The organism is Streptomyces sp. RK62 (assembly GCF_018070255.1).
Taxonomy (GTDB): Bacteria; Actinomycetota; Actinomycetes; order Streptomycetales; family Streptomycetaceae; genus Streptomyces; species Streptomyces nigra.
This window is the reverse complement of the sequence record NZ_JAGPYD010000017.1, coordinates 112,582-226,310: the sequence shown is the minus strand read 5'-3', so window position 1 is coordinate 226,310 and position 113,729 is coordinate 112,582. Positions and strand designations below refer to the sequence as shown.

Annotated in this window: 102 protein-coding genes and 1 rRNA gene (1 of these 103 running past the window's edge); 63 read left to right on the top strand and 40 right to left on the bottom strand. The window is 72.8% G+C overall.

Features of this window, described 5'->3' with window-relative positions; translation table 11 throughout:
- The 3 genes from rrf to KBY32_RS29950 all read left to right on the top strand — a co-directional run.
- A 5S ribosomal RNA gene (gene rrf, locus KBY32_RS29960) occupies positions 1–115 on the top strand; the annotation flags it as partial.
- A gap of 159 nt (positions 116–274) precedes the next feature.
- On the top strand, positions 275–1,444 hold the full coding sequence (locus KBY32_RS29955) for a hypothetical protein (protein WP_247690205.1): 1,170 nt from the start codon (positions 275–277) through the stop codon (positions 1,442–1,444).
- Positions 1,336–2,082 carry a tetratricopeptide repeat protein gene (locus tag KBY32_RS29950; RefSeq protein WP_210982304.1) on the top strand — a complete coding sequence of 249 codons (747 nt, stop codon included), beginning with the start codon at positions 1,336–1,338 and terminating at the stop codon, positions 2,080–2,082. The genes KBY32_RS29955 and KBY32_RS29950 overlap by 109 nt, the downstream gene beginning before the upstream one ends.
- A 58-nt stretch (positions 2,083–2,140) precedes the next feature.
- Here KBY32_RS29950 and KBY32_RS29945 read toward each other — a convergent pair whose 3' ends face one another.
- Positions 2,141–3,433, bottom strand: coding sequence for a DUF1015 family protein (locus KBY32_RS29945; RefSeq protein WP_210982298.1), 1,293 nt, complete (start codon positions 3,431–3,433; stop codon positions 2,141–2,143).
- 72 nt (positions 3,434–3,505) lie between these two features.
- On the opposite strand from KBY32_RS29945, the gene KBY32_RS29940 reads away from it, so the two are divergent.
- The 4 genes from KBY32_RS29940 (at position 3,506) to KBY32_RS29925 (ending at position 7,611) form a co-directional block, all read left to right on the top strand.
- Positions 3,506–4,534, top strand: coding sequence for an HAD hydrolase-like protein (locus KBY32_RS29940; protein ID WP_210982297.1), 1,029 nt, complete (start codon positions 3,506–3,508; stop codon positions 4,532–4,534).
- 67 nt (positions 4,535–4,601) lie between these two features.
- Entirely contained in the window at positions 4,602–5,645 is a 1,044-nt protein-coding gene (locus tag KBY32_RS29935; RefSeq protein WP_115506225.1) for an iron ABC transporter permease, read from the top strand.
- A gap of 29 nt (positions 5,646–5,674) precedes the next feature.
- Positions 5,675–6,736 (top strand): iron chelate uptake ABC transporter family permease subunit, encoded by a 1,062-nt coding sequence (locus KBY32_RS29930; RefSeq protein WP_210982303.1) that lies wholly within the window; start codon positions 5,675–5,677, stop codon positions 6,734–6,736.
- The gene (locus tag KBY32_RS29925) at positions 6,733–7,611 is read left to right on the top strand and encodes an ABC transporter ATP-binding protein (RefSeq protein WP_079033692.1); all 879 of its coding nucleotides are present in this window, start codon (positions 6,733–6,735) and stop codon (positions 7,609–7,611) included. Before KBY32_RS29930 ends, KBY32_RS29925 begins: the two co-directional genes overlap by 4 nt.
- Here KBY32_RS29925 and KBY32_RS29920 read toward each other — a convergent pair.
- Positions 7,595–7,942, bottom strand: coding sequence for a sterol-binding protein (locus KBY32_RS29920; protein ID WP_055622945.1), 348 nt, complete (start codon positions 7,940–7,942; stop codon positions 7,595–7,597). The genes KBY32_RS29925 and KBY32_RS29920 overlap by 17 nt on opposite strands.
- Positions 7,943–7,984: 42 nt before the next feature.
- Between KBY32_RS29920 and KBY32_RS29915 the strand changes: the two genes are divergently transcribed.
- The 6 genes from KBY32_RS29915 to KBY32_RS29890 all read left to right on the top strand — a co-directional run bounded on the left by KBY32_RS29915 (position 7,985) and on the right by KBY32_RS29890 (position 14,165).
- A complete protein-coding gene (locus KBY32_RS29915; protein ID WP_055622734.1) occupies positions 7,985–8,275 on the top strand; it encodes a hypothetical protein in 291 nt (96 codons plus the stop codon).
- 7 nt (positions 8,276–8,282) lie between these two features.
- Positions 8,283–9,098 carry a TlyA family RNA methyltransferase gene (locus tag KBY32_RS29910; RefSeq protein ID WP_055622735.1) on the top strand — a complete coding sequence of 272 codons (816 nt, stop codon included), beginning with the start codon at positions 8,283–8,285 and terminating at the stop codon, positions 9,096–9,098.
- Positions 9,095–10,000 carry an NAD kinase gene (locus tag KBY32_RS29905; RefSeq protein WP_055622736.1) on the top strand — a complete coding sequence of 302 codons (906 nt, stop codon included), beginning with the start codon at positions 9,095–9,097 and terminating at the stop codon, positions 9,998–10,000. Before KBY32_RS29910 ends, KBY32_RS29905 begins: the two co-directional genes overlap by 4 nt.
- A 162-nt stretch (positions 10,001–10,162) precedes the next feature.
- Positions 10,163–11,881 carry a DNA repair protein RecN gene (gene recN, locus KBY32_RS29900; protein WP_055622737.1) on the top strand — a complete coding sequence of 573 codons (1,719 nt, stop codon included), beginning with the start codon at positions 10,163–10,165 and terminating at the stop codon, positions 11,879–11,881.
- Positions 11,882–11,930: 49 nt separating this feature from the next.
- Positions 11,931–12,695, top strand: a complete 765-nt coding sequence (locus KBY32_RS29895; protein WP_210982296.1) for a hypothetical protein — start codon at positions 11,931–11,933, stop codon at positions 12,693–12,695.
- A 333-nt stretch (positions 12,696–13,028) separates the two neighbouring features.
- Positions 13,029–14,165: a glycosyltransferase family 4 protein gene (locus KBY32_RS29890; RefSeq protein ID WP_210982295.1), complete on the top strand. Its 1,137-nt coding sequence runs from the start codon at positions 13,029–13,031 to the stop codon at positions 14,163–14,165.
- A gap of 10 nt (positions 14,166–14,175) precedes the next feature.
- Here the strand turns inward: KBY32_RS29890 and KBY32_RS29885 are convergent, their stop codons facing one another.
- The 3 genes from KBY32_RS29885 to KBY32_RS29875 all read right to left on the bottom strand — a co-directional run bounded on the left by KBY32_RS29885 (position 14,176) and on the right by KBY32_RS29875 (position 19,333).
- The gene (locus tag KBY32_RS29885; RefSeq protein WP_115506229.1) at positions 14,176–15,855 is read right to left on the bottom strand and encodes a PucR family transcriptional regulator; all 1,680 of its coding nucleotides are present in this window, start codon (positions 15,853–15,855) and stop codon (positions 14,176–14,178) included.
- Positions 15,856–15,920: 65 nt separating this feature from the next.
- Complete coding sequence (locus KBY32_RS29880; RefSeq protein WP_210982294.1) at positions 15,921–17,300, bottom strand: FAD-binding oxidoreductase; 1,380 nt, start codon at positions 17,298–17,300, stop codon at positions 15,921–15,923.
- A gap of 230 nt (positions 17,301–17,530) precedes the next feature.
- Positions 17,531–19,333 carry a glycoside hydrolase family 15 protein gene (locus KBY32_RS29875; protein ID WP_115506231.1) on the bottom strand — a complete coding sequence of 601 codons (1,803 nt, stop codon included), beginning with the start codon at positions 19,331–19,333 and terminating at the stop codon, positions 17,531–17,533.
- Between the two features lie 511 nt (positions 19,334–19,844).
- Here KBY32_RS29875 and KBY32_RS29870 point away from each other — a divergent pair.
- From KBY32_RS29870 to KBY32_RS29815, 12 genes are all read left to right on the top strand, one after another.
- Entirely contained in the window at positions 19,845–21,512 is a 1,668-nt protein-coding gene (locus KBY32_RS29870; RefSeq protein ID WP_055622743.1) for a CTP synthase, read from the top strand.
- Positions 21,513–21,595: 83 nt separating this feature from the next.
- On the top strand, positions 21,596–22,222 hold the full coding sequence (locus KBY32_RS29865; protein ID WP_210982293.1) for an NUDIX hydrolase: 627 nt from the start codon (positions 21,596–21,598) through the stop codon (positions 22,220–22,222).
- Between the two features lie 185 nt (positions 22,223–22,407).
- A complete protein-coding gene (locus tag KBY32_RS29860; RefSeq protein WP_210982292.1) occupies positions 22,408–24,531 on the top strand; it encodes a tetratricopeptide repeat protein in 2,124 nt (707 codons plus the stop codon).
- 134 nt (positions 24,532–24,665) lie between these two features.
- Positions 24,666–25,790, top strand: coding sequence for an alanine dehydrogenase (gene ald / locus KBY32_RS29855; protein WP_210982291.1), 1,125 nt, complete (start codon positions 24,666–24,668; stop codon positions 25,788–25,790).
- A gap of 399 nt (positions 25,791–26,189) precedes the next feature.
- On the top strand, positions 26,190–27,326 hold the full coding sequence (locus tag KBY32_RS29850; RefSeq protein ID WP_079033693.1) for a ParA family protein: 1,137 nt from the start codon (positions 26,190–26,192) through the stop codon (positions 27,324–27,326).
- Positions 27,311–27,901, top strand: coding sequence for a hypothetical protein (locus KBY32_RS29845; RefSeq protein WP_115506235.1), 591 nt, complete (start codon positions 27,311–27,313; stop codon positions 27,899–27,901). The genes KBY32_RS29850 and KBY32_RS29845 overlap by 16 nt, the downstream gene beginning before the upstream one ends.
- An 18-nt stretch (positions 27,902–27,919) precedes the next feature.
- The gene (locus tag KBY32_RS29840; protein WP_210982290.1) at positions 27,920–29,008 is read left to right on the top strand and encodes a ScpA family protein; all 1,089 of its coding nucleotides are present in this window, start codon (positions 27,920–27,922) and stop codon (positions 29,006–29,008) included.
- On the top strand, positions 29,005–29,655 hold the full coding sequence (gene scpB, locus KBY32_RS29835) for an SMC-Scp complex subunit ScpB (protein WP_115506237.1): 651 nt from the start codon (positions 29,005–29,007) through the stop codon (positions 29,653–29,655). Before KBY32_RS29840 ends, scpB begins: the two co-directional genes overlap by 4 nt.
- A complete protein-coding gene (locus tag KBY32_RS29830) occupies positions 29,655–30,770 on the top strand; it encodes a pseudouridine synthase (RefSeq protein WP_055622749.1) in 1,116 nt (371 codons plus the stop codon). Before scpB ends, KBY32_RS29830 begins: the two co-directional genes overlap by 1 nt.
- Before the next feature lie 295 nt (positions 30,771–31,065).
- Positions 31,066–31,812, top strand: coding sequence for an NUDIX domain-containing protein (locus tag KBY32_RS29825; RefSeq protein WP_210982289.1), 747 nt, complete (start codon positions 31,066–31,068; stop codon positions 31,810–31,812).
- A complete protein-coding gene (locus KBY32_RS29820; RefSeq protein ID WP_210982288.1) occupies positions 31,809–32,831 on the top strand; it encodes an ADP-ribosylglycohydrolase family protein in 1,023 nt (340 codons plus the stop codon). Before KBY32_RS29825 ends, KBY32_RS29820 begins: the two co-directional genes overlap by 4 nt.
- Before the next feature lie 3 nt (positions 32,832–32,834).
- The gene (locus tag KBY32_RS29815) at positions 32,835–33,584 is read left to right on the top strand and encodes a DNA polymerase beta superfamily protein (protein WP_210982287.1); all 750 of its coding nucleotides are present in this window, start codon (positions 32,835–32,837) and stop codon (positions 33,582–33,584) included.
- Here KBY32_RS29815 and KBY32_RS29810 read toward each other — a convergent pair.
- The gene (locus KBY32_RS29810) at positions 33,510–34,253 is read right to left on the bottom strand and encodes a DNA polymerase beta superfamily protein (RefSeq protein WP_210982286.1); all 744 of its coding nucleotides are present in this window, start codon (positions 34,251–34,253) and stop codon (positions 33,510–33,512) included. The genes KBY32_RS29815 and KBY32_RS29810 overlap by 75 nt on opposite strands.
- A 22-nt stretch (positions 34,254–34,275) precedes the next feature.
- Positions 34,276–34,704, bottom strand: a complete 429-nt coding sequence (locus tag KBY32_RS29805; RefSeq protein ID WP_055622754.1) for a Rieske (2Fe-2S) protein — start codon at positions 34,702–34,704, stop codon at positions 34,276–34,278.
- 240 nt (positions 34,705–34,944) lie between these two features.
- Here KBY32_RS29805 and aroH point away from each other — a divergent pair, with 240 nt between their 5' ends.
- The 5 genes from aroH (at position 34,945) to der (ending at position 39,405) form a co-directional block, all read left to right on the top strand.
- Positions 34,945–35,307: a chorismate mutase gene (gene aroH / locus KBY32_RS29800; RefSeq protein WP_055622755.1), complete on the top strand. Its 363-nt coding sequence runs from the start codon at positions 34,945–34,947 to the stop codon at positions 35,305–35,307.
- Positions 35,304–36,389: a prephenate dehydrogenase gene (locus tag KBY32_RS29795; RefSeq protein WP_210982285.1), complete on the top strand. Its 1,086-nt coding sequence runs from the start codon at positions 35,304–35,306 to the stop codon at positions 36,387–36,389. The genes aroH and KBY32_RS29795 overlap by 4 nt, the downstream gene beginning before the upstream one ends.
- 131 nt (positions 36,390–36,520) lie before the next feature.
- On the top strand, positions 36,521–37,207 hold the full coding sequence (cmk, locus tag KBY32_RS29790) for a (d)CMP kinase (protein WP_210982284.1): 687 nt from the start codon (positions 36,521–36,523) through the stop codon (positions 37,205–37,207).
- Between the two features lie 53 nt (positions 37,208–37,260).
- Positions 37,261–37,848, top strand: a complete 588-nt coding sequence (locus KBY32_RS29785) for a 1-acyl-sn-glycerol-3-phosphate acyltransferase (RefSeq protein WP_055622948.1) — start codon at positions 37,261–37,263, stop codon at positions 37,846–37,848.
- 78 nt (positions 37,849–37,926) lie between these two features.
- Positions 37,927–39,405, top strand: a complete 1,479-nt coding sequence (der, locus tag KBY32_RS29780) for a ribosome biogenesis GTPase Der (RefSeq protein ID WP_055622949.1) — start codon at positions 37,927–37,929, stop codon at positions 39,403–39,405.
- A gap of 51 nt (positions 39,406–39,456) precedes the next feature.
- Here the strand turns inward: der and KBY32_RS29775 are convergent, their stop codons facing one another.
- The gene (locus KBY32_RS29775; protein ID WP_055622758.1) at positions 39,457–39,813 is read right to left on the bottom strand and encodes a hypothetical protein; all 357 of its coding nucleotides are present in this window, start codon (positions 39,811–39,813) and stop codon (positions 39,457–39,459) included.
- 122 nt (positions 39,814–39,935) lie between these two features.
- Positions 39,936–40,718, bottom strand: a complete 783-nt coding sequence (locus tag KBY32_RS29770) for a hypothetical protein (protein ID WP_055622759.1) — start codon at positions 40,716–40,718, stop codon at positions 39,936–39,938.
- Positions 40,719–41,260: 542 nt separating this feature from the next.
- Here KBY32_RS29770 and KBY32_RS29765 point away from each other — a divergent pair.
- Positions 41,261–41,938, top strand: a complete 678-nt coding sequence (locus tag KBY32_RS29765; RefSeq protein WP_210982283.1) for a transglycosylase family protein — start codon at positions 41,261–41,263, stop codon at positions 41,936–41,938.
- 112 nt (positions 41,939–42,050) lie between these two features.
- The gene (locus KBY32_RS36025) at positions 42,051–42,869 is read left to right on the top strand and encodes a transglycosylase family protein (protein WP_210982282.1); all 819 of its coding nucleotides are present in this window, start codon (positions 42,051–42,053) and stop codon (positions 42,867–42,869) included.
- On the opposite strand, the gene KBY32_RS29755 is transcribed toward KBY32_RS36025, so the two are convergent.
- Genes KBY32_RS29755 through KBY32_RS29745 form a run of 3 tightly spaced genes read right to left on the bottom strand, consistent with a single transcriptional unit; the run spans position 42,799 to position 46,609 of the window.
- Positions 42,799–43,479: an ATP-binding cassette domain-containing protein gene (locus tag KBY32_RS29755; protein ID WP_210982281.1), complete on the bottom strand. Its 681-nt coding sequence runs from the start codon at positions 43,477–43,479 to the stop codon at positions 42,799–42,801. The two genes, KBY32_RS36025 and KBY32_RS29755, sit on opposite strands and share 71 nt — an antisense overlap.
- Positions 43,476–46,133 carry an ATP-binding cassette domain-containing protein gene (locus KBY32_RS29750; protein WP_210982280.1) on the bottom strand — a complete coding sequence of 886 codons (2,658 nt, stop codon included), beginning with the start codon at positions 46,131–46,133 and terminating at the stop codon, positions 43,476–43,478. Before KBY32_RS29750 ends, KBY32_RS29755 begins: the two co-directional genes overlap by 4 nt.
- Entirely contained in the window at positions 46,133–46,609 is a 477-nt protein-coding gene (locus tag KBY32_RS29745) for a hypothetical protein (RefSeq protein WP_115506249.1), read from the bottom strand. The genes KBY32_RS29750 and KBY32_RS29745 overlap by 1 nt, the downstream gene beginning before the upstream one ends.
- Before the next feature lie 155 nt (positions 46,610–46,764).
- On the opposite strand from KBY32_RS29745, the gene KBY32_RS29740 reads away from it, so the two are divergent.
- The 3 genes from KBY32_RS29740 (at position 46,765) to KBY32_RS29730 (ending at position 49,034) form a co-directional block, all read left to right on the top strand.
- On the top strand, positions 46,765–47,316 hold the full coding sequence (locus KBY32_RS29740; protein WP_210982279.1) for a hypothetical protein: 552 nt from the start codon (positions 46,765–46,767) through the stop codon (positions 47,314–47,316).
- Positions 47,291–48,583, top strand: a complete 1,293-nt coding sequence (locus KBY32_RS29735) for an ABC transporter substrate-binding protein (protein WP_210982278.1) — start codon at positions 47,291–47,293, stop codon at positions 48,581–48,583. Before KBY32_RS29740 ends, KBY32_RS29735 begins: the two co-directional genes overlap by 26 nt.
- A 67-nt stretch (positions 48,584–48,650) precedes the next feature.
- Positions 48,651–49,034: a hypothetical protein gene (locus tag KBY32_RS29730; RefSeq protein ID WP_055622766.1), complete on the top strand. Its 384-nt coding sequence runs from the start codon at positions 48,651–48,653 to the stop codon at positions 49,032–49,034.
- On the opposite strand, the gene ctaD is transcribed toward KBY32_RS29730, so the two are convergent.
- Positions 49,016–50,707 (bottom strand): cytochrome c oxidase subunit I, encoded by a 1,692-nt coding sequence (gene ctaD, locus KBY32_RS29725; RefSeq protein ID WP_210982277.1) that lies wholly within the window; start codon positions 50,705–50,707, stop codon positions 49,016–49,018. The genes KBY32_RS29730 and ctaD overlap by 19 nt on opposite strands.
- Before the next feature lie 469 nt (positions 50,708–51,176).
- Between ctaD and KBY32_RS29720 the strand changes: the two genes are divergently transcribed.
- A complete protein-coding gene (locus KBY32_RS29720; protein WP_210982276.1) occupies positions 51,177–51,392 on the top strand; it encodes an I78 family peptidase inhibitor in 216 nt (71 codons plus the stop codon).
- 94 nt (positions 51,393–51,486) lie between these two features.
- On the opposite strand, the gene KBY32_RS29715 is transcribed toward KBY32_RS29720, so the two are convergent.
- Positions 51,487–52,515: a phosphatase PAP2 family protein gene (locus KBY32_RS29715; protein ID WP_115506254.1), complete on the bottom strand. Its 1,029-nt coding sequence runs from the start codon at positions 52,513–52,515 to the stop codon at positions 51,487–51,489.
- 454 nt (positions 52,516–52,969) lie between these two features.
- Between KBY32_RS29715 and KBY32_RS29710 the strand changes: the two genes are divergently transcribed.
- The gene (locus KBY32_RS29710) at positions 52,970–54,571 is read left to right on the top strand and encodes an MFS transporter (protein WP_210982275.1); all 1,602 of its coding nucleotides are present in this window, start codon (positions 52,970–52,972) and stop codon (positions 54,569–54,571) included.
- A gap of 115 nt (positions 54,572–54,686) precedes the next feature.
- The gene (locus KBY32_RS29705; protein ID WP_210982274.1) at positions 54,687–55,877 is read left to right on the top strand and encodes an acyl-CoA dehydrogenase family protein; all 1,191 of its coding nucleotides are present in this window, start codon (positions 54,687–54,689) and stop codon (positions 55,875–55,877) included.
- Between the two features lie 36 nt (positions 55,878–55,913).
- Here KBY32_RS29705 and KBY32_RS29700 read toward each other — a convergent pair whose 3' ends face one another.
- Positions 55,914–56,351 (bottom strand): cell division protein SepF, encoded by a 438-nt coding sequence (locus KBY32_RS29700; protein WP_115506258.1) that lies wholly within the window; start codon positions 56,349–56,351, stop codon positions 55,914–55,916.
- A gap of 314 nt (positions 56,352–56,665) precedes the next feature.
- On the opposite strand from KBY32_RS29700, the gene KBY32_RS29695 reads away from it, so the two are divergent.
- The 3 genes from KBY32_RS29695 (at position 56,666) to KBY32_RS29685 (ending at position 60,943) form a co-directional block, all read left to right on the top strand.
- Entirely contained in the window at positions 56,666–57,895 is a 1,230-nt protein-coding gene (locus tag KBY32_RS29695) for a DUF5685 family protein (RefSeq protein ID WP_210982273.1), read from the top strand.
- A 647-nt stretch (positions 57,896–58,542) separates the two neighbouring features.
- Positions 58,543–59,448, top strand: coding sequence for a S1 family peptidase (locus KBY32_RS29690; protein ID WP_108706174.1), 906 nt, complete (start codon positions 58,543–58,545; stop codon positions 59,446–59,448).
- 412 nt (positions 59,449–59,860) lie between these two features.
- Positions 59,861–60,943 carry a S1 family peptidase gene (locus KBY32_RS29685; RefSeq protein ID WP_055622775.1) on the top strand — a complete coding sequence of 361 codons (1,083 nt, stop codon included), beginning with the start codon at positions 59,861–59,863 and terminating at the stop codon, positions 60,941–60,943.
- A gap of 59 nt (positions 60,944–61,002) precedes the next feature.
- Here KBY32_RS29685 and KBY32_RS29680 read toward each other — a convergent pair whose 3' ends face one another.
- Entirely contained in the window at positions 61,003–62,046 is a 1,044-nt protein-coding gene (locus KBY32_RS29680) for a DUF3533 domain-containing protein (protein WP_210982272.1), read from the bottom strand.
- 155 nt (positions 62,047–62,201) lie between these two features.
- On the opposite strand from KBY32_RS29680, the gene KBY32_RS29675 reads away from it, so the two are divergent.
- Entirely contained in the window at positions 62,202–65,711 is a 3,510-nt protein-coding gene (locus tag KBY32_RS29675) for a DNA polymerase III subunit alpha (protein WP_210982271.1), read from the top strand.
- 35 nt (positions 65,712–65,746) lie between these two features.
- Here the strand turns inward: KBY32_RS29675 and KBY32_RS29670 are convergent, their stop codons facing one another.
- Entirely contained in the window at positions 65,747–66,121 is a 375-nt protein-coding gene (locus KBY32_RS29670; RefSeq protein WP_055622950.1) for a cupin domain-containing protein, read from the bottom strand.
- A gap of 102 nt (positions 66,122–66,223) precedes the next feature.
- Between KBY32_RS29670 and KBY32_RS29665 the strand changes: the two genes are divergently transcribed.
- The gene (locus KBY32_RS29665; protein ID WP_055622778.1) at positions 66,224–66,670 is read left to right on the top strand and encodes a MarR family winged helix-turn-helix transcriptional regulator; all 447 of its coding nucleotides are present in this window, start codon (positions 66,224–66,226) and stop codon (positions 66,668–66,670) included.
- A 188-nt stretch (positions 66,671–66,858) separates the two neighbouring features.
- Positions 66,859–67,728, top strand: coding sequence for a triacylglycerol lipase (locus KBY32_RS29660; RefSeq protein ID WP_210982270.1), 870 nt, complete (start codon positions 66,859–66,861; stop codon positions 67,726–67,728).
- A 72-nt stretch (positions 67,729–67,800) separates the two neighbouring features.
- Here KBY32_RS29660 and KBY32_RS29655 read toward each other — a convergent pair whose 3' ends face one another.
- Positions 67,801–68,790 (bottom strand): lytic polysaccharide monooxygenase, encoded by a 990-nt coding sequence (locus KBY32_RS29655; protein WP_210982269.1) that lies wholly within the window; start codon positions 68,788–68,790, stop codon positions 67,801–67,803.
- 165 nt (positions 68,791–68,955) lie between these two features.
- Between KBY32_RS29655 and KBY32_RS29650 the strand changes: the two genes are divergently transcribed.
- Complete coding sequence (locus tag KBY32_RS29650; RefSeq protein WP_210982268.1) at positions 68,956–69,405, top strand: GNAT family N-acetyltransferase; 450 nt, start codon at positions 68,956–68,958, stop codon at positions 69,403–69,405.
- A gap of 31 nt (positions 69,406–69,436) precedes the next feature.
- On the opposite strand, the gene KBY32_RS35735 is transcribed toward KBY32_RS29650, so the two are convergent.
- Positions 69,437–69,571, bottom strand: coding sequence for a hypothetical protein (locus tag KBY32_RS35735; RefSeq protein WP_107096784.1), 135 nt, complete (start codon positions 69,569–69,571; stop codon positions 69,437–69,439).
- A 145-nt stretch (positions 69,572–69,716) separates the two neighbouring features.
- On the opposite strand from KBY32_RS35735, the gene KBY32_RS29645 reads away from it, so the two are divergent.
- Positions 69,717–70,334 (top strand): class I SAM-dependent methyltransferase, encoded by a 618-nt coding sequence (locus tag KBY32_RS29645; RefSeq protein ID WP_210982267.1) that lies wholly within the window; start codon positions 69,717–69,719, stop codon positions 70,332–70,334.
- A 32-nt stretch (positions 70,335–70,366) separates the two neighbouring features.
- Here KBY32_RS29645 and KBY32_RS29640 read toward each other — a convergent pair whose 3' ends face one another.
- Both KBY32_RS29640 and KBY32_RS29635 read right to left on the bottom strand, forming a co-directional pair.
- Positions 70,367–70,870, bottom strand: coding sequence for a DUF402 domain-containing protein (locus KBY32_RS29640; RefSeq protein ID WP_210982266.1), 504 nt, complete (start codon positions 70,868–70,870; stop codon positions 70,367–70,369).
- On the bottom strand, positions 70,851–71,780 hold the full coding sequence (locus tag KBY32_RS29635) for a GNAT family N-acetyltransferase (RefSeq protein WP_210982265.1): 930 nt from the start codon (positions 71,778–71,780) through the stop codon (positions 70,851–70,853). The genes KBY32_RS29640 and KBY32_RS29635 overlap by 20 nt, the downstream gene beginning before the upstream one ends.
- A gap of 70 nt (positions 71,781–71,850) precedes the next feature.
- Here KBY32_RS29635 and KBY32_RS29630 point away from each other — a divergent pair, with 70 nt between their 5' ends.
- On the top strand, positions 71,851–72,222 hold the full coding sequence (locus KBY32_RS29630) for a GntR family transcriptional regulator (protein ID WP_210982264.1): 372 nt from the start codon (positions 71,851–71,853) through the stop codon (positions 72,220–72,222).
- Here the strand turns inward: KBY32_RS29630 and KBY32_RS29625 are convergent.
- On the bottom strand, positions 72,210–73,004 hold the full coding sequence (locus KBY32_RS29625; protein WP_210982263.1) for a DUF72 domain-containing protein: 795 nt from the start codon (positions 73,002–73,004) through the stop codon (positions 72,210–72,212). The genes KBY32_RS29630 and KBY32_RS29625 overlap by 13 nt on opposite strands.
- Before the next feature lie 16 nt (positions 73,005–73,020).
- A complete protein-coding gene (locus KBY32_RS29620; RefSeq protein WP_151783261.1) occupies positions 73,021–74,115 on the bottom strand; it encodes a DUF5925 domain-containing protein in 1,095 nt (364 codons plus the stop codon).
- 132 nt (positions 74,116–74,247) lie between these two features.
- Between KBY32_RS29620 and KBY32_RS29615 the strand changes: the two genes are divergently transcribed.
- Positions 74,248–75,660, top strand: a complete 1,413-nt coding sequence (locus KBY32_RS29615; RefSeq protein ID WP_210982262.1) for a xylan 1,4-beta-xylosidase — start codon at positions 74,248–74,250, stop codon at positions 75,658–75,660.
- 15 nt (positions 75,661–75,675) lie between these two features.
- Here the strand turns inward: KBY32_RS29615 and KBY32_RS29610 are convergent, their stop codons facing one another.
- The 7 genes from KBY32_RS29610 to KBY32_RS29580 form a co-directional block, all read right to left on the bottom strand.
- Complete coding sequence (locus KBY32_RS29610) at positions 75,676–79,494, bottom strand: lipopolysaccharide biosynthesis protein (protein ID WP_210982261.1); 3,819 nt, start codon at positions 79,492–79,494, stop codon at positions 75,676–75,678.
- Positions 79,487–80,287 carry a polysaccharide deacetylase family protein gene (locus KBY32_RS29605; protein WP_210982260.1) on the bottom strand — a complete coding sequence of 267 codons (801 nt, stop codon included), beginning with the start codon at positions 80,285–80,287 and terminating at the stop codon, positions 79,487–79,489. The genes KBY32_RS29610 and KBY32_RS29605 overlap by 8 nt, the downstream gene beginning before the upstream one ends.
- The gene (locus KBY32_RS29600) at positions 80,284–81,288 is read right to left on the bottom strand and encodes a glycosyltransferase family 2 protein (protein WP_210982259.1); all 1,005 of its coding nucleotides are present in this window, start codon (positions 81,286–81,288) and stop codon (positions 80,284–80,286) included. Before KBY32_RS29600 ends, KBY32_RS29605 begins: the two co-directional genes overlap by 4 nt.
- Positions 81,285–82,127, bottom strand: coding sequence for a glycosyltransferase family 2 protein (locus KBY32_RS29595; RefSeq protein WP_115506273.1), 843 nt, complete (start codon positions 82,125–82,127; stop codon positions 81,285–81,287). The genes KBY32_RS29600 and KBY32_RS29595 overlap by 4 nt, the downstream gene beginning before the upstream one ends.
- A 371-nt stretch (positions 82,128–82,498) precedes the next feature.
- Complete coding sequence (locus KBY32_RS29590) at positions 82,499–83,596, bottom strand: GNAT family N-acetyltransferase (protein ID WP_210982258.1); 1,098 nt, start codon at positions 83,594–83,596, stop codon at positions 82,499–82,501.
- 1 nt (position 83,597) lies between these two features.
- Positions 83,598–83,999 carry a hypothetical protein gene (locus KBY32_RS29585; protein ID WP_247690162.1) on the bottom strand — a complete coding sequence of 134 codons (402 nt, stop codon included), beginning with the start codon at positions 83,997–83,999 and terminating at the stop codon, positions 83,598–83,600.
- Positions 84,000–84,175: 176 nt separating this feature from the next.
- Positions 84,176–85,381, bottom strand: a complete 1,206-nt coding sequence (locus KBY32_RS29580; protein ID WP_210982257.1) for a S8 family peptidase — start codon at positions 85,379–85,381, stop codon at positions 84,176–84,178.
- 301 nt (positions 85,382–85,682) lie between these two features.
- Here KBY32_RS29580 and KBY32_RS29575 point away from each other — a divergent pair, with 301 nt between their 5' ends.
- The gene (locus KBY32_RS29575; protein WP_210982256.1) at positions 85,683–86,492 is read left to right on the top strand and encodes an SGNH/GDSL hydrolase family protein; all 810 of its coding nucleotides are present in this window, start codon (positions 85,683–85,685) and stop codon (positions 86,490–86,492) included.
- A gap of 7 nt (positions 86,493–86,499) precedes the next feature.
- On the opposite strand, the gene KBY32_RS29570 is transcribed toward KBY32_RS29575, so the two are convergent.
- The 4 genes from KBY32_RS29570 to KBY32_RS29555 form a co-directional block, all read right to left on the bottom strand.
- Positions 86,500–88,116: a serine/threonine-protein kinase gene (locus KBY32_RS29570; RefSeq protein WP_210982255.1), complete on the bottom strand. Its 1,617-nt coding sequence runs from the start codon at positions 88,114–88,116 to the stop codon at positions 86,500–86,502.
- A 45-nt stretch (positions 88,117–88,161) separates the two neighbouring features.
- On the bottom strand, positions 88,162–89,847 hold the full coding sequence (locus KBY32_RS29565) for a nickel transporter (protein WP_210982254.1): 1,686 nt from the start codon (positions 89,845–89,847) through the stop codon (positions 88,162–88,164).
- Positions 89,844–91,325 carry a tetratricopeptide repeat protein gene (locus KBY32_RS29560; RefSeq protein ID WP_210982253.1) on the bottom strand — a complete coding sequence of 494 codons (1,482 nt, stop codon included), beginning with the start codon at positions 91,323–91,325 and terminating at the stop codon, positions 89,844–89,846. The genes KBY32_RS29565 and KBY32_RS29560 overlap by 4 nt, the downstream gene beginning before the upstream one ends.
- A gap of 175 nt (positions 91,326–91,500) precedes the next feature.
- Positions 91,501–93,036, bottom strand: a complete 1,536-nt coding sequence (locus tag KBY32_RS29555; RefSeq protein ID WP_210982252.1) for a DUF4331 domain-containing protein — start codon at positions 93,034–93,036, stop codon at positions 91,501–91,503.
- A 208-nt stretch (positions 93,037–93,244) separates the two neighbouring features.
- Between KBY32_RS29555 and KBY32_RS29550 the strand changes: the two genes are divergently transcribed.
- The 3 genes from KBY32_RS29550 to KBY32_RS29540 all read left to right on the top strand — a co-directional run bounded on the left by KBY32_RS29550 (position 93,245) and on the right by KBY32_RS29540 (position 94,992).
- Complete coding sequence (locus tag KBY32_RS29550) at positions 93,245–93,787, top strand: sigma-70 family RNA polymerase sigma factor (RefSeq protein ID WP_055622798.1); 543 nt, start codon at positions 93,245–93,247, stop codon at positions 93,785–93,787.
- Positions 93,788–93,804: 17 nt separating this feature from the next.
- Positions 93,805–94,596, top strand: coding sequence for an anti-sigma factor (locus KBY32_RS29545; RefSeq protein ID WP_210982301.1), 792 nt, complete (start codon positions 93,805–93,807; stop codon positions 94,594–94,596).
- Positions 94,597–94,722: 126 nt separating this feature from the next.
- Entirely contained in the window at positions 94,723–94,992 is a 270-nt protein-coding gene (locus KBY32_RS29540; RefSeq protein ID WP_055622800.1) for a hypothetical protein, read from the top strand.
- A gap of 246 nt (positions 94,993–95,238) precedes the next feature.
- Here the strand turns inward: KBY32_RS29540 and KBY32_RS29535 are convergent, their stop codons facing one another.
- Positions 95,239–96,021 carry an ABC transporter permease gene (locus tag KBY32_RS29535; protein ID WP_210982251.1) on the bottom strand — a complete coding sequence of 261 codons (783 nt, stop codon included), beginning with the start codon at positions 96,019–96,021 and terminating at the stop codon, positions 95,239–95,241.
- Positions 96,018–96,956, bottom strand: coding sequence for an ATP-binding cassette domain-containing protein (locus tag KBY32_RS29530; protein ID WP_210982250.1), 939 nt, complete (start codon positions 96,954–96,956; stop codon positions 96,018–96,020). Before KBY32_RS29530 ends, KBY32_RS29535 begins: the two co-directional genes overlap by 4 nt.
- A gap of 63 nt (positions 96,957–97,019) precedes the next feature.
- On the opposite strand from KBY32_RS29530, the gene KBY32_RS29525 reads away from it, so the two are divergent.
- Complete coding sequence (locus KBY32_RS29525; protein ID WP_210982249.1) at positions 97,020–97,733, top strand: TetR/AcrR family transcriptional regulator; 714 nt, start codon at positions 97,020–97,022, stop codon at positions 97,731–97,733.
- Positions 97,734–97,737: 4 nt separating this feature from the next.
- On the opposite strand, the gene KBY32_RS29520 is transcribed toward KBY32_RS29525, so the two are convergent.
- The 3 genes from KBY32_RS29520 to hmgA are packed head-to-tail and all read right to left on the bottom strand — an operon-like array spanning position 97,738 to position 101,000.
- Positions 97,738–98,880 carry a type ISP restriction/modification enzyme gene (locus KBY32_RS29520; RefSeq protein ID WP_210982248.1) on the bottom strand — a complete coding sequence of 381 codons (1,143 nt, stop codon included), beginning with the start codon at positions 98,878–98,880 and terminating at the stop codon, positions 97,738–97,740.
- Between the two features lie 26 nt (positions 98,881–98,906).
- On the bottom strand, positions 98,907–99,656 hold the full coding sequence (locus KBY32_RS29515; protein WP_055622805.1) for a GntR family transcriptional regulator: 750 nt from the start codon (positions 99,654–99,656) through the stop codon (positions 98,907–98,909).
- Positions 99,657–99,683: 27 nt separating this feature from the next.
- The gene (gene hmgA / locus KBY32_RS29510) at positions 99,684–101,000 is read right to left on the bottom strand and encodes a homogentisate 1,2-dioxygenase (protein ID WP_210982247.1); all 1,317 of its coding nucleotides are present in this window, start codon (positions 100,998–101,000) and stop codon (positions 99,684–99,686) included.
- Positions 101,001–101,184: 184 nt separating this feature from the next.
- On the opposite strand from hmgA, the gene KBY32_RS29505 reads away from it, so the two are divergent.
- The 10 genes from KBY32_RS29505 to KBY32_RS29460 all read left to right on the top strand — a co-directional run bounded on the left by KBY32_RS29505 (position 101,185) and on the right by KBY32_RS29460 (position 113,300).
- The gene (locus tag KBY32_RS29505) at positions 101,185–101,718 is read left to right on the top strand and encodes a hypothetical protein (RefSeq protein ID WP_210982246.1); all 534 of its coding nucleotides are present in this window, start codon (positions 101,185–101,187) and stop codon (positions 101,716–101,718) included.
- A gap of 50 nt (positions 101,719–101,768) precedes the next feature.
- Positions 101,769–102,374, top strand: a complete 606-nt coding sequence (locus tag KBY32_RS29500) for a TetR/AcrR family transcriptional regulator (RefSeq protein WP_210982245.1) — start codon at positions 101,769–101,771, stop codon at positions 102,372–102,374.
- A gap of 164 nt (positions 102,375–102,538) precedes the next feature.
- Positions 102,539–104,791: a molybdopterin oxidoreductase family protein gene (locus tag KBY32_RS29495; RefSeq protein ID WP_210982244.1), complete on the top strand. Its 2,253-nt coding sequence runs from the start codon at positions 102,539–102,541 to the stop codon at positions 104,789–104,791.
- 135 nt (positions 104,792–104,926) lie between these two features.
- Positions 104,927–106,354, top strand: a complete 1,428-nt coding sequence (locus KBY32_RS29490; protein ID WP_210982243.1) for a CitMHS family transporter — start codon at positions 104,927–104,929, stop codon at positions 106,352–106,354.
- A 40-nt stretch (positions 106,355–106,394) separates the two neighbouring features.
- Positions 106,395–107,633, top strand: a complete 1,239-nt coding sequence (locus KBY32_RS29485; protein WP_210982242.1) for an MFS transporter — start codon at positions 106,395–106,397, stop codon at positions 107,631–107,633.
- 99 nt (positions 107,634–107,732) lie between these two features.
- Positions 107,733–108,347: a hypothetical protein gene (locus KBY32_RS29480; RefSeq protein ID WP_055622811.1), complete on the top strand. Its 615-nt coding sequence runs from the start codon at positions 107,733–107,735 to the stop codon at positions 108,345–108,347.
- A complete protein-coding gene (locus KBY32_RS29475) occupies positions 108,337–109,128 on the top strand; it encodes a class F sortase (protein WP_210982241.1) in 792 nt (263 codons plus the stop codon). The genes KBY32_RS29480 and KBY32_RS29475 overlap by 11 nt, the downstream gene beginning before the upstream one ends.
- A gap of 153 nt (positions 109,129–109,281) precedes the next feature.
- A complete protein-coding gene (locus KBY32_RS29470) occupies positions 109,282–110,619 on the top strand; it encodes an ABC transporter ATP-binding protein (protein WP_055622813.1) in 1,338 nt (445 codons plus the stop codon).
- Between the two features lie 168 nt (positions 110,620–110,787).
- Positions 110,788–112,176, top strand: coding sequence for an aldehyde dehydrogenase family protein (locus KBY32_RS29465; RefSeq protein WP_210982240.1), 1,389 nt, complete (start codon positions 110,788–110,790; stop codon positions 112,174–112,176).
- Between the two features lie 41 nt (positions 112,177–112,217).
- The gene (locus KBY32_RS29460; protein ID WP_210982239.1) at positions 112,218–113,300 is read left to right on the top strand and encodes a Zn-dependent alcohol dehydrogenase; all 1,083 of its coding nucleotides are present in this window, start codon (positions 112,218–112,220) and stop codon (positions 113,298–113,300) included.
- A gap of 23 nt (positions 113,301–113,323) precedes the next feature.
- Here the strand turns inward: KBY32_RS29460 and KBY32_RS29455 are convergent, their stop codons facing one another.
- Positions 113,324–113,729, bottom strand: partial view of a DMT family transporter gene (locus KBY32_RS29455; protein WP_055622816.1) — the final stretch only. It continues 545 nt past the right edge of the window; the window shows 406 of its 951 coding nt (coding positions 546–951); its start codon lies off the right edge, out of view; it ends in the stop codon at positions 113,324–113,326.

Here is a 113,729-nt window from a genome sequence, read left to right as displayed (position 1 = left end):
CGGTGGTCATAGCGTGAGGGAAACGCCCGGTTACATTCCGAACCCGGAAGCTAAGCCTTACAGCGCCGATGGTACTGCAGGGGGGACCCTGTGGGAGAGTAGGACACCGCCGAACAATCTTTGGGAAGGACCCCTGGTCACCAGCGTTCAGCTGGGACCAGGGGTCCTTTTGTTTTTACAATGCTTGCAGTACCGAAGACAGGAGTCACCATGTCCACCAACTCTCCCGACGATCGACCGGAGCGCGACCAGCGGCGACGGGACAGTGGTGACCGTGGTGGTTACCGAGGTGACCGTGGTGATCGGGGCGGCTTCCGGCGGGACAACGACCGGCGCGACGACCGCCGTGACGACCGTCGGAACGACCGGGGCGGTGACCGCGGAGGGTTCCGGCGTGACGACAACCGCGGTGGTGGCACTGGCGGCGGCTACGGCCGGCGTGACGACCGTCGCGATGACCGCAGGGACGACCGCCGTGATGACCGTCGTGACGGAGACCGTGGGCAGCGTCCCGGGTTCCGCCGCGACGACCGGCCTGGCGCACCGCGCCGTGACGACCGAGCCGGCGCTCCGCGCCGTGACGACCGGGACCGAGACCGTGGCTTCCGCCGGGACGGTGACCGTCCGGCCTACCGACGTGACGACAACCGTGGTGGCGGCAGTGGCGGCGGCTACGGCCGACGCGATGACCGCCGTGACGACCGCAGGGACGATCGCCGTGGCGACGACCGCGACCGTGGCTTCCGCAGGGACGACCGGGACCGGGACCGCGGCTTCCGTCGGGATGACGACCGGGACCGCGGGTTCCGTCGTGACGACCGTGCTGACCGCGGTGACCGTGGTGGCGACCGCGACCGCGGCTTCCGTAGGGACGATCGCCGTGATGACCGTCGTGACGGTGACCGCGGTGGCTTCCGGCGTGATGACCGACGCGACGGCGACCGTGGTGGGTTCCGTGGGCGTGATGACCGGGACCGCGGGTTCCGTCGTGACGACCGTGCTGACCGCGGTGACCGTGGTGGCGACCGCGACCGTGGCTTCCGTAGGGACGACCGGCGTGACGATCGGCGTGATGACCGTCGTGACGGTGACCGTGGTGGCTTCCGTGGGCGGGATGACCGACGCGACGGCGACCGTGGCGGGTTCCGCGGGCGCGACGACCGTGGTGCTCGTGGGCCGCGCCGGGACGACCGCGGTGGGCGCCCCGGAGGGTTCCGTGGGCGTGACGACCGCAGGGATGACCGGCGCGACGACCGGCGTGACGACCGTCGCGGTGGCGGGCGCCCCGGTGGGTTCCGGGACGACCGGGACCGTGACCGTGAGCCGATCAAGCGGCTGCCGATCCCCGAGGACGTCACCGGCGACGAGATCGACAAGGACGTGCGGCAGGAGCTTCAGAGCCTGCCGAAGACGCTCGCCGAGGATGTCGCGCGCAACCTGGTGATGGTCGCGCGGCTCATCGACGAGGACCCCGAGGGCGCGTACGGCTACTCGCGGGTCGCGCTGCGGCTGGCGTCGCGTGTCGCGGCCGTACGGGAGGCGGCGGGCTTCGCGGCGTACGCCAACCAGAAGTACACCGAGGCGCTGGCGGAGTTCCGGGCCGCGCGGCGGATGACCGGCACCGTGGAGCTGTGGCCGCTCATGGCGGACTGCGAGCGCGGGCTCGGGCGTCCCGAGAAGGCGCTGGACATGGCCGGTGCGCCCGAGGTGCACAAGCTCGACAAGGCCGGTCAGGTCGAGATGCGCCTGGTCGCGGCCGGTGCCCGGCGTGACATGGGACAGCTGGACGCGGCGATCGTGACGCTGCAGAGCCCGGAGCTCGCGTCCAACTCCGTGCAGCCGTGGACCGCGCGACTGCGGTACGCGTACGCGGACGCGCTGCTGGCCGCCGGGCGGCAGGGCGAGGCGCGGGAGTGGTTCGCGAAGGCCGTGGAGGCCGACAAGGACGGCAGCACGGACGCCTCGGACCGGCTCGCGGAGCTGGACGGTGTCGAGTTCGTCGACGCCTTCGACGAGTCTGAGGACGACGGCGAGGGTGAGAGCGACGGCGGTGCCGCGGCGGCGCCGGCGGACGACGAGTGAGTGACTGACGTCTGAGGAGGGGCGGGATCCCGGCAGGGGTCCCGCCCCTTCGGCGTTCTCAGACGTCCAGGACGCGCAGCACCAGGCCCGAGGCCGGTTTCGGGCCGAACGACGTCGACTTGCGGGGCATGGTGACGCCCTGGCGGGCGAGGTCGCGGACGACGTCCTCGCGGACAGGGTGCATGAGCACGGCCGTGCCGCCGTCGCGTTCCGCCTTGCGCACGGTGGCGGCGGTGTCGTGGATGTAGGCGATACGGGCCGGGTCGTCCTCGGGGATGCGCCAGATGTGCGCGAGGAGCGTGGCGTGCAGGACGGTGGCGTCCAGGGTGCGCCAGGCGGCCGGGCGGTCGGCGGGGACCGTGCGGTCGAGCAGGGCCGGGTCCGGCCGGTCGACGAGGTGGAAGCCGCCGTCGCCGGCGAGGAGGTACGCGTTGCCCTTGTCGGCCGCGTCGGCCAGGTGGTCCAGCGCCTCGGCTAGGGGCACCTTGAGGCGGCGTACGCGGAAGTGGCCGTCGAGGGCGGCCAGGGCGTCGGCCGGCGCCAGGCCGTGCAGGAGGCGGTGGATGGCCCGTACGCGCAGCGGGTAGCGGGCCGTGTCGACCAGGAGGACCAGGCCGTGGTCCCAGGGGCTGGGGGAGGGGTGCTCGTCCCGCAGCCGCAGATAGGTGGCCCAGCGGTGGTGGCCGTCGGCGATCAGGGCCTGGCGGGGGGCCAGGTCGGAGCGGACGTGGGCCACGTCGGCGGGGTCGGTGAGCGACCACAGGCGGTGGCGGTAGCCGTCCTCGGTGGTGGTGGCGAACAGCGGCGGCAGGGTGGCCGTGCGGTCGATGACCGCGCTGGTGTCGGTCTCGGTGCCGTCGCCGCGGTAGGTGAGCAGCAGGGGTTCGAGGTTCGCCGAGGTGGCGCGCATCAGGGCGGCGCGGTCGGCGACCACGTGCGGCATGACGTCCTCGTGCGGCAGGACGACCCCCTCGGACGGGTCCGACAGGCGCAGGGCGCCGATGACGCCGCGCTGGAGCATGCCGTCGTCGGAGCGCTGCTCGTAGACGTAGAGCGCGGGTTCGGGGTCGGCCCTGAGGATGCCCTCGGACAGCCAGTGACGCAGCGTCTTCGCGGCCTGCTCGTTGCGGGCGGCGGGGCTGGCGGCCTGGGGCAGGATGAGGCGGACGATGTTGTACGGGTCCGCGTCCTGGAGGTGGTGCAGGCCGTCGGGCCGTACGACGACGTCGTACGGCGGGGATGTCACGGCCGCCAGACCGCCGACCCGGTCGGGGTCGTAGCGGAGGCCGCGGAACGGGGTGAGTTCCAGGCCGGGGCCCGCCGGTGGTTCCGGGTGACCTGCTGTGTTCATCCCGGCATCGTACGGGTGTCGGTGGCATGGGGGATGATCGGGGGAAAGCCGTCGAACGAGGAGCGATGCGGGATGAGCCAGAGCGTCAGGACGAGGCCCGAGGCGTGTGGCCGGGTGCTGAGCGAGGCGTACGACACGGCGCTGCTCGACCTCGACGGTGTGGTGTACGCCGGGGGTGACGCGATCGCGCATGCCGTGGACTCGCTCGCGGCGGCCAGGGCGGGCGGGATGCATCTGGCGTACGTCACGAACAACGCGCTGCGCACGCCGGACACGGTGGCGGCGCATCTGACGGAGCTGGGCATACCGACCGGCGCGGACGATGTCATCAACTCGGCGCAGGCGGTGGCGCGGCTCATCAGCGAGCAGGTGCCGCAGGGCTCCCGGGTGCTGGTGATCGGCGGGGAGGGGCTGCGGGTGGCGATGCGCGAGCGCGGTCTCGTGCCGGTCGACTCGGCGGACGACGACCCGGCGGCGGTCGTGCAGGGGTACGGCGGGCCCGAGCTGCCGTGGGGGCGGTTCGCGGAGGCGTGCTACGCGATCGCGCGCGGGGTGCCGTGGTTCGCGTCCAACACGGATCTGACGATTCCGGGCGCGCGCGGTATCGCGCCGGGCAATGGCGCGGCGGTGGAGGTCGTACGGATCGCGACCGGTGCGGAGCCGCAGGTGGCGGGCAAGCCGTTGCCTCCGATGCACCGGGAGACCGTGCTGCGGACCGGTGCCGAGCGGCCGCTGGTGGTCGGGGACCGGCTGGACACGGACATCGAGGGCGCGTTCAACGGCGAGGTGGACTCGCTGCTGGTGCTGACCGGGGTCACGGACGGCGCCCAGTTGCTCGCGGCGCCGCCGCAGCACCGGCCGACGTATGTGGACGCGGATCTGCGGGGGCTGCTCACGGGGCAGCCGGAGGTCGCCGGTGACGAGGGCGGCTTCCGGTGCGGCGGCTGGACGGCGTCGGCGCGGGGCGAGCGGCTGGAACTCGACGGGGACGGCGCGCCCTTGGACGGACTGCGGGCGCTGTGCGCGGCGGCCTGGACCTGGGCCGGGGACGGCGTGTGCACGCTGGACGCGGAGAAGGCGCTGGCGCGGCTGGGGTTGTGACGCCGGGGGTGTGTCGCCGTGCGGGAGGGCATCGTCGCTGATTGGCAGGCTAGGCTAACCTAACTGCGTGTTGGTCGACAGTCCTCCCCAAGAGCGCGCCCCGTCGGTGCCCGTGTCACCGAGCCGTCGGGTGGCGCGTGCCGCCGGGCTGCTGCTCTCCGCCCTGATCCTGGTGGCCGTCGTTCTGGCGAGCATCGCGATCGGCGCGAAACAGCTGTCGCTCGGCGAGGTCTGGCACGGGCTGTTCGGTAGCACGGGCACCTATGCCGACGTCGTCGTGGACGACCGGATCTCACGGACCGTCCTCGGGGTGCTCGCCGGTGCCGCGCTCGGGCTGGCGGGAGCCGTCCTCCAGGCACTCACCCGTAACCCGCTCGCCGACCCGGGGCTGCTCGGTATCAACGCGGGCGCGTCCGCCGCGGTCGTCACCGCCATCACCTTTCTCGGCGTCACCAGCCTGAGCGGGTATGTGTGGTTCGCGTTCGCCGGCGCCGCGGGGGTCGGCGCGCTCGTCTGGTTCCTCGGCGGCAGCCGGGGCGCCACACCGGTCCGGCTGGCGCTCGCGGGTACGGCCATCAGCGCCGCCCTGTACGGCTATCTGCAGGCCGTGATGATCCTCGACAACGCGGCGCTCAACAAGATGCGCTTCTGGACGGTCGGTTCGCTGACGTCGGCGACGGACTCCACCATCCGGCAGGTCCTGCCGTTCCTGGTCGCCGGCATGGTGCTCGCGCTGTGTCTGGCCCGGCCGCTCAACGCCATGGAGATGGGCGACGACACCGCCCGGGCCCTCGGCGCCCGGCTGAACCGCACCCGTGTGCTGTCGATGCTCGCCGCGACCGTGCTGTGCGGTGCGGCGACCGCCGCCTGCGGGCCGATCGTGTTCGTCGGTCTGATGGTGCCGCACGTGGTGCGTTCGTTCACCGGCCCGGATCTGCGCTGGATCCTGCCGTACGCGGCCGTCCTGTCGCCCGTGCTGCTGCTCGGCGCCGACGTCATCGGCCGGGTCGTCGCTCGGCCCTCGGAGCTCCAGGTCGGCATCGTCACCGCGATCCTCGGCGGACCGGTCTTCATCTTTCTCGTACGACGGCGGAGGACGGCCCAGCTGTGAGCACCGCATCGAAGCAGGCACCGCGGGACGTGGCGGCCGCCACCGCGCGGCGCGGGCGTGCCGCGCGCGCCCTGCGCACCCCGGGCGGGCTCTCCCTCCGCCTCGATGTGCGGGCGCTGACCGTGGTCGTCGTCCTGCTGGCCGCCGCGCTGACCGCCGGCGTCCTGCTGATCGGCACCGGCGAGTTCCCGATCAGCACCCGGGACGTGGTCAGGACGCTGCTCGGGGACGGCAACCCGGGGCAGGAGCTCGTCGTCATCGACCTGCGGCTGCCGCGGGTGCTGGTCGCCCTGCTGGTCGGCGCCTCGCTCGGGCTGGGCGGCGCGCTGTTCCAGGCGCTGTCCCGCAACCCGCTGGGCAGCCCGGACATCCTCGGGCTCAGCCAGGGCGCCACGGCCGGGGCGCTCGTGGTGATCGTGCTGGTCGCCGGGGACGCCCGCCAGGTCACCCTCGGCGCCCTCGCCGGCGGGCTCGCGACCGGTCTGGCCATCTATCTGCTCGCCTGGAAGCGGGGCGTGCACGGCTACCGGCTCGTCCTGGTCGGCATCGGCATGTCGGCGATCATGACGGCGGTCAACGGCTATCTGCTGACCAAGGCCGACATGGTCGACGCGGCCCGTGCCGTGGTGTGGATGACCGGGTCGCTCAGCGGCCGGGACTGGGAGCAGGTCTGGCCGCTGCTCGCGCTGTGCGCGGTGCTCGTCCCGCTCGTCCTCGGCAACGGCCGCGCGCTGCGCATGATGGAGATGGGCGACGACGTCTCGTACGCGCTCGGGGTGCGGGTCGAGCGGGTGCGGCTGCTGCTGATGCTGGCCGCCGTGCTGCTCACCGCGGCCGCCACCGCCGCCGCGGGACCGGTCAGCTTCGTGGCGCTCACCGCGCCGCAGCTGGCCCGCCGGCTGACCCGTTCGCCCGGCCCGAACCTGCTGCCCTCACTGTGCATGGGCGCGACCCTGCTGGTCACCGCCGACTGGACGTCCCAGCGGGTCTTCGGCGCCGACCAGCTCGCGGTGGGCGTGGTCACGGGCGTGCTCGGCGGCGTGTATCTGCTCTGGCTGCTGGTCACCGAGCGCAGGGCGGGCCGGATATGAGCGCCGGCACCGGCCTCGGCAGCGAGGCGACCCACGGGCCGAACAACCGAAGGAGCACAGTGAACCGCCTGTCCGCCGACAACGTCACCCTCGCCTACGACCAGCGGGTCATCGCGGAGCAGCTGTCGGTGGAGATACCCGACCACTCCTTCACCGTGATCGTCGGGCCCAACGCGTGCGGCAAGTCCACGCTGCTGCGCGCCCTGTCGCGGATGCTCAAGCCGGCCGAGGGGCGGGTCCTGCTGGACGGCAAGGCCATCCAGTCGATCCCACCGAAGAAGGTCGCGCGCACCCTGGGCCTGCTGCCGCAGTCCTCGATCGCTCCCGACGGCATCACGGTCGCCGACCTGGTCGGACGCGGCCGGTACCCGCACCAGGGCATCCTGCGCCAGTGGTCCGCCGAGGACGAGCGGGTCGTACGGGAGTCCATGGAGCAGACCGGGGTCGCCGAGCTCGCGGACCGTTATGTCGACGAGCTGTCCGGCGGACAGCGCCAGCGGGTGTGGATCGCCATGGCGCTGGCCCAGCAGACCCCTCTGCTGCTGCTCGACGAGCCGACGACCTACCTGGACATCCAGCACCAGATCGATGTGCTGGACCTGTGCGCGGAACTGCACGAGGAGCAGGGCCGCACCCTCGTCGCCGTGCTCCACGACCTCAACCACGCCGCCCGCTACGCCACCCATCTGATCGCCCTGCGCGAGGGGCGGGTCGTCGCCGAGGGCGCGCCCGGGGACGTCGTCACGGCCGAACTGGTCGAGGAGGTCTTCGGGCTGCGCTGTCAGGTCATCGACGACCCGGAGACGGGCACGCCCCTGGTGGTGCCGGCGGCTCGCAAGGCCCGTACGAAGGCCGCCGTCACAGGAGCTTCCTGAGCAGCAGCAGATCGCGTACACCCGCGTGCAGCTTCACCCGGCCCGCGCCCCAGGCCTTGGCGAAGTGCAGCTCGCCGGCGACCAGGGCGACCAGGTCGTCGCCGGTCATGCTCAGGCGGATCTGCGCCTTGTCGCGGGGTGGGCCCTGGAGGGTGTGGTCGACGTGGATGCGGCCGCCGGTCATCCGGCCGGTGAACGTCACGTCCAGGTCGGTGATGTGGCAGCTCACCGAGCGGTCCAGGGCGGTCGCCGCGCGAACGTCCCCCTCGGCGCGCTGCATGGACTCCGAGAGCTTCTCGAGTGCGACGCGGCACTCCTCGATCGTGGCCATCGTCATCGACGGTACCCCAGGGGTTCGCGGTAGCGTCTGCGCATGAACGACTCTGCGCCCGAGGCCACGACACCGGCCGGCGAGGAGGCCGTGGAGGCCGTCGACGAGCACGACCCGGCCGCCCCCGCCCCGCTGGCCGTCCCGCGCACCCCCACCGGGAACGCCGACGTCGACGCCTGGCTGGAACGGCTGGGTGACGCCGACCACCTCGCGACCGACGGGCACCTCGAGGTGTACGAGGATGTACACCGAGGGCTGCGCGACGCGCTCACCGCGCTCGACGCCCGCCCGGGACCTCCGGCGCCCTCTCCGCCGTATGGAAACAGGAGCTGAACCGAACGTGGCAGGAGTCGCACGCCGCCGTCTGGACGCGGAGCTGGTCCGCCGCAAGCTGGCGCGCTCGCGCGAGCACGCCAGCCAGCTGATCGCGGCCGGGCGGGTCACCGTCGGCAAGACCGTGGCGACGAAGCCCGCCACCCAGGTCGAGACCGCCGCCGCCATCGTGGTACGGGCCGACGACGGCGATCCCGACTACGTCTCCCGCGGCGGGCACAAGCTGGCGGGCGCGCTGGCCGCGTTCATGCCGCAGGGACTCGTCGTGGAGGGCCGGCGGGCCCTGGACGCCGGCGCGTCCACCGGCGGTTTCACGGACGTGCTGCTGCGGGCGGGCGCCGCGCACGTCGTCGCGGTGGACGTCGGATACGGACAACTCGCCTGGACTCTGCAGAGTGATGAACGCGTCACCGTCAAGGACCGTACGAACGTACGCGAGTTGACGCTCGATGCGATCGATGGGGAGCCAGTGGATCTTGTCGTCGGAGATCTGTCCTTCATCCCGCTCGGTCTGGTGCTGCCCGCCCTGGCGCGGTGCGTGAAACCGGACGCCGATCTGGTGATGATGGTCAAGCCGCAGTTCGAGGTGGGGAAGGAACGCCTGGGGAGTGGGGGAGTCGTACGGAGTCCGCAGCTGCGGGCGGAGGCCGTGCGGACGGTGGCCGGGAAGGCGTGGGAACTCGGACTCGGGGTGAACGGGGTCACCGCCAGTCCGCTGCCCGGACCGTCGGGGAACGTCGAATACTTTCTGTGGCTGCGTGCCGGGGCGCCCGCTCCGGACCCGGCCGACATCGACCGTGCAGTGGCGGAGGGGCCGCGTTGACACCGAACCGAGCTCGTACTGTTTTCCTGCTCGCCCACACCGGGCGGCCCGCGGCCATCCGCAGCGCCGAACTGGTGGTCGGCGGCCTGCTGCGTTCGGGGATCGGCGTACGGGTGCTGGAGGCCGAGGCCGAGGACCTGCCGCTGCCGGACGAGGTGCAACTCGTCAAGGAGGCGACCCCGCAGTGCCTGGACGGCTGCGAACTGCTCATCGTCCTGGGCGGTGACGGGACGCTGCTGCGCGGCGCCGAGTTCGCGCGGGCGTCGGGCGTGCCGATGCTGGGCGTCAACCTGGGGCGGGTCGGGTTCCTCGCGGAGGCCGAGCGCGACGACCTGGACAAGGTCGTCGACCGGGTGGTGACCAAGGCGTACGAGGTCGAGGAGCGGATGACCGTCGACGTCGTCGTCCACCAGAACGGCGACATCGTGCACACCGACTGGGCGCTGAACGAGGCGGCCGTGCAGAAGGTGTCCGCCGAGAAGCTGCTCGAGGTGGTGCTGGAGATCGACGGGCGCCCGGTCACCGGGTTCGGCTGCGACGGCATCGTGCTGTCGACGCCGACCGGATCGACGGCGTACGCCTTCTCGGCCGGCGGGCCCGTGGTGTGGCCGGAGGTCGAGGCGCTGCTGATGGTGCCGATCAGCGCGCACGCGCTGTTCGCCAAGCCGCTGGTGACCTCGCCGGACTCGGTGCTCGCCGTGGAGGTGCTGCCGCACATCCCGCCGGGGGTGCTGTGGTGCGACGGGCGCCGGACGGTGGAGCTGCCGCCGGGGGCGCGGGTCGAGGTGCGGCGGGGTGCGGTGCCGGTCCGGCTGGCCCGGCTGCACCACGCCTCGTTCACGGACCGGCTGGTGGCGAAGTTCGCGCTGCCCGTCTCCGGCTGGCGCGGGGCACCGCACTAGAGACCCCGGGGGACCTGGGAAAAGGGCCGGGGAAAGGCCACCCGCCCGGGTGACAAGGTGGGGTCCGTACCCATTCGTCACCTGGACCTTCACAGGACTGGGACCGGGGCCCGTCGCATCCCCGGCCCCGGACCTCGTAAGGTCGTGTCCGTGTTGGAGGAGATGCGGATACGGTCGCTCGGAGTCATCGACGACGCGGTGGTCGAGCTGTCGCCCGGATTCACCGCCGTCACGGGTGAGACGGGCGCCGGCAAGACCATGGTCGTCACGAGCCTCGGGCTGCTGCTCGGCGGGCGCGCCGACGCGGCGCTGGTGCGGATCGGGGCCGAGAAGGCGGTCGTGGAGGGACGGATCACCGTTCCCCCGGACGCGTCGGCCGCCGTACGGGCCGAGGAGGCGGGCGCCGAGCTCGACGACGGCGCGCTGCTCATCAGCCGTACCGTTTCCGCCGAAGGGCGGTCCCGTGCGCACCTCGGGGGGCGCAGCGTCCCCGTGGGGATGCTGGCCGAGCTCGCCGACGAGCTGGTGGCCGTCCACGGGCAGACCGACCAGCAGGGCCTGCTGAAGCTGACCCGGCAGCGTCAGGCGCTCGACCGGTACGCCGGGGACGCCGTCGCGGTGCCGCTCGCCAAGTACGGCGAGGCCTACCGGCGGCTGCGGGCGGTGGCCACCGAGCTGGAGGAGATCGTCACGCGCGCGCGTGAGCGCGCCCAGGAGGCCGATCTGCTGCGGTTCGGGCTCGACGAGATCGCGGCGGTCGAACCGCGCGCCGGTGAGGACGTCGAGCTCGCCGAGGAGGCCGAGCGGCTCGGGCACGCCGAGGCGCTGTCGTCGGCCGCCACCGCCGCGCACGCCGCTCTGGCGGGCAATCCGGAGGACCCCGAGGGCATCGACGCGGCGACGCTCGTCGCGGGCGCCCAGCGGGCCCTGGACGCCGTCCGCTCGCACGACCCGGCGCTGTCCGCGCTGGCGGACCGGATCGGGGAGATCGGCATCCTGCTCGGCGATGTCGCCGGGGAGCTGGCCGGTTACGCCGACGATCTGGACGCCGACCCGCTACGGCTGGCGGCCGTCGAGGAGCGCCGGGCCGCGCTGACCGGCCTCACCCGCAAGTACGGCGCGGACGTCGCCGCCGTGCTCGCCTGGGCCGAGGAGAGCGGCCGGCGGCTGACCGAGCTGGACGGCGACGACGAGCGCATCGAGGAGCTGACCGCCGAGCGGGACGCCCTCCGCGCCGAGCTGGGCGGACTCGCCCAGGCCCTGACCGACGCGCGCACGGAGGCCGCGGAGCGGTTCGCGGCGGCCGTGACCGCCGAACTCGCCTCGCTCGCGATGCCGCACGCGCGCGTGTCGTTCGCCATCCGGCAGACCGAGGACCCGGAGGGCGTGGAGGTCGGCGGACGCACCGTCGCCTACGGTCCGTCCGGCGCCGACGAGGTCGAGCTGCTGCTCGCCCCGCACCCCGGGGCGCCGCCGCGTCCGATCGCCAAGGGCGCCTCCGGCGGTGAGCTCTCTCGCGTGATGCTCGCCGTCGAGGTGGTCTTCGCCGGGACCGATCCGGTGCCGACGTATCTCTTCGACGAGGTCGACGCGGGCGTCGGCGGCAAGGCGGCCGTGGAGATCGGCCGCCGGCTCGCCCGGCTGGCCAAGTCGGCCCAGGTGGTCGTCGTGACCCATCTGCCGCAGGTCGCCGCGTTCGCCGACCGGCAGCTGCTGGTGGAGAAGACCAACGACGGGTCCGTCACCCGGTCCGGTGTGAAGGTTTTGGAAGGCGAGGAGCGCATCAAGGAGCTGTCCCGGATGCTCGCCGGCCAGGAGGACTCCGAGACGGCCCGGGCGCACGCCGAGGAACTGCTGGAGACGGCCCGCGCGGACGGATAGCGGGTCCGGTGGCGGGGGCGTTGTCAGTGGGGCCGCCTAGGCTTGCCGCATGATCGAACGCTCCGGCCGGATCCCCGCCTTCGCCCTCGCCGCGGCCCTCACCCGTGCCGCGGGGAGCGTGCTGCGCGCCAAGTCCCCCGGCGGGCCGAGGCTGTGGGGGCGGAAGAACTACGCGGGCCGGGCCGTGACGCTGCACGCCGGGCCCGCCTGCGCGCTCGCCGCCGCGCTCGGGACCGCGCGCGTGTCGCCCGCCGCCGGGTTCGCCGTGGCCGCGGCCGGGGCGTGCGGGGCGTACGACGACATCGCGGGGGCCGGCGATCCCCGCCGGGGCTTCCGGGCCCATCTGTCGGCCCTGCGGGACGGCGAAGTCACCAGCGGCCTCGTCAAGTTGGCCGGGATATCGGCGGCCGGGCTCGTCGCGGGCGCCTTCCTGAAGGAGCGGCCGCTGGACCGGCTGCTCGCGGGCGTGGTCGTCGCGGGAGCCGCGCACGCCGTGAACCTGGTCGACGTACGGCCGGGGCGGGCCGCTCTCGGGGTGCTCGCGCTGGGCGCGCCCGGGCTGCTGCGCCCCGGTCCGGGGGCGCGGATCGCCGCCGGTGCCATGGGGGCCGCGGCTGCGGTGCTCCCCGACGACCTGGGGGAGCGGGCGATGATCGGTGACACCGGTGCCCACGCGCTGGGCGCGGCCCTGGGCGCCGCCGTCGTCGCGGGCAACGGCCGGGCCGGACTGGCCGTCCACGCCGCCGCCGTGGTCGCGGCGGCCGTGTACGGCGACAAGGTCAGCGCCGTCGCGCGAGGTGCGAACCTGGTCTGAGATGGCGTCGGCGACGGGCCGGCGCGCGGCGGGGCGCGGGGGCGTGATCGCGGGCGAGAGCCGATCCGGCGCATGGGATCACGCCGAGTGTCGAAAAGTGCGCCACGCGCGCGTGTTCGTGGACCGTGCGCCACTCGCCTCACTCGTGCAGGTGACCCACCGCGCCGCGTTGCCCGGCCGCCGCCCTCCCACCGTTCCCGGAACGGCCCCGCGTCCTGGCATCCTTGGCGTAAACATGTCGTACGCGTAGGGATTCAGGCGGTACACCCCCTCCGCCCGATCCTTCTGTACGTTCTTCGTGACTGCCCGACCCGAAGCAGGAGACCCGGCCACGTGACCCCCGTGAGCAGCCACTCACCGCACGGCCAGCCGTCGCTGCGCACCGTGCAGGTACTGGGCGGTGGCAACGCCGGCAGTAGCGCGCATGTGCGATCGCTGTCCTCGGGGCTGGTCGCGCGGGGCGTGCGGGTCACCGTATGCGCCCCCCTGGAAGCCGATCACCTCTACGACTTCAAGGGCGCGGGCGCCGAGCATGTGCACGTGCCCCGCAGCAGCGATCCCGCCTCGGTGGCCGCCCTGCGGGCCGCGTGCGCCGACGCCGACCTGGTGCACGCGCACGGGCTGCACGCGTCGTTCCGCAGCGTCCTCGCGCTGAGCGGCCGGCGCACCCCGCTCGTCGTCACCTGGCACGACCGGGCCCACGCCGAGGGCGCCCGGGCCCATCTCGTCCGGCTGCTGGAGCGACGGGTCGTCAGAAACGCGTCCGTCGTGCTCGGCACCACCTCCGCCCTGGTCGACCGGGCCCGCCGCACCGGAGCGCGGGACGCGCGGCTCGCCGCGGTCGCCCCGCCCCGGCCGCGCCGCACCCCCGAGCACGACGACCCGGACCGGCTCACCGGCAAGGCCCGCGCCGAACTCGGCGCCACCGGAAGCCCGTTGCTGATCGCGGTCGGCGCCCTCGAACGGCACCGCGGGTACGACGTGCTGCTGGACGCCGCACGGGCCTGGCGCGCCCTCGATCCCGCGCCGCTGGTCGTGATCGCGGGGGAGGGGCCGCTGCGGGCCGAACTCCAGCGGCGGATCGAGGACGAGGCGCTGCCCGTACGTCTCATCGGGCGCCGCGACGACGTCACCGATCTGCTCGCCGCCGCCGATGTCGCGCTGCTGCCGAGCCGGTGGGAGGCGCGCTCCGTCCTCGCCCAGGAGGCCCTGCACGCGCGCGTGCCGCTCGTCGCCACCGAGACCGGCGGTGTGCCCGAACTCGTCGGCGACGCCGCCGAACTCGTCCCGTACGGCGACTCCGGAGCCCTCGCCGACGCCGTCGTACGGCTCCTCGGCGATCCCGCGCGGCGCGACCTGCTCAGGGAGCGCGGGGTGCGGCAGGCCGCCACCTGGCCGACCGAGGACGAGACGGTGGCCCAGGTGCTCAGCGTCTACGACGAGTTGACGCAGCCCCGGCCCATGATCTGAGCCCCGGCCCTTACGGCACGTATCGCCGGGCCCGCAGCGCCAGGCTCAACGCCAGGACCGTCTGCGGGTCGTCGAGGTCCGTGCCGAGCAACTCCCCGATCCGGGCGAGGCGGTTGTAGAGGGTCTGCCGGTTCAGATGCAGTTCACGGGCCGTCTCCGCCTTGCGGCCCGCATGCGCCAAGTACGTCTCCAAGGTGGGCAGCAGAGGCGGCCGGGAGCGGTCGTCGTGCGCGCGGAGCGGGCCGATCGCCCGGTCCACGAACGCCGCCAGACCGGGATGGTCGCGCAGCCGCCACAGCAACAGGTCGATGTCCAGCCGCCGGGCGTCGTACCAGGGCACGTCCGGCAGCCCATGGGCGGCCGTCGCCGTCTCCGCCGCGTGCCGCAGGGACACCGCGGCCGCCGCCCAGCCGCCCGCCTCCCCGACCACCACGACCGGCGGCGGGGTGCCCGGGCGCAGCATCCCGGCCCGCTCCGCGCCCGCCCGCAGCGCCGCCGCGACCCGGTCGGCCACGGCCGACCGCTCCGACTCCGCGCGCAGCCCCAGCAGCAGCGGCACCCGGCCCTCCACCGGCCGTACGCCCAGCAGCACCGGCACCCCGACCGAGGCCAGCTCCTCACCGACCGCGCGGGCCAGCACCGCCCAGCCGCCGCCGCTCTCGACCCCGCCGGGGCGGGACGTGCCGCCGTGCCCGGTCAGTGTGTCGCCGAGCCGCATCACCACCGGCAGCAGCGGACCGGACCCCGGTTTGAAGCCCAGTACCCGGGCCTGCGCAGGGGCGTCCTCCGGGCCGACCCGGCCCTCCGCCAGGTCGGTCAGGAAGTCGCCGCGCCCCCGGGCGGCCAGCTCCTCCTCCTGGCGGGCCTGCATCAGCACCACGGCCAGGATGCCCGCGGCCCGCTCGGCGGCGATCCGGTGCACCGGCGCCAGTGGCCCGCGCACCGGGAGCAGGGCCAGCCGGGCCCGCACCGAGCCCGTGCCCGCGCCACCGCCGGGGACGTCCACGAGCACCGACCCGGCGGGCGGCGGCGCCTCCTTGTGCTGGCCGCGCAGCCCCTCCCACACCTGGAGCGGATCCGTGCCCTCGGGCCCGGCGCCCGCCGCGTACAGCAGCCTGCCGTCCGGTGTCTCCAGGAAGACCGGGTTCCCGGCGAAGTCGGCCAGGATGGCCAGGACCTGAGGCACCCCGCCCCCGCCGAGGAGTGCCTCCGTGCACCGGCGGTGCACCTCCTCCGCCCGCTGCAGCAGCGCGTAGTGCCCGTTGACGATCTCGGTGTGGATCTCCTCGGTGACCGTGACGAACGGCACCTCGCGATGGAGCTGGACCAGCGGCAGCCCCGCCGCGCGCGCCGTGTCGACCAGCGCGGCGGGCAGCCGGGTGAAGCGCGCGCCCAGCTCCACCACCAGGGCGGCGATGCCCCGGTCGGCGAGGGTGCGCACGAACGCCCGCTGGTCGGCGGGCCGGGTGCCGAGGCCGTAGCCGGTCGTCAGCAGCAGTTCGCCGCCCTTGAGCAGTGAGGCGATGTTGGGCACCTCGCCCGCGTGGACCCAGCGCACCGTGCGGCCCAGCCGGTCGCCGCCCGCGAGGACCTCGGGCAGCCCGCTGCGCAGTCCGGGCAGCTCCAGGGCCCGGCGCACGGTGATCCCGGCGCTGTGGGTGTCGAACGCGCTGTCCCTGCGGCTGTCCATAGCCGGACGCTACCCGCGGGCACGCCCCCGCGGCACATCCGCACCCACGGTGACCGGCCCGCCCGTCACGCGGGCGCGATGTTGTGGTTGAAGCGGAACACGTTGTCCGGGTCGTAGCGGCGTTTGAGCGCGGCGAGCCGCCGGGTGTTCTCAGCGCCCAGCCCGGCCTCCACCCGGTCCGCGCCCTCGTCCCCGATGAAATTGAGGTAGACGGCGCCCGTGCTGTACGGCCGCGCGCCGGCGCGCACGTCCCGCACCCACTGGATACAGCGCTCGTCGTCCGCCGGGTCCTCCCAGATGGCGAACGGGTGCACCGCCCAGGGCGCGTCCCGGTAGGGCACCGGGTACTCGTGGGGGCCCGCCGCGATCGCCCCGCCCTGCGGGAACAGCACATGGATGGTGCCGCCCGGCGGCAGGGCCTCGCCGCCCGCGCAGAACACGTCCAGATACTCGTCGGGAGCGCCCGTCAGATACTCGGCGGACCAGTAGTTCCGCATCCCCGGCGGATCGTCGATCATGCACTGGACGTCGGCGTACGGCATCGCGCCGACGAGCTCCGACTCGTGCGGCAGCGCAAGGAGCGGCTCGGCCAGCTTGCGCAGATCCTCCTCGGGCCCGGCGTACGTGAGCAGCGCCGCGCACAGCAGCGAGCCCACCAGGTGCGGCGGCACGAATTCCTCGGGCGGGCCGGCGAGATACAGCACGCCTCCGCTCGCCTCGTCCGGGCCGGTTTCGATCAGCTCGCGGTAGGTGCGGGCCGCCTCGCGGCCGTGCTCCGGCAGATACAGCAGCAGTGCGATCGAGAAGTCGGGCAGGGGGTGCAGCTTCAGGGTCAGCCCGGTCGCGACGCCGAAGTTGCCGCCGCCGCCGTGCAGGCCCCAGAACAGCTCCGGGTTCTCGTCGGCGCTCGCATGGACCCGCTCGCCGTCGGCGGTGACGAGTTCCACGCCGAGCAGATTGTCGACGGCCAGCCCGAAGCGGCGGTCCAGCCAGCCGGTGCCGCCGCCGAGGACGAAGCCGCCGACCCCGGTGGTGGAGGCCCGGCCGCCCGTCGTGGCCAGGCCGTACGGCTGACAGGCCCGGTCCAGGTCGCTCATCGTGGCACCGCCCGCGATCCGTACCGCCTCGGCGGCGGGGTCCAAGGACACCGCGCGCATGTGCCGCAGATCGATGACGAGCCCGTTGTCGTTGACGGCCGAGCCGGCGACGCTGTGCCCGCCGCCGCGCACCGCGATGTTCAGGTCGAGGTCCCTGCCGAACCGCACGGCCCGCACCACGTCGTCCTCGTCCACACACTGGGCGATGACGGCGGGCCGCTTGTCGATCATGGCGTTGAAGACGGCGCGGGCCTCGTCGTAGCCCGCGTCCGAAGGGGCGAACACGTCGCCGACCAGTTCCTCGCGCAACGCGGCGAGGGCCGCGCCCGCCTTCGATGGGGAGGCCATGAGGCGCCCCCTTCCGTGCAGAGGGCTGATGGTCTCAGCTTAAGGGCTGTCCCGTGATTCCCGGCGGGCGCGCGACGACGGCTACGGCACCTCGCCGCGTTGTCGGGCCGTCCGCATACATCCAGTATGCGGACGGCCCTCCGCCTTGCGATGCACCCATCCGACGCCGCGCGCTGATCCACCGGGAACTACGGGACAGCCCTTAGGCAGGCGCGGGCCGTCCTTCCTGTTCAGCCGCCGTACGCCCCGGACGCCGTCAGACGCAGCGCCGTGTCGATCAGCGGGACGTGGCTGAAGGCCTGCGGGAAGTTGCCGACCTGGCGCTGGCGGACCGGGTCCCACTCCTCGGCGAGCAGACCGAGGTCGTTGCGCAGCGACAGCAGCTTCTCGAACAGCTTGCGGGCCTCGTCGACGCGGCCGATCATCGCCAGGTCGTCCGCCATCCAGAACGAGCAGGCCAGGAAGGCGCCCTCGTCGCCGGGGAGACCGTCGACGCCCTCGTCCTCGCCCTCCGTGGGGTAGCGCAGGATGAAGCCGTCCGACGTGGACAGCTCGCGCTGGATCGCCTCGACGGTGCCGATGACCCGCTTGTCGTCCGGCGGCAGAAAGCCCACCTGCGGGATCAGCAGCAGGGAGGCGTCCAGCTCCTTCGAGCCGTACGACTGCGTGAACGTGTTGCGCTCCTTGTCGTAGCCCTTCTCGCACACGTCCCGGTGGATCTCGTCGCGCAGCTCCTTCCAGCGCTCCAGCGGGCCGTCCGCGTCACCGGACTCGATGAGCTTGATCGTCCGGTCCACGGCGACCCAGGCCATCACCTTGGAGTGCACGAAGTGGCGGCGCGGGCCGCGCACCTCCCAGATGCCCTCGTCCGGCTCGTCCCAGTGGTCCTCGAGGTAGCGGATCAGCTTCAGCTGGAGCAGGGAGGCGTAGTCGTTGCGGGCGAGACCCGTCATGTGCGCCAGGTGCAGGGCCTCGGTGACCTCGCCGTACACGTCGAGCTGGAGCTGGTGCGCCGCGCCGTTGCCGACCCGCACCGGGGCGGAGTTCTCGTAGCCCGGCAGCCAGTCCAGCTCGGCCTCGCCGAGCTCGCGCTCACCGGCGATGCCGTACATGATCTGCAGGTTCTCCGGGTCGCCGGCGACCGCCCTGAGCAGCCACTCGCGCCAGGCGCGGGCCTCCTCGCGGTAGCCGGTGCGCAGCAGCGACGACAGCGTGATCGCCGCGTCCCGCAGCCAGGTGTAGCGGTAGTCCCAGTTGCGGACGCCGCCGATGTCCTCGGGCAGGGAGGTCGTCGGCGCGGCGACGATGCCGCCGGTCGGGGCGTACGTCAGGGCCTTGAGGGTGATCAGGGAGCGGATGACCGCCTCCCGGTAGGGCCCGTGGTACGTACAGTGCTCGACCCACTCGCGCCAGAAGTCCTCCGTGGCCTCCAGCGACTGCTCCGGCTCGGGGAGGGCCGGCGGCTGCTTGTGCGAGGGCTCCCAGGAGATCGTGAACGCGATCCGCTCGCCCGGCGAGACCGTGAAGTCCGAGTACGTGGTCAGCGACTTGCCGTAGGTCTCGGCGTCCGTGTCGAACCACACGGAGTCCGGGCCGGCGACGGCGACCGTACGCCCTTCGTGCTTGTGCACCCACGGCACCACCCGGCCGTACGAGAAGCGCATCCGCAGGGTCGAGCGCATCGGCACCCGGCCGGAGACGCCCTCCACGATCCGGATGAGCTGGGGCGCGCCGTCACGCGGGGGCATGAAGTCGATCACCCGGACCGTGCCGCGCGGGGTGTCCCACTCGGATTCCAGGATCAGGGAGTCGCCCCGGTAGCCGCGCCGGGCCGCCGTGGGCGGCTCGGAGTCAGCGGCGTGCGCCGGTCCGAGCCGCCAGAAGCCGTGCTCCTCGGTGCCCAGCAGGCCGGCGAAGATGGCGTGCGAGTCGAAGCGGGGCAGGCACAGCCAGTCGACTGTGCCGTCCCGGCAGACCAGCGCGGCGGTCTGCATGTCTCCGATGAGTGCGTAGTCTTCGATGCGCCCGGCCACGTGCAACTCCAGTCGAACGGCCACGTCACCCCCTCTTTTCGTACTCACTCGTACGACAAGGGGGCTCTCGCTAGTGCGGTCAAGGGGTGGTTGTAAATCGGGGTTGAGCGGTGAAGCAAAGCAGTCGCTCCGGCCATGAGGCAAAACGGTGGGGACTGCTCGGCGATCTCTGCTCAACGAACTGACGAGCTCTCGTTGTTCCGGTGCTTACGGGCGAGGGGTGGTGCCGTATTGCCGGCCGGGCTCGGCAGCGAATGTCCGAGCAGGATACGACGCACGTAGATGATCTGCGTGCCGCTCCGGGCAACCCGGGTCGGCCGAACGGGTGAGCAATGGGTGACCGGCCGGTGGGGGGCCGGTGAAGTGTGCTCATGCGTGCCGGAGCGTACGCGGAGCGTGGCCGGAAGCCATCGGTCCCGGTCGCTGATACCCTGGTAGCCCGTGGACCGGTGGGCGTGAAGACCCCCGAACCGCACTTCAAGATCGCGACCACGGGAGCCCCCTCTTGGCCATGCCGCCCGCTGCTTTCCGAACCAACGCAGCCACGACGACCAAGCACATCTTCGTCACCGGGGGTGTCGCCTCCTCGCTCGGCAAGGGCCTGACGGCCTCCAGCCTCGGCATGCTCCTGAAGGCGCGCGGTCTTCGCGTCGTCATGCAGAAGCTCGACCCGTACCTCAATGTCGACCCTGGCACGATGAACCCCTTCCAGCACGGTGAGGTGTTCGTCACCAACGACGGAGCCGAGACCGACCTGGACATCGGCCACTACGAGCGCTTCCTCGACCGTGACCTGGACGGATCGGCCAACGTCACCACCGGCCAGGTCTACTCCACGGTCATCGCCAAGGAGCGGCGCGGCGAGTACCTCGGCGACACCGTCCAGGTCATCCCGCACATCACCAACGAGATCAAGCACCGCATCCGCCGGATGGCGACCGACGAGGTCGACGTCGTCATCACGGAGGTCGGCGGCACGGTCGGCGACATCGAGTCGCTGCCGTTCCTGGAGACCGTCCGCCAGGTCCGGCACGAGGTCGGCCGTGACAACGTCTTCGTCGTCCACATCTCGCTCCTGCCGTACATCGGCCCCTCCGGGGAGCTGAAGACGAAGCCGACCCAGCACTCGGTTGCGGCCCTGCGCAACATTGGTATCCAGCCAGACGCGATCGTGCTGCGCTGCGACCGTGAGGTCCCCACCGCGATCAAGCGGAAGATCTCGCTGATGTGCGACGTCGACGAGGCGGCCGTGGTGGCCTGCCCCGACGCGCGGTCCATCTACGACATCCCGAAGACGGTGCACGGCGAGGGCCTGGACGCCTATGTCGTCCGAAAGCTCGACCTGCCGTTCCGCGACGTGGACTGGACGACCTGGGACGATCTGCTCGACCGCGTCCACAACCCGGACCACGAGGTCACCCTCGCGCTGGTCGGCAAGTACATCGACCTGCCCGACGCCTATCTCTCGGTCACCGAGGCGCTGCGCGCGGGCGGCTTCGCCAACAAGGCCCGCGTCAAGATCAAGTGGGTCACCTCCGACGACTGCAAGACGCCGGCCGGCGCCGCGGCCCAGCTCGGTGACGTCGACGGCATCTGCATCCCGGGCGGCTTCGGCGAGCGCGGGGTGAACGGCAAGGTCGGCGCGATCAAGTACGCCCGCGAGCACAAGATCCCGCTGCTGGGCCTGTGCCTGGGCCTGCAGTGCATCGTGGTCGAGGCGGCCCGCAACCTGGCCGACATCTCCGACGCCAACTCCACCGAGTTCGACCCGGCCACCTCCCACCCGGTCATCTCCACGATGGCCGAGCAGATGGACATCGTCGCCGGCGACGGCGACATGGGCGGCACGATGCGGCTCGGCATGTACCCGGCCAAGCTGGCGGAGGGCTCCATCGTGCGCGAGGTGTACGACGGCAAGGAGTACGTCGAGGAGCGGCACCGTCACCGGTACGAGGTGAACAACGCCTACCGGGCCGAGCTGGAGAAGAAGGCGGGCATCCTGTTCTCCGGCACCTCGCCCGACGGCAAGCTCGTCGAGTACGTGGAGTACCCGCGCGAGACGCACCCCTACCTGGTGGCCACGCAGGCCCACCCGGAGCTGCGGTCGCGCCCCACGCGCCCGCACCCCCTGTTCGCCGGGCTGGTGAAGGCCGCGGTCGAGCGGAAGATTTCGAAGTAACACGAGAGTTGTACGGTGGCCGGGGCGCAAACCTTCAACGGTGGGCGCCCCGGTTTTCCTTTGCGCACGTGGAAGGGCAGGGCATGACGATCAAGGACACCCCCGAGGAGTGGGAGGTGCGGGCGACCGCGACCCCCTTCGTGGGCAACAAGACCTCCGTCCGCACGGACGACGTGGTCATGCCGGACGGCTCGGTGGTGCGGCGCGACTACCAGGTCCACCCCGGCTCGGTCGCCGTGCTCGCCCTGGACGACGAGGACCGCGTCCTGCTCATCAAGCAGTACCGCCACCCCGTCCGCCACAAGCTGTGGGAGATCCCGGCCGGCCTGCTCGACGTCCCCGGCGAGAACCCGCTGCACGCCGCCCAGCGCGAGCTGTACGAGGAGGCGCACGTCAAGGCGGAGGACTGGCGGGTCCTGACCGACGTCTACACCACCCCCGGCGGGTGCGACGAGGCCGTACGGATCTTCCTCGCCCGGGAGCTGTCCGAGGCGGAGGGCGAGCGGTTCCTGGTGGAGGACGAGGAGGCCGACATGGAGCACGCGCGGGTGCCGGTCGACGACCTGGTCCGGCGCGTCCTCGCGGGGGACGTGCACAACAACTGCCTCGTCGTGGGGGTGCTGTCGCTGGCGGCCGCGCGCGCCGGCGACGGGCTCGACGCGCTGCGCCCGGCGGAGGCGCCCTGGCCCGCGCGGCCCTTCACGTCCTGAGGGAGCACTCACTCCTCCGACGGAGCCTCCTCGGCGGTGTGAAGATCGGCTGATCCGATCGGGGGATGTCCCCGCCGTGCCCGCCGCACTCCGCCCGGAACGTACCAGAGCGTCAACTAGGCTCTGAGCACGCCCGAACCGGAGTCCCGGCGGGCTTGCGCGTGCGTGGGACGGGAGTGTGGCCCGTGACGGACCAGGTGGTGGACACAGGCGGCGTGCGGACGTCGGCCCGGACCCCCGACGGCAGTCAATTCCTGGGCCGCACCCGCGAGTTGAAGGAGCTGCGCGCGGACATCGAGCGCGCCGGCCTCGACACCCTCTCCGGCCGCAAGGCGCCCCGCGCGCGTGTGCTGCTCATCGCCGGACGCCCCGGCTCCGGGCGTACGGCACTCGCCGAGGAACTGGCCCGCCAGGTCGGCGACCGCTACCCCGACGGGGTGCTCCGCGCCCGGCTCAGCGAACCCGACGGCACCCCCGTCCCCGTCGCGCGCACCGCCCGCGATCTGCTCACCGACCTCGACGTGCCCGCTCCGCCCGGAGCCGCCGAGGACGATCTGGCGGCGGCCCTGCGCGAGGCGCTGGCCGACCGCCGGGTCCTGCTGCTGCTCGACGACGCCGCCGACGCCGAGCAGGTGGACGCCCTGCTTCCGGACACCCCCGAGTGCCTGGCCGTCGTCGTCTCCGGCGGGCCGCTGACCGGGATCTCGGACGTCAGACCCTGCACGCTCGGCGGCCTCGACACCAAGTCGGCCGTGGAACTGCTCACCCGGCTCTCCGGGGCCGTGCGCATCACCGTCGACCCGAGGGCCGCCGAAGGGCTCGTCGAGGTGTGCCAGGGGCAGCCCGCCGCGCTGACCCTGGCCGGCGGCTGGCTCGCCGCCCGCCCCAAGTCCGCCGTCTCCGACCTGGCCAAACAGCTGCGGGCGGAGGGCGAGGAGGGCACCGCGCTCGGCCGGTTGCTGCGCCTCGTCCACGCCTCGCTGCCCGCCCCCGCCGCCCGGATGCTCCGCCTGCTGACGCTCGCCCCCGCGGGACTCGTCGACCCGCACGGCGCCTCCGCCCTCGCCGGCTGCTCGGTCGACGGCGCCCACACCACCCTGGACGACCTGGCCGCCCTCGGTCTGCTGCACCGTCTCGACTCGCCGCTGCCGCAGTACCGCGTCCCGGGCTGTCTGCACCCGCTTCTGAAGGCCCTCAGCGAGACCCAGGACCGGCCCGCCGAGGTCCAGCTCGCCCGCGCCCGGATGCTGGAGCGGACCGTACGGCTGCTGCAGTCCTGCCGGGCCATCACCGAGACCGACAGCCCCGAGACCCGGCAGAAGCTCCTCGGCGTGCCCCGCGCCCTGCGCTTTCCGAACCCCAGGGCGGCCGCCGACTGGCTGCGGCTGCGCCGGCCCGCCCTGCTGGCGTCCGCCCGGGCCGCGGTCGCCGACGGGGAGCTGGACACCCTCGCCCGCCGGCTGATGTCGCAGCTGGTCAGAGCGATGGCCGCGCACTTCGGAACCCAGGCCGCCGCCGGGGACCTGTACGAGATCCACGGCCTCGTCCTGGACGTGGCCGAGCGCAGGAACCTTCCGCGGGAGAAGGCGGCGGCCCTGCTGAACCTCGGCGACCTGGACGCCCGCACCGGACGCACCCGTGCGGCGCTGGCGCGTTTCCGGGCAGCGCTGGACGCCGGACGGGAGGCGGACGACCCGTACGCGACCGGCCGCGCGATGGAATCCGTAGGCGGTGCCCATCTGGAGCTGGGGGACTACGACCGGGCCGCCGACTGGTTCGGCCGGGCCCTCGCCCAGCGGCTGGCCCGCGGAGAGCGCGCCGAGACCGCCCGGCTGTACGGCAGGACCGCCGAGGCGCACACCTACGCCGGCCGGTACGGCGAGGCCCAGCGCAACTGGCGGGCCGCGGTCGCCGTGCACCGCAAGAACGGCGACGTCGCAGGTCACGCGCGTGCCCTGAGTGAGCTGGCCCGGGTCCAGGAGTACGCGGGACGGCCCGAGGACTCGCTGCGCACCTGCCAGGAGGCGATCGAGGGGGCGCGCCGCGCGGAGGACGTACGGCTGCAGGGCGCGCTGTATCTGCGGCTCGCCGACACCCTGGACCGGCTGGGCGATCCGGCGGCCGCTGAGCTGCACCGGGGGGCCGCGCGGCGGATGCTGGTGGAGGAGACCGATGCGGCCGAGACGGCCGGGTCCGGGACCGCCTCCATCACCGGTCCGGGGACCGGTTCCGGGGCCGATGACAAGGCCATCGAGCCGGAACACGGCGGCAACGCCTGCGAAATCCGTAGCGCATCGAACGAAGATTGATGCAATGAAAGGCTAGACAGCGGGAACACCTTCATTAGACTGGCTCTGCCGCACCTTCTCCTGCGGTGTCTCCCGGTATGCCGCTGCATGCCTGGGATGTGTAGCAATGTTCCACACCCCCTGAGCCAAGGACCGTGATCGACGTGAAGGTCGGCATCCCCCGCGAGGTCAAGAACAACGAGTTCCGGGTGGCCATCACCCCCGCCGGCGTGCTCGAGCTGGTGCGCAACGGCCACCAGGTCGTCATCGAGCAGGGCGCCGGCCTCGGCTCGTCGATCCCGGACAGCGAGTACGTCGCCGCGGGCGCCCGGATCCTGCCCACCGCGGACGAGGTGTGGGCCACCGCCGACCTGCTGCTGAAGGTCAAGGAGCCCATCGCCGAGGAGTACCACCGCCTCCGCAAGGACCAGACGCTCTTCACCTACCTGCACCTGGCCGCGTCCAAGGAGTGCACGGACGCCCTCATCGAGTCCGGCACCACCGCGATCGCCTACGAGACGGTCGAGCTGCCCACCCGCGCGCTGCCGCTGCTCGCCCCCATGTCCGAGGTCGCGGGCCGCCTCGCCCCGCAGGTCGGCGCCTACCACCTGATGCGCGCCAACGGCGGCCGCGGTGTGCTGCCCGGCGGCGTCCCCGGCGTGCTCGCCGGCCGCGCCGTGGTCATCGGCGGCGGTGTCTCCGGCTGGAACGCCGCGCAGATCGCCATCGGCATGGGCTTCCACGTCACCCTGCTCGACAAGGACATCAACAAGCTGCGCGAGGCCGACAAGATCTTCGGCACGAAGATCCAGACGGTCGTCTCCAACGCCTTCGAGCTGGAGAAGGCCTGCCTGGAGGCCGACCTCGTCATCGGTGCCGTCCTCATCCCCGGCGCCAAGGCCCCGAAGCTGGTCACCAACGAGCTGGTCTCCCGCATGAAGCCCGGAAGTGTCCTTGTCGACATCGCGATCGACCAGGGCGGCTGCTTCGAGGACTCCCGCCCGACCACGCACGCCGAGCCGACCTTCCCGGTCCACAACTCGGTCTTCTACTGCGTCGCCAACATGCCCGGCGCGGTGCCCAACACCTCCACCTACGCGCTCACCAACGCCACGCTGCCGTACATCGTCGAGCTGGCCAACAAGGGCTGGGTCGAGGCGCTGCGCCGCGACCCCGCGCTGGCCAAGGGCCTCAACACGCATGACGGCAAGGTCGTTTACCGCGAGGTCGCCGAGGCGCACGGCCTGGAGCACGTGGAGCTGGAGTCGCTCCTCGGCTGAGCCGGACCGGCAAGTCACTTTCTGGTAAAGGCGATACGTCAACACAGGTCGTCAACCGCGCGCATCCAGCCGGACCTTGCTCGAAAAGGTCCGGCTGGATGTGTGTATGGTCACTTTGCGACGCTCGGTCAACTCGCCTCGAACGCAACCCTTCGACCGATTCGTACACCGGTGAAACCTGCTGTGCGACGGCCGTACGCCCTTGACAGCGCGATGTTTCATTGTCGACACATCTGCCCGGTCCGGTGGATTGTGTTGCTGCGGACCGCCGACACGCCATAGAGTCGCCAACCGTCGGCATGGTGCCACGCTGACCTGTCTAGAAGTTTCCTGGTCACCAAGGAGGTAAGACGACTTGTGAATGAGTCGACATTTTCTCCCGGGGGTGGTCAACCAGGAATGCCTGTACGGGGCCAGGGTCCCGCGGGATTCGAGGCTGTCGGCTCCGTCGCTGTCCGAACCTTCGCAGCCCACCAGAGCCAGACCAGCCCCCACACGGCTCTGACAGCAAACAAGAGCATGGATGGCCATCACGTGAACGCCATGGCCGGCGACGGAAGTGGCGCGCCCCGCAACCACTTCGCCGACTACGACGAACTGCCCGAAGGGCACTTCTACGACCCCGACGCGGAGTACGAGCCCGACCCCGAGTACGCGGCCACGCTCGCGCCCGACGCTGCCCGGCAGCGCCGCGAGCGCATCGGCCCGACCGGACGTCCGCTGCCGTACTTCCCGATCCCGGGTCCGCTGACCGACCACGGTCCCGCGAAGATCATCGCGATGTGCAACCAGAAGGGCGGCGTCGGCAAGACGACGTCGACCATCAACCTGGGTGCCGCACTCGCCGAATACGGTCGCCGCGTGCTGCTCGTGGACTTCGACCCGCAGGGCGCGCTGTCGGTCGGACTCGGCGTGAACCCGATGGAACTCGACCTCACGGTCTACAACCTGCTCATGGAGCGGGGCATGTCGGCCGACGAGGTCCTGCTGAAGACCGCGGTCCCCAACATGGACCTGCTGCCCAGCAACATCGACCTGTCGGCCGCCGAGGTCCAGCTCGTCAGCGAGGTCGCCCGGGAGTCCACGCTCCAGCGCGCCCTCAAGCCGCTGATGGACGACTACGACTTCATCGTCATCGACTGCCAGCCCTCGCTCGGCCTGCTCACGGTCAACGCCCTGACGGCCGCGCACAAGGTGATCGTGCCGCTGGAGTGCGAGTTCTTCGCGCTGCGCGGTGTGGCGCTGCTGACCGAGACGATCGAGAAGGTCCAGGAGCGGCTGAACCCGGAGCTGGAGCTCGACGGGATCCTCGCCACGATGTACGACTCGCGCACGGTCCACAGCCGTGAGGTCCTGGCGCGGGTGGTCGAGGCGTTCGACGACCACGTCTATCACACGGTCATCGGGCGCACGGTCCGCTTCCCGGAGACCACGGTCGCCGGTGAGCCGATCACCACGTACGCCTCCAACTCCGTCGGTGCCGCCGCCTATCGCCAGCTCGCCAGGGAGGTGCTCGCCCGGTGTCACGCCGAGTGAGTCTGCCGGGGGCCGACGAACTGTTCCGCACGACAGGGGGTATGGCGCTCCAGCCGTCCACTCCCCGGCGCCCGGCCAACGGCGAGGCCCGGGTGCCGGCTCCCGCGGGGGAGAGCGACGCCGCGGCCGCCGAGGACACTCCGCAGTCGGTGCCCGCACAGGGCGGCGACGGCGAGGGCGCCGAGCATGTGGCGGCCGACACCGAGCAGGCCGAGGCGGGGGAGTCCCGCAGCCGGTCCGCCTCCGGTGAGCGCTCGGCGCGACGCCAGGGGGCGCAGGAAGGTTCTGCCGGGTCCGCCGCGGCGGGCGGTACGGCCGCCGGCGGGTCGCGCAAGCGGGGGCGTGCCGCCGCACGCCGGCCCAGCGGCCGCGAACGGCACGACGAGAAGATCACCGTCTACGTCTCCGCCGAGGAGCTCATGGATCTGGAGCACGCGCGTCTGGTGCTCCGCGGTGAGCACGGGCTCGCCGTCGACCGCGGGCGGATCGTCCGCGAGGCGGTCGCCGTGGTCCTGGCCGATCTGGAGTCCCGGGGCGACGCCAGCATCCTCGTACGACGGCTCCGCGGGCGGTAGCGGTAGCCTGCGGGGGCCATGACCTCGAACGACGTTCCCGCCCCGCGCGCCGGCGCCCCCGCCGGCCGCCGGCGCGCGCTGGGCCGGGGACCGGGGGCGGCGCCGGTGGCTCCGCCGGAACCCGAACCGGCACCGGAGCCGACACCGGCACCGGATCGCGCGCCCGTCGAGCCGGAACCGGACCCGGGTGTCCCCGAGACCCCGGCAACCGCTTCGGTACCCGCGCCCGCGCCGACGCTCGCCGCACCTGAGCCCCCCGCCCCCCAGCGCGACCCCGACGTTGAGGCCGACACGGACGGTGTCTTCAAGGTCCGGCTCGCCAACTTCGAGGGCCCCTTCGATCTGCTTCTCCAGCTGATCTCCAAGCACAAGCTGGACGTCACCGAGGTCGCCCTGTCCAAGGTCACGGACGAGTTCATGGCGCACATCCGGGCCATGGGACCGGACTGGGACCTGGACGAGACGACCGAGTTCCTGGTGGTCGCCGCCACCCTCCTCGACCTCAAGGCGGCCCGGCTGCTCCCGGCCGCCGAGGTGGAGGACGAGGCCGACCTGGCGCTCCTGGAGGCGCGGGACCTGCTGTTCGCACGGCTCCTGCAGTACCGCGCGTACAAACAGATCGCCGACATCTTCAACGCCCGGCTCGACGACGAGGCGCGCCGCTACCCCCGTACCGTCGGACTGGAACCGCACCACGCCGAGCTGCTGCCCGAGGTCGTCATCAGCATCGGGGCGGAAGGATTCGCCAGGCTCGCGGTGAAGGCGATGCAGCCCAAGCCCAAGCCCCAGGTCTACGTCGAGCACATCCACGCCCCGCTGGTCAGCGTGCAGGAGCAGGCCGGCATCGTCGTCGCCCGGCTCAAGGAGCGCGGCGAGGCCAGCTTCCAGGAGCTGGTGGCGGACACCGAGGACACCCTCACGGTCGTGGCGCGCTTCCTGGCGCTGCTCGAGCTGTACCGCGAGAAGGCCGTGGTCCTCGACCAGGAGACGGCGCTCGGCGACCTCCTGGTGCGCTGGACCGGCGGTGACGGGGACGCGCAGCCGAGGGTGACCGACGAGTTCGACCGGCCGCCGGAGGCGCCCGAGCAGGAGGAGAAGAAGGCGTGAGCGAGACCACCGGGCTGCCCGCCGGGACGCGTGCCGTCGCGGACCTGGACCTCAAGCCCGCCCTGGAGGCCATGCTCATGGTCGTGGACGAGCCCGCGGCCGAGGAGCACCTCGCCAAGCTGCTGGAGCGGCCGCGGCGGCAGATCGCGGACGCGCTGCGGGAGCTCGCCGACGAGTACGCCGTGCAGGGGCGCGGCTTCGAGCTGCGGTTCGTCGCGGGCGGCTGGCGTTTCTACACCCGGCCCGAGTACGCGGCCGCCGTCGAGCGCCTGGTCCTGGACGGGCAGACGGCCCGGCTCACCCAGGCCGCCCTGGAGACCCTCGCGGTCGTCGCGTACCGCCAGCCGGTCAGCCGCAGCCGGGTCTCGGCCGTGCGCGGAGTGAACTGCGACGGCGTGATGCGGACCCTGCTGCAGCGCGGGCTGGTCGAGGAGGCGGGCGCGGAACCCGAAACAGGTGCGATCCTGTACAGGACGACGAACTACTTCCTGGAGCGGATGGGCCTGCGCGGCCTGGACGAGCTCCCGGAGCTCGCGCCCTTCCTCCCCGAGGCGGAGGCGATCGAGGCCGAGACACTGGAAGCGGTCCCGTCGTTCGATCCGGACGCCCCGGATTCCGAGGACGCAGACGACAAGACGGAACTTTGATGCGAAGCAGCAGCGGCAAAAACAGCAGCGGAAACAACGGCGGGAGCCGTGGTGGCAACAGCGGCGGCCGCGGCGGGAGCGGCGGTGGTCGCGGTAATCACCGCGGCGCCGGCAACAACCGCGACGACCGGCAGGGCGGTCGTCCGAAGAAGCCGCGCCCGGAGGAGCGGCGCTACGACGTAGGCCCGGGCGCCACCCAGGAGGGCCCCAAGTCGGGCCGTGGGCCCACGGCCCGCGGAGGCGCCAAGGGCGGGCCGAAGAAGCCCCTGCAGCGGGGACGCTCGGTCCCGGCCACGTCCCGCGAGTACGAGGCGCGTGCCGAGGAGCGCAACCGCGAGCGGTACGCGGGCAAGAAGGACGTCAAGCTGCCCAAGACGTTCCCGGGCGCCGAGCAGGAGGGCGAGCGGCTGCAGAAGGTGCTGGCGCGCGCCGGCTACGGCTCGCGGCGCTCCTGCGAGGAGCTGATCGAGCAGGCACGGGTCGAGGTCAACGGCGAGATCGTCCTCGAGCAGGGCCTGCGCGTGGACCCCGAGAAGGACGAGATCAAGGTCGACGGGCTGACCGTCGCCACACAGTCGTACCAGTTCTTCTCGCTCAACAAGCCCGCCGGTGTCGTCTCCACGATGGAGGACCCCGAGGGCCGTCAGTGCCTCGGCGACTACGTCACCAACCGGGAGACCCGGCTCTTCCATGTCGGGCGGCTCGACACCGAGACCGAGGGCGTGATCCTGCTCACCAACCACGGTGAGCTGGCGCACCGCCTCACCCACCCCAAGTACGGCGTGCGCAAGACGTACCTCGCGCACATCGTCGGCCCGATCCCGCGCGACCTGGGCAAGCAGCTCAAGGACGGCATCCAGCTGGAGGACGGCTACGCGCGCGCCGACCACTTCCGGGTCGTCGAGCAGACCGGCAAGAACTACCTCGTCGAGGTCACCCTGCACGAGGGCCGCAAGCACATCGTGCGCCGCATGCTGGCCGAGGCCGGGTTCCCGGTCGACAAGCTGGTGCGGGTCGCCTTCGGGCCGATCACCCTCGGCGACCAGAAGTCGGGCTGGCTGCGCCGGCTGTCGAACACCGAGGTCGGCATGCTGATGAAGGAAGTCGATCTGTAGGTCGATCCGTAAGTCGACTTGTGCGCACGCGGGCGTGCGTGCACACCGGCCGGTTCGGGGACTCCCCGGGCCGGCCGGTGTGTTTTCCGCGCCCAGCGCGTCTGTGGCGGCCCGGGAGGGAGTGGAGTCCCCTGGGGGCGCGTGAAGCCTCGGAGGGCCCCAGAGGGGCGCCTGAGGGCCGTGCCGGGGGACTTGCGGCGGGCCGGTGGGCCCTTGGGGGTTGCGGAATCACACGCCGCGCCTTTATGGTCAGAGTGACTAATAGTCGTACTGACCATTAAGGGGGTGGCCCGGTATGCCCGGACCCACGGTGCCCGACGGGTACGACCGGCACGCGTACGAACCCTTCGCCGTCACCGCCGACCTCGCCGTCCTCACCCTCCGCGACAGCGCCCTGCACGTGCTGCTCGTCGAGCGCGGACAGGAGCCGTACCGGGGCCACTGGGCCCTGCCCGGCGGCTTCGTGCAGCCCGACGAGTCCGCCGAGACGGCCGCCCGGCGCGAACTCGCCGAGGAGACCGGCCTGTCGGACGTCAGCGGTCTGCACCTCGAGCAGCTGCGCACCTACAGCGAGCCGGACCGCGACCCCCGGATGCGGGTCGTCACCGTCGCCTTCACCGCCCTGCTGCCCGACCCGCCCGAACCGCAGGGCGGCAGCGACGCCGCACAGGCCCGCTGGGTGCCGTACGACCGGGCCCGGCCGCTCGCCTTCGACCACGACCGGATCCTGGCCGACGCCCACGAACGGATCTGCGCCCAGCTGGAGAACTCCGGTCTCGCCACCGCCTTCTGCCCGCCCGAGTTCACGCTCGGCGAGCTCCAGCAGGTCTACGAGGCGGTGTGGGGGACCTCCCTGGACCGGCCCAATTTCCGGCGCAAGGTGCTCGGCACGCCCGGCTTCGTCGAGCCCGTCCCCGGCGCGGCCCGGCTCACCGGCGGCCGGGGCAAACCGGCCGCGCTGTACCGCGCCGGCACCGCCGCCACCCTCCACCCGCCCCTGCTCAGGCCCACCCCGGACACCCCGGAAGGACGCCCCGCATGACCGCCACCACCGTCCGCAAGCGTGCCGCCACCGGCTCCCTGCTCGGCCTCGCCCTCGGGGACGCCCTCGGCGTCCCGACGGAGTTCAACGACGTGCCGTCGATCCTCGCCAAGTGCGGGCCGTGGCGCGAGATGGCGCTGCCGAAGCCCGCGATCGTCACCGACGACACCCAGATGACCCTGGCCCTGGGGAAGGGGCTGCGGACGGCGATGGACCGGGGCCCGCTCGGACCCGAGCGGCTGGAGCGGCCCGTGCGCGAGGAGTTCGTGGACTGGTACAGGTCGCCCGAGAACAACCGGGCGCCCGGCCGGACCTGCCTGGTCGCCTGCGATCTGCTCGAGGACGAGCGCAGGCCCTGGCAGGACGCCTCCCAGATCGGCTCCAAGGGCTGCGGCGCCAACATGCGCGTCGCCCCCCTCGGTCTCGTCCCCGGGCTCGACGACGAACAGCGCGCCGGCGCCGCCCAGTTGCAGTCCGGGCTCACCCACGGGCACCCCACCGCGCTCGCCGCGTCCGACCTGACCGCGCACGCCGTGCACCTCCTCGCGCGCGGCGCCGACCCGGCCGGACTGGTCGGGCTGCTGCGGTCGTACGCCTACGACAACCGCACCCGCTACCACGAGCGCTGGCTCGGCGACCTGTGGACCCGCTCCCAGGACCCCTCGCCCGAGCACTTCATCGCACGCGGCTGGGACGAGTGCCTGGCCGTGCTGGAGCGGCTCAAGGAGGCCGTGCGGTCCGTGTCGCCGGAGACCGACCCGTGTCTGGCCACCGGTGAGGGCTGGATCGCCGAGGAGGCCCTGGCCACCGGGCTGCTGTGCTTCCTGTGGTTCGTCGACGAGCCGCTGACCGCGCTGCGCCGGGCCGCCTGCACCGCGGGGGACTCGGACTCGATCGCCTGCCTGGCCGGGGCGTTCGCGGGCGCCCACCTCGGCGCCGACGCCTGGCCCGCCGACTGGGCCGACCGCATCGAGTACCGGGGCGACCTGCTCGCCCTCGGAGCGCTCTGGGACGCTTGACCGATGCTCGACGCCCTCGCCCTCGACCTCACGCCGGTCGTCGCCGAACAGCCCGACCCCGTGCTGTTCGCGACCGTCTCCGGCGCCCATCTGTACGGCTTCCCGTCGCGCGACTCGGACGTCGACCTGCGCGGGGTGCACCTGCTCCCGGCCGCCGACCTCGTCGGGCTGCGGGAGCCGGACGAGACCCGCTCCCGGATGTGGGTGCGCGACGGCGTCGAGATGGACCTGGTCACCCACGACCTGCGCAAGTTCGTACGGCTCATGCTGCGCCGCAACGGCTATGTGCTGGAGCAGCTGCTCTCCCCGCTCGTCGTGCACACCACGGACGCCCACCACGAGCTGGCCGGGCTCGCGCCGGGCGTGCTGACCACCCACCACGCCCACCACTACCGGGGGTTCGCGACCACCCAGTGGCGGCTGTTCGAGCGGACCGGCGAGCTCAAGCCGCTGCTCTACACGTTCCGCGCGCTGCTCACCGGCATCCATCTGATGCGCGGCGGCGGGATCGAGGCGCATCTGCCCACCCTGCTGGAAGCGGTCGACGCACCCGCCTATCTGCCCGAGCTGATCGCGGCGAAGGCCGAGCGGGAGCACGGGGACGCCGGTGTCGAGCACGCGCGCGTGGCCGCCGACGTGGAGCGTCTGCACGCCGTGCTCGACGAGGCGCAGACCGACTCAGCGCTGCCCGACGCCCCGAGCGTCCACGACGCCCTGCACGCCTTTGTCGTCCGCATACGGCTGGAGGGCTGAGGCGCGCCGGACCCGGACCAGGAAGTCCTCCACCCGGCGGCGGTCCGGCTCGGCCGGCAGCGGAGTGCGGTGCAGCGCCTCCTCCGCCTCCGCGGCGAGACGGGTCATCCGGGCCTCCACCTCCGGCCACGGCACCTCGCCGTGCTTGACCTCCAGCAGGGACGCGCGCGCGTCGCCCACGTCGAGCGTCATCCGGCCGGTGCGCAGCAGGTCGCGGGCGCTTCCCAGGAGGCGCAGCAGATGCATGGCGTGCTTCCAGCGCGGGGTGCCGTGGGCGCGCAGGCCCGCCTCCAGCTTTCTGCGCTGGCCGAGGGCGTACCGCGTGAACGTCTCGTACACCTGCCGGGACAGGAACGCCTCGCGCAGGGCGAGCAGTTCGTGCCCGGTGGCGTCGGCGTACTCGACGAGCGGGGAGTGCAGGCACTCCAGGATGTTCGGGTTGGCGCGCAGGGCCAGCTCGCAGAAGCGTTCCAGCTCCCAGCCGAACTGCTCGGGCAGCGGTCCCTCGACATGCGTCGGGGGCTTCTCGAAGCGCCAGAACAGGGCTGTGGGGGCGAGGAACACGCCCCGCCGGTCGGTGTCGCTGCCGTCCGTCGCCAGACCGAAGGCGCGCGACCCCATGACACAGGCGTAGATCGTGTGGTCGCGGACCAGGGTCTCGGGGCGCATGCCCGGCAGCGTACGGGCCCGGTCACACCAGGCGGATCGAATTTCCCTCCACCACGATGTTCTTCGGCGGCAGCGGCCGGGTGGCCGGCGGGTTCGCCACCGCACCGTCCGTGATCTTGAACTTGCTGCCGTGGCACGGGCAGTTGATCGTGCCGTCCGAGACGGTGGAGACCAGGCACTGCTGATGCGTGCAGATCGCGGAGAACGCCTTGAACCGGCCTTCCTCCGGCTGGGTCACCACCACCTTCTCGTCGGAGAAGATCTTGCCGCCGCCCACCGGGACGTCGTCGGTCGTGGTGAGCTCCTGGCCGGGGGTCTCGCCCGAGCGGCCGGGGGAGACGCTCGTCGACGAGTCGCCGTCGCCGGAGTCGCCGCAGCCGACGGCGAGCGCCGCGGCGCCCGCCGTGCCCGTCGCGATGAGGAGGTCGCGTCGCGTCGGACGGTTGGTCATGTCGTCACTCCGGGGTGTGCGCGAGGGGGAAGAGGCCGTGGGCGACCCGCTCCGGGCGGAGCAGCAGCATCTTCGCACCCGAAGCGCCCAAGGAGTGGTAATTCAGGAACAAGGCGATAAACCGAGCATTCGCCCTGTCCGGGCGGTGTCTCACCGTACGGGCGCGGTACGTGGGCCGCGTACGGCCTGACTAGGCTGGACCGGCACGAGATGATCGGTACGTCGACGAGGAGCAGCGCCGTGGCGGTACGAGCGGTCCGGGGGGCCGTCCAGCTGGAGCGGGACGAGCCCGGCCACATGGACGAGCGGGTCGGAGCCCTGCTCACCGCCATCCTGGAGCGCAACGACCTCACCGCCGACGACCTGATCAGCGTCTGGTTCACGGCCACACCCGATCTGCACAGCGACTTCCCCGCGGCCGCCGCCCGCAAGCTGGGGATCGTGGACGTCCCGCTGATCTGCGCCCAGGAACTCGACATCGAGGGCGCCATGCCCCGGGTCGTCCGGGTCCTCGCGCACATCGAGTCCGACCGGCCCCGCGCCGACATCGCGCACGTCTACCTCGGTGCCGCGGCCGCCCTGCGCAAGGACATCGCCCAGTGAGAACCGCACTCGTCATCGGTACCGGACTCATCGGCACCTCCGCCGCCCTCGCCCTGTCCCAGCGGGGCGTCGCCGTCCACCTCGCCGACCGCGACCCCGAGCAGGCCCGTACGGCCGCCGCGCTCGGCGCCGGCACCGACGAGATTCCCGACGGCCCCGTCGACCTCGCGATCGTCGCGGCGCCGCCCGCCCATGTCGCCGGGGTCCTCGCCGACGCCATGCGCCGGGGCGTGGCCCGCGGCTACGTCGACGTCGCCAGCGTCAAGGGCGGACCCCGCCGCGACCTGGAGGCGCTGGGACTCGACCTGTCCGCCTACATCGGCACCCACCCGATGTCCGGCCGTGAGAAGTCCGGCCCGCTGGCCGCCACCGGCGACCTCTTCGAGGGCCGCCCCTGGGTGCTCACCCCGACCCGTGACACCGACACCGAGGTGCTGAACCTCGCACTCGAACTGGTCTCGCACTGCCGCGCCGTCCCGGTCGTCATGGACGCCGACGCCCACGACCGCGCCGTCGCGCTGGTCTCCCACATGCCGCACCTGATGTCCAGCATGGTCGCCGCCCGCCTGGAGGGCGCCGAGGAGGCGGCCGTACGGCTGTGCGGCCAGGGCGTACGGGACGTCACCAGGATCGCGGCCTCCGACCCCCGGATGTGGATCGACATCCTCTCCGCGAACCCGGGACCGGTCGCCGACCTGCTCACGGACGTCGCCGCCGACCTGGAGGAGACCGTCCGGGCGCTGCGGGCGCTGCAGTCCTCCGACGAGGACAAGCGGCTCCAGGGCGTCTCCGGCATCGAGGACGTGCTGCGCCGCGGGAACGCCGGCCAGGTGCGGGTCCCCGGCAAGCACGGCACCGCCCCGCGGGTCTACGACGTCGTGGCCGTGCTCATCGACGACCAGCCCGGACAGCTCGCGCGGATCTTCGCGGACGCCGACCGGGCCGGCGTCAACATCGAGGACGTCCGCATCGAGCACGCCACCGGGCAGCAGGCCGGTCTGGTCCAGCTCATGGTGGAGCCCAAGGCGGCCCCGGTACTCACGGCGGCCCTGCGGGAGCGGGGCTGGGCGATCCGGCAGTAGCCGGCGTCACCGCCCGAGCCGTCCGCCCGGTCCGGGCGCGGCCGGACGAGTGACGCGCGCCCGGTAACCTTGTGCGGGGCGCCCTCGCGTCCCCACACTCCCGCCCCACAGCACCAGGAAGGTGTCCTCCCGTGGAAAACGGTGCCGCCAAGCCCGTGATTGTTGCCATCGACGGCCCCTCCGGCACGGGCAAGTCGAGCACCTCGAGGGCCGTCGCCGCGCAGCTCGGACTGAGCTACCTGGACACCGGCGCCCAGTACCGGGCGATCACCTGGTGGATGGTGACCAACGGCATCGACATAGAGGACCCGTCCGCGATCGCCGCCGTGGCCGGCAAGCCCGAGATCGTCTCCGGCACCGACCCGTCCGGCCCGACGATCACCGTCGACGGCGTCGACGTGGCCGCCCCGATCCGCACCCAGGAGGTCACCTCCCAGGTCAGCGCGGTCAGCGCGGTCCCCGAGGTGCGCGCCCGGATCACCGAGCTGCAGCGCTCGATCGCGACCTCCGCCGAGCACGGCATCGTCGTCGAGGGCCGTGACATCGGCACCACCGTGCTGCCCGACGCCGACCTCAAGATCTTCCTCACCGCCTCCCCGGAGGCGCGCGCCGCCCGCCGCAGCGGTGAGCTCAAGGGCGCCGACGTGCACTCCACCCGTGAGGCCCTGCTGAAGCGGGACGCGGCCGACTCCAGCCGCAAGACCTCCCCGCTCGCCAAGGCGGACGACGCGGTCGAGGTGGACACCACCGAGCTCACCCTCCAGCAGGTCATCGAGTGCGTCGTCACGCTCGTCGAGGAGAAGCGGGCCGCCCAGTGACAGCAGCATCCGAGCGCGGTGCCGACATCGGGCGGCGGATCGGCGTCGGCCTGATGTACGGGCTGTGGCGGCCGCGCGTCCTGGGCGCCTGGAAGGTGCCCGCCACCGGGCCGCTGATCCTCGCGGTCAACCACAGCCACAACATCGACGGCCCCATGGTGATGGGCGTGGCCCCCCGGCCCGTGCACTTCCTGATCAAGAAGGAAGCCTTCGTGGGCCCGCTCGACCCCTTCCTGACCGGCATCGGCCAGCTGAAGGTGGACCGGCACACCGCCGACCGCACCGCCATCACCCGGGCGCTCGACGTGCTGGGCCAGGGCGGCGTCCTCGGCATATTCCCCGAGGGCACCCGGGGCGAGGGCGACTTCGCGTCGCTGCGCGCCGGACTCGCGTACTTCGCCGTGCGCGGCGGCGCCCCGATCGTCCCGGTCGCGGTGCTGGGAAGTTCTGAGCGGCGCGGACGGTTGATCAAGGCACTGCCCCCGCTGCGGCACCGGGTGGACGTCGTCTTCGGCGACCCGTTCGACGCGGGCGACGGCAGCGGCCGGCGCACCCGTCGCGCGCTCGACGAGGCGACGGAGCGCATCCAGAAGGAGCTCACCGCACACCTGGAAAACGCCAGGCGACTGACCGGTCGCTAGGCGACACTGAGTAGTGGATCAGCGGGTGGACCACCCGCCGCTCCACCGATCACCACGATGAACGAAGGTACGGACTTCATGAACGACCACATCCACTCCGAGGGCTCGGGCGAGGAGCACGACCACGGAGCGCTTGGCGACGCCGAGTACGCGGAGTTCATGGAGCTCGCCGCGGAAGAGGGCTTCGACCTCGAGGACGTCGAGGGGGCGATCGAGGCGGCCGGGCACGGCCCGCTGCCCGTCCTCGCCGTCGTCGGCCGGCCCAATGTCGGCAAGTCGACCCTCGTCAACCGGATCATCGGCCGCCGCGAGGCCGTCGTCGAGGACAAGCCCGGCGTCACCCGCGACCGCGTCACCTACGAGGCCGAGTGGGCGGGCCGCCGCTTCAAGGTCGTCGACACCGGCGGCTGGGAGCAGGACGTCCTCGGCATCGACGCCTCCGTGGCCGCCCAGGCCGAGTACGCGATCGAGGCCGCCGACGCCGTCGTGTTCGTCGTGGACGCCAAGGTCGGCGCCACCGACACCGACGAAGCCGTCGTACGGCTGCTGCGCAAGGCCGGCAAGCCCGTCGTGCTGGCCGCCAACAAGGTGGACGGCCCCAGCGGCGAGGCCGACGCGGCCTACCTGTGGGCCCTCGGGCTCGGCGAGCCGCACCCGGTCTCCGCGCTGCACGGCCGCGGCACCGGCGACATGCTGGACGCCGTCCTGGAAGTGCTGCCCACCGCGCCCGCACAGACCTTCGGCGGTACGTCCGCCGGCGGGCCGCGTCGTATCGCCCTCATCGGGCGTCCCAACGTCGGCAAGTCCTCCCTGCTGAACAAGGTGGCGGGCGAGGAGCGCGTCGTCGTCAACGAACTGGCCGGCACCACCCGCGACCCGGTCGACGAGCTCATCGAACTGGGCGGCGTGACGTGGAAGTTCGTCGACACCGCGGGCATCCGCAAGCGCGTCCATCTGCAGCAGGGCGCCGACTACTACGCCTCGCTGCGCACCGCGGCCGCCGTGGAGAAGGCCGAGGTGGCCGTCATCCTGATCGACGCCTCGGAGTCCATCTCGGTCCAGGACCAGCGCATCGTGACGATGGCCGTCGAGGCCGGCCGCGCCATGGTCATCGCCTACAACAAGTGGGACAACCTCGACGAGGAGCGCCGCTACTACCTGGAGCGGGAGATCGAGACCGAGTTCGGCCAGGTCTCCTGGGCGCCCCGGGTCAATGTGTCGGCCCGCACCGGACGCCACATGGAGAAGCTGGTCCCGGCGATCGAGACGGCGCTCGCCGGCTGGGAGACCCGCGTCCCCACCGGCCGGCTGAACGCCTTCCTCGGCGAGCTGGTCGCCGCCCACCCGCACCCGGTCCGCGGCGGCAAGCAGCCCCGCATCCTCTTCGGCACGCAGGCCGGCACCAAGCCGCCGCGGTTCGTGCTGTTCGCCTCCGGGTTCATCGAGGCGGGCTACCGCCGCTTCATCGAGCGCCGGCTGCGCGAGGAGTTCGGCTTCGAGGGCACGCCGATCCATATCTCCGTGCGCGTGCGCGAGAAGCGCGGCAAGAAGAAGTGACCACATGGCGAAGGGGCGGTCCCGACCCGGGACCGCCCCTTCGCCATGCCGTCAGCCCCGGCGTGCCGGTGGCAGTGCCGCGGGGACGTGGTGCATCCCCCCGGTCTGGGGCCCGATGTGCCCGACGCGCTGCCACTGCGGCTGCGGACCGCCGCCGCCGTGGTGCCGGGCGCTGTGCGCTCCCGCGCTGTAGGCGCTGTACGAGCTGCTGAACGATCCCGGGCGGTGGCCGCCGTAGGTGCCCGTACCGCGCTGGATGTTCCCGAAGGCGACGAACCCCAGATCCTCCTCGCCGCTGCGGTCTCCCGGCAGGGAGCGGAAGGACTTGACGTACTCGGCGTAGAGCGCGTCGTAGATCGGGGTGGGCGAGGAGCCGCCCTGGCGGCGGGGAACGTCGTATGCATGCACGTATGTCCAAACGACCCGGCACCGGAAGGGATGCGGCCGGTGAACGCACCAAAGAGGCGCGCGCCGGCACCGTCCTGAAGCAGCGCGGGCCGCACGGTGACGGGTCCTCGGGACGGGCGCGGTCAGGTACCGGCGAGCGGCAGCGCGGCCGCCACCAGCTGCCCGTTGGCCGCGGCCTTGTCCAGCGCGCCGCGCAGCAGGTCCTCCCGGGGCTGGCGGCCGATGGAGCCCACCGGCGCCGCGAACATCAGCACCTGCTGGTGCTTGTTGGCGGCGGCCCGCCAGCCCTCGGTCACCTGGAGCGGCTGGTGGGCCTGCCACCAGGCCACCGGCTGGCCGCCGTTCGGCCCCGGCTGCAGGACGGCGTGCAGCTGTCCCATGGCCAGCAGCACGGACCAGCCGTGCAGCACCGGCGGGACCTCAGCCAGCTCCGACGCCGGCATGAACCCCTGCTCGATCAGCAGCGGCAGGAAGTCGTCGCCCGAGCCGGTCGCGCCGGGCCGGACGATCGGGCCGGTCGGCTCCACGACCAGGGCGGGGTGCAGCTCCCCGGCGATCAGCACCAGGCCGCTGGTCACGCCCAGCACCGCCTGCTCGGGGGCGACCCGCTCGGGCTCCGGGTCGACACGGTCGCCGGTGATGGACTTCACCGCGCCCCGCAGCTGGTCCTCGGTGACCTGGACGACCTGGGAGGGCAGACAGGTGGCGTGGGCGAAGGCGAGGACGGCGGTCTCCTCACCGATGAACAGGACGGTGCTGGTGCGCTCCTGTCCGGAGTCGCCCGGGGTGCGGCAGGACGTGCAGTCGTAGCTGCCCGGGGCGTTCTCCCCCGCGAGCAGCCGGTCGGCTTCCTCGTCGCCGATCTCGGCACGTACCTCGTCGCTGACGTCGAGCATGCGCGGCACGGATGGCTCCCTGGATGTGGCGTGGCGGGGCCGGGTGGCTCCCGGCCCGTGAACCGGGCGGGTCCCGGGCTCATGAAGAAGACAACGGGCGATCTGTGGCGGGAGTCACGCATCAGGGCGAACGGAATCGAACCATCCGACGCACTCGGTCACCATCGGTCCGGAATCGCCTACTCACCGTCAAGTGGAGGGAAATGTACGCGAGTTGGTTGCGTGGGGTGCGTCACAGGCGGGCGCGGGTGATGGTCGACAAATCCCGAAATCACGGAATGAAGTGGGTGGCCGAAAATCGCCGATACCTGAGGTAACGGCGAACTGGCCTGGCACGACGAGGAGTTGGTTGATGCCGGGCGGCCCGGCTCCTTAGATTCCTCCGCCGTGTGCAACGAGCACCGCCCGGGCAAGTCCGCCGACCGGCCTGCGACATCGGCCGGAACCCAGCACCACCCTCACGGCGGACGGGACGGGCGCCGGCCACGCGTCCCATGGCGCGTACGGCGGCGCACCGCCCGAGGACCCCGGGTCCTCGGAGAGGGAACCATATGTCCGAATGTGCCGATACCACTCACCACGACGTCCGCAAGGCGCCGAAGGCTCCGGGCGGAAACCGGACCCGCGCGAAGGCGGTCCTCGCCGGAGCGGCCCTGCTCGCCCCGCTCGGACTGCTGACCGCCACCGGTGACGCCACGGCGGCGGACAGCGGGGTGTGGGACCGCATCGCCCAGTGCGAGAGCGGCGGAAACTGGCACATCAACACCGGCAACGGCTACTACGGCGGACTCCAGTTCGCCCCCTCGACCTGGCGTGCCTACGGCGGCACCGCGTACGCGCCCACGGCGGACCGCGCCTCCAGGGAACAGCAGATAGCCGTCGCCACCAAGGTCCAGCGGGCTCAGGGCTGGCAGGCCTGGCCCACCTGTTCGGCCCGCGCCGGCGCCAACGGGAGCGCCCCGGCGGCCTCCTCCCCGTCCGCCCAGGCCAAGAAGGCGGCCCCGCCGAAGAAGACGGCGCCGTCGACTCCCGCGCGAACGCCGGACCGTGCGCCCGGGCACACCGCGCGCGACTCCTCGCGCGGCGACTACACCGTCCGCGCGGGCGACACGCTGAGCGGCATCGCCGCCCGGCACGGCACCACCTGGCAGCGGCTGCACGCCGCCAACAAGGCCGTCATCGGCGACGACCCCGATCTGATCGTGCCCGGGCAGCGACTCGAACTCTGATCCGCGCACACCCTCGTACGGGGCCCCGCCCGGTCCGCCGACCGGGTGGGGCCCGGCCGCCCTCGGACGCGCCGCGCCGGGACCGCCGCGATGAGCTGCCTAGCGTGCTCATATGAAGAACGCACCGCTGACCATCGCCCTGGCCGCCGTCCTGCTGACCGCCGTCACCCCGGGGACGTCGCAGGCCACGTACGCCCCCCGGGGGACCTCCGCACCACATATGTCCGGGCCGCCGCCCAAACCGGCGTCCCTGTCCTGTGCCAAGGACCAATGGCCCTGGGGCTGTGTGGCCCAGTGCGAGAGCGGCGGCGACTGGCACATCAACACCGGCAACGGCCACTACGGCGGGCTGCAGTTCTCGCAGTCCACCTGGGAGGCCTTCGGCGGGCTGAAGTTCGCCCCGCGCGCGGATCTCGCCTCCCGCCACGAGCAGATCACCATCGCCGTCAAGGTGGTGGCGGTCCAGGGCTGGGGCGCCTGGCCGCAGTGCTCCCGGCGGTACGGGCTCGCCGGCCGGATGACGCTGGAGAAGCCCGCCGCCAAGAAGCCCGCGAAGCCGGCTCAGACCACCAAGCCGGCGAAGCCCAAGACCGAGAAGCCCGCGACCGAGAAGCCGAAGAACGAGAAGCCGGCCAAGAACGAGAAGCCCGCGAAGGCCGAGAAGCCCGCCAAGGGTGACGCGCCGACAGCGAGCAAGCCGAAGAAGCCGGCCAAGCCCGCCGAGTCCACCACCGGTACCGGGACCGGCAAGTCCCCGAAGACCGAACAGGCGGTCGAGCCCGGGCGGGAGACCGGCGCGCACCAGCCCGCCTACCCCGACCGGAGGCTGGAGGACCTGCTGATCCCGGGCGCGCTGCTGCTCATGCCGAGGGGGTCGACCCTCCTGCCCGTGCCGCAGAACGGCGCCGGTACTCACTGGTCTCACCACTGAACACGACCGTGCCACGGCGCAGTTCGTGCACCACTGCCGCCCGCTCCCGCAGGGCGGGCGGCAGTCGCTGCTCGGCGACGACCACGCACGCGTCAAGGCCGGCCAGCAGTTCGTACGTCCGGGCGGCCACCGCCGGTGACATGCCCTGCGCGGGCTCGTCCACCAGGACCACCCGCGCGCGGGACAGCAACGCGCGCGACAGCGCCAGCATGCGCTGCTCGCCCCCGGAGAGCGTGCCGGCGCGGCGCGCGAGGAGCGGGACGAGCGCGGGATAGGCGTCCAGGGCCGGATCGGGGGAGGGCGAGGCGAGTTCGAGGTTCTCGCGCACGGTGAGCGAGCCGAACACCGCCCGGCGCTCCGGCACCAGGCACATGCCCCGGCGGGCCCGCTCGTACGCGGGCGTCCGGGTCACGTCCACGCCGTCCCACACCACCGTCCCCGCCGCGAGGGGCACGACCCCGGCCAGGGCGCGCAGCACGGTCGTACGGCCGCTGCCGTTGCGGCCGAGCAGCACGGTGACGCCCGGCCCGGCGGCGGCGAGCGTCACGCCGTGCAGGGCCTCGAGCGGGCCGTAGCGCACGCGCGCGTGCCGCAGGGAGACGGTCGTCATGCGGGGGCCTCCAGGGCTTCCGCCGCGTCCAGGACCCGGCCGGGCGGGCCGGAGGCGACGACGCGGCCGGCCGCCATGACGTGCACGGTGTCGGCGAGGTCCGCGACCAGGTCGAGGTCGTGCTCCACGACGAGCAGGGCCGTGCCGTCGGCGGCGAGGGCCCTCAGGATCCGGGCGAGCGCGGCGACCTCCGCCGTGTCGAGTCCGGCGGCGGGCTCGTCGAGCAGGAGGACGCGCGGGCCGCCCGCGAGCGCCCGGGCGAGTTCCACACGCCGGAGCGTGCCCGTGGGCAGACCTGCGGCGGGCAGCGCCCGGACGGGGCCGTCCAGGCCCAGCAGTCGCAGCGCCCGCTCGACGGCCGCCGGGTCCGGCACCCGGCCCTGCTCGGCGCCGACACGGACGTTGTCGGCCACGGTGAGGGACGGGAACACGGCCAGCTGCTGGAAGGTCCGGGCGACCCCGAGCCGGGTCCGGGCGTGCGCGGGCAGCCCGGTGATGTCCCGCTCGCCCAGGAGGACCCGTCCACGAGCGGGGTGATGGGTGCCGGCGAGACAGTGGAACAGGGTGCTCTTTCCAGCGCCGTTGGGCCCGACGACCGCGGTGACGGAGCCTGGCGGCACGGTGAGGCTGACGTCGTCGAGGGCGACGAAGCCGCCGTAGCGGGCGCGGAGGCCGCGGGCTTCCAGTACGGCCGGGGCGGGCGGCGCTACGCGCGCGTGCTCACGCCGTGCGGTCACGGCCGGCTGTGCGTGGACGGCCCGTGAGGGGGTGAGTCCGGCCGGCGGGGGAGCCGTCGCGGGCGCCGGTGCCCGGCGCAGCCGGTCGCGGGTCCGGGTGCCCAGATCCGTCAGCCGGGCCGTCCCGTCCCTCCGTCGTCCCGCCGTGCGCAGCGTCTCGTACAGGCCTCCGTGCAGGCGCCCCACCAGTACCGCCAGTACGCCGATCAGGGCCGCCGCGAGGCCGCCCCGGGTGCCCGCGTCCAGGCCGACCAGGAGGGCCGCGGCACCGAGGGCGCCCAGGGTGCTGTCCGCGCCCAGCACCATCACCGCCGCGAACCACAGCAGGCTGCGCACCGGGTCGTAGGCGCCCGGGTCGAAGGCGCGCAGCCCCATGCCGAGCATGCCGCCGCCCAGGGCCGCCAGGGCCGCGCCCGTGACGAAGGCCAGGAGCTTCAGGGACGGCACCCGCACGCCCGCCGCCGACGCCCCGGACGGATGGTCCCGCATCGCCGCCAGCGCCCGGCCGGTGCGCCCCCGGCGCAGCAGCCAGGCCGCCAGCAGGGCGGCGGTCAGCAGCACCAGTTCGAGGACGTAGTAGGCGCGGTCGTCGTCGAAGCCCGCCGGGCGGCCCAGGGAGAGCCCGGACACGGCGTACGGCTGTGCGAACACGAACCGGCTGACGCCCACGCCCACCGCGAACGTGACCAGCGCCAGCGCCAGCCCCCGGCGGCTGATCGCCGGCCAGCCCGTGAGGAGGCCCAGTGGGGCCACCAGGACCACCGCCACCAGCAGGGCGGCGAGTTCCGGCAGCCGGGGCAGGCCCGGGAAGCGGCCCGCCGCCAGCAGGGCCGTGAAGAGGGCGCCCAATCCCGCGTAGGCGGCCTGCCCGAGCGAGATCTGGCCCCCGCGGCCCGTGACGACGACCAGGGAGAGCAGCACGACCGCCAGGGCCGGCACCTGCACCGACGTGTGCAGGTCGGAACCGGCCAGGCCCAGCGGGAGGAGGAACAGGACGCCCGCCACGATCCAGACGCCCACCGGGACCGGCCGGCGCGCGGCCGCCGGGCGGGGGAGGGCGTCGCGGGTGCCCACCCGGGGCAGCGCCAGGGCCGCGACCAGCAGGGCGACGACGAACAGGTTCGTGGAGACCGCCTGGACGAGCGGCGCGGCCCAGCCCGACGGGTGCAGCCGGGTCAGCTGGCTCTGCGCCACACCGATGAGGAGCGCCACCGCGACCGCCACCGGCAGGCTCCGCATCCGCGCGGCCACCGCGACCGCCACCACCTCCATGACGAGCAGCGGCAGTCCGTACGGGTCGAGGCGCACGGCCGGGGCGAGCAGCACCCCGGTCAGACCGGCCGTGAACGCGCCGAACGCCCAGCCGGCCGCGGCCACCCGGTCCGCGTCGACGCCTGTGAGGACCGCCAGCTCCCGGTCGTCCACGACCGCCCGCAGCTCCCGGCCGAACCGGGTCCACCGGACGACCGCGCCCACGCCCGCCGCGAGCACCAGCGCCGCCCCCAGCTGCCCCCACGGCTCCGCGGGCAGCAGCCGGGGCGCGTCCTCCCGCGCGCCCTGGCCCCACAGCAGTGCCGCCCCGCCGACGAGCAGCACGAACACGCCGATGGACGCGACGAGCGTCCGCGCGGGATCGTTGCCGGCCATCGCCGGGGGCCGGAAGACCAGCCGCTCCAGGACCATGCCGATACCGGGGGCGAGGACCAGGAGCGTGACGGTCGCGCCCGCCCACAGCGGCCAGCCCCACTCCACCACGCACTGCCGCAGCACATAGGCGCACACCATGGCGATCGCGCCGTGCGCGAAGTTCAGCACACCGGTCGCCCGGTAGGTGACGACCAGGCCGATGCCGGTGAGCGCGGCGGCGGCGCCGACGGACAGACCGGCCAGCGTGAGGTCGTAGGTCAGGCCGGACATCAGTCGTCCGCTTCGGCGGGCTCACAGATCGGGCAGGGGCTCAGCTCCCCGCCGCGCACGAGCTTGGCGTCCACCGGCACGGCCTCCGCCTTCCCGGCGACCAGCGGGCAGTCCGCGCGGTGCCACAGGGTGCCGCCGGGCACCATCAGCAGCTCCCCGCTGACCGCGAGCGGCGCCGCCGCCGACGCCGTGCCCGGCTCCGTGCCCTCCGGCTCGGCGGCGACCAGCAGGCCGTACAGCTCCTCCACGCGCGCGGCGGCGAGCGCGCCCCGGCCATGGGTGATCAGCACCGAACCGGCGACGATCAGGGCGGCGCCGGGCACCGTGCAGGAGGCGAGGTACGGCAGCTGCCGCTCGGCGAACCGCTCGCCGGAGACGCCGTACCAGCCGAGGACGCACAGCACCGCGCCCGCGGCGAGCGCGGCCCAGCCGGCCCACAGGACGGGGTGCACGGTCCGCAGTCGCATCGTCCGCATCGCTGGCTCCCACACGTCGCCTCGGTGTGCATGCGCCGGCTCTCCACGCATGTGCCTGTCCATGTCAGCCAATGGCTTGCACTATGCCTCCTGCAAGCCGACCCTGAAAGCACCGGGCGTCCACGGCCCGGATCGACACCCCGGTGGTGAGCCAGATGGTTCTCGGGAGCGACCTCAGGCACAGCGGCACACGCAGGGGACGGGGGACCGCGGCCGCGGCCGCCCTGCTCCTCGTCCTCGGACCGGCCGTCGCGGCGTGCAGCGACGACGACGGCGGAGGCGGCGGCGCGACCCCGCCGTCCCCCACCGCCGAACGCACCGGACGGTCCCCGGCGGCCACGGCACCCGCCGACGCGCAGGCCGCCGTCGCGGAGATCAAGGGCAACTGGCAGAAGTTCTTCGACCCGAAGACGTCCCTGGAGGACAAGCAGGCCGTCCTGGAGAACGGCGACCGGATGGGGCCGGTCCTGCGGGCGTTCAGCGGCGACGAGCGCGGCGGCCAGGTCCAGGCGAAGGTCTCCGAGGTCGAGTTCACCTCGCCGACCGAGGCGAACGTGACGTACGACCTGACCCTGAAGGGCACCACGGCCCTGCCGGACGCCTCCGGGACCGCCGTCGAGCAGGACGGCACCTGGAAGGTGTCCACGAAGACGCTGTGCGCGCTGGTCCAGATGAGCGGCAATGGGTCGCCGATCCCGGGGTGCTGAGGCGGCGGTCGCCGTGATGGTGCTCGCCCTCGGGACCGCCTGCGGCAGCCGGCTGCCGGAGAGCGACTTCGAGCACCGCGACCGGGACGGCCCGTCCCGGCCCGCCGAAAGCACCCCGATCCGCGTCGGGATCATCACCAGCGCCACCAGCCCCGTCGGCGGCAACGCCTTCACCGGCCCGCGCGACGGCGCCCGGGCCTGGTTCGACCGGCTCAACGCACGCGGCGGCATCGACGGCCGCCGCGTCGAGGTCCGGGTGTGCGACGACGGCGGCAGCGGCGTCGGCAACAACGAGTGCGTGCACCGCCTCGTCGACGAGGACGAGATCGTCGCCCTGGTCGCGACCACGGCACTCGACTACGCGGGCGCCCCACGGGTCTCCCGCGCGCGCGTGCCCGACATCGGGGGCCAGCCCATCGGAGCCGCCTACGACACCTACCCGCACCTGTACGGCATCTACGGCAGCCTCGCGCCCCGCGACGGCACCACCGGCTGGGACGGCGTCCAGTACGGCGGCACCGAGGTCTACCGCTACTTCAAGCGCGAGCACGGCGCCCGGACGGCCGCCGTCGTGTCGTACAACCAGCCCGCGTCCGCCGCCTACGCCCGGCTCGTGGAACGCGGTCTGAAGGCCGAGGGCTACAAGGTGGTCACCGAGCAGGTCGACTTCGCGCTGCCCAACTTCCGCGCGGCGGCGGCCGATCTGAAGGAGCAGGGCGCCGACCTCGTGTTCGACGCCATCGACGGGCACGGCAACGCCCGGCTGTGCGAGGCGATGGACGACGTCGGCGCCGACGTCACCGCCAAGGTCACCAACGTGCAGAACTGGACGTCCACCGTCGCCGAGGACTACAAGGACGCCCCGCGCTGCCGCAACGCGCTCTGGGCGACCGGCTCGTCCCGCAACTTCGAGGACTCCGGCCACCCGGCCGTGCGCGAGTTCCGGGACGCGACGAAGAAGCTGCCGGCGCGTTCCCAGTGGCAGCTGGAGGGCTGGGCGGCGGCCCGCTGGTTCACCGACGCGGCGAAGGCGTGCGCGGCGCGGGGCGTCACGCGCGCGTGCGTGGACGACCACATGAACCGCGGTCAGGGGTTCACCGCCGGCGGGCTGTTGCTCCCCGTCATGTTCGAGCGGCTGCCCGAGCCGCCCAAGACCCGCCGCACCTGTCTGTCGGTGGCCCGCTGGGAGGACGGCGAGGGCTGGGTGTCCCAGGGCGACATGAACCGCACGTGCTTCGAGGTGCCGCAGCTGCCGTACCGGCCCTGAGGGGCAACCAAAGGGCGTTGTCGCCGGTCCAACCGACGAGCCCCGACCCGAGGAGGAACCGCAGCGCATGACGACCGTGCCGCAGGCCGCACCACTGCGCGCCGACTGCATCGCCGATTCGGCGGGCGGCCTGACGTTCGACGTCACCGCGCCCCAGGCGAACGACACGGCCCATCTCGTGCTGCGGCACCGCGAGGGGCCGGAGGAGGTCACCCTGCCACTGGCCCCGGCGGCCCGCGGACGGCTGCGCGCGGCCCTGCCCAGCAGCGTCGTCCTGCCGGAGGGCCACTGGGACGCCTACGCCAGCGTCACGGCGGAGGACCCGGACGCCCGGGTGGTGTCGGGCGCCATGGACGTCCACCCGTCGGCCTCCCGTGTGCCGTACGTGACCCGGCAGGGCAATCTCAGTGTGGAGAGCCGGTTAGGGCGTGTTCAGGAGGACGCCGCCTGATGGGACGGCGGTTCGGGCTGCGGCGCCTCCAGTGCGTGCTGCGGATGGTGCAGGTCGAAGGCCGGTGACTCGGAGCGGATCCGCGGCAGGGTGTAGAAGTTGTGCCGGGGCGGCGGGCAGGAGGTCGCCCACTCCAGCGAGCGGCCGTACCCCCAGGGGTCGTCGACTTCGACCTTCTCGCCGTACCGGGCCGTCTTCCAGACGTTGTAGAGGAACGGCAGCGTCGACAGGCCGAGCAGGAACGCGCCGATCGTCGAGACGGTGTTCAGCGCGGTGAAGCCGTCGGCGGCCAGATAGTCGGCGTACCGGCGGGGCATGCCCTCCGCGCCCAGCCAGTGCTGCACCAGGAACGTGGTGTGGAACCCGACGAACAGCGTCCAGAAGTGGATCTTGCCGAGCCGTTCGTCGAGCATCTTCCCGGTGAACTTGGGCCACCAGAAGTGGAACCCGGCGAAGATCGCGAACACCACCGTGCCGAAGACGACGTAGTGGAAGTGGGCGACCACGAAGTAGGTGTCGGACACATGGAAGTCCAGCGGCGGCGACGCCAGGATCACCCCGGTCAGACCGCCGAACAGGAACGTCACCAGGAAGCCCGTCGCCCACAGCATCGGGGTCTCGAAGGACAGCGAGCCCTTGATCATGGTCCCGGTCCAGTTGAAGAACTTCACCCCGGTGGGGACCGCGATCAGGAAGCTCATGAAGGAGAAGAACGGCAGCAGCACCGCCCCCGTGACGAACATGTGGTGCGCCCACACCACGATCGACAGCCCGGTGATCGACATGGTCGCGCCGACCAGCGTCAGATAGCCGAAGATCGGCTTCCGGCTGAAGACCGGGATGATCTCCGTGACGATCCCGAAGAACGGCAGCGCGATGATGTAGACCTCGGGATGCCCGAAGAACCAGAACAGGTGCTGCCACAGCAGCGCCCCGCCGTTGCCCGCCTCGAACACCACCGAGCCGAACCGGCGGTCCGCCTCCAGCACCAGCAGCGCGGCGGCCAGCACCGGGAACGCCATCAGGATCAGGATCGACGTGAACAGCGTGTTCCAGGTGAAGATCGGCATCCGGAACATCGTCATCCCGGGCGCGCGCATGCAGATGATGGTGGTGATGAAGTTGACGGCGCCCAGGATCGTGCCGAAACCGGCCAGTGCCAGGCCCATGATCCACAGGTCGGGGCCGATGCCGGGGGAGCGTTCCAGGCTGTTCAGCGGCGCGTAGGCGAACCAGCCGAACGACGCAGGCCCGTCCGGCACGATCAGCGAGCCCATCACGATCAGCCCGCCGAACAGGAACAGCCAGTACGAGAACATGTTCAGCCGGGGAAAGGCCACGTCCGGCGCGCCGATCTGCAGCGGCATCAGCTCGTTGGCGAACCCCGCGAAGGTCGGCGTCGCGAACAGCAGCAGCATGATCGTGCCGTGCATGGTGAAGAGCTGGTTGAACTGCTCGTTGCTCACGATCTGCGTCCCGGGCCGGGCCAGCTCGGCCCGCATCAGCAGCGCCATGGCACCGCCGGCCAGGAAGAACACGAACGACGTGATCAGGTAGAGATGGCCGATCTTCTTGTGGTCCGTCGTGGTCAGCCAGTCGACGACCACCCGGCCGCCGCCGGGCCTCTCGCTCCGCATGGGTCGTGCCGTCGCCGGTACGGTCTGCGTCCCCATCGCTCGCTCGCCCCTTCGCTCGCCGTGCCCCGGGCCCGCTGAACCCGCGCCGCACGCGCCGACGCGAGCTCACGCCATGATGCTCGCGCCGGCGGTGCCGCGACAGAGGGCGTACGGAGGTTCTGTGGTAGAACCATGTACTTTTCGTGCGGCACCGGCTGCCGGAGCCCACGCGAAATCCCGGGAAAAGGAGTGCCGAGGCAGTTCTGCCGGAACTCTCGCGCCGCACTTCCGGGGCCCTCGCACGACACGCGGGAATTACGTTCGAATGCCCGCGCAGAACCCCGGAAATCCCTCGTTCGTGTGACGGCTCATCGTGTCCGCCACCGCCGTTCCGGTGACCGAAACGCGTGTCGTGATGCTGTGACAAAAGCGTGACCCCGAGGGGACGCGGGCGGGGGACGGGCGTGCCAAGGCGCAGCCGGGCACCCCTGGCCCGATCCCGTGCCGAGGCCCTAGCGTGGGCCGCATGGCACCCATTCCGCATCCCCCCACCGAACCCCAGGACGACCCGGAGACCTACGTCGGACTCGACGCCGGCGAGGCCGAGCGGCGCGCCCAGACCCGTGGGTGGTCCACGGTGCGCGCGCTGCCGCCGGGGGCGATCATCACGATGGAGTACCGCGCGGGACGGCTGAACTTCGAGGTGAAGGACGGCCAGGTCGTACGGGCCTGGAAGGGCTGAACACGCCGAAGGCCCCGGTTCCCTTGGAGGGAGCCGGGGCCTTCGTGATGCCGCGGGGCGCTGTGTGTGTACCGAAGCCCCCGCGGCCCGGATGTCAGGCGCCCGTCACGGGGCGGGCCGTCGAGGCGGCGCCGCGCGTGGTGCGCTCCGTGTGCGGCGGCCGGCGGCTCCCGGTCGGCGTCCCCGGGGCGCGCTCGGCGCGGGCGGTGTGCGGGCCGGGCGCCAGATAGACCGGCGCCCGGGGACCACGGGCCGCGAGGCCCGCCTCCCGCGCGGCCGCCGTCTCGTCCTCCGTGACCGGGTGGCGCGAGGTGACCAGCACCGGCGCCTCGACCGGCGTGACCGGCACGGACGCTCCGGCGGCCCGGCGCTCCCGCAGACGGTCGCGCAGGTCGAGCAGCCAGGTCTCGGCGCGGGCGATCAGCGGCTCGAACCACGGCAGGGCGAGCAGGATCAGCAGTCCGGCGGCCCAGCCGAGCAGCACGTCGCTCAGCCAGTGCGTACCGAGGTAGACGGTCGACATGCCGACGCCCAGGGAGGTCACCGCCGACACGGCGGACAGCCAGCGGCGGGCTCTCGGGGTGGAGGCCAGGTAGGCGAGGATGCCCCAGGTGACCACGGCGTTCGCGGTGTGACCGCTCGGAAATATATCGCCGCCGAGCCACATCTCGTTCGAGCCGATCGTGGTCGCGTAGTGCGGTCCGAGGCGGCCCATGCCGAGCTTGGCGGCGCCGACCGTCACGTTGAGCAACAGCAGCGAGACGCCGAGCGCGAGCAGCGGGCGCAGGGTGTGCTGCCGCCAGGAGCGCCAGCCCAGCCACGCGGCGACCATCACGGCGGTGGGGCCGCGCTGGCCCAGCACCACGTAGTAGTCGACGAAGGCGTGGATCTCGGCCCACTGCTGGTACGGCCGGAAGAACATGACCTGCCAGTCCAGCCGGACCAGCCATGAGGTGACGACGACGGCCCACACGATGGCGCCGTAGAAGGCGAGGGTCGCCGCGAACAGCACCACCCGGTGCGGGGTCATCCGCGGCACATCGATGTGGGCCGGGCGTTCGGGCTCCCGGTCCAGCCTGGCGAAGACCCGGTCCAGACGGGTCAGCTTTCGTTCGGTACACACCCAATCGACGTTACAGCGAGTGAGCGCGGTACAACGGCGATTCCGCGGCTTTGTGATGACGATGTGATGTGGCATTCCTCTCAACGCACCCCGCAATTCCTGAGAATCGCTAATCCCGGAGCCCTCGTCCCTTCAATTCCATTGATCGCCGCGGCGCTTTGTTATTCGGGTCTTATGAATTCGTTCATCGGAGCCTCGGGTGACCTTCGTCCGGCGATCACCCTCCGGGGTGGGCCGGACGGGGACCGGTTCGGCCGACCGTGTGGCGTACACCACAGGGATGCGGGCGGAGGTCTGAGAGGTCCGCCACTCGGTGCCCCCGCGGACTCGCGTACTCTGACGAGTCACTCGCCCTTCGTCGCGCGGGCCGGAGACACCGCTCCTCCGGCCGAGTCTCGGGGAGTCCCCACCCCGTGAGCCCGCCGGGGCGAGGGAACATCTGGGAGGTACGTACATGTCCGGGACGACCACGGCCGCCGCTGCGCTGCGCCGTCGGGCGGCCGGGGCCGGTGCCAACCGCTGGGTCGTCCTCGTCGTCCTCTGCGTCAGCCTGCTGCTGGTCGCCGTCGACGCCACCGTCCTGCACGTGGCGGTACCCGCCGTCACCGAGGACCTCAGGCCCGGCGCGATAGAGCTGCTCTGGATCGTCGACATCTACCCGCTCGTCTGCGCCTCGCTGCTGATCCTGTTCGGCACGCTGGGCGACCGCGTGGGCCGCAGACGCGTTCTGCTGCTGGGGTACGGCCTCTTCGGCCTCGCCTCCGGTCTCGCCGCCCTCGCGCACGATCCACAGGTGCTGATCCTGGCCCGCGCGCTGCTCGGCGTCGGCGGCGCCATGATCATGCCCGCCACCCTGTCCATCCTGCGCCAGGTCTTCCCCGACCGGCGCGAGCGTGCCCTGGCCATCGGCATCTGGAGCGCCGTCGCCGCCGTGGGCGCGGCGGTCGGGCCGCTGCTCGGCGGCTTCCTCCTCGAGCACTTCTGGTGGGGCTCGGTCTTCCTCGTCAACATCCCGCTGATGCTGGTCAGCCTGCCGGTGGGACGGCTGCTGCTGCCCGAGTCGAAGGGCGACGGCCGGGGCCCCTGGGACGTGGTCGGCGCGCTGATGGCGGCGGCCGGACTGTTCGGCGTCGTCCTCGGCGTGAAGCGGCTCGGCGGCGGGGAGCCCGTGGTCAGCGCGCTCACCCTGGCGCCGCTCCTGCTCGGCGCGGTCCTGCTCCTCCTCTTCGCGCGCCGGCAGCGGCGGCGGACGTATCCGCTGGTCGACCTCACGATGTTCGCGCGGCCCGCGTTCAGCACCTCCGTCGGGTGCATCGTGCTGGCCATGCTCGCCCTGGTCGGCCTCGAACTGATCGCCGCGCAGTACCTCCAGCTGGTGCTCGGCCTGTCCCCGCTCGAGACCGGGCTGCGGCTGCTGCCGCTGACCTTCGCCGCGATGGCGGCCGGTCTGGCGGGAGCGCGGATGCTGCGCCGGTTCGGGCCGCGGGCGATGGTCTGCTTCGGCTTCTGCCTGACGGCCGCCGCCGTCGTGCTGCTCACCTTCATGGGCCGCACCGACAACTCCGCGCTGATGGTCGCCGGATTCATGCTGCTCGGCTTCGGGCTGGAGACCACGCTCTTCGGGGCGTACGAGTCGATGCTCTCCGAGGCACCGCAGGAGCAGTCCGGAGGCGCGGCCGCCATCGGCGAGACCTCCTACCAGCTGGGCGCCGGCATCGGCATCGCGCTGCTCGGCAGCGTGATGAACGCGGCCTACGCCCCCGGCCTGACCCGCGTCGAGGGCGTCCCGGCCGCGGCCTCCACCTCCGCCTCGCACTCACTGGGCGAGGCCTACGAGGTCGCCGCGCAGCTGGGCGGGCCCACCGGCCTGGCCCTGCGGCACGCGGCCCGCGACTCCTTCGTGCACGGACTGCATGTGACGCTCCTCGTCAGCGCCGGACTGCTGCTCCTCGGAGCCGCGATGGCGCTGAAGCTGCCCCGCGTCATGCAGTGCGAGACCCCGCCCGTGGAGCTGCCCAAGCCGCGCGAGGCCGTCGAGCGCCGCGTCTCCGCCTGACCTCGTCTCCGGGCGCGCCCGGTGCGCACTGGACGTGCGGAACACCACGTCGTAGCGTCGGGGCCAGTCGATGATGATGAGCGGTGCTAGTTTTCGTGCTGCCGGAGGGTGTCCCATGTCCGCGTCCGTGAAGTTGCCCCCGTTCGACCCCGCCGACCCCCTCGGCATCGACGACCTCCTCGACCCCGAGGACCTCGCGGTCCGGGACATCGTGCGGCGCTGGGCGGCGGACCGGGTCCTGCCCCATGTCGCCGAGTGGTACGAGAAGGGCGAGCTGCCCGAGATCCGGGAGCTGGCGCGGGAACTCGGCGGGATCGGCGCCCTCGGGATGTCCCTCACCGGCTACGGCTGCGCCGGCGCCTCCGCCGTGCAGTACGGCCTCGCCTGTCTGGAGCTGGAGGCCGCCGACTCCGGCATCCGCTCCCTGGTCTCCGTGCAGGGCTCGCTCGCCATGTACGCCATCCACCGCTTCGGCAGCGAGGAGCAGAAGCAGACCTGGCTGCCGCGGATGGCGTCCGGCGAGATCATCGGCTGCTTCGGGCTGACCGAGCCCGACCACGGCTCCGACCCCGCTTCCATGCGCACGTACGCCAAGAAGGACGGCTCCGACTGGGTGCTCAGCGGCCGCAAGATGTGGATCACCAACGGCTCCGTCTCCGGGGTGGCCGTCGTGTGGGCGCAGACCGACGAGGGGATCCGCGGCTTCGTGGTGCCGGCGGACAGCGCCGGGTTCTCCGCACCGGAGATCAAGCACAAGCTGTCGCTGCGGGCCTCGGTCACCAGCGAGCTGGTCCTGGACGACGTACGGCTGCCGGCCGACGCGGTGCTTCCGGAGGTCGTCGGGCTGAAGGGCCCGCTCAGCTGTCTCTCGCACGCCCGGTACGGGATCGTGTGGGGGGCCATGGGGGCGGCGCGGTCCTGCTTCGAGGCCGCCGTCGACTACGCGAAGACACGGGAGCAGTTCGGCCGGCCGATCGGGGGCTTCCAGCTCACCCAGGCCAAGCTCGCCGACATGGCGCTCGAACTGCACAAGGGGATTCTGCTCGCCCATCATCTCGGGCGGCGGATGGACGCCGGCCGCCTGCGTCCCGAGCAGGTCAGCTTCGGCAAGCTCAACAACGTCCGTGAGGCCATCGACATCTGCCGTACGTCCCGGACGATCCTCGGTGCCAACGGGATCTCGCTCGAATACCCGATCATGCGGCACGCGACCAACCTCGAGTCGGTGCTCACCTACGAGGGCACCGTCGAGATGCACCAGCTCGTGCTGGGCAAGGCGCTCACCGGGCTGGACGCCTTCCGGTGAACCCCATGAGAGGCAGGGCCGGCGAGCGGCCCTGCCTCAGCTCTGGTTGTAGAAGCCGTCCGCGCGGTGCGCCGCCGGCTCGCCGCTGACGATCTCGGTGTCGGCGGGGGACAGCAGGAACACCCGGTTGGACACGCGGTCGATCGAACCGCGCAGACCGAAGATGAGCCCCGCCGCGAAGTCGACGACACGCTTGGCGTCGGCGGGCTCCATGGCCGTGAGGTTCATGATGACCGGGACGCCTTCCCGGAACAGCTCGCCGATGGCGCGGGCGTCCCGGAAGCTGTCCGGGGTGACCGTGCCGATACGGCGGCCCTTCTCCTCGGCGACGTCCGTGGCCACCTTGACCCGCGGGTCGGTGACCCAGGCATCCCCGGACTCGGTCCCTTCGGAGTAGTCGTCGTCGTAGTAACGCTCGTCATCGTTGTCGTCAACGAGGCCCAGCCAGGCACTCGCCTTGCGCACCGATCCCATGGACGCCTCCTCTCACAGCGGTCTTTCTTTCCATTCCGCATCCCTATGGTCATCCATGATGCGGACGTCGCGCCAAGTGGATAGACGCCGCGCGGGGGGTTTGTGACGGTACTGGTGCACAGCGAATCCGTCGAGAGTCCGTGTCCCCCAAGGGACGTGCCACAAACGGCTGCTGACTGTGAGTGAAATATGATTCTTCACGGCGTCCGGGTGATGAGGGGTGCGTCCGGGTGAACGACGCGCCCGGGGGGAAAGGCACGGCGGCCGGTACGATGCGGCAGCCCGGCACAGTGGAACAACCTCGGGGGAGCGTCATGTTCGGAATGGTCAGGCCCTGCCGGCACCGGCTCGGAGAGCGGTTCACCACGGAATGGATGGCGCATTTGTGCGGGCTGTGTCTCGCCCTGCGCGGGGACCACGGACAGCTCGCCAGGGTGGTCACCAATTACGACGGGCTGCTGATATCCGTCCTGACGGAGGCTCAGTCCGACCGGTCGGGGGCGCTGCGGCGTACGGCGGGACCGTGCCCGTTGCGCGGAATGCGCACCGCGTCCGTCGCTCAGGGTGAGGGCGCCCGGCTCGCCGCCGCCGTCTCGCTGGTGCTCGCCTCCGCGAAGGTACGGGACCACGTGGCCGACGGGGACGGGCTGCTGGCCCGCCGGCCGGTGGCGCTCGCCGCCCGGCGGGTGGCCGCGGGCTGGGGTGCGGCGGGGCTGCGCTCCGGCTCGGCCGTCGGCTTCGACACGGCCGTCCTCGTCGACGCCGTCGACCGGCAGCTCGGCATCGAGACCCTCGCCGGGCCCGGCACACCGATCCTCACCGTGACCGAGCCGACGGAGACCGCGACGGCCGCCGCCTTCGCGCACACCGCCGTCCTCGCCGGACGGCCGGGCAACGCCGGGCCGCTGGCCGAGGCCGGCCGGCTCTTCGGACGGCTGGCGCACCTCCTGGACGCCGTGGAGGACCTGGCCGCCGACGCCGAGGCCGGTGCGTGGAACCCGCTGACCGCCACCGGGACCTCCCTCGCGGAGGCGCGGCGGCTCGCCGACGACGCCGTGCACGGCGTGCGGCTCGCGCTGCGCGAGGTGGAGTTCACCGAGCCCGGGCTCGCGCACCTGCTGCTCGTGCACGAACTGCGGCGCTCCGTGGACCGCGCCTTCGGCACGACGCCGGTCTGCGCGTCCCATCAGCCCGGCCCTTACGGGCAGCCGCCGCAGCAGGGGCCGTACGGGGGCGTGCCGCAGAACCCGTACGCCGGGGGCGGGAATCCGTACGCCGGGGGCGGGGGCGCGGCGGGCGGGAGCGGGAGCGGGGGTGGCTTCGGCGGGTTCGGCGGGTTCGGGGAGGGGCCGGCGCCGCAGCCGCCGAAGGGGCGGCGTGGATTCTGGGCCGGCTGCGGGATGTTCTGGCTGCTGTGCTGCACCTGCAAGCTGTGCTGCGCCAAGGAGTACGAGGGCCCGTGGTCCCGTAAGAAGCGCGAGGGCTGCTGCCGCGACTGCGACTGCGACGGGTGCGACTGCTGCTGCCCGTGCGACGGCTGCTAGGCGCGAACCGGGACCCGGGACCCGTGAACCGCGAACCGTGAACCGCGAACCGCGAGCCGGGACCCGCGAACCGTGAACCGGGACCCACGAACCGCGAGCCGGGGAGCCGGGGAGCCGGGGAGCCGGGAACCGGGAACCGGATATCGGGAACCGGAAGCCGGCTATCCGGAGGGGCTACTTCCGGCCATGCGGCGAGGAGTGGGCGGCGTGCGCGGGGGCGGGCGTCAGATGTGTCGAGGCGTTCCGGGGCGCGGAGCGCGCGGGCCCGGGTGAGGGGACGCCGTGCGCCCCGGTGCGGTACCGGCCGCCGGTCCGTCCCCCGGTCCGACCGTGGCTCGCGCCCCTCTTGCGGGGGCGCCGCATGCCCGGCCGGCCCCTTCGACGGCGTCGGGGGCGCGTCGGGCGAGGGGGCGCGCAACCGGCTCTGACCGGCGCCGATGCGGACAGCCTCGGCCAACGTGCACACATGGTTCAAATGTTGACGGCCGAAAGGCACCCTTGTGCCGACCGGTCGTTCGGCCGAATACTCCCCTCAGCGCTTGTCAGGAGCACGGCATGTTCGGAATCCGGACGATGACCCCTCCTGCCTGCGCCTCACGGGCCCCGACCCCACGCGGGCCCCCGACTTCCCTTGGAGGGAACGAAACGTGAGGATCAAGCGCACCACTCCTCGCAGCGGCATCACGAGACGGACCCGGCTGATCGCCGTGTCCTCCGGCCTCGTCGCCGCGGCGGCCTTCGCGATCCCCAACGCGACCGCCGCAGAGACCCCCACCACCTTCAGCGCCGCCCAGCTCAAGAGCGTCAGCGGCTCCGTGCTGAAGGCCGACGTCCCCGGCACCGCCTGGGCCGTCGACAGCAAGACCAACCGCGTCACGGTGACCGTCGACAGCACGGTCTCCCAGGCGGAGATAGCGAAGATCAAGGAGCAGGCCGGCTCCGGCGCCGACGCGCTCACGATCAAGCGCACCCCCGGCAAGTTCCAGAAGTTCATCCAGGGCGGTGACGCCATCTACGCGAGCAGCTGGCGCTGCTCCCTCGGCTTCAACGTCCAGGACAGCAGCGGGAACCAGTACTTCCTGACGGCCGGCCACTGCACCGACGGCGCGGGGACCTGGTACTCCAACTCCGGGCGCACTACGGTGATCGGCTCGACCGCCGGCTCCAGCTTCCCGGGCAACGACTACGGCATCGTGCGCTACACCGGCTCCGTCAGCCGGCCCGGCACCGCCAACGGCGTGGACATCACCCGCGCCGCCACGCCGAGCGTGGGCACGACCGTCATCCGGGACGGCTCGACCACCGGTACGCACAGCGGCCGGGTCACCGCCCTCAACGCGACCGTCAACTACGGAGGCGGCGACATCGTCTCCGGTCTGATCCAGACCACGGTCTGCGCCGAGCCCGGCGACTCCGGCGGTTCGCTCTACGGCAGCAACGGCACGGCGTACGGTCTGACCTCCGGCGGCAGCGGCAACTGCTCCTCCGGCGGCACGACCTTCTTCCAGCCGGTCACCGAGGCCCTGTCCGCCTACGGCGTCAGCGTCTACTGACCGGCTGTGCCGCCCCGGCACATGTGAGGTCCGCACGGCATCGGGAAGAGCCCCCGCACGCGATCGCGTGCGGGGGCTCGTCGTCGTGTCCCCAGGTATATCCAGTCCTCAGGGGCGATTTCAGGACAGGAGTAGACCTCACCCGCTGCTGATGCCGTGCTCGCTCGCGGTGTTTGCTGAGCGAAGACCATGAGTGTGACAGTGCATGGTCAAGATTTGGGGGGTGTGTGCGTGTGTTCTGTGCCCGTCCTGAAGTCGACCTTGTGTCCTCCTGTCGAACATAGGAATAGTGAGGCCTGTTCAACCGGCGCGGGTGTGGCTTTTGTTGTGAGTCGTCCCCGTGGCCGTACGCCTTCCGGTCCGACGAGGTCCCCACAACCTTTCGGACCGACCCCCCACAGGAGGACGTGAGTTGAAGCACCGACGCATACCCAGGCGCCGTGTCGCCGTGGCAGGTGCGGGCATCGCCGCACTGGTCGCCGCCGGCGTGACGTTGCAGTCCGCGAACGCGAGTGAGACGCCGGAGGCCTCCGCGCCGAAGACCCTGTCGGTCGGCGCGGCCGGAAAGCTCGCCTCGACCCTCGTGAAGGACCTCGGCGCCGACGCCGCGGGCACCTACTACGACGCCCAGGCCAAGAGCCTCGTCGTGAACGTCCTCGACGAGGCCGCCGCCGGCGCCGTCGAGGCGGCCGGCGCCAAGGCGCGGGTCGTCCAGAACTCGCTCGCCGAGCTCAGAAGCGCCCGCACCACGCTGAAGCAGGACGCCACCATCCCCGGCACCGCCTGGGTGACGGACCCGACCGCCAACAAGGTCGTGGTCACCGCCGACCGCACGGTCTCCAAGGCCGAGTGGGCCAAGCTCACCGAGGTGGCCGACGGACTGGGCGCCACGGTCGAACTGAAGCGCTCGAAGGGGGAGTTCAAGCCCTTCCTCGCGGGCGGTGACGCGATCACCGGCGGCGGCGGGCGGTGCTCGCTCGGCTTCAACGTCGTCAAGGGCGGCGAGCCGTTCTTCCTGACGGCCGGGCACTGCACCGAGTCCATCTCGACCTGGTCCGACTCCAGCGGTCAGGAGATCGGCACCAACGCGGACTCGAGCTTCCCCGACAACGACTACGGCCTGGTCAAGTACTCGGCCGACGTCGACCACCCGAGCGAGGTGAACCTCTACAACGGTTCCACGCAGGCCATCAGCGGTGCCGCCGAGGCCACCGTGGGCATGGCGGTCACCCGGAGCGGTTCGACCACCCAGGTGCACGAGGGCAAGGTGACCGGCCTGGACGCCACCGTGAACTACGGCAACGGCGACATCGTCAACGGGCTGATCCAGACCGACGTCTGCGCCGAGCCCGGCGACAGCGGCGGCTCGCTGTTCTCCGGCGACAAGGCGGTCGGCCTCACCTCCGGTGGCAGCGGTGACTGCACCTCCGGCGGCGAGACCTTCTTCCAGCCGGTGACCGAGGCGCTCTCCGCCACGGGTACCGAGATCGGCTGACGCCGCTTTCACGAGAGCCCCGCCCCCGCTGTCGGGGGGCGGGGCTCTTCGCCGTCCCCTCACGGGGTGGCGGCGGTCTCCGTCCGGTCCCGGTCCCGGCCCCTGCCCCGCAGTACTGCCGTCAGCAGGGCGACGACCGTGCCGCCGACCGCCCACGCCGACAGCACCAGCAGGGAGCCCGTGGAGTCGTTGCCCTTGAAGTAGGCGATCGAGCGGGCCGCCCAGGTGCCAGCCCCCGGGGGCAGGGCGGGCCCGATGTCCCGCCAGAACGGGGGGAGGAGCGGGGGCGGGAGGGCGCCGCCCGCGCTGGGGTTGCCGAGGATCACCACGATCAGGATGGCCAGGCCGATGCCGGCCATGCCGATGAGGGACTGGAAGGCGAGGGTGGCCGCGCCGACCGCGAAGACGGTCAGGGCGCCCAGGCCCCACAGCGCGGCGGTGCTGCCCGGGAGCGCGCCGAGGATCGGCCCGACGATCAGCGCGCCGCCGAGCCCCGCGACGACGGCGACGACGGCCATCGAGAGCAGCCGGATCAGGGTGCGCCGTGGGGTGGGGCTGCGGGCACCGGAGCTGATCGTCATGATCGACGCGCAGAGATAGCCGCCGACGCACCAGCCCACGACCAGATAGAAGGACGTGAGCCCGTTGGCGTCCTGCGGGTCGGCCGGGACCACGTCGACGGTGCGCAGGGTGCGGTCCTGGGTCCGCTCCAGGTCGGTGAAGACGGTCTCCAGTGTGAGGGCCAGCACCCGCCCGGCCCCCGTCGAGACCAGGAGGGTGTCCCGGGTGCCGGCCGGGTCGATCACCAGGGCGCCGTAGATGTCGCGGTTCACGATCTGGGCGCGGGCCGTCTCCGCGTCGGGGAGTGCCCGGGGGTCCAGGGGGCCGTCGGGCAGCGCGGACAGCCGGTCCACCGTCTGCTCGGCGACCGCCGGGGGCGCCACGACACCGACGGGGACGTCCTTGGGTTTCGGGTCGTGGAGGGCGCCGACGTACGAGGTGATGAAGAGCAGGCTGAGGGCGAGCACACCGGCCACGAGCAGGGTGGCCCGGGGGGTGACGGCCTCCTTCACCTCGGCGAGGAAGGGGCTGGGCTGCGTCATGCCTCAACGCTCCGGGGGGAGGGGTGTCCGCGCAGGTGGGGGAGGACTGAATGAGTGTCGTACGGGTGTTCGATAAGGGCCCGGAGATGGTCTATGGTGAGGGAGTAGGGAACTGATGTTCGAGGGTCGATCTCGGGCCCGCCAGGGAGGTGCGTGTGTCGGGCTTCACGCATCTGCACACCGTCTCCGGGTTCTCCCTGCGGCACGGCGCCTCCCACCCGGAGCGGCTGGCCGAGCGGGCCGCCGAGCGGGGCATGGACGCCCTGGCCCTCACCGACCGCGACTCGCTCTCCGGCGCCGTCCGCTTCACCAAGGCCTGCGCCACGGTCGGCGTACGTCCGCTGTACGGCGTCGAGCTGGCGGTGGAGGAGTCGGCGCCGCGCGAGGAGGCGCCGGGGCGCCGGCGGACCCCGGTGCGCGGCGGCGCGTTCGTCGACGAACCCGCGCAGCGCGTCACCTTCCTCGCCCGGGACGGGGCCCGCGGCTGGGCCGACCTGTGCCGGCTCGTCTCCGCCGCCCACCGCGGCGACGGCCCGCCCCTGCTGCCCCGCGCCGACAACCACGGCGACGGGCTGACCGTCCTGCTCGGCCCCGCCTCCGACGTGGTCCGCGCGCTCGCCGCGGGACGCCCCGACCGGGCGGCCCGGCTGCTCGCCCCCTGGCGGGAGGTCTACGGCGACGCCCTGCGACTGGAGGCCGTATGGCACGGACGGCAGGGCACCGGCCCGGGGTCGCTGCGGCTCGCCGCCCGCACCGTGGGCTTCGCCGCCGAGCAGCGGATCCGGCCGGTGCTGAGCAACGCCGTGCGGTACGCCGACGCCGGCCTCGGGCCGGTCGCCGACGTGCTGGACGCCGCGCGCCGGCTCGTGCCCGTCGACGCCCTCGGGGAACGGGACTCCGGTCAGGCCTGGCTCAAGGGCCCCGAGGAGATGGAACGGGCCGCCGAGCGGATCGTGGAGGCGGCGGGCTTCCGACCCGGCACCGCGCGCCGGCTGCTGGAGCAGACCGCGGCGACCGCCGCCGAGTGCCGCGTCGACCCCGAGGACGACCTCGGCATCGGCACCGTCCACTTCCCCGAGCCGTATCTCGTCGGCGCCGGCCGGCGCACCGCCCAGCGGGCGCTCGCCTCCCGGGCGGTGGCCGGAATGGTGCGGCGCGGCTACGACGGGCGGCGGGCGTACTGGGAGCGGATGCACCACGAGCTGGACATCATCGCCCACCACGGGTTCGCCTCCTACTTCCTGACGGTCGCCCAGGTCGTCGACGACGTACGGGCCATGGGCATCCGGGTGGCCGCCCGGGGGTCCGGCGCGGGCTCCCTCGTCAACCATCTGCTCGGCATCGCGCACGCCGACCCCGTCGAGCACGGGCTGCTGATGGAGCGGTTCCTGTCCAAGCGGCGGCTGGTGCTGCCGGACATCGACATCGACGTGGAGTCCGCGCGGCGGCTGGAGGTCTACCGCGCGATCATCGACCGGTTCGGGAGCGAGCGGGTCGCGACCGTCTCCATGCCGGAGACCTACCGGGTGCGGCACGCCATCCGGGACGTGGGCGCGGCCCTGTCGATGGACCCGGCCGACATCGACCGCATCGCCAAGTCCTTCCCGCACATCCGGGCCCGGGACGCCCGCGCGGCCCTGGACGAACTGCCCGAGCTGCGCCGGCTGGCGGGGGAGCGGGAACGGTACGGCAGGCTGTGGGAGCTGGTGGAGGCGCTGGACGCCCTGCCGCGCGGCATCGCCATGCACCCGTGCGGGGTGCTCCTGTCCGACGCGACCCTGCACGCCCGGACGCCCGTCGTGCCGACCAGCGGCGAGAACCTGCCCATGTCGCAGTTCGACAAGGAGGACGTGGAGGACCTCGGGCTGCTCAAGCTCGACGTCCTCGGGGTGCGGATGCAGTCCGCGATGGCGCACGCGGTCTCCGAGGTGGAGCGGGCCACGGGCGAGCGGATCGACCTGGACGGGGTGCCCGACGGCGACCCGGCGACCTACGGGCTGATCCGGTCCACCGAGACGCTCGGCTGCTTCCAGATCGAGTCGCCGGGCCAGCGGGACCTGGTCGGACGGCTCCAGCCGGCCACCTTCCACGACCTCGTCGTGGACATCTCGCTCTTCCGGCCCGGACCGGTCGCCGCCGACATGGTGCGGCCGTTCATCGAAGCCCGGCACGGGCGGGCGCCGGTGCGCTACCCGCACCCCGACCTGGCGGAGCCGCTGCGCGACACGTACGGGGTCGTCGTCTTCCACGAGCAGATCATCGACATCGTGCACCTCATGACCGGCTGCGGACGGGACGAGGCCGACCGGGTCCGGCGCGGGCTCTCCGACCCGGAGTCACAGGCGCGGATCCGGGTGTGGTTCGCCCAGCATGCGGCGGCCAAGGGGTACGACGCGGAGACCATCGGGCGCACCTGGGAGATCGTCGAGGCCTTCGGCTCGTACGGCTTCTGCAAGGCGCACGCGGTCGCCTTCGCCGTGCCGACCTACCAGTCGGCCTGGCTGAAGGCCCATCACCCGGCCGCCTTCTACGCCGGGCTGCTCACCCACGATCCCGGGATGTACCCGAAGCGGCTGCTGCTCGCGGACGCGCGGCGGCGCGGGGTGCCGATCCTGCCGCTGGACGTGAACGTCTCGGGCGTCACCCATCGGATCGAACTGGTGTCCGACTCGGGGAAGTCCGGCGGCACCTGGGGGCTGCGGCTCGCCCTCTCCGACGTGCACGGCATCAGCGAGGCCGAGGCGGCCCGGATCGCGGCCGGACAGCCGTACGCCTCCCTGCTCGACTTCTGGGAGCGGGCCCGGCCCAGCCGTCCGCTCGCCCAGCGGCTCGCCCAGGTCGGCGCGCTGGACGCGTTCGGCGCCAACCGGCGGGACCTGCAACTGCATCTGACCGAGCTGCACCGGGGTGCCCGGGGCGGCGGCGGGGACCAGCTCCCGCTGGCCGGCGGACGGCGGACGGCCGCCGCCGGACTCCCCGACCTGACCTCCGAGGAGCGGCTCAGCGCCGAGCTGGGAGTGCTGTCGATGGACGCCTCGCGCAATCTCATGGACGACCACCGGGAGTTCCTCCAGGAGCTGGGCGTGGTCGGCGCACGCCGGCTGCGGGAGGCGCGGCACGGGGAGACCGTGCTGGTCGCGGGCGCCAAGGCGGCCACCCAGACCCCGCCGATCCGGTCCGGCAAGCGGGTCATCTTCAGCACGCTCGACGACGGGACGGGCCTGGTCGACCTCGCCTTCTTCGACGACTCGCACGACGCCTGCGCCCACACCGTCTTCCACTCCTGGCTGCTGCTGGTGCGGGGCGTCGTGCAGCGGCGCGGGCCGCGCAGCCTCAGCGTCGTGGGCTCCGCCGCCTGGAACCTCGCGGACCTGCTGGAGGTGCGCCGGAGCGAGGGATTGGAGGGTGTCGCCGCCCGGCTGGCCGGGGACGGCGGCCCCGTGGACGGTTCCGACGGCGAGGGAGCGGCGCGGCGCCGGCTCGCCGGGTCCGAGGGGGCGCCCGCGCCGGCCGGCTCCGCGGCCCAGGACGGGATGGAGCGGCAGCGGACCATCCGGATGTCCACGGGGTACGAGATGCACCCCTGGGCCGATCTGCGTCCCGCGGGTGAAGGGCCCGCCGGAGGGCGGAAGTTGTGGCACCAGAGCCCGGGGAGCGCGGGATGACCGCGCCGGCCGGTCTCCCGGGAGCCGGGTGAACCTCAGCGGGCCCACGGGGGAGCGATGCGTGTCCCGTCCGCGAGTTCCGCCTCCAGGCCGACGAGCGTGGTCACCCAGGTGATCGCGGGACGTGTGCCCGGGTTCTCGACGGTCAGGGTGGCGCCGGCGTTGACGATGAGCGTGTCGCCCGCGGTGACGTCGGTCGTCTCCCCGTCGAGGGTGACGCGCAGACCGCCGTCGAGGATGTGCAGGATCTCCTCCTTGCTGACGGTGTGCGCGGGGGCGCGGGTGCCGGCCGGCACCTCGCCGCGCCAGGCGCACAGCTCCCGGCTCCCGGTGAGCGGGGTGGCGTACGAGACGAAACGGGCGCCGTGCATCTCGTGCACCACGGCTTCGGACGGACGGACGACAGGCATGACGGACTCCTCCATGACGATCCACGATGGTCAAGCAGCTTGACTATGCGCCTATATGGTCAACCTGCTTGACCAATTGGTCAAGGGTGTTTCAATGCCCGTGTGCAGAACTCCGACGCCATGGCCCTGTCCGCCGCCCTGCTCTCCGCCGCCGGCGACCTCACCCGGCGCATCCACGACGGCGTGGTCGGCCGGGGGTTCGACGGGGTGCGGCCCGCGCACGGGTTCGCGTTCGCCCGGCTCGCCCCGGACGGCGCCACGGTCACCGAGCTCGCCACCCATCTCGGGGTCACCAAACAGGCCGCGAGCCAGCTGGTCGACGAGATCGTGCGCAAGGGGTACGCCGAGCGCCGGCCGCACCCCGGGGACGCCCGCGCCCGGCTGATCGTGCTCACCGAGCGGGGGTGGGCCTGCACCCGCGCCGCCGAGGAGGCGGCGGCGGAGGTCGTGGGGGCCTGGGGCGAGGTGCTGGGCGAGGACGGCCTGCGGGCCCTGCTGCACGCGCTGACGCGGATCGCCGTGCACGGTCCGGTCCGTCCCAGTTGGTGACGTCCTGTCAGGGGCCTTATCAGATACCGCGGTTACCGCTGCGGTTATCGCTGGAAGTTTTTACCGACGCGTAACTTCCCACCGCCTGCTACTCGCCCGTAACTTGACGAGTGAACAGCATCCTTCGTGATCCGGATCACAGGGCGTAAGGCCGTCGTACCTCCCCCGAGTCGCGAGGAGATCACCCGATGCTGCCCTGGAAACGAATGCTCAGACCGCTGGCCGCGCTGCTGCTGACCGCCGCGGTCGCTGTCGTCCCCGCCACCGCCGCCCAGGCCGCCCCGACGGCGGCAGCACCCAGCAGCGGCTGGAACGACTACTCCTGCAAGCCCTCCGCCGCCCACCCCCGCCCCGTCGTCCTCGTCCACGGAACGTTCGCCAACTCCGTGGACAACTGGCTGTTTCTCGCGCCCTATCTGACCGACCGGGGCTACTGCGTCTTCTCCCTGGACTACGGCCAGCTGCCGGGCGTGCCGTTCTTCAACGCCCTCGGCCCCATCGACAAGTCCGCCGAACAGCTCTCCGCCTACGTCGACAAGGTGCTCGCGGCCACCGGCGCCGGCAAGGCCGACCTCGTCGGCCACTCGCAGGGCGGCATGATGCCCCGCTACTACCTGAAGTTCCTCGGCGGCGCCCCCAAGGTGAACGCCCTCGTCGGCATCGCGCCCAACAACCACGGCACGACCCTGTCCGGGCTCGCCAACCTGCTGCCGTACTTCCCCGGCGCCGGCGACCTCCTGAACGCCGCCACCCCCGCCCTCGCCCAGCAGGTCGCCGGGTCCGACTTCATGGAGCGGCTCAACGCGGGCGGCGACACCGTCCCCGGAGTCCGCTACACCGTCATAGCCACCAAGTACGACGAGGTGGTCACCCCCTACCGCACCCAGTTCCTGTCCGGCTCCTCCGTCAAGAACGTCCTCATCCAGGACAAGTGCGCCCTCGACCTGTCCGAACACGCCCTGGTGGGCCTGACCGACCGCATCGCCTTCCACGAGGTGGCCAACGCGCTCGACCCGGCCCGCGCCACCCCCACGACCTGCGCGTCCGCGATCAGTTGAGCGGCTGACCGCGGACACACCGCCGGGGCCTGACCGGCCTGAGCCGCCGTTCAGGCCCCGGAACCCGAGGGATCAGCGCCGGGCGCCGCCCGCAGCCCGCCGGCGCACCGACGCGAACAGGACCGCCGAGCCGAGCGCCAGCGTGGCCGCGCCGCCCACCGCCAGATACCCGGTGGAGGCGTCCCCTCCCGTCTCCGCCAGGTTCTCCCCGGCGGAGGCCGCCTTCGGCCGGTTGGCCTGGGCGGCGGCGGGCGTCGGATCGGCCGCGGCCGGCTCCGCCGACGTACGGGCGTCCTGGTCGCCGTGGCCGCCGTGCTCGACCGTCGACTTCTCCGTACCCGCCTCGATCTGCTCCTCGGAGGGCGCGGAGGCGCTCGGGGCCGCCGGCTCCTGCGAGGCCGGCGCCTCCGGAGCCTGGTTGGAACCGTCGCCGAAGGTGACGTCCGAGCAGGAGTAGAACGCCTCCGGGCTGTCCGAGCGCTGCCAGACCGTGTACAGCATCTGCTTGCCGGACCGCTCCGGGAGCCGGCCGGAGAAGGTGTAGAAGCCGCCCTCGGCCGCCGGGTCGGTGGCGGTCGCCACCGGGTTCGCCAGATCCAGGTCACCCCAGGCCAGCGGCTTCGACGGGTCGTAGCCCGGCTTGGTGACGTACACCTTGAAGGTGCCCTTGTGCGGGGCGGTGACCCGGTACTTGAAGGTGTACGACCCGCTGCTCACGCTCGTCGCCGGCCAGTCCGCGCGGGCCAGGTCGAGGCCCTTGAACTCCGCGTTGTTCGCGCTGCACAGCTTCCCGTCCGGGATCAGCTCCTGGTGCCGGCCGCCCGCGTCGCCGATGCGGATGCCGTTCCAGTCGTACAGGGCCTGGGTGCCGCCGGCCGCGACGGCCGCCTTGCACGCGGCGGACTTCGGGCTCTCCGGGCCCTCCGCGTAGCACTGCGAGACCCGGCTGACCGGGTCCCCCAGCGAACCGTGCGCCGAGGCGGGCGCGGCGGCGAGAGCGGTCAGGGCGAGCGGCGTCAGACCGAGCGCGGCGACTGCGGCGGCCTTGCGGCGTGCGGGCATGGCTGATCTCCTCGTGGGGCCTGGTGCAGGGGGTGAATCCCGTGGGGGCGATCAGAAGTTAGCCCGGATGAACGCCGAAATCGCCTGCCGGAGAGGGCTGATGGCGATCTTTAGGGTCGCCTTAAGGAAGCGCTCAGACTGGGATCAGGTAGCTACCGTCGTCCCATGACGAGCGAGCTGATCCGGCCGGCCACGGCCGCCGACGTACCGGCCGTGCAGGCCGTGATCGACGCGGCGTTCACGCCGTACATCGAGCGCATCGGGGTGGTGCCCGTGCCCATGGAGGCCGACCACGCGGCGAATGTGGCGGCGGGGAAGGTGTATGTGACGGGGCGGCCCGTGACCGGGCTGGTGGTGATCGAGGCGCACCCCGACCATCTGTACCTGGACACCGTCGCCGTGCACCCCGGCGCCCAGGGGCAGGGCGTCGGGGGACGGCTGCTGCGGTTCGTCGAGGCACACGCGCGTGCCCTCGGCCTGCCGGAGGTCAGGCTCTACACGAACGCGATGATGTGGGAGAACCAGAAGATCTACCCGAAGTACGGCTACGAGGTCGTCGAGCGGCGCGTGAGCGGGCCCTACGACCGCCTGCACTACATCAAGCGGCTCGGCTGATCCGGTCCGGTACGGCGGACGGCGCGGCGTCTCAGCCTTCCGGCCACCAGGTGCGGGCGATGTCCTTGCGGATCTCGGGTCGTCCCGACGGGGACTGATCCGCCTCCTCGCGAACCCTGCGAGCATCCGACTTCTTCAGGGGCTTCTGCACGGTTGTCCGGCGCATGGCTGCCTCCTTCGGTGCAGTGCCTACCGTGTTCCGCGTTGGCACGGAGGTAGACGCGTCCGGGGAGAGTTCCTCATCGCCGCAGGTCCTGTCAGTGGCGGCCGTCACGAATCCCGTTGTCAGTGGCGGGTGTCACGATGGGCCCATGACGAACGGTGAACAGTCTCTGAGCAGTGCGTACACGGACTGGGACGCCGCCGCGCCCACCTTCGACGACGAGCCCGACCACGGTCTGCGCGACCCCGAGGTGCGGCAGGCCTGGGCGGACCGGCTGCGCTCCTGGCTGCCCGCCCGCCCCGGCGACGTCCTCGACATCGGCTGCGGCACCGGCAGTCTGTCGCTCCTCGCGTCGGAGCAGGGACACCGGGTGACGGGGGTCGACCTGTCGCCGGCGATGGTGGAGCGCGCCCGCGCCAAGCTCGCCGGGCGTGACGCGGTGTTCCTCGTCGGTGACGCGGCGGGGCCGCCGGTCGGCGAGGACCGGTTCGACGCCGTGCTCGTCCGGCATGTCCTGTGGACGCTCCCGGACCCCGCGCGCGTGCTGCGGCACTGGGTGGGGCTGCTGCGGCCGGGGGGACGGGTGGTGCTGGTGGAGGGCGTGTGGGGCACGGTGAGCCCGGCCGGCATACCGGTGGACCGGCTCACGGGCCTGCTCGCCCCGCTGGCCGGGGACGTCCGCGTGGAGCAGCTGTCGGACGACGCCCGGCTGTGGGGGAGGAGCGTCACCGACCAGCGGTACGCGGTCGTCGCCGTTCCGCGGTGACCTGCCGGCGGTCGTCGCCGTTCCGCGGTGACCTACCGCAGGAGCGACTCCAGGCCGCCCTCGCCCCTCGCGCGCGCCTCCAGCTCGTCCAGGGCGGCGACCGCCGCGGCGGCGGCCCCGGGGTCGGTCTCGGCCAGGCAGCTCTCGGCGAACTCGTCCTCGTCGAGCCGGCGCACCTGCGTCCCGTCGGCCGAGCACCACAGGTCCAGGTCGAGGTCCTCCACGACCAGCTCGCCGCCGGCCAGCGCGGCCGGGCGGGTCACGTCGCAGTACCAGCCCTTGCGGGTGCCCGAGGCGGCGCGGACCTCCTTCACCGAGTACCAGCGGTCCCGCCAGTAGTACTCGGTGAAGACGTCGCCCGGCTCGAAGCGCACGAAGCCGAAGTCGCGGACCCCGGAGCCGGCCCACGGGGCGCGGACGGCGACGCGGACGCCGTCGTCGTCCAGCAGCTCCGCCGCGTAACGGATCTTCGTACGCCCGCCCTTGACGAGCACCACGTCCAGCCGGCCGGGCCGGTCAGCCGAGTTCGCGGACATGCCGCACCTCCGTCGCACAGATCTCGTAGCCGAGCCGGCGGTTGATCGCCAGCATGGGCGCGTTGTCGCTGTCGTTGCCGGTCAGGGCCTCCGTGTACCCCGCCGCGCGGGCGCGGTGCAGGGAGTGGGTCTTGGCCAGTTTGGCCAGGCCCCGGCCGCGATGGGCGCGTGCCGTGCCGGTCATGGCCGTCGCGTAGCGCGTGGCGCGGTCCGTGTGCGCGACGCTGAAGGCGACGGGACGGCCGTCGGCCACGGCGACCGTGGTGAGGTCAAGGTCGAGGAGGGGGTGCTGCCAGGTCTCCCGCAGCCAGGCCTCGTAGTCGGTCAACTCGGCCTGTACGTCGCTCGGTTCGTCCGACGTGGCCTCGGTGTCCAGCAGGAACAGCGGGCGCGGGTCGTCCGCGAAGTCCGCGGCGGTGCGCAGTTCGACACCGGGCGGCGGGTCCTGGAGCGGGGGAAGCGCAGCGCCGGCCAGGTCCAGGCGCAGGAAGTGGGAGGAACGGCTGGGCCGGTAGCCGCGGCGCTCGGCGAACGCGCGGTGCCCGGGCTCGTCGAGGACCCAGGAGAACAGCCGGGTCGCGCCCCGCGCCGCCAGATGCTCCTCGGCGGCCCGCACCAGCAGCCGGCCCGCGCCGCGCCCCGTGCGGTCCGGCCGTACATAGACGTTGAGGTAGCCCTGGCCGGGCTCCGGGCTGTCGTACGCGAGTCCGGTCTGGGCCGTGCCGATGGTCTCACCGTCCTCCTCCGCCACCAGGGACCGGTAGTGGGCGTGGGGGTGGGTGTGCGTCTGGTGGTGGCGGACCGCGTCCGCGTTCCACAGCATGTAGGGAAGGCCGAGGTGGCGGCAGTGGACGAACCGCTCGACGTCGTCGGGGTCTTCGCCGCGCAGGTCGCGCACGATCACGGTCATGGCGCGCACGCTAGACGGGGAACCGCCGGGGGTGCCTCTCATTTTCCGGCGGGTACGGGAGAATCGGCCTGTGACCTTGAAGATCCACATCGACGACAGTGCCGTCGCGCCGTACGAGCAGGTGCGGGCGCAGATCTCCGAGCAGGCACGGTCGGGGGTGCTGCCGGTGGGCTACCGGCTGCCGACCGTGCGCGGGCTCGCCCAGTCGCTGGGCCTGGCGGCCAACACCGTCGCCAAGGCGTACCGGGCCCTGGAGAGCGACGGGGTGATCGAGACGCGGGGCCGCAACGGCACCTTCATCGCCGCCGCCGGCTCTGCCGCGGAACGGGAGGCGGCGTCGGCCGCCCAGGTCTACGCGGAGCGGGCCCGCCGGCTCGGCCTGGACGAGGACGCGGCGCTGCGGACCGTACGGGACGCGCTGCGGGCGGCCTACGAGGACTGAGCCGCCTTCTCGGCCGGGCCCGGCAGGCGCTCCGGTGTACGGGTCGGCTCGCGGCCCGCCCGGCGCGCCGCCCGCGCGAACGTCATGGCGTCCTCGACCGCCGCGCCCGTCGGGTCGTTGTTGAAGTACGCGTACACGTCCTCGTCCGCCGACCAGGTGTCGGCGATGCGCCGCACCCAGGTCTCCAGCGCCTGCCGGCCGTAGTGCGGCCAGTGCCGGGCGCGGCCCACATGGAAGCGGACGTACCCCCAGCCGGCCGTGCGCCACAGCGGGGTCACCGGGCGGGACTGCACGTCGGCCCAGCACAGGGCGGCGCCCCGGGCCTGAAGGACGTCCCGTGTCCCGGACGTCCACCAGCTGTCGTGCCGGGGCTCGACGGCGACCCGGACGCCCGCCGGGAAGCAGGCCAGGCAGGCGTCCAGCAGTCCGGTGTCCGCCCGCAGTGTCGGCGGCAGCTGCAGCAGGACCGGGCCCAGCCGGTCGCCGAGGCCCTCGGCGTGGGTCATCAGCCGCTGCACCGGCTCCTCGGGGTCCCGCAGCCGTTTGATGTGGGTCAGATAGCGGCTCGCCTTCACCGCGACCACGAAGTCGCCGGGCACCCGCTCCCGCCACGCCTCGAAGTTCTCGCGTGACGGGAGCCGGTAGAAGGCGTTGTTGAGCTCGACCGCGGCGAAGTGGGCCGCGTACTCCTCCAGCCAGCGCCGCATGGGCACGTCCGCCGGGTACAGGACGCCGCGCCAGTCCCGGTACTGCCACCCCGAGGTGCCGACGAACAGGGTCATACGTCCACTAAAACACCTACAGGTACAGCCCGGCGTCCGCGCCGTCCCGCGGGTCCGGGAGCGATGTCGGCGAGGTGCCCCGCTTCAGCGCGTACAGCTCGGCCAGGGTGGCGCCCTCGCGGCCCACGCCCTCGTCCGTGCCGAGCCAGCCGATCGCCTCCGGGCGGGTCAGCGGCCCCACCTCGATGCGGGCCAGACAGCGGCCCGGGCGGACCACGGCCGGGTGCAGCCGCTCCAGGTCCTCGTTGGTGGTGACGCCGACCAGGACGTTGCGGCCCTGCCCGAGCAGGCCGTCGGTGAGGTTCAGCAGCCGCGACAGCGCCTGGCCCGCCGTGTGCTTGGCCTCGCCCCGGATCAGTTCGTCGCAGTCCTCCAGGAGCAGCAGCCGCCAGCGGCCCTTGCCGGTGGAGTCGTCCTCGCCGATCGCGATGTCCATCAGATACCCGACGTCGCCGAACAGCCGCTCGGGGTCCAGGACGCAGTCCACCTGGCACCAGTCGCGCCACGAGCGGGCCAGCGTCCGCAGCGCCGACGTCTTGCCGGTGCCGGGCGGGCCGTGCAGCAGCAGGAGACGGCCCGCGATGTCCTCCGGCGTCGTCTTCATCAGCCGGTCCATCGCGTCCGCCACCGGCGCCGTGTAGTTGGGCCGCACCTCCTCCCAGGTGCCCGCCGAGATCTGCCGGGTCGTGCGGTGCGGGCCGCGCCGGGGGGAGACGTACCAGAAGCCCATGGTCACGTTCTCCGGCTGCGGTTCGGGCTCGTCGGCGGCGCCGTCCGTCGCCTCGCCCAGCACACGCGCCGCCAGCTCCTCGCTGGTGGCGGTCACGGTGACGTCGGCGCCGCGGTTCCAGCGCGAGATCAGCAGGGTCCAGCCGTCGCCCTCCGCCAGCGTGGCGCTGCGGTCGTCGTCGCGGGCCGCGCGCAGCACCCGCGCGCCCGGCGGCAGCAGGGTCGCCCCGGACCGGACGCGGTCGATGTTCGCCGCGTGCGCGTACGGCTGCTCGCCCGTCGCGAAGCGGCCGAGGAACAGCGCGTCGACGACGTCGGACGGCGAGTCGCTGTCGTCGACGTTGAGCCGGATCGGCAGAGCGTCGTGTGGGTTCGCAGACATGCGGCCATGATCCGTCACAGCCGGTCGCCGTGCACCCGGTTTCCCCGTCGCGTCCCCGTCCCGTGCCGCCGGTGGACCGTGTGCCGCCGAAACCTGCCCAGGCGGCGGTCACCCCCGTTACCGTTGTCCTTGATGGGACGTCATGGGTGGAATTCGGGGGCACGGCGGTGGCGGCTCACCGCGCTGCTCGGTGTGGGCGCGGCGGCTCTGGCCCTGCTGGTGACCCTCCTCAGCACACTGCCGGGCAACGGCGTGGACACCGGCGGCACCACACGCGACGGGGACAAGGTGCACGGCACCCCCACGGCCGCCCCGCACGCGAAGGACCCGGAGGTCGGCTGGGGGTTCACCCACACCCAGCACAGCGCCGACGAGGGCGCCCCGGCCGCCGTGGCACGCGTCGAGCGCCGGATCGCCGGCGACGGGGGACTGCCGCAGATCCAGCACCTCATGGGCTGGGGCGCCGACAACCCCGAACCGGTGCGCGGGCGTTACGACTTCGAGGCGATGGACCGGCGCATCGACTTCGTCCGCGCCTCCGGCGGCACCCCGGTCGTCACCCTGTGCTGCGCACCGGACTGGATGAAGGGCGGAGAGCCCGGCGTCGACGCCACCGACTGGAGCCAGGCCGCCCTGGAGACCGCGCCCGACCCCGAACACTTCGACGACTACGCGGCGCTCGCCGCGACCGTCGCCAAACGCTACCCGGACGTACGGCACTTCATCGTCTGGAACGAGTTCAAGGGGTTCTGGAACGACGCCGAGGGCCGCTGGGACCACGAGGGCTACACCGAGCTGTACAACCTGGTGTACCGGGCGCTGAAGAAGGTCGACCGGGACATCATGGTCGGCGGGCCGTACCTGGTGATGGACAGCGTCGACCCGCGCGCGCACGAGGCGTCCAAGGCCGTCACGGGCCCTTGGGGCGCCCTCGACCGGCGGACCGTCGACGCCTTCCGGTACTGGAACGAGCACAAGGCGGGCGCCGACTTCGTCGTCGTGGACGGCTCCAGCTACACCCGCGACGACGAGCTGCTGCCCGACGAGTTCACGGCCACCGGGAAGTTCACCGACGTCAGCCGCTGGGTGCGCGAGCAGACCGGCGACCTGCCGCTGTGGTGGGCGGAGTACTACGTCGAACCCGCCGACGGCGACGACGAACGCGAGGGCTGGTCCGAGGCCCGCCGGGTCGCCGTGCACGCCACCGGGCTGATCGCGCTGGCCGAGGGCGGCACCACCTCCGCCTTCTACTGGAACCCGGAGAACGAGACGGGCACCGACTGCGCCGGCTGTCTGTGGACGCCGACGGACACCGCGCGCGGCGGCGCCGAACTGCCCATGTACGGCCTGCTCGCGCGGTTCGGCGCGGAGTTCCCGCCGGGGACCCGGTACCGGAAGGTGTCCGTGGACGAGCCCGGAGTCCGGGTGCTCGCCGCGGACGAGGTGATCCTCGCCGTGAACACCCTCGACCGGCGCACCACCGTGAAGATCGACGGCAGGAAGACCGAGCTGCAGGCCTACGAGGTCAGGTGGCTCGGACGCTGAGCCACCCCACCCCGCCTACTCGATCGTCAGGAACCGCTGCACCAGCGAGGCGAGCAGCACCGCGAGCAGCGGCAGCGAGAACCAGAAACTGCTCTGCAGCCGGCTCAGCTGCCGCACGCCCGGCGGCGTCGCCACCCGCACGATCTCGCGGGCCGCCAGCAGCAGGATCAGCGCGACCGCCGCGATACCGCCGACCACCGACCACGGCGTCCATGTCACCTGCGGCCCGATCGGACCCGGATCGGCCTTCGGCACCGCGCCCTCCGGCTGCTCGCGCAGTGCGTACATGGTGACGTCCGCGTTGGCGAAGACCCGCTTCAGCTCGGGCCTGGCGTCCAGGTTCTTCAGCAGCCGGGTCTCCCAGGTCGGCGAGTAGCCCACGTCCAGCCGCAGGAACGTCACCTGCCCCCGGTTGACCATCAGATACGAGTTCGGGCCCGCGTCCTTCAGCGCCTTCACCAGGCCCGACACCAGGACCGGGTCGGCCGGCGCCTGCGTCGGCAGATAGGAGACCTTCTCCATGTCCCGGGCGCCCCACGGCATCGCGGGCGTCACGTCCTCGACCGGGTCGCTGCTCAGCCACAGCAGCCGCAGACTCGGATCGTCGTGGGCGTACACGTACTCCATGGCGGCGACCTCGCCGGGCCGCACCCGCTCGAACGGCTCGTTGCCCCACCGGGCCACCAGGAAGCCGCCCATGAGGACCAGGCCCGCCATGAGCGCGGCCAGCGGGGCGAGGCTCACCCGGTCCTTCTCGCGCTCCTCGGCGGTGACGCCGGTGCGCGGGAAGAGCGCCAGCCCGGTGAGCAGGGCCGCCCCGGGCAGGGCGAACATGAAGACCCGCAGAGCCATCTCACCGCCGTACGACTGCATGCCGAAGCCGAGGAACGGCACGAAGGTCAGGACGAGCAGCGAGCGCTCCCGGTAGTGGTGGAAGCGCCGGCGCCACCAGCCCCAGCAGGCGAACGCCATCACGCCGCCGGCCAGCAGGACACGGACGTACAGCACGAGCTGGTGGGTCGAACTGCCGCCCTCGATCCGGCCGGAGACGGAGGAGGTGACATTCCCGCCGACCCCGCCGACCCCGCCGAACAGCTCGTCGAAGTGCCCCGACCAGTACGGCTCGGCGAGGAAGCCGATCCACGCGGTCACCATCACGCCGAACAGGACGGGCAGCCCACGCAGTTCGCTCCGGCCGACCAGCACCAGCGCCGTCACCACGCCCAGCATCACGAACGGGGTCAGCTGGTGGGCGGGGACACTGGCCGCGAACAGCCCGATCACCACCGCCAGCAGCACGGCCCGCTGCCGCCGGTCCGCCGGCTCCACCTCCAGCTCGCCGGGCCGGCGCCGCGTCCAGATCACGCGCGGGGCGCGGAACCAGACCAGCAGGACGGCCGCGAAGGCCAGATACAGCAGATACGTGAAGCCCTGCGGGGAGAAGTAGTCCTGGCCCACCCAGCCGGCCAGCACGAAGACCCAGACGCCGGTCCACTTGGCCCGCCAGCTCGCCCGCATATGGCGGACCAGCAGGAACATCGGCACCAGGTACAGCAGTTGGATGGCCGTCGGCCACCAGCGGACGACCTCGGTCAGGTCCTCGACCCCGCAGGCCCGCGCGACGAACGCGGCCGCCGCGAAGAAGCCCGGCCAGCTCCAGCGCGCGTCCAGGTCGGGCACGGCGGAACCGGTGCGGTCGATGTAGTCGAGGAAGCCCAGATGCTGCCAGGCCGTCGCGAACCGCGGCTCGGTCTCGATCAGCGCGGGCAGGGCGTGCAGCGACACGACCGTCGCGAGCAGCGTGACCAGCAGCAGCGCCCGGTGCTCGCGGTTCAGCCACAGCAGCGAGGCGAACACGACGGTCAGCAGGGCCGCGCCCAGCAGCGTCGGCGGCGGCAGCACCGAGATCAGCCCGAGCCCGCCCATGCCGTCCAGGTCGCTCTCCCCGAGCCGCAGCGCGGGCACCCAGTACAGCAGCAGCGCCGCCACCAGCAGACAGCCCAGCACGACACCGACCCGGGTCGGCGGCAGCAGCTTCCGCCGTCCGGCCGCGGCGGGCCGTCGTACGGACTCCTCGGGCACGGACTTCTCGAGTACGGCCTCCTCGGGTGCCGCTTCGGGTTCCTCCACGGCGGCCGTCACCTCGCCCTTGCCCGCGTCGAAGGCGTCCTCGAACGGCGCGTCCACCTCGCCGGGACCCGCCGACGCCTCCGCGCCCGGCTCCCGCCCCGACTCCAGCGGCAGCCCCGCCTCCGCCGCGCGGGCCCAGGTGGGCCGGTGCTGAGGGCGGATCCGCGGGGTGCCCGTGGGCGGGGTGCCCGGTCCGGGCCGGACGTCGGGCCGGCGTTCCAGATGGTCGAAGTCGACATGGATGCCGAGCGCGAGGGTGTCGCTGTCCAGCGCCCAGCCCTTGCGCGCCCCCGTGGACGTCTCGCGCGCCCCCAGGTCGGCCAGATCGCCGTCGGGGGCCGCGTCCTCGGGTACCTCCGCGCCGGAGCCCCGCACTGTCCGGTACAGCCGGGGCGCGGCGATCGCGACGATCACCGAGAGCGCGGCGATCTCGGCGACACCGGCGCCCGTCAGCCCCATCCGGGGCAGCAGGAGCAGCGTCAGACCCAGCACCAGGGCGCACAACAGCCCCTGCAGCCAGGCCAGTCCCGCGGTACGGCTCTGCGCACGCAGCACCGCGAAGTACGTCTCCATGACGACCCGCAGCAGCCCGCCCACCGCGAACCAGCGCAGCAGCGGGGTCGCCGCGTCCGCGTAGCCCGCGCCGAACACGCCCAGGATCCAGGGCGCCCCGAAGAACAGCACCGCCGAGACCGGCACCATGATGCGGGCCATGCGGACGAGCGCGGCACGGGTGTCGCCGGCCAGCCGTCCCGGCGCGTGCGAGCCCTCCACGGTCAGCGAGGCGCCCATGTTGATGGCGAGCAGGTTCACGGTGCCGCCGATGGTGGCGGTGATGTAGAAGTACGCGTTGTCCTCGGCGGAGACCCGGGCCGCCACGATCACCGGGATGAGGTAGACGACGGCGAGGGAGAACAGGGAGCCGGTGTAGTCCCCGGCCAGGAACCGGCCGACCTCCCGCAGCGACGGCGGCCGCGCGTGCTCCTCGGTCGCCGCCATGTGCCGGGGCACCAGCCGGCGGAACACCAGCCAGCCCAGCGGCAGCACCGACACCGCGATCGCCGCCACCCACGACACGAAGACCCCGGCGGTCGGGATCGCCACCGCGAACGCCACCAGCAGGCCCAGCTTCACCGCCGAGAACACGGTGTTGCCGACGGGCACCCATACCGCGCTGCGCAGCCCGGTCAGCACCCCGTCCTGCAGGGTGAGCAGATTCCAGGCGACGACCGCCAGGACGAAGAACAGCCCGTTCAGCGGGCCCTGCAGGAACCGGTACGACGGCCCCCACAGGTCCAGCGTCAGCAGGAACACCCCGGCGGCCAGCGCCACCACTACACAGCTTCCCGCGTACGTACGGAAGATGAGGCGGCCCGTCGTCCGCCCGGCCACCGGTATGAACCGGGCCAGCGCCCCGGTCAGCGCCACCGCCGTCAGTCCGGCGAGGAACTTCATCGCGGCGATCGCCGCCGACCCCTGGCCGACGGCGGACTCGGAGTAGTAGCGGGCGGCGGCCAGCCAGAAGCCCAGCCCCAGCACCGCCGACACCCCGGTGTTGATCATCAGGGCGTAGGCGTTGCGGAACAGCTGGCTGCCGCCGCCGGAGGACCTGCCCAGGCCGGGCAGGCGAAGGCGGCGCCCCGGCTTCTCGGGCGCCGTCGCGTCGGCGGGGGCGGGCTCGGTGGTGGTCGTCGTGTCAGACACGGGTACGGATGGCCTTCCGGCGGACCTGACGGGCTCTGCGGACCACGGCGTACCCCTTGGTCAGGGCACGGTCCCTGGCGAACGTACGGGCGATGGCACGGCCCTCGACCAGCCGCCCGAACTCCTCGGCACCGGTCGTGCGGCGCACGGTGAGCCGGGTGAGCCGGTACGGGCCCTGCCGGCGCCGGGCGAGGCCGTTGCCGACGGCGAGCGCCTGGGCGTACCCGGTCTCCCGCACCGCCTCGCGCACCCGGCGGCTGGAGTAGCCGTACGGATAGGCGAACGAGACGGGAGCCGTGCCCAGCTGGTCGGAGACGATCTCCCGGCACAGGATGAGCTCCGAGCGCAGCCGGTCGTCGGGGAGCTGGTCGAGCTGCGGATGGGTGTGGCTGTGGCCGCCGATCTCCACGCCGGCGGCGGCCAGTTCGCGTACCTGCTCCCAGTCCAGCATGGTGTCCAGGCCGCCGCCCATGTCGTGCGGGCCCTTCAGCCAGCCCGTGGAGACGAACACCGTGGCCGTGAAGCCGTGGGCGCGCAGCACGGGCAGGGCGTGCCGGTGCACGCCCGCGTAGCCGTCGTCGAAGGTGATCAGCACCGGCCGCTCGGGCAGCGGCTTCCCGGAGCGCCAGTGCTCGGCGAGCTCAGCCGTCCGCACCGGCGTCAGCCCCAGGTCGCCGATCAGGGCCATCTGCTCGGCGAACGCCTCCGGCGCCACCGACAGCTCGCGGGTCGCGTCGTTCGGCGCGGTGGAGACCGCGTGGTACATCAGGATCGGCACCGGCGTATCGCTCATCCCGTCCCCCCTTCGGCGCCCGGCGATCCCTCGATCCCGGCCACCGCGTACGTGGCGCCGCCCCGGCGCACGCGGACACTCCCGACGACGTACCCACCGGCCGCCGTCAGCACCCCCGCCACGATCGCGCCCGCCCGCCCCGCGCCCCCCGGCCGGGTGAGCAGCGCGTCCCGCAGGCCGCGCGCCACCCCGGCCGGCAAAACCCGGGTCGTGTACCGGCGTTCGGACTCCAGCCCCTTGTCCGCGCCCACACTGCGGGCCACCAGGGCCTTCGACAGGCCCTCCGCGTAGGTGCGGGTGCGGAAGTACCGGAAGCGCTCCCGCGGCCCGGGCACCCGGTGGTGGATGACCGCACGGTCGTCGATCAGCAGCACCGCGTCCGGCCGGGCACGGGTGAGCCGGATGCACAGCTCCGTCTCCTCGCAGCCCAGCGGCAGCCGGTCGCCGTCGCGGCCGATGCCGGTCGCGAAACCGCCCGCGACGTCGAAGGCCGTACGGCGGAACGAGGCGTTGCCCCCGAGGACGTTGCGCACCTTCGTCCGGCCGCCGGGCAGGCCCCGGTAGGTGCAGCCGACGACCCAGTCGAACTCCTCCGGGAACCAGTCCGGGCGGCGGCCGGACGCCCAGATCGGCTCGGTGCGCCCGCCGACGGCCATGACCCGCGGATCGTCGTACCCTTCCGCGAAGTACTTCAGCCAGTCCCGCTCGGCGACGGCGTCGTCGTCGAGGAACGCGACGACCTCCCCGCGGGAGGCCGCGATCCCCGTGTTGCGGCCGGCCGACAGACCGCGCGGACCCGCGTTGGCCAGCACCCGCACCTCGGGCGTCTCCTTGTACTCCTTGGCCAGCCGGTCCAGGAGCGCCTGGTTGTGGTCGACGACCAGCAGGGTCTCCAGGGCCGGGTACGCCTGCGCCCGCACCGAGGCGACCGCGGCGAGGATGTCCTCCCAGCGGTCCTCGGTGTAGACGCAGATCACGACGGAGACGCCGGGACCGCTCAAGACGTCTCTCCCCGGACCGAGGAGCGCGAACCGACCGAGGTGAGCACGGGGGAGTGCGCGGCGGCGCTGCGGCGGCGCAGCGCACGCCGGTTGGAGCGCTCACTGAGGATGACCCGCAGCACCCGCAGGCCGTCGCGCACGGCCCGCAGATTGCTGGTGCCGTGGATGCGGAGGTACTCGTGGCTCGGTATCTCCTGCACCTTCAGCCCGGCCTTGACGACCCGGATGTTCATCAGGGTCTCCACCTCGAAGCCGGTGCAGTCGAGGTCGATCTTGTCCAGGCAGTGCCGCCAGAACGCGTTGTACCCGTAGCAGAGGTCGGTGTAGCGGGCACCGAACTTGCGGTTGACGGCCGTGCACAGCGCCCAGTTGCCGAGCTTGCGGATGAGCGTCATGTCGTCGGTGCCGCCGCCGTTGGCGAACCGCGAGCCCTTCGCGAAGTCCGCGCCCGAGACCAGGGCGGAGACATAGCTCAGGATCTCGTTGCCGTCGGCGGAGCCGTCCGCGTCGACCATGACGATGATGTCGCCGGTGGCCGCCTCGAACCCGGTGATCAGGGCATCCCCCTTGCCCTTGCCGCGCTGGCGCACGACCTTCACCTCGGGCCACAGCTCACGGGCCACCTCGACGGTCCCGTCGGTGGAGTTGCCGTCCACCAGGACCACCTCGTGGATCCAGTCCGGCAGGGTCTTGAAGACGTACGGAAGGTTCTCCGCCTCGTTCATGGCCGGGATCACCACGCTCACGGGCGGTGCGATGGCCAGGTGCGAGGAGACGGGCCGGTAGCCGGCCGGTGACGGATCGTGGCCCGGGACCGCCGGGCGCAGCACAGAACTCATGAGTCGGTCCCTCTCGTCCGGTGGACCGCCCGCCCCTGGGCGGCCCGGTGAAGTGTCCGGTTCGAAAGGGGGGTTGTCTCACCCCGGCACGGCGACTGGCTCCGGCCGTGTCCGTGGTGAGCTGGCATGTCTGGCCGGCCACCCGAAAGAGCGGCGGCCGGTCGCGCGGCACGACTCGGTCGAACATGCGGACACGTTCACCGAGCACCCCCCTACCGCGTCCCGCTCCGGTGCCGTCCTGCGGTCCCTCGGTCCCTCCCCTGGAGCCGCGGGCCGACCGTCCGATGCGGGTGAGATGTACGACGGTATTGACGATTGACACTGTATGGCAAGAGCTGGAACCAGCTCCCACGTTTTTGTTGTTTTGGCCGTTACGTACGTCCTGACCGGATCCTGCCCATACGTTTGAGCAACCGGTCCGCCGGTTCGAAGAGCTCCGGCCGGGACTGCACGGTGTTGCGCAGCGCACGGACCGGGGCACGCCGTGCCCGGTGTCCGAACGCGACCGGGTGACGCCGGGTCACCCACCCCTCCGACACGGTCAGCTCCCGTGTCTTCAGGGAGTCCTTGTACTCCTTCTGGCCCCGGCCGAGATCCAGGTGGGCGATGCCGTCCGCGGCCGCCGCCTCGGCCATCCGCAGATGCAGCACCAGGCCCGGCGAGTACTTCGAGAACGCCGGGTCGTACGCCGGGAACCAGCACGCCAGGATCCGCTCGCTGCGCAGCCCGAAGTGGGCGGCGACCGGCTTGCCGTCCGCGTACAGCACGGACAGGACACCCGCGAAGGAGTCGGAGCGGGTGTGGAAGAGCTGCTCCACGAGCCGGGTGATCCACTCCTGTGCGAAGCGGTCGCTGCGGCCCGTCCTGCGGTACTGGGCCGACTTCCACGCCATCAGGGTGCGCAGCGCGGCCGGATCACGCTCGTCGTGCACGTACCGCACGTCCTCGTGGTCGCGGGCCAGCTTGCGCTCCTTGGCCAGGGTGGTGCGGGTGAACTTGGGCGCCCGCGCCCGCAGATGCGCCAGATACGCGTCGTAGCCCTGGTCGACGTCCATGACGGGCGACGGGAAGCTGCCGGTGGCGGCCGGCGCGAACGCCGTCTGCCCGTCCACCAGGTGGTCGAACTCCCATACGGCGAGCCCGCACGCCTTCAGCAGCTCCCGGGCGTCGAAGGTGAAGCCGGGCCGGTGCACGACGCCCTGGGCGTCCGAGACGCCGAGACCGATGGCCCGTCCGACACCGGTGGCCGTCCGCTGGAACGGGAGGAACGCGACCGGTTCCCCGCCCTCCCGGACGACCGCGATCCGCACCCCGCGCCGGCAACGGCCCACGGCGAGCGCGAACTCGGATGACAGGAACGGGTTGCCCAGCTCGGGCGCGCCCTGGAGATGGGCCTTGGACTGGATGGAGGTCCAGGCCGCCCGGTCGGCGGCGGTGAGCTCGCCGGGGCGGTACACGCTGATGTCCACGTCAGACCGTCCGCCTTCGCATGATGACGAGCAGGAGGATGAGCGCGCTGATCGCGGTCACCGCCACGATCCCGCCGCGTACCGACCACTGGTGCAGGGCCAGCATGGCCTGGGCCACCAGCATGTCGAGGACGACGGCGCCCGCGACCGAGGCCACGAGACGGCCGAAGGGATCGAGGCCGCGCAGCGCGGCGCCGATGGCCGCGGCCGGTGCGGCGAGGAGGAAGAACAGGGTGAACGGGCCGCGCAGCGGCGAGTCGGAGCCGGTGAGCGCGAGGACCGCGCCGATCGCCCCCACCGCCGTCGCGGCACCGGCGAGCAGCGGCGTCAGGTCCCTCCCCGGTCCTTCTCGCTCGCGCTCGGCGTCCTCGGACGTCGTTGTCGTGCCATGGATGGTCTGCATTGGCGACTTTGCCCCCCGAAGCGCCGGATGCCAGGCTTCAATGTGGCTCAGGGGCATATCGGCCGTCAAGATGCGGATGGCCCCTTGACAACCGTTCGTCCCCCGTTCACAGCCGGACGGCCCCCGGGGGCTGTGACGCCTCCGGGGGCCGGTGGTGCGGATGGTTCAGGGGTGGGTCAGCGCACCAGCTTCAGCAGCCGGTTGGGGGAGCCGCTGCCCGGGCTGGTGACCACGTTGGTGGTGGCGCCGGACGTCAGGGCCGAGGCGACCGCGGCCGGGGTGGCCGAGGTGTGGCCCGCCAGATAGACGGCGGCCGCTCCGGCGACGTGCGGGGTCGCCATCGAGGTGCCGGAGATGGTGTTCGTCGCGGTGTCGCTGGTGTGCCAGCCCGCCGTGATCGAGGAGCCCGGCGCGAACAGGTCGAGCACCGAACCGTAGTTGGAGTAGCCGGCGCGGGCGTCCGTGCTGGTGGTGGCCCCGACGGTGATCGCCTGGGTGACCCGCGCCGGGGAGTACGAGGAGGCGTTGGCGCTGGAGTTGCCGGCCGCCACGGCGTAGGTCACGCCGCTGGAGATGGAGTTGCGGACGGCGGTGTCCAGGGCGGTGGAGGCGCCGCCGCCGAGGGACAGGTTGGCCACCGAGGGACCGGAGTGGTTCGCCGTCACCCAGTCGATGCCCGCGATCACGCCCGCCGTGGTGCCGGAGCCGTTGTTGTCCAGCACCCGGACCGCGACGACCTTCGCCTTCTTGGCCACACCGTAGGTGGAGCCGGCGATGGTGGTGGCCACATGGGTGCCGTGGCCGTTGCCGTCGGAGGCGGTGGTGTCGCCGTCGACGGCGTCGTAGCCGTAGGACGCGCGGCCGCTGATCTGCTGGTGGGTGATGCGCACACCGGTGTCGATGACGTAGGCGGTCACCCCGCTGCCCGCGCTGTCCGGGTAGGTGTAGGTGCCGGAGAGCGGCAGGGCGCTCTGGTCGATGCGGTCCAGGCCCCAGGGCGCGTTGCTCTGGGTGGTGTCGGCCAGGCGGACGGTCTGGTTCTGCTCGACCGACGCGACGGCCGGGTCGGCCGCGAGTCTCTTCGCCTCACCGGCCGAGAGGGTGGCGGAGTAGCCGTTCAGCGCCGCGCCGAACGTCTTCCTGACCGTGCCGCCGTACCGCTTGACGAGGTCCTTGCCCGTGCCGGAGGCGGCCTTCAGCCCGGCGGTCTTCTTCAGCGTGACGATGTAGCTGTCCTTGACGGCCGTGGGGGAGCCGGCCGCAAGAACGGTGCCCTCGGCCGGGGCGGCCTGGGCGGGCAGGGAGCCGAGTCCCGCGACGAGTGCGGCGGCCAGGCCGGATATCGCGGCGTACCGGAGCGTGGTGTTACGCAGTGGTGCCATTGCGAGGGAGTCCTCCTCCAGGCGGTGCGCAGGGGTGGTGCGCGCACATGTGGGGGGTGTGTGCGGTCGTCGCACACACGGCCGGACGGCGGGTGCCGCGCCGGGCCGAGATCAAGGCTCCGCAACCCCTGGCGACCCGACAAGGGAGTTGACGACCTGTCAATGACCTTGTCATGGCCACGAAATAAAACACGCCGCCTCGGATGCGTGATGCCCGAAAAAGTTTTGGCATGAACACTTCCACTCAACACGCGTAGTTGGTACGACGGTTACGGCAGAGATCCTGCTATAGGGAGGTTCCATGAGACGTTCCCGACTTTCCGTACACGTCGCCTCACTCCTCCTCGCCATCGGCACCGCCCTCACCGGGGCGGCCACGGCGCAGGCCGCCGACACCGCAGCAGCGGGCGGCTATGTGGCGCTCGGCGACTCCTACTCCTCGGGCCTCGGCGCCGGCAGCTACATCAGCTCCAGCGGCGACTGCAAGCGCAGCTCGAAGGCGTACCCGGCCCTCTGGGCCGCCGCCAACTCACCCTCGTCCTTCGACTTCACGGCCTGCTCGGGCGCTCGTACGGGTGATGTCACCGCGAGTCAGCTCAGCCCGCTCACCGCCTCCACCGCCCTGGTGACGGTGTCCATCGGCGGCAACGACGCCGGATTCGCCGACATCATGACGACCTGTGTGCTGCAGGGCGACAGCGCCTGCGTCTCACGCATCAACACCGCCAAGGCGTTCGTCGACACGACCCTGCCGGGCCGCCTGGACGCCGTCTACAACGCCATCCGCTCCCGGGCACCGGCCGCCAGGGTCGTCGTGCTCGGCTACCCCCGCTTCTACAAGCTCGGCGCCTCCGGCTGCGTCGGCCTGTCCGAGACCAAGCGCCGGGCGCTCAACGACGCCGCCGACCACATCGACGCCGCCATCGAGAAGCGGGCCCGTGACCACGGCTTCGCCTTCGGCGACGTACGGACCACCTTCGCCGGGCACGAACTGTGCTCGGGCAGCTCGTGGATGCACTCCGTGAACTGGCTCAGCATCTCGGAGTCGTACCACCCGACGGCCGCGGGCCAGTCGGGTGGTTATCTGGCCGCCCTCAACTCCGCGAGCTGAACGGCCCCTAGGCGTCCGGTGACTCGCCGGACGACGGCGAGGCCCCGCCCGACGGGGTCTCGCTCGTACACGTCACCGAGAACGGCACGGACGCCGACTTCGTTTTCACCGGATCGCGCACCTCGACGGAGATCGCGCTCTCGAACGTGCCGCTCTCGTCGTACGTCGTCAGAAACACCCTGTCCTGCTTGGTCCGGTCGCCGCCCGCCGGGAAGGACAGGGTCTTCCAGCCCTGGTCCATGACGTCGCCGTCCTCCGCCACCCAGCGGTAGACGACCTGCGCGGGCAGCCGGCCCACGGTGAACGTCGCCGTGAACGACGGGGCCTGGCCGCTCGGCGGCGGACAGACGCCGTCGTAGTCCGTGTGGGCGCCGGTCAGCGTCACCCGCACGGACTGCGGCGTGGACGACGGGGACGCGCTCCGGCTCGGACTCGGACTCGGCGTCGGCTCCTCGGTGGCGGGCTCCTCCTTCGTCCCGGTCGCCGCCGTCCCACCGCCCGTCGCGGTGGCGGTCTCCCCGCCCGCCCTGCCCCCGTCGCCGTCACCGCGGTTCAGCAGGGCGTACGTCAGACCTCCCACCGCGAGCGCGAGCACGATGACGCCCGCGATCAGCACCGGCCCGGCCCGGCGGTCACGCTCGGAGCGCATCGGAGCCGTGCCGTCCACCGGGGTCCCGGTGGGCCGGGTGGGGCCGGGCGGCGGGACCGGGGCCGTCGGAGCGGTCCGTTCGGGCGCCGGGAACGCGGCGATCGTCGGGGCGTACGCGGACGCCCCCGCGCCGGTGCCGGGGAGGGTGCCCCCGGCCGCGACGACCCGCAGATCCTCCTGCGCCCGCGCGGCCGGCAGCCGCTCGGCCGGGTCCTTGCGCAGCAGCCCCTCGATGACGGGGGTGAGCGGCCCGGCGCGGCGCGGCGGCGGCAGCTCCTCGTCGACGATGGCGCGCAGGGTGCTCAGCGGAGTGTCCTGACGGAACGGCGAGTTGCCCTCCACGGCCGCGTACAGCAGCACGCCGAGCGACCACAGGTCGGACTCCGGGCCGGGCGTGCGGCCCAGCGCCCGCTCCGGCGCGAGGAACTCCGGGGAGCCGATGACCTCCCCGGTCATGGTCAGCGCCGAGCTGCCCTCGACCATGGCGATACCGAAGTCGGTGAGCACCACCCGGTTGTCGTTCGACAGCAGCACGTTGGCCGGTTTCACATCCCGGTGCAGCACTCCCGCGTCATGCGCGGCGCGCAGCGCGGACAGCACCCCGGCACCGATGTGCGCGGCCCGCTGCGGGCTCAACGGCCCTTCCGCGTCGAGCAGTTCGGCCAGCGAGATGCCCCGGACGAGCTCCATCACGATCCACGGCCGGCCGTCCTGCGTGGCCACGTCGTACACCGTGACGACATTGCGGTCGGCGACCCGCGCCGCCGCCCACGCCTCGCGCTCCAGCCGGGCGTACATCCGCTCGACGTCCGAGGTGGGCAGTCCGGCGGGCGCGCGGACCTCCTTGACGGCCACCTCGCGGTGCAGCAGCTCGTCGCGGGCCCGCCACACGGTGCCCATGCCGCCCTCGCCGAGCGGGGAGAGCAGCCGGTAGCGACCCGCGATCACCCGTTCATCGCCATGGTCTTCGGACACGGGCGTCCCCCCTTCGCATCCGTGCGCATTCTCCACAAAAGTAGCTCAGCCGAGTGCGGATGCCGCCCCCTGGACCACGAGTCCGGCCCCGATCAGGACGACGAGCACCGCGGACGCCAGCGGCGCCGTACGGCGGACGAGGACCGTCACGGGGTGGGTCAGCGCGCGCGGACGCCTGTCGAGCACCCGCATCGCCCCTGTACCCAGCCGGACGACGGCGAACCCGGCCGCGCCGAGCGTGAGCGCCAGCCCGGCGCCGTACGCCACGACGAGCAGCAGCCCGAACCAGGCCTTGCCGAGCGCGGCGGCGCCGACCAGCACGACGACGGCGGACGGACTCGGGACGAGCCCCCCGGCGAAGCCGAGCAGAATCGTGCCCCGCAGGGTGGGGGCGGTGGGGTGCGTGTGGGGGACACCGCCGTGGGTGTGGGTCAGCGGGGCCGTTTTCCCGTGCTCCCGGTGCTCGTGCACATGGTCGTGGGGGTGCGGGTGGGCGTGGTCGTGCGGATGGGGATGGGGATGGGGGGCCGGGGCGGTGCCGGGGGAGGCGCCGACGAGCACCGGATGGCGCTCGTGGGCGTGCTCGGGGTCGGACTCGCCCGGGTGGGGGTGCGGATGGGGATGCCCGTCGTGGTCGTGGGGGTGCTCGTGGCCGTGCCCCGACGCGTGGCCGTGCCCGGAGGCGCGCAGGTGCCAGGCGCGGCGGGTCAGGGTCACACCCGCCGCGATCACCAGGGCGCCGCTCGCGACCCCCAGCCAGGTGATCACCGAGGGTGCCGCCGCCGAGCCGGCGGTGACCAGCAGGCCGAGCGCCACCACGCCCAGGGTGTGGGTGACGGTCACCGAGGCGGCCAGCGGCAGGACGTCCCGCATCCGGGCCCGCCCCCCGCGCGCGGTCGCCACGGCCGCCATCATCGTCTTGCCGTGCCCCGGGGCGAGCGCGTGCAGCGCGCCGAGGAAGACCGCGAGCAGCAGGGCGAGCGCCGCGAAGCCCACGGTCAGCTCACGGCGGGAGACCAGGTCGTCCAGGGCGCGCGTCCAGCGGTCGGCGCCGCGCGGCAGGACGGAGGACGCGCCGTCCTCGGTGTCCGCGTTGGACGCGCCGGACGCGGCGAGGGCCGGACCGCCGGGCCGCACCCGCAGGGACGCGGACCGCGTGTCGGCGGGGGAGGACAACAACTCCTCCGGATACTCGCTCAGTTCACCGGAGACCGACGTCCCCGGTACGTCCGAGGCGGTCAGCGTCATCCGGTCGCCGCGCGCCGTGATCTCCCGCCAGCCGGGCCCGGCCTCCCCGCCCGCAGCCGTGAACTCCACGGTGTGCGCGGCCTTTTCGGGCAGTGGTGCCGTCAGCGCGCACTCCACCCGCAGGGTGTCGAGCCCCGCCTGTCCGGGCCGTACCCGCGCCCGGCTTGCCGTCACCGTCAGCGGGGCCTCGCGGCCGTCGACCGTGACCTCGCCGTCCCGGGCCGCGCTCGCGCAGCGCTCCCGGGCCCAGGCCGTCAGGCCCGCCTTCTCGATCGCGGGTTCGGCCTGGGTCGCCGGGATCTCGGCCAGGTCCTCCACGTGGGCGACGCGCAGCTCGCCGGGGGCGACGACCAGGCCGTCGTACCGGTTGACGGTGAAGTTGCCGAGGGGGTGCGCGCTCGCGGGCGGCGCGGTGAACAGGGCGAGCGCACAGGCCGCCGTGAGGACGGCGGCGCCGGAGGCGGCCACGCGGCGCGGGCTCATCGGTCCGCCTCCAGGTCCGCGAGGGCCGCGCGCGCGTCCCGGGCGCCCAGCGGTGCGAAGCCCGGGTTCAGCTTGAGGGCGGCCCGCAGATGGGTGCGCGCGTCGTCCGTGTGGCCGGTGGCCCGCTCGATGATCCCTTGGTGGTACAGGAACACGGCGTTGCGGTAGCCGGTGGCCGTGGCCCGGCGGGCGTAGGACAGCGCCTCGTCGTCCTTGCCGTTGACGTGCAGGGCCCAGGCGAGGGCGTCCGCGGTGTGCACGGTGCGGCGGCGTTCGTACTCGGCGCGGGCGGCCCGCAGGGCGGCCGCCTTGTCGCCGTGGTCGGCGGCGGCCAGCGCGGTGTCGAGGTCGGCGTTGACGCCGTTCGCGCGGGCGAGTGACGTCCAGGCGTCGACCAGGGCGTACTGGTCGTCCGCGGCGGCCCGGTCGCCGGCCGCCTCGTACAGCTCGCCGAGGGCGACCAGCGGACCGGGCAGCGGGAAGCGGGTGACGACGTCCTTCAGGCCCGCGATCGCACCGGCCCGGTCGCCGTCGGCGGCCCGTGCCCGGGCCCGGCCCTCCAGGGCGGGGAGGTAGTTCTCGTCGGCGGCGAGCGCGCGGGCGTAGTGGGTGAGGGCCGGCTCGTACTCGCCCTGGTTCCAGGCGAGCTGGCCCAGCTGGGTGGCGACGTAGGCGATGTCGCCGGGGGCGGACGCCGAGGACAGCGCCTGCTCCAGCACGCGCCGGGCCGTACGGACGTCGCCGCGCAGCTCGTGGACGTACGCGTACCGCGTGAAGACCGGGATGCCCGGACGGCGGTCGTCGGCGGTGTCCGCGGCCTCGGCGGCGGCGTCGTAGCGGCCGAGCTCGACGAGGGCGTCCACCCGGACGCACAGGGCGCGTTCGCTGTACGGGTTCTCCTTCAGGGCCCGCTCCGCGAGGGCCAGGGCGTCCTCGAAGTCGTGCCGGGCGGCGGCGAGCGCGGCCCGGCCGGCCAGCGCCTGGTCGTTGCGGGGCGACAGCGCCAGCGAGCGCTTGAACGCCCGCTCGGCCTGCGGATAGCGCGAGGGGTCGCCTTTGGTGCGGGCCTGCTCGACATAGGCGAGGCCCAGCGTGGCCCAGCCGCCGAAGTCCCGGGGCTGATCGCGCAGATGGGACTGGAGGGCCGTGATGCCCGTGTCCAGGTCGCCCGAGGCGAGCAGCCCCGGCGAGACGGCGGCCGAGGCGGGCGCGACCCGCGGGGCGTCGCCGCCGGCGCCCAGGGCCACGGAGCCCCCGGTGACGGCGACGGCCAGCAGGGCGGCGCAGCCGGTGAGGTGCAGGGCGCGCCGGCGGGCGGCGGCGAAGCGGCGCAGCGCCGCGACCCGGCCGCCGTCCTTCGCCCCGGCCCCGTCCTGCGGGGGCCCCGCCCCCTCACCCCCGGCGGGGGCCGCCGGGTCCGGGCCCGCGCCACGCTCGGGCGTGGGCTCCTGCGGGGTGTCGTGCGTGGGCGGGACCATGCCCTCTCCTCGATGGGTGTCGTCGACGGTGGTGGTCGGGTGGTGCGACGCGGCCCGCGCCGTGGGGGATGAGTACGTTCGCGGGCCGCGCCGGGTCGATGGCCGGTCGGGTCAGGGTCTTTCGTTTGGATCAGGCCGGATCAGGCCGAGCCCGGCATGATCCGAACGAGAGGCCCTAGTAGGCCCGGTCCCGCATCCGGCGCCACCACAGGAGGGCGCCGCCGATCAGCATGATGCCGAGGGCTCCGGCGCCCGCCGATCCGGCGATCAGCGCCATGTCGTCCGTGCCGCCGGACGCGCCGGCCGGCTGGAGCGCGTCGCCGAGCTGGCTGCGGACGTCTGTCTCGCCGTCCGTGCCCTTGGCGAGCGGGCCGCGCGAGCCCTCCGTCGGCAGGGCGACGTACGGGAAGGACTTCTCGAACTCCTTGTCGTTCTTGTCGACCGCGTCGCCCAGGTCGTTCTTGGCGCCCAGCAGCTCGCCCTCCACGACCTGGAGGGAGGCGTCGATCACGTCGTCGGTGAGCCGGCGGCCGTTCGGGAAGCCCGCGTTGTCGCCGTCGAGGACGCCGAGCCGCTTGGGCTTGTCCGTCGGCTTGATCGACGTGTTCAGGCGCAGCATCTCCGAAGGCGTCACGTGCGGCGGCTGGTTGAGGCCCTTCACGCCCTTGAGGAAGACGTCGACCAGGTCGTTGCGCGGCTCGTCGGGTGCGGGGATCTTGTAGATCGCCTCGATGAGCTTGGGCAGTTCGGGGTTGGTGACGTTCTTCAGGAACTTGGCGTCGTCCCAGGGCGAGGACGCGTTGAACCGGTCCTTGTCCTTGATCGGGTTGACGACCTCGTTCACCAGCGGGCTGCCCAGGCGCGAGACCTGCTCGAAGTAGCCCTTGGCGTTCTTGCGCTGTGTGGTCGACCAGATGCCGACGATCGGCTGGTCCGCCGACTCGGCGAGCATGTGGTTCGGGACCTGGAGGGCTATGGAGTTGACGTTGTAGCCCTTGAGGGTGTCGTTGCCGACCTCGGAGAGATTTCCGCCGTACAGCAGGTCGAAGACCCGCAGGTCCAGGAAGAACGGGTCGTCGGCCTGACCGGCGAAGGTCGTGGTGCCGCCGTGCAGTTCGTGCACGGCCTCCTCGCGCAGCTTCGCGTAGTCGGGCATCGACGCCTTGCCGACGTTCGACGGCGCCACGGGGACGTCGTTGGCGATCTTCGTCTTCGAGACCAGGTGCTGGTCCTTCAGCTTCAGCAGCTCGATGTCGTACGTCTGTGTGATGTTGAGGTCGGGGTCGTCGAGGCTCTCGACGGGTCCCGTGTTGTAGAGGAACGTCTTCTTGTTCTTCGTGTGCGTGTCGAACGTGAAGCGGTACAGGAGCTCGCCCTGCGCGTCCCCGTTGTTGTCGACGTGGATGTCGTACTGGGCGTCCTCGGCGAACGGGAAGAAGTTCGGTCCGCCCGCGGGCTCCTCGAACGGTATCCAGTTCGCCACGATCGTCGTCGTGTCCGGCTTGTCCGGGCTGACGAACGCGTACACGTCCGTGTTGTCGTACTGCGGTGTCCCCGAGATGAGCGGGGCCTCGCGGTGGCTGGAGGCGGAGGCCGCCCCCGGTTCCAGCGCGGTCACACCGGCGGCTGCGAGCCCGCCGGCGGCCAACGCACCACATACGAGGGTCGCGAGTCCCCTGCGTCCCGCCCCGCTCCTGGAAGTAGGTGTCATGCCGTCCGTCCTCAGTGCCAACTTGCCTGACGCACCGGGATTCGGAGTGGGGGCGGGGGCGGATTGGTCGGACACGAAAAGAATTTCCGTGCCCGTCCGACCCGCTTTTTCAGCTCTTTGATCCGTACCCCATCCGGAGGTGTGTCTGTTGCGAAGACCTCGTGGGACGGGACGGCCGAGATGCGGTCTGGCTGGAGGGGGAGACACGGTGGACGCGGACGAGCTGCTGGTGCTCGTGGCGGGCGGTGACCAGAAGGCGTTCGAAGACCTGTACGGGCTGGTGTCCGGTCCGGTCTACGGACTGGTGCGCCGGGTCGTGCGCGATCCGGCGCAGTCGGAGGAGGTGGCACAGGAGGTGCTGCTCGAACTGTGGCGGTCGGCCGCGCGGTTCGACCCGCGCCGGGGCAGCGCCCTGTCGTGGGTCCTCACCCTCGCCCACCGCCGCGCCGTCGACCGTGTGCGCAGCGCCCGCGCCGCCGGGGAACGCGAGCAGCGCGAGGCCATGCGCTCCGGGCAGCCCGCCTTCGACCACGTCGCCGAGGAGGTCGAGGCCGGGCTGGAGCGAGAATGGGTGCGCCGCTGCCTGGAACGCCTCACCGCGCTGCAGCGCCAGTCGGTCACCCTCGCCTACTACGACGGCTACACCTACCGTGAAGTGGCCGAGCGGCTGTCCCTGCCGCTGGGCACCGTCAAGACCCGGATGCGCGACGGACTCACCCAGCTGCGCAAGTGCCTGGGAGGAGTCGCGTGAGTTTCGTCGCCCGCCTGATGAGGCGCGAGGACCTGCACTCCCTCGCCGCCCCCTACGCCCTGGACGCCCTGGAGCGGGCCGAACGGCAGCGTTTCGAGAAGCACTTGAGCACATGTGAGGTCTGCGCCGCCGAGGTGCGCGCGCTGACCGAGGACGCCGTCCGGCTGGCCTGGTCGACGGCCGCGCCCCCGCCGGCCGCGCTGCGCGAGCGGGTGCTGTCCGCCGTACGGACGCTGCCGCAGGAGGGTGCCGGGCGGCCGGCGGCCCGCGCGCGGGTGCCCCAGTTGCCGCCGCATGTGTGGGGCGGCCAGCCGCCGCCGCGCCGGGCGGGCCGCCGTCCGCTGTTCGTGCCGTTCGCCACCGCCACGGCCGCCGCGGCCCTCGTCGTCGCCTCCCTGTTCGCCGTCCAGGCGAACGAGGCGCGGGACGAACTGGCCGCGCAGCGGGCCCGGGCGAGTGAGATCGCTAACGTTCTGGGCGCCTCGGACGCCCGCGCGAGCACCGGCGAGGACGCGAAGGGCCGACGGATCGGAGTGGTGGCTTCCGCATCGGAGGGGCGTGCGGTCGTCACTCTGAGCGGATACGGCGAGCCGCCCGGCGGCCGTGTGCATCAGCTCTGGCTCATGCGCCCCGGCGCGCAACCGCGCTCCCTCGGGCTCTTCGAGGGCGACACGCCCCTGATCGCGTCCGATCTCGAGACCTCGGCGACGTCACTGGCCGTCACCGTCGAGCCAGGCGGCGGCTCTCCGCAACCGACCAGCCAGCCCATTGTCCAACTCGCCCTGAAATCGGTCGGATTCGGAGAGTAATCGTCTACGGGTCGTCAACACCCTTACGGGGAAGGTGAATCCTGTGACCGCGATACACGCGTGCTCCACCGGGACGATAGGGTTAACCTGCCCGGGCCGGGTGGACTCGTACGGGTGGGGAGTGACATGGATCAGATAACAGTGCGCAGCAGGGCCAGGGTCCCTGCGATCACCTGCGGGAGCAGCGCGACCAGTTCGCGCCTCGACCGCCATCTCGCGGTACTGGCGGGTCCCGCCGTGCCGCAGCGGGAGGCGGCAGAGGCGACCTCGTTGATGCGTGAGCTGACCACGCGGGACACCGTGCGCGAGCGCAGCGACCGCACCGCGCGCGTACGCCGTGTCTCGCTCTTCGCCCCGCTGCGCAGGCTCCGTCGCTCGCTGTTCGGCGGACACTGACCCGCACGGGTCACCGCCGAGCGACGTCCCGAGGCCCGTACCCGGCCGGCCCTCCGTCCTGATGCCGCCGCGCTGTCGCCGCCGTCATCCCCACGGCACCGCGGCGGCGTCCCGGAGTGCCACCCGGGTGCGGGCAATTCCCCCGGAATCCACCCCGCGCTCCCCGGCCCCGTCTCACCCGTGCCACGGCCCGGCCCCGGCATGGATCCCGACGGGGCCTTCGCCGTGCCGTGCGCCCGCGGCCGCTCACTCCCCGTCGCGCGCGTACCGGCGCACCGCGAGCGGCACGAACACCGCGAGCAGCACCGCGCACCAGGCCAGCGACCCGGCGACCGGGTGCGCCACCGGCCAGGCCGCCCCGTCCGGCACCGGCGCGTTCCCGAACAGCTCCCGCAGCGCCGTCGTGACCGCGCTGATCGGATTCCACTCGGCGACCGTGCGCAGCCACCCGGGCAGTCCGCCGGCCGGGATGTAGGCGTTGGACAGCAGCGGCAGCAGGAACGTCGCCGCGCCCAGCTGGCCCGCCGCCTCCTCACTGCGGGTGAGGAGCCCCAGGAACACCCCGATCCACGTCATCGCGAACCGGAACAGCAGCAACAGCCCCAGCGCGCCCACCGCTTCGAGCGCCGACCCCTCGATCCGCCAGCCCACCAGAAGCCCGGTCAGCAGCAGTGGCACCGTCCCCACCGCCGTCACCAGCAGGTCCGCCACCGTCTGGCCGAGCGGTACCGCCGCCCTGCTCATCGGCAGCGTCCGCAGCCGGTCCGTCACCCCGCGGTGCGTGTCCTGCGCGGCCTGGAACATACCGGTCATGATCCCGTTCGCCGCGGTCGCCACCAGCAGGCCCGGCACCAGGAAGGACCGGTACTCCTCGCCCGGCATCGCGAGGGCGCTGCCGAACACGTACCCGAAGAACAGCAGCATGTTGATCGGCATGGTCTGGGTGAGGATCAGCAGGCCCGGGTTGTTGCGGACCCGCCGCAGCTGCCGGCCCAGCATCGCTCCGCCGTCGTACACCAGTGTGCTCATGCCGCACGCTCCTCGGTGAGGCGCAGGAAGACGTCGTCGAGAGTCGGCGGCCGCAGGCTCGCGTCGACCAAAGGCACACCCGCCGCGTCGAGTTCGCGCACGAGGCGCGGAAGGGTCAGGGTGCCGTCCCGGGTGAGCGCGCCCACGGCACGCCGTTCGCGGTCGAGCGAGGGTTCGGCGCCGGTCAGCCGGTCCAGCACGGCCGCCGCGTCCACCATCGTGTCCACGTCCCCGACCACCACCTCGATCTGGGTGCCCAGGACCGCCTTCAGCTGGGCGGGTGAGCCCGTCCGCGCGACGCGCCCCCGGTCCATCAGCGCGATGTCGTCGGCGAGTTGGTCCGCCTCCTCCAGGTGCTGCGTGGTCAGCAGTACGGCCGTGCCGGCGGCGGCCAGCTCCCGCACCGCCTCCCAGATCCGGCCCCGGCTCGCCGGGTCGAGTCCCGTCGTGGGCTCGTCCAGGAAGAGCACGTCGGGGCGGCGGACGAGGCTCGCGGCCAGGTCGAGGCGGCGGCGCATCCCGCCGGAGTAGCCGGACACCGGCCGGTCGGCGGCCTCGGTCAGACCGAAGCGGTCCAGCAACTCGTCGGCCCTCTCCGCCGGTCCGCGCACCCGGTGCAGCCGGGCGAACAGCCGCAGATTCTGGCGACCGGTCAGATCGCCGTCCACGGAGGCGTCCTGGCCGGTGACCCCGATGTGGCGGCGTACGGCCGCCGGGTCGCGGAGCAGATCGTGCCCGGCGATCCGGGCGGAGCCGGCGTCCGGCCGCAGCAGCGTGGTGAGCAGCCGTACGGCGGTCGTCTTGCCGGCGCCGTTCGGCCCGAGGAGGCCGCAGACCGTGCCCGGCGCTATCGCGAGGTCGAGCCCGCGCAGGGCGTCGACCTCGCCGAACCGTTTGCGCAGACCTTCACTAAGTACAGCGTACGTAGAAGTCATGGCTCGACCATAGCGCACTACGTACGGTGTACGTAACTACGATGGAGGCCGAGGTGATGTTCCATGGCGGGCAAGGCGTCCGTGCCGAGCGTGATCTGGGCGCGACCGGAGCGGACGGGGCGCGGTCCCAGACCCGCGTTCACGCGCGCGGACATCGCGGCGGCCGCGGTGCGCCTCGCCGACGAGGGCGGGCTGGACGCCGTCTCCATGCGGCATGTGGCCGCGGAGCTCGGCTGCGGCACGATGTCGCTCTACAACTACGTCCCCCGCAAGGAGGACCTGTACGAGCTGATGATCGACGCCATCGGGGCCGAGCACGAGATCGCCGAGCCCTCCGGCGACTGGCGGGCCGACATGGCCCGCAACGCGCTGGAGACCCGGGCGATCATGCACCGGCACACCTGGGCGCCCCGGCTGATGTCCGGGGTGTACGGCTTCAGCCCGAACAGCCTGCGCTACCTGGAGCACTGCCTGGCCTGCCTGGAGCCGCTGGACGTTCCGTACAGCGAGAAGATGGAGCTGGTCGCGCTCCTGAACGGCGTGGTGACGACCTACACGGCCAACGAGATCGCCACCGCCGAACGGACCCGCTCCATGCCGTGGACCGAGGAGGAGGAGAACGCGGTCCGCATCGCCTACCTCGGCGGCCAGGTCGCCACCGGCGCCTATCCCCGGCTGGCCGCGGCCTTCATGGAGAGCAGCGGCCCGATCGACCTGGAGGGGGTGTTCCGCCGGGCCCTGGACCGGGTACTGGACGCCTTCGACCCCGACCGCTGACCCCTCAGATCAGCGCGAGCTGCCCCTCCGGGCCCTCCTCCTGGCCCTCCAGCACCGACGCCGGCCGGCGGGCCCTGGCCGGGACCGGCAGCACCCCCGCCGCCCGCAGGTCCGCCGCCGTGACCGTGGAGGGCAGGTCGTCGCCCAGCGGCGCGGTCTCCGCCAGCAGGGCCAGGACCGTGATGAGCTCCAGCAGTTCGGACGTCCACTCCTGCGGCCAGGACGCCGGGCGGATCGCGGCCAGGGTGCCCGGCTCGGCGTCCGCCGTACGCGCCGTGAACCACTGCTCCAGCACCCGCACCCCGCCCACCGCGAAGTCCCAGGCGGCCACGGGCACCGGCGAGATACGGCCCTCGCCGAGAAGGAGGACCTCCTCGTCGCGGTCGTACTCCAGGGCCGGCGGCCGGGACGGCAGGGGAGCGCGGACGTACGGGCGGCGCCCGCCGGGCAGCTTGGGCCGGTCGCCGTCCCGGCGCAGCAGCCACAGGATCCGCCGGCCCGACTCCACACCGCGCGCCCACAGCGCCGGATCGTCGGTGAGCGGCACCCGCAGGTCCGGGCGGACCGCGGCGAACGTCCAGGCCAGCACGTCATACGCTTCGACGGGAACCCCCAACCGGCTCTCCAGGTACGGCAGCAGGCCGGGCGCGAGATTGGGTTCCGTGCCGTGCGGGCGCCGGTAGAGCGGGCGGACGCGGCCCGGCCGGACCAGCGGGAGCAGCGAGGTCGCCAGCAGGCCCGTCTCCGGGCTCTCCACGACGAAGACCTGGCGTGTGTCCGCCACCCGCCACAGCTCCGGGCGGGCGGCGTCGATCAGCCGGTGGTCGGGGATCAGCCACTGCTCGTCGAAGGGGGCGGCCAGCACCCGGACCGGCTCCGGGCAGGGACCGGAGGCGCGCAGCAGCTTGCCGGTGCCGGTGGACTGGCCGGGCAGCTGGGCGGCCGCCGAGTGCAGGGTGCGCGAGCGGGTCGGCTCCAGCAGGGCCTCCCGGTCGGGGCCCTCGGCCTTCACGAACGCGTCCCAACGCGCTTTCAGGGACGCCGCGTCGGGGCCCGCCGGCCAGCCCCGGCCGAGCCGAGGCGGTGCGACGGACCACGGCATGAGGTCCGCCAGCGGCGGAGCGTCGTCGTGCGTCACGCCCGGCATCGTACGGCCTGGGCGCCGCCCGGCGGTCAGGTGGCCTCCAGGGTCACCGTGAAGGAGAAGCGGTCGCCCCGGTAGTGGATGACGGCCGCGTCCAGCACCCGGCCCGCCGCGTCGTAGGTCAGGCCGGTGTAGTGCAGGATCGGGCTCAGCAGCGGGACCTGGAGCAGCTTGGCCGTCTCCGGGTCGGCGAGCCGGGCCTCCACGGTGTCCGTGATCCGGCTGATGTCCGCCCCGACGACGTCCCGCAGCACCTTCGTCATCGGCCAGCGCAGCAGATCGTCCGGGTCGATGCGGGAGGCCAGCTCGGGACGGACGTAGTTGCGGGCGTGGTTGGTCGGTTCGCCCGTCGCCCCGTCGCTGCGCAGCCGGTGGTACGCCGCCACCTCGTCGAGGTCCGGGAAGTGCTCGGCGACCTCGGCGGGCACCGGCGCCGGTCCGTGCTCCAGCAGTTCGGCCGTCATGCCGGACTGCTGGGCCACGATCGCGTCCACCGAGCCGAGCAGCCGCACCGGGGCGCCCCGGCGGGCGTCCGGCTCGATGAAGGTGCCGCGCCGCCGGTGCCGGGTGATCAGGCCCTCGTCCTCCAGCTCCTTGAGGGCCTGGCGCATCGTCAGCACGCTCACGCCGTAGTGCTCCGCGAGCTGCTCCTCGGTGGGCAGGCGCAACGGGTCCTGCGGCCGGCGGCCCAGTATGGAGGCGCGCAGCGACTGCGACACCTGGTACCAGAGCGGCAGTTTGCGGTTCAGGACGATGGAGTCCGGGGCGAAGGGGGTCACGGGCTATCCGTACCTTCCGCGGATCGGTCAGCGCAACGGACGGAAGTGACGCTCCAGGCCGTCCCAGACGTCGTCGTACCGCCGCTGCAGGTGCTCGGCGCCGGCCGCCTGGGGGGTGAGCGTCACCGGCCAGCGGGTCTCGAACATGAACGCCAGACCGTCGTCGATCTTCTGCGGCTTCAGCTCGGCGGCGCTCGCGCGGTCGAACGTCTCCCGGTCCGGGCCGTGCGCCGACATCATGTTGTGCAGCGAGCCGCCGCCGGGCACGAAGCCCTCCGCCTTCGCGTCATACGCGCCCTCGACCAGACCCATGTACTCGCTCATCACGTTCCGGTGGAAGTACGGCGGCCGGAAGGTGTCCTCACCCACCAGCCAGCGCGGAGCGAAGACCACGAAATCGACGCCGGCCAGACCGGGGGTGTCCGACGGGGACGTCAGCACCGTGAAGATCGACGGATCGGGGTGGTCGTAGGAGATGGTGCCGATCACATTGAAACGGCGCAGATCATAGACGTACGGCACATGGTTGCCGTGCCAGGCGACCACGTCGAGGGGGGAGTGGCCGTAGGTCGCGGTCCACAGGTTCCCGCAGAACTTGTTGACCACCTCCACGGGACCCTCGGTCTCCTCGTACGCGGCCACCGGCGCCTTGAAGTCCCGGGCGTTCGCCAGGCCGTTGGCGCCGATCGGGCCGAGGTCGGGCAGCTGGAACGGCGCACCATAGTTCTCGCACACATAACCCCGGGCGGAGTCGTCCAGCAGCTCCACACGGAAGCGCACCCCACGGGGGATCAGCGCGATATGTCCCGGCTCCACATGCAGCATCCCGAACTCGGTGCGCAGCAGCAGCCCGCCGCGCTCCGGGACGATCAGCAGCTCGCCGTCGGCGTCGCTGAACACCCGCTCCATCGAGGCGTTGGCGTGGTACAGGTGCACGGCCATCCCGGCGCGCTGAGTGGCGTCGCCGTTTCCGCCGAGCGTCCACAGCCCGGCCAGGAAGTCGGTGCCGGGCGCCGGGTCGGGCAGCGGGTTCCAGCGCAGCCGGTTCGGGTCCGGGACCGTCTCGGTGAAGGGCGCCGTGCGGATCGCGCCGTTGCCGGTGCGGGTGAACGCCGGGTGCTGGGCCGAGGGGCGGATGCGGTAGAGCCATGAGCGGCGGTTGTGCGCCCGCGGCTCGGTGAAGGCCGAACCGCTCAGCTGCTCCGCGTACAGGCCCAGCGGGGCGCGCTGCGGGGAGTTGCGGCCCTCCGGGAGGGCGCCCGGCACCGCCTCCGAGCTGTGCTCGTTGCCGAAGCCGGACAGATACGACAGGCCCTCGGCGGTCTTCCGCGCGTCCGCGCTCATGCTCGCTCCCTTGCGATCCGATTCCTATGCTTCACCGTAGGATTGCGATTTCCCGGGCGCAAGAGATCCGCCCGGACTCGTCGGGGAAGATCCGCCGGGCCCGGTCCGTCGTACGACGTGAGGCGGAGACGGACCAGACTCAAGGGGGATCCCCGCTGTCGGACCCGTGTTCTAGTCTCCGGACATGTCGTGGAGACGGTCCCTTCCCGCGGCCCTCGTGGCCGCCCTTCTGCTGGCCGGGGCGGCCGGCTTCGGCTCCGGCACGCCCGGCGGGCAGGACGGCATCGCGTCCTCGCCGGTCGGCAAGGTCCTGGACGACACCGACGGCGAGGGCCGCCACTACCGCGAGGTCGACGAAGGGGACGCGCCCGGTGTCGGCATCGAGGTCGAGCCCGACCCGGCCCGCGCCGGCGACTGGGACGTACGGCTGACCCTGCGCAACTTCCGCTTCTCGCCCGCGGATGCCCGGACCGAGCCGGCCCCGGGGCGCGGACTGGCCCACCTCTTCGTGGACGGCCACCGCGTCGCCGAGCTGCGCACCGACCGGTACCGCATCCCCGCGTCCCTCGTCCCGCGCGGCACGCACCAGGTCACCGTCCGGCTGTACGCCGACGACGGCACCGTGTGGGCCGTGGAGGAGGCCCCCGTGGAGCGGACGGCCGACATCACCGCCTCGGAGGCGGAGGGCGCGGAGGCGACGGGTGAGCCGGCCCCGTGACCCCGGGGGCCGATGTTCACCGGGTCGTGCCCGAGAGGCATCATGAGACCGTGCCCCATCCCGCATCGCTCCGCCGGGCGCCCGTGCAGCGGCGCAGCGCCGAACGGCTGACCAGGATCCTGGACGCCTGTGCCGACCTCCTCGACGAGGTCGGCTACGACGAGCTGAGCACCCGGGCCGTCGCCCAGCGTGCGGGCGTGCCCATCGGCTCGGTCTACCGGTTCTTCGGGAACAAGCGCCAGATGGCCGACGCCCTGGCCCAGCGCAACCTCGAACGCTTCAGCGACCGCGTCACCGAGCGCCTGAAGGAGGCGGGTGACGGGGGCTGGCGGGCGGCCCTCGAGGCCCTCCTGGGCGAGTACGTCGCCATGAAGCGCACGGCGCCAGGGTTCTCCCTGGTCGACTTCGGCAACCAGATCCCGGTCGGCACCCGGGGCGAGCCCAACCGCCGTGTCGCCGACCGGCTCACCGAACTGCTCGCCGGCCACCTCGGCCTCGAACCGGACGACGATCTGCGCCGCACCTTCCTCGTCGCCGTGGAGACCGCCGACACCCTGGTCCACCTCGCCTTCCGGATGGCGCCGGAGGGCGACGAGCGGATCCTGGGGGAGGCGCGGGAGCTGCTGGAGGCGTATCTCCGCAGGGTGCTGGACTGAAAGCGGCGGCCTGGGGCTGAGGGCGGCGGCCCTCGGGGCGAGGGCTCAGCGCGGCGGTCTCCGATCCAGGGCCGAGAGCCAGGGGCTCCCCACCGTGCGTACCGGTCGGTATGCTCGGCGCACGGCGACGCGCACCGCCGCCGTCACCCACCCCGGGAGGACCCGTGTCCCGCACCGCACTGCGCATCTGCCCCCTGTGCGAGGCCACCTGCGGCCTGACGCTCACCATCGAGGGGACCGAGGTCACCGGCGCCCGCGGCGACCGCGACGACGTCTTCAGCAAGGGGTTCATCTGCCCCAAGGGCGCCGCCTTCGGCGCCGTCGACGCGGACCCCGACCGGCTGCGCACCCCGCTCGTGCGCCGGGACGGCGTCCTGCGCGAGGCCACCTGGGAGGAGGCCTTCGACGCCGTCGCCGCCGGACTGCGCCCGGTCGTCGAGCGGGACGGCCCGAACGCGGTCGGCGTGGTGCTCGGCAACCCGAACGTGCACACCATGGCCGGCGCCCTCTACCCGCCGGTCCTCATCGCCGGACTGCGCACCCGCAGCCTCTTCACCGCCTCCACGGTCGACCAGATGCCCAAGCACGTCTCCAGCGGCCTCCTCTACGGCGACGCCAACGCGATCCCCGTACCCGATCTCGACCGCAGCGACCATCTGCTGCTGATCGGGGCCAACCCGCTGGAGTCCAACGGCAGTCTGTGCACCGCCCCCGACTTCCCCGGCCGGCTGAAGGCGCTCAAGGCGCGCGGCGGCACCCTCACCGTCGTCGACCCGCGCCGCACCCGCACCGCCCGGCTCGCCGACCGGCACATCGCCGTCCGGCCCGGGACGGACGCGCTGCTCCTCGCGGCCGTCGCGCACACCCTCTTCGAGGAGGACCTTGCCGACCCGGGAGACCTCACCCCGCACCTCCAGGGCCTCGACGAACTCCGGGACGCGCTGCGGGACTTCACCCCGGAGGCCGTCGCCGAGGCGTGCGACGTCGACGCCGGCACCATCCGCGCCCTCGCCCGCGAGCTCGCCGCCGCCCCCGCCGCCGCCGTCTACGGGCGCATCGGCAGCTGCACCGTCCCGCACGGCACCCTCGCCAGCTGGCTCGTGGACGTCTGCACCATCCTCACCGGCAACCTCGACCGCCCCGGCGGCGCCCTCTTCCCGCAGGCCGCCACCGACCGCACCCCCCGCCCGGCCGGACCCGGCCACGGCTTCGCGCTCGGACGCTGGCGCTCCCGGGTGAGCGGCCACCCCGAGGCCAAGGGCGAACTGCCGCTCTCCGCGCTCGCCGAGGAGATCGACACCCCCACCGACGAGGGCACGCCCGTCCGCGCCCTGATCGCCGTCGCCGCCAACCCGGTGCTCTCCGCACCCGACGGCGACCGCCTCGACAAGGCGCTGGACTCCCTGGAGTTCATGGTCAGCGTCGACCCCTACCTCAACGAGACCTCCCGGCACGCGCATGTCGTCCTGCCGCCGCCCCCGCCGTCGCAGAGCCCGCACCACGACTTCGCCTTCAACACCCTCGCCGTGCGCAACCAGGTCCGCTACACCCGGCCCGCGGTCCCGCTGGAGCCCGGACGTATGGCCGAGACCGAGATCATGGCCCGGCTCGTCCTGGCCGCGACCGGCCTGAACGGCACGGACCCGTCCGCCGTGGACGACATGGTCATCGGGCAGACCCTCGGCAAGGCCGTCACCGAACCGCACTCCCCGGTGCACGGCCGCGACCCACAGGAACTCGCCGCGCAGCTCACGGGCGTCAGCGGCCCCGAGCGCCGCCTGGACATGATGCTGCGCCTCGGCCCCTACGGCGACGGATTCGGCGCCCGCCCCGACGGGCTCACCCTCGACCGGCTCCTCGCGCATCCGCACGGCATCGACCTCGGCCCCCTCGCCTCCCGGCTGCCGCAGCCGCTGAAGACCGTCAGCGGCAAGGTGGAGCTGCTGCCCGAACCCATCGCGGGCGACCTGCCCCGGCTGCGGTCCGCGCTGCGCGAGCGCCCCGACGGGCTCGTGCTGGTCGGCCGCCGGCATCTGCGTTCCAACAACAGCTGGATGCACAACGTCCCCGCCCTCACCGGCGGTTCCAACCGCTGCACCCTGCACATCCACCCCGACGACGCCGGCCGGCTCGGCGTCCGCGACGGGGCGCCCGTCCGGCTGAAGGGCGCCGGGGGAGAGGTGACCGCGCCCGCCGAGGTCACCGACGCCGTACGCCCCGGCGTGGTGAGCCTGCCGCACGGCTGGGGGCACGACCGCCCCGGCACCCGGCTCGGCCACGCCTCCGGCAACCCCGGCGTCAACGTCAACCAGCTCCTCGACGGCCGCGCGCTCGACCCGCTGTCCGGCAACGCGGTGCTCAACGGCGTGCCCGTCGAGGTGTCACCGGTGGCCGAAACGATCAGCGCGCTGACCTGAGCAAAGCTCTGACCTGGACTTCTGCGCTTATTGCTCGCGTGTCAACGTCTTGTTAACGCTGTTCGGCGGGACCTAACGTCCAACGCACCGCCGGCCCTGGTGGGTCGTTCAAGGGCGAACGTTAGGTATCCACTCATGCTGACCATTCTCGGCTTCGCCATGATCGCGACCTTCCTGGTCCTGATCATGATGAAGAAGATGTCACCGATCGCGGCGCTCGTGCTGATCCCGGCCGCGTTCTGCGTCTTCGTCGGAAAGGGCGCGAAGCTCGGCGACTACGTCATCGACGGCGTCACCGGCCTCGCGCCCACCGCGGCGATGCTCATGTTCGCGATCGTCTACTTCGGGGTGATGATCGACGTCGGCCTGTTCGACCCGATCGTGCGGGGCATCCTCAGGTTCTGCAAGGCCGACCCGATGCGGATCGTCGTCGGCACGGCGGTCCTCGCCGCCATCGTCTCGCTCGACGGCGACGGCTCGACCACCTTCATGATCACGGTCTCGGCGATGTACCCGCTCTACAAGCGCCTGAAGATGAGCCTGGTCGTGATGACGGGTGTCGCCGCGATGGCCAACGGCGTGATGAACACGCTCCCTTGGGGCGGCCCGACCGCCCGCGCCGCCACCGCGCTCAAGGTCGACGCCGGCGATGTCTTCGTCCCGATGATCCCCGCCCTCGCCGTGGGCCTGGTGGCCGTCATCGGCCTGGCGTACGTCCTCGGTGTGCGCGAGCGCAGGCGCCTCGGGACGCTCGCCCTCGACGAGGTCCTGGTGACCGAGAAGGAGACCGAGACGGTCCTCGTGGGCGCCGGCGGCACCGGCACGCCCGACTCCCCGGCGCCCGGCGGCGGTTCGGGCACCACCACGGCCACCACCACCGGCACCACCACCACCGGCTCCGACGACGCCGCCGACGAGCGCTTCGCCGCCCTCGACCCCGACCGGCCCACCCTGCGCCCCCGCCTGTACTGGTTCAACGCGCTGCTCACGGTCGTCCTGCTGACCGCCATGATCATGGAACTGCTGCCCATCCCGGTGCTGTTCCTCCTCGGCGCCGCGCTCGCGCTCTCCGTCAACTTCCCCCACATCCCCGACCAGAAGGCCCGGCTGGCCGCCCACGCCGACAACGTCCTCAACGTCTCCGGCATGGTCTTCGCCGCGGCCGTCTTCACCGGTGTCCTCCAGGGCACGGGCATGGTCGACCACATGGCCACCTGGATGGTGGACGTCATCCCCGAGGCCATGGGCCCGCACATGGCGCTGGTCACCGGGGTGCTGAGCCTGCCGCTCACCTACTTCATGTCCAACGACGGCTTCTACTTCGGTGTCCTGCCCGTTCTCGCCGAGGCCGGGGCCGCCCACGGCGTCACCCCGCTGGAGATGGCCCGCGCCTCCCTGGTCGGCCAGCCGCTGCACATGTCCAGCCCGCTCGTCCCGGCCGTCTACGTGCTCGTCGGCATGGCCAAGGTCGAGTTCGGCGACCACACCCGGTTCGTGGTCAAGTGGGCCGCCGCGACCTGCCTGGTGATCCTGGGCGCGGGCATCCTGTTCGGCACCATCTGACCCGCAGTCCCTCGGCACCGTCCTACGGAGGAATTCGCTCATGGCGCCCGGTGGGAACCGCGGCTGGCTGCTCCGCCTCGTCATCGCCTTCAGCTTCGCGCAGGGGGCGGTGTCGATGGCCCGGCCCGCCGTCTCCTACCGGGCCCTCGCGCTCGGGGCCGACGAGCGGGCGGTGGGCGTGATCGCGGGTGTGTACGCCCTGCTCCCGCTGTTCGCGGCGGTCCCGCTGGGCCGCCGTACCGACCACGGGCGCTGCGCCCCGCTGCTGCCCGCCGGGGTCGTGCTGATCTCCGGGGGGTGCGCGCTGAGCGGTCTGGCCGGTTCGCTGGGCGCGATGGCCGTCTGGAGCGGGGTGATGGGCCTCGGCCACCTCTGCTTCGTCATCGGCGCGCAGTCCCTCGTCGCCCGCCAGTCCGCACCGCACGAACAGGACCGCAACTTCGGGCACTTCACCATCGGCGCCTCCCTCGGCCAGCTCGTCGGGCCGATCGCGGCGGGCGCGCTGATCGGCGGCGCCGACCGGGCGCACAGCAGCGCGCTCGCCCTGCTGGTCGCGGGCGCCGGCTGCGCGGTCGCCTTCTCCTCGCTGTGGCGCATAGAGAGCCGTACGGCGGCCGGGTCCCGGAAGGCGCCGGGGGACCGGGTGCCCGTCCGGCGCATCCTGCGCGCCCGGGGTGTGCCGGCCGGCATCTTCGTCAGCCTCTCCGTGCTCTCCGCCACCGACATCCTCACCGCCTACCTCCCGGTGGTCGGCGAGCACCGGGGCATCGCACCCTCCGTGATCGGGGTGCTGCTCAGCCTGCGCGCCGCGGCGACCATCGCCTGCCGGCTGGTCCTCACCCCGCTGCTGCGCCTCCTCGGCCGTACGGCCCTGCTGACGGTCACCTGTCTGCTCGGCGCCGTGCTCTGCGCGGGCATCGCGCTGCCGGTGCCGGTCTGGGCGCTCGCCGCGATGCTGACGGCGCTCGGGTTCTGCCTCGGCGTCGGCCAGCCGCTGTCCATGACGACCGTCGTCCAGGCGGCCCCCGACGGCGCCCGCTCCACCGCCCTCGCGCTGCGGCTGACCGGCAACCGGCTCGGGCAGGTCGCCGCGCCCGCGTCGGCGGGCCTGGTCGCGGGAGTGGCCGGGGTGGCGGCGCCCTTCGTGATGCTGGGCGCGCTGCTGCTGGTGTCGGCGGGGACGGCGCTGCGCTCGCCCGCACGGCCGTCCGGGGAGACGGAGGACGGCGGTCCACGGCAAGGACCGGAGGCCGTATTGCGTCGAAAGAGTGGTATCTGATGGGCCGTAAGGCCCTGCTGCCACGATCTTGAGGGCAGATGTGAAAGAGAGTCAGAGACGAGCGATTTGTACGAAAATCGTCTGACTCGGAGGACTCGCATGCCCACCACGCCTCTTCGACGCCGCGCCGCGCGCATCGCCGCCGTCACGGCGCTCACCGCCGCGCTGACCCCGATCACCGGGCTGCCGTCGGCCGGAGCAGCCGCTCCGATGGCCCCGGGGGACAACGGCACCCTCAAGGTCCACACGGCACCGTGGGACGGGGTCGCGCGCACTCCGTACGGCGACGCCATCGACGAGCCCAGGGTCTGCCGGTTCTACCTCGACGCGGCCAACTTCGAGACCGTCACGGCCGTCACCTGGAACATCGTCACCGCGCCGGCGGTCCCGAGCGGAGCCACGCTGAACGGCACCCTCAACCTCAGGAACGGCATCGGGCACACCGAGGACCTGACGCTCCCCGACGGCCAGTACCGGCTGACCTGGGAGTTCACGGGCGCCACCGCCACCAACCGGGAGAAGACCTTCACCGTCGACTGCCGGGCCTCCATGTCGACCCCCTCGCCCGCCCCGCAGGGCGGACCCGCTGCGGGGGGTGGCGGCATCGCTCGTGACCAGGCCTTCACCACGGTCGCCGGCGCCGCCGCCGTCGGCCTGACCGCCGTGGGCGGGGTGATGTGGTACCGGCTCCGTCGCCGTACGCATGGCGCGTAGGCGGCGCCGGCCCTGGTACCGCAGGCGCCCCTACCGGCTGGCCAGGACGGCGGTCCTCACCGCCGTCCTGGTGATGGGCGCCGACAAGGTCGTCCACCGGGAGGGCCACGGAGCCGGCACGGCCGCGCCGGCTCCGGAGCCCAAAGCGGTCGAGGCCGGTGACGCGCGCCCCGGTGTCACCGGCCCCGGCGCCTCCCCGGACCCGTCCCCGGGTTCCCCGACCCCGACCCCGGCCCCGAGTCCCGTCCGTACGTCCGCCGCGCCCCGGCCCAAGGCGGCGTCCCCGCGGCCCGCGCCCCGCACGCTGCCCCGCTCCCGGGCGACCCGCATCGTCATCCCGTACATCGGCGTCGACGCCGCGCTCATGGACCTGGGGCTGGACAGCGAGCGCCGGCTGGGGACACCGCCCGAGGACAAGCCCGAACTGGCCGGCTGGTATACGGACGGGCCCTCGCCGGGGGAGCCCGGCACCGCCGTCGCCGTCGGCCACCTGGACACGAACACCGGGCCCGCCGTCTTCGGCGGCCTGGGCGAGCTGAAGCGCGGCAAGCGGATCGAGGTGCGGCGCGCCGACGGCCGTACCGCCGTCTACACCGTCGACGCCATCAAGGCGTACGAGAAGGACAAGTTCCCCAACCGGCTGGTGTACGGCAGCCGCGACCGGCCCGAGCTGCGGCTCATCACCTGCGGCGGCACCTACGACCGCAGGACCGGCTACTCGGGCAACGTGGTCGTCTTCGCGCATCTCACCGCGACCCGCGAGCCCGGCCGGAAGGGCTGAACGGAAGCGTCCGCTTTCTCACGTGCTGGACCGCGCCATCCGATCCGGCCCGTTCCCTTCCCCCGGCCGCACACATTCCGTTAACTTCCGTGACTCACACGCCCCGTACGACCCGCACGAGGCGATCGAGTGAGCCCTCGGGGGCATTCCGTCATGACACGCGCCATCTCTCTGCACGACGTGAGCAAGTCGTACACGCGGGGCGTCCGCGTCGTCGACCGGCTCTCCCTGGACATCCGGCCCGGCGAGTTCCTCGTCCTCCTCGGCCCCTCCGGCTGCGGCAAGTCCACCGTGCTCCGCATGATCGCCGGCCTGGAGGAGATCGACGAGGGCGAACTGCTGCTGGACGGCGAGCACGCCAACGAACTGCTGCCCGCGGAGCGCCGGATGGCCATGGTCTTCCAGAACTTCGCGCTCTACCCGAGCATGACCAGCCGCGACAACATCGGCTTCCCGCTGCGCATCGAGACGCCCGGCGCCGACCCGCGCGCCCGGGTCGAGGCCACCGCCCGCATGCTCGGCATCGAGGAGCTGCTCGACCGCTTCCCCGGCCAGCTCTCCGGCGGCGAACGCCAGCGCGTCGCCATGGGCCGGGCCATCGCCCGCCGCCCCACCGCGTTCCTGATGGACGAGCCGCTGTCCAACCTCGACGCCAAGCTGCGCAACCATCTGCGCGCCGAGATATCGGGCCTGACCCGCACGCTCGGCGTCACCACCGTCTACGTCACCCACGACCAGGCCGAGGCCATGTCGCTCGGCGACCGGGTCGCCGTCCTGCGCGGCGGCGTCCTCCAGCAGGTCGGCACCCCGCGCACGGTCTACGCGCTGCCTCGCAACGTCTTCGTCGCCGCCTTCATCGGCACCCCGCGCATCAACCTGCTGCGCGGCGTCGTCCGCGCGCCGCTCGACGGCGCCATGACGATCAGCCTCGGCAAGCAGTTCCTGCGGCTGCCCGAACCCCTCAGCCTCGACCACCAGTTGCTCCGGGTCCAGCAGGGCCGCGAGGTCATCGTGGGTCTGCGCTCGGAGGCGGTGCGGATCGGCGACCGGTCCGCCGCCCGGCCCGGGGAGGCGCTCATCACGGGCCTGGTGGAGCATGTGGAGTTCCAGGGGCACGAGGTGCTCGTCCACTTCAACACCGGCTCCCGGTCCGCCGTCGTCCCCGATCTGGAGGCGCCGCGCCCCGCCCCGGCCGGACGCCGGCGCCGCCGCGACGGCGGCACGGTGCTGGAACGGCTGCGCGGCCGGGCGGGCGCCCTGCGGGCCGGTCCCGTGGTCGCGGTCGAGGAACCCGCCGGGCCCGCCGTCGAACCGGCGCCGCCCGAGGGACGGCTCCCGGGCGACCTCATCGTGCGCACCACGCCCGACTACGCGCTGCGGCACGGCATGCAGGTGCCGCTGCTCGTCGACATCGCCCATCTGTTCGTCTTCGACCAGCACGGCGACCGCATCTGCCCCGCCCCGGCGCGGCTGCCCGACCTGGAGGAGTGAGCGGACGGAGTGCCTTCCGGGGCGGCCGATCCCCTGGGGTCCCTGGCGCGCTAAAACTATCGCCGCTAGTTTGTGAGCCGGACGACTAGTTTGGTGAGCCGGACGACCCCAGCCGGAACGACGAGCGCGCAGGCGGCCGGCCGACGGCCCGCCCCGGGAGGAACCGCCATGAAGGCACACGACGGCATGTACATCGACGGAGCCTGGCGCCCCGCCGCGGGCCAGGACGTCATCGAGGTGGTGAACCCGGCCGACGAGCAGGTCCTCGGCACGGTCCCGGCGGGCACCGCCGCCGACGTCGACACCGCCGTACGGGCCGCCCGCGCCGCGCTCCCGGGCTGGGCCGCCACCCCGCCCGCCGAGCGCGCCGCGCGGCTGACCGCCCTGCGGGACGTCCTCGACGCCCGCCGGGACGAGATCGCCGAGACGGTCACCGCCGAACTCGGCGCCCCGCTGAAGTTCTCCCAGGCCGTCCACGCGGCCGTGCCCATCGCGGTCGCCGGCTCGTACGCGGAGCTGGCGGGCACGTATGCCTTCGAGGAGAAGGTCGGCAACTCGACCGTGTACCAGGAGCCGATCGGCGTGGTCGGCGCCATCACGCCCTGGAACTACCCGCTCCACCAGATCGTCGCCAAGGCCGCCCCGGCGCTGGCCGCGGGCTGCACGATCGTCCTGAAGCCCGCCGAGAACACCCCGCTGGTCGCCCAGCTGTTCGCCGAGGCCGTCCATGAGGCCGGCCTCCCCGCGGGCGTCTTCAACCTGGTCACCGGCCTCGGCCCGGTCGCCGGACAGGCGCTCGCCGAGCACCCGGGCGTCGACCTGGTCTCCTTCACCGGCTCCACGGCCGTCGGACGGCACATCGCCTCGATCGCCGGAGCCGCCGTCAAGAAGGTCGCCCTGGAACTCGGCGGCAAGTCCGCCAACGTCGTCCTGCCGGACGCCGACCTCGCCAAGGCGGTCAACGTCGGCGTCGCCAACGTGATGTCCAACTCCGGTCAGACGTGCAGCGCCTGGACCCGCATGCTCGTCCACCGCGACCAGTACGACGAGGCCGTGGAGCTGGCCGCGCAGGCCGCCGCCAAGTACGGCGAGCGCATCGGCCCCGTGGTCAGCGCCCGGCAGCAGGAGCGGGTGCTCGGCTACATCGGCAAGGGCGTGGCGGAAGGCGCCCGGCTGGTCGCGGGGAGCACCGAACCGCCGCGCGAGACCGGGTACTTCGTCAGCCCGACCGTCTTCGCCGACGTCACCCCCGACATGACGATCGCCCAGGAGGAGATCTTCGGCCCCGTCCTGTCGGTCCTGCGCTACGAGGACGAGGAGGACGCCCTGCGGATCGCCAACGGGACCGTCTACGGGCTCGCGGGCGCCGTCTGGGCCGGGGACGAGGCGCGCGCCGTGGCCTTCGCGCGCCGTATGGACACCGGTCAGGTCGACATCAACGGCGGCCGCTTCAACCCGCTGGCCCCCTTCGGCGGCTACAAGCAGTCCGGCGTCGGCCGGGAACTCGGCGCCCACGGCCTCGCCGAGTACCTCCAGACCAAATCCCTGCAGTTCTGAGCCCCGTCACCAGCCCTTCGCGCACCGAGGAGTCGTCCGCCATGGCCGTCCGCGCCGCCGTCCTGCCCGCCGTCGGGGCCCCGCTCGAGGTCACCGAGATCGTCCTGCCCGACCCCGGACCCGGCCAGGTCCGCGTCCGGCTCGCCGCCGCCGGCGTCTGCCACTCCGATCTGTCGCTGTCGGACGGGACCATGCGCGTCCCCGTGCCCGCCGTGCTCGGCCATGAGGGCGCCGGCACCGTCGTCACCGTCGGCGAGGGCGTCACGGCCGTCGCGCCCGGCGACCCGGTCGTCCTGAACTGGGCGCCGTCCTGCGGCAGTTGCCACGCCTGCGGCCTCGGTGAGGTGTGGCTGTGCGCCAACGCGCTGAACGGCGCCGCGAACGTCCACGCCCGGGCCACCGACGGCACCGAACTGCACCCCGGCCTGAACGTCGCCGCGTTCGCCGAGGAGACGGTCGTCGCGGCGAACTGCGTGCTGCCCCTGCCGGACGGCGTCCCGCTCACCGACGCCGCCCTGCTCGGCTGCGCCGTCCTCACCGGGTACGGCGCCGTCCACCACTCGGCGCGGGTCCGGGCCGGCGAGAGCGTCGCCGTGTTCGGCGTCGGCGGTGTGGGCCTGGCCGCGCTCCAGTCGGCCCGTATCGCGGGCGCCGGGCGGATCGTGGCCGTCGACGTCTCCCCGGCGAAGGAGGAGCTGGCACGCGCGGCGGGCGCCACCGACTACGTCGTCGCCTCCGAGAACACCGCCCGGGAGATCCGCGGCCTGACCGGCAAGCAGGGGGTGGACGTGGCGATCGAGTGCGTCGGCCGCGCCGCCACGATCCGCGCCGCCTGGGACTCCACCCGCCGCGGCGGCCGCACCACGGTCGTCGGCATCGGCGGCAAGGACCAGCAGGTCACCTTCAACGCCCTGGAGATCTTCCACTGGGGCCGTACCCTCGCCGGCTGCGTCTACGGCAACTCCGACCCGGCGCGGGACGTGCCCGTCCTCGTCGGGCACGTCCGGGAGGGCGGCCTCGACCTCGGCGCCCTGGTGACCGAGCGGATCGCCCTGGACGGCATCCCGGCCGCCTTCGAGAACATGCTCGCCGGAAAGGGGGGCCGGGCCCTGGTCGTCTTCTGACGGACCCGGCGGTCAGGCCCCGGTCACAGCGACTCGTGGGTCCGCCCGGTGCGCGGCGCCTTCGCCACGACCCGGGCGGACCGCGCGCCCGACCGCGACACGGCGACCCCGGCCAGGCACAGCGCCCCGCCCGCCAGCGTGAACAGCCCCGGCACCTCGTCCAGCACCAGCCACGACATCAGCACCACCAGCGCGGGCACCGCGTACGTCGTCGCCCCCATCCGGCTGGCGGTCGTCCGGGCCAGCGCGTACGCCCAGGTGGTGAAGGCCAGCGCGAGCGAGAACACGCCCAGGTACACCATGTGCAGCGTGGCCGGCAGCGAGGCGCGCCCCACGTCCGTGACCAGCTGCCCGGCGAACGGCAGACACAGCACGGCGCCGACCAGACAGCCGTACGTCGTCACCTGCAGCGCGCTCGCGTGGCCCAGC

What these genes read in the sequence shown, in the direction of transcription:
- KBY32_RS29945 (WP_210982298.1), bottom strand. Translation starts at nt 3,433, where the DNA reads ATGAACACAGCAGGTCACCCGGAACCACCGGCGGGCCCCGGCCTGGAA.
- KBY32_RS29940 (WP_210982297.1), top strand. Translation starts at nt 3,506, where the DNA reads ATGAGCCAGAGCGTCAGGACGAGGCCCGAGGCGTGTGGCCGGGTGCTG.
- KBY32_RS29925 (WP_079033692.1), top strand. Translation starts at nt 6,733, where the DNA reads ATGAGCGCCGGCACCGGCCTCGGCAGCGAGGCGACCCACGGGCCGAAC.
- KBY32_RS29920 (WP_055622945.1), bottom strand. Translation starts at nt 7,942, where the DNA reads ATGGCCACGATCGAGGAGTGCCGCGTCGCACTCGAGAAGCTCTCGGAG.
- KBY32_RS29915 (WP_055622734.1), top strand. Translation starts at nt 7,985, where the DNA reads ATGAACGACTCTGCGCCCGAGGCCACGACACCGGCCGGCGAGGAGGCC.
- recN (WP_055622737.1), top strand. Translation starts at nt 10,163, where the DNA reads ATGCGGATACGGTCGCTCGGAGTCATCGACGACGCGGTGGTCGAGCTG.
- KBY32_RS29895 (WP_210982296.1), top strand. Translation starts at nt 11,931, where the DNA reads ATGATCGAACGCTCCGGCCGGATCCCCGCCTTCGCCCTCGCCGCGGCC.
- KBY32_RS29885 (WP_115506229.1), bottom strand. Translation starts at nt 15,855, where the DNA reads ATGGACAGCCGCAGGGACAGCGCGTTCGACACCCACAGCGCCGGGATC.
- KBY32_RS29880 (WP_210982294.1), bottom strand. Translation starts at nt 17,300, where the DNA reads ATGGCCTCCCCATCGAAGGCGGGCGCGGCCCTCGCCGCGTTGCGCGAG.
- KBY32_RS29870 (WP_055622743.1), top strand. Translation starts at nt 19,845, where the DNA reads ATGCCGCCCGCTGCTTTCCGAACCAACGCAGCCACGACGACCAAGCAC.
- KBY32_RS29865 (WP_210982293.1), top strand. Translation starts at nt 21,596, where the DNA reads ATGACGATCAAGGACACCCCCGAGGAGTGGGAGGTGCGGGCGACCGCG.
- KBY32_RS29850 (WP_079033693.1), top strand. Translation starts at nt 26,190, where the DNA reads ATGCCTGTACGGGGCCAGGGTCCCGCGGGATTCGAGGCTGTCGGCTCC.
- KBY32_RS29840 (WP_210982290.1), top strand. Translation starts at nt 27,920, where the DNA reads ATGACCTCGAACGACGTTCCCGCCCCGCGCGCCGGCGCCCCCGCCGGC.
- KBY32_RS29830 (WP_055622749.1), top strand. Translation starts at nt 29,655, where the DNA reads ATGCGAAGCAGCAGCGGCAAAAACAGCAGCGGAAACAACGGCGGGAGC.
- KBY32_RS29825 (WP_210982289.1), top strand. Translation starts at nt 31,066, where the DNA reads ATGCCCGGACCCACGGTGCCCGACGGGTACGACCGGCACGCGTACGAA.
- KBY32_RS29820 (WP_210982288.1), top strand. Translation starts at nt 31,809, where the DNA reads ATGACCGCCACCACCGTCCGCAAGCGTGCCGCCACCGGCTCCCTGCTC.
- KBY32_RS29815 (WP_210982287.1), top strand. Translation starts at nt 32,835, where the DNA reads ATGCTCGACGCCCTCGCCCTCGACCTCACGCCGGTCGTCGCCGAACAG.
- KBY32_RS29810 (WP_210982286.1), bottom strand. Translation starts at nt 34,253, where the DNA reads ATGCGCCCCGAGACCCTGGTCCGCGACCACACGATCTACGCCTGTGTC.
- KBY32_RS29805 (WP_055622754.1), bottom strand. Translation starts at nt 34,704, where the DNA reads ATGACCAACCGTCCGACGCGACGCGACCTCCTCATCGCGACGGGCACG.
- KBY32_RS29785 (WP_055622948.1), top strand. Translation starts at nt 37,261, where the DNA reads ATGTACGGGCTGTGGCGGCCGCGCGTCCTGGGCGCCTGGAAGGTGCCC.
- der (WP_055622949.1), top strand. Translation starts at nt 37,927, where the DNA reads ATGAACGACCACATCCACTCCGAGGGCTCGGGCGAGGAGCACGACCAC.
- KBY32_RS29765 (WP_210982283.1), top strand. Translation starts at nt 41,261, where the DNA reads ATGTCCGAATGTGCCGATACCACTCACCACGACGTCCGCAAGGCGCCG.
- KBY32_RS36025 (WP_210982282.1), top strand. Translation starts at nt 42,051, where the DNA reads ATGAAGAACGCACCGCTGACCATCGCCCTGGCCGCCGTCCTGCTGACC.
- KBY32_RS29755 (WP_210982281.1), bottom strand. Translation starts at nt 43,479, where the DNA reads ATGACGACCGTCTCCCTGCGGCACGCGCGCGTGCGCTACGGCCCGCTC.
- KBY32_RS29750 (WP_210982280.1), bottom strand. Translation starts at nt 46,133, where the DNA reads ATGTCCGGCCTGACCTACGACCTCACGCTGGCCGGTCTGTCCGTCGGC.
- KBY32_RS29745 (WP_115506249.1), bottom strand. Translation starts at nt 46,609, where the DNA reads ATGCGGACGATGCGACTGCGGACCGTGCACCCCGTCCTGTGGGCCGGC.
- KBY32_RS29740 (WP_210982279.1), top strand. Translation starts at nt 46,765, where the DNA reads ATGGTTCTCGGGAGCGACCTCAGGCACAGCGGCACACGCAGGGGACGG.
- KBY32_RS29735 (WP_210982278.1), top strand. Translation starts at nt 47,291, where the DNA reads ATGGGTCGCCGATCCCGGGGTGCTGAGGCGGCGGTCGCCGTGATGGTG.
- KBY32_RS29730 (WP_055622766.1), top strand. Translation starts at nt 48,651, where the DNA reads ATGACGACCGTGCCGCAGGCCGCACCACTGCGCGCCGACTGCATCGCC.
- ctaD (WP_210982277.1), bottom strand. Translation starts at nt 50,707, where the DNA reads ATGGGGACGCAGACCGTACCGGCGACGGCACGACCCATGCGGAGCGAG.
- KBY32_RS29720 (WP_210982276.1), top strand. Translation starts at nt 51,177, where the DNA reads ATGGCACCCATTCCGCATCCCCCCACCGAACCCCAGGACGACCCGGAG.
- KBY32_RS29710 (WP_210982275.1), top strand. Translation starts at nt 52,970, where the DNA reads ATGTCCGGGACGACCACGGCCGCCGCTGCGCTGCGCCGTCGGGCGGCC.
- KBY32_RS29705 (WP_210982274.1), top strand. Translation starts at nt 54,687, where the DNA reads ATGTCCGCGTCCGTGAAGTTGCCCCCGTTCGACCCCGCCGACCCCCTC.
- KBY32_RS29700 (WP_115506258.1), bottom strand. Translation starts at nt 56,351, where the DNA reads ATGGGATCGGTGCGCAAGGCGAGTGCCTGGCTGGGCCTCGTTGACGAC.
- KBY32_RS29695 (WP_210982273.1), top strand. Translation starts at nt 56,666, where the DNA reads ATGTTCGGAATGGTCAGGCCCTGCCGGCACCGGCTCGGAGAGCGGTTC.
- KBY32_RS29680 (WP_210982272.1), bottom strand. Translation starts at nt 62,046, where the DNA reads ATGACGCAGCCCAGCCCCTTCCTCGCCGAGGTGAAGGAGGCCGTCACC.
- KBY32_RS29670 (WP_055622950.1), bottom strand. Translation starts at nt 66,121, where the DNA reads ATGCCTGTCGTCCGTCCGTCCGAAGCCGTGGTGCACGAGATGCACGGC.
- KBY32_RS29660 (WP_210982270.1), top strand. Translation starts at nt 66,859, where the DNA reads ATGCTGCCCTGGAAACGAATGCTCAGACCGCTGGCCGCGCTGCTGCTG.
- KBY32_RS29655 (WP_210982269.1), bottom strand. Translation starts at nt 68,790, where the DNA reads ATGCCCGCACGCCGCAAGGCCGCCGCAGTCGCCGCGCTCGGTCTGACG.
- KBY32_RS29650 (WP_210982268.1), top strand. Translation starts at nt 68,956, where the DNA reads ATGACGAGCGAGCTGATCCGGCCGGCCACGGCCGCCGACGTACCGGCC.
- KBY32_RS35735 (WP_107096784.1), bottom strand. Translation starts at nt 69,571, where the DNA reads ATGCGCCGGACAACCGTGCAGAAGCCCCTGAAGAAGTCGGATGCTCGC.
- KBY32_RS29645 (WP_210982267.1), top strand. Translation starts at nt 69,717, where the DNA reads ATGACGAACGGTGAACAGTCTCTGAGCAGTGCGTACACGGACTGGGAC.
- KBY32_RS29640 (WP_210982266.1), bottom strand. Translation starts at nt 70,870, where the DNA reads ATGTCCGCGAACTCGGCTGACCGGCCCGGCCGGCTGGACGTGGTGCTC.
- KBY32_RS29635 (WP_210982265.1), bottom strand. Translation starts at nt 71,780, where the DNA reads ATGACCGTGATCGTGCGCGACCTGCGCGGCGAAGACCCCGACGACGTC.
- KBY32_RS29625 (WP_210982263.1), bottom strand. Translation starts at nt 73,004, where the DNA reads ATGACCCTGTTCGTCGGCACCTCGGGGTGGCAGTACCGGGACTGGCGC.
- KBY32_RS29620 (WP_151783261.1), bottom strand. Translation starts at nt 74,115, where the DNA reads ATGTCTGCGAACCCACACGACGCTCTGCCGATCCGGCTCAACGTCGAC.
- KBY32_RS29615 (WP_210982262.1), top strand. Translation starts at nt 74,248, where the DNA reads ATGGGACGTCATGGGTGGAATTCGGGGGCACGGCGGTGGCGGCTCACC.
- KBY32_RS29605 (WP_210982260.1), bottom strand. Translation starts at nt 80,287, where the DNA reads ATGAGCGATACGCCGGTGCCGATCCTGATGTACCACGCGGTCTCCACC.
- KBY32_RS29595 (WP_115506273.1), bottom strand. Translation starts at nt 82,127, where the DNA reads ATGAGTTCTGTGCTGCGCCCGGCGGTCCCGGGCCACGATCCGTCACCG.
- KBY32_RS29585 (WP_247690162.1), bottom strand. Translation starts at nt 83,999, where the DNA reads ATGCAGACCATCCATGGCACGACAACGACGTCCGAGGACGCCGAGCGC.
- KBY32_RS29580 (WP_210982257.1), bottom strand. Translation starts at nt 85,381, where the DNA reads ATGGCACCACTGCGTAACACCACGCTCCGGTACGCCGCGATATCCGGC.
- KBY32_RS29575 (WP_210982256.1), top strand. Translation starts at nt 85,683, where the DNA reads ATGAGACGTTCCCGACTTTCCGTACACGTCGCCTCACTCCTCCTCGCC.
- KBY32_RS29565 (WP_210982254.1), bottom strand. Translation starts at nt 89,847, where the DNA reads ATGAGCCCGCGCCGCGTGGCCGCCTCCGGCGCCGCCGTCCTCACGGCG.
- KBY32_RS29560 (WP_210982253.1), bottom strand. Translation starts at nt 91,325, where the DNA reads ATGGTCCCGCCCACGCACGACACCCCGCAGGAGCCCACGCCCGAGCGT.
- KBY32_RS29555 (WP_210982252.1), bottom strand. Translation starts at nt 93,036, where the DNA reads ATGACACCTACTTCCAGGAGCGGGGCGGGACGCAGGGGACTCGCGACC.
- KBY32_RS29545 (WP_210982301.1), top strand. Translation starts at nt 93,805, where the DNA reads ATGAGGCGCGAGGACCTGCACTCCCTCGCCGCCCCCTACGCCCTGGAC.
- KBY32_RS29540 (WP_055622800.1), top strand. Translation starts at nt 94,723, where the DNA reads ATGGATCAGATAACAGTGCGCAGCAGGGCCAGGGTCCCTGCGATCACC.
- KBY32_RS29535 (WP_210982251.1), bottom strand. Translation starts at nt 96,021, where the DNA reads ATGAGCACACTGGTGTACGACGGCGGAGCGATGCTGGGCCGGCAGCTG.
- KBY32_RS29530 (WP_210982250.1), bottom strand. Translation starts at nt 96,956, where the DNA reads ATGACTTCTACGTACGCTGTACTTAGTGAAGGTCTGCGCAAACGGTTC.
- KBY32_RS29525 (WP_210982249.1), top strand. Translation starts at nt 97,020, where the DNA reads ATGGCGGGCAAGGCGTCCGTGCCGAGCGTGATCTGGGCGCGACCGGAG.
- KBY32_RS29520 (WP_210982248.1), bottom strand. Translation starts at nt 98,880, where the DNA reads ATGCCGGGCGTGACGCACGACGACGCTCCGCCGCTGGCGGACCTCATG.
- hmgA (WP_210982247.1), bottom strand. Translation starts at nt 101,000, where the DNA reads ATGAGCGCGGACGCGCGGAAGACCGCCGAGGGCCTGTCGTATCTGTCC.
- KBY32_RS29505 (WP_210982246.1), top strand. Translation starts at nt 101,185, where the DNA reads ATGTCGTGGAGACGGTCCCTTCCCGCGGCCCTCGTGGCCGCCCTTCTG.
- KBY32_RS29490 (WP_210982243.1), top strand. Translation starts at nt 104,927, where the DNA reads ATGCTGACCATTCTCGGCTTCGCCATGATCGCGACCTTCCTGGTCCTG.
- KBY32_RS29485 (WP_210982242.1), top strand. Translation starts at nt 106,395, where the DNA reads ATGGCGCCCGGTGGGAACCGCGGCTGGCTGCTCCGCCTCGTCATCGCC.
- KBY32_RS29480 (WP_055622811.1), top strand. Translation starts at nt 107,733, where the DNA reads ATGCCCACCACGCCTCTTCGACGCCGCGCCGCGCGCATCGCCGCCGTC.
- KBY32_RS29475 (WP_210982241.1), top strand. Translation starts at nt 108,337, where the DNA reads ATGGCGCGTAGGCGGCGCCGGCCCTGGTACCGCAGGCGCCCCTACCGG.
- KBY32_RS29470 (WP_055622813.1), top strand. Translation starts at nt 109,282, where the DNA reads ATGACACGCGCCATCTCTCTGCACGACGTGAGCAAGTCGTACACGCGG.
- KBY32_RS29465 (WP_210982240.1), top strand. Translation starts at nt 110,788, where the DNA reads ATGAAGGCACACGACGGCATGTACATCGACGGAGCCTGGCGCCCCGCC.
- KBY32_RS29460 (WP_210982239.1), top strand. Translation starts at nt 112,218, where the DNA reads ATGGCCGTCCGCGCCGCCGTCCTGCCCGCCGTCGGGGCCCCGCTCGAG.